Source organism: Streptomyces wuyuanensis, assembly GCF_900103455.1.
GTDB lineage: Bacteria > Actinomycetota > Actinomycetes > Streptomycetales > Streptomycetaceae > Streptomyces > Streptomyces wuyuanensis.
In genome coordinates this window covers 173834-287966 of the sequence record NZ_FNHI01000003.1, presented here as the reverse complement: position 1 = coordinate 287966, position 114133 = coordinate 173834, and the positions used below count along the sequence as shown (strand labels likewise).

The following is a 114133-nucleotide window of genomic DNA, read 5'->3' as shown; positions in this document are numbered from 1 at the left end:
GCTGCCGACGTAGGCGCGGATGATGTGGCCGAGATGGCCGACGGCGATGGTGCAGCTCGTGAAGCCGCTCGCCGCCAGCTGGCGCAGCACGATCTCCAGGATCGCGTGCCGGTCGCCGATCGGGACGAGCGGCTTGGGCAGCGCGGTGGTGTACGGGCGCAGCCGGATGCCCTTGCCTCCGGCGAGAATCACTGCGTGCACGGTAGCCCCCTGTGAGTACGGCGGTCGTCGTCCGCCGGGTCAGATGTTGTAGATGCCGGTCTTGTAGCGGGCGAGGTTGGCTGGGTCGCGGAAGAACTCCACCGTCCGTGCCAGTCCCTGCTCCAGGTCGAGGGCCGGAGCCCAGCCGGTCGCCTCCCGCAGCCGGGTCGCGTCCGCGACCAGCCGCATCACCTCGGAGTTCGCGGGCCGGATGCGCTGCTCGTCCTCCCGGACGTCGAGGTCGGTGTCCATCACCTTGCCGACCAGCCGCACCAGGTCCCCGACGGAGATCTCGCCGCCGGTACCGGCGTTGAGGGTCCTGCCCACGACCGCCTCGGCCGGTGCCGTTCCGACGGCCAGGAATGCCGCGGCCGTGTCCGCGACGTAGGTGAAGTCGCGCGTCGGCCGCAGGTCGCCGAGGGTGATCGTGCGCTCCCCGGCCGCGACCTGCCCGATGACGGTCGGGATGACGGCCCGCATCGACTGGCGGGGTCCGAAGGTGTTGAAGGGCCGCAGGGTGACCACGGGGGTGCCGAAGCTGGCGTGGTAGCTGTCGGCCAGCCGGTCCCCGCCGGCCTTCGAAGCCGCGTAAGGGGACTGGGTGTTGATGGGATGGTCCTCGGTGATCGGCACGGACTGCGCGGTCCCGTACGTCTCGCTGGTGGAGGTGTGCACCAGCCGCGGGGTCTCCAGTGCCCGCACGGCCTCCAGCACATTGAGCGTGCCCGTGACGTTGGTGTCCACGTAGCTGTGCGGGGCGCGGTAGGAGTAGGGAATCGCGATCAGCGCCGCCAAGTGGTAGACGGCGTCGGCTCCTTCGGCGAGCCCGCGGACCGATCCCGGGTCACGGACGTCGCCGAGCACGATCTCGACCTGGTCGAGGACGTCCTTCGGCAGGGTCTCCAGCCAGCCGTAGGAGGAGAACGAGTTGTACTGCGCCATCGCGCGGACCCGGTGTCCCGAGGCGACGAGCGCCTCGGTCAGATGGGAGCCGATGAAGCCCTCGGCTCCGGTGACGGCGGCGAGCGGTGCTGTTGTCAACTGTCTTTCCTTTCGGGGCGGTTCGCCGGACGGGCGATGTGGTGCGGGTGGTGGAGTGCGAGCGGTCCCGCACGAGCGGTGGTGTACGAGTCGTGGTGTCGGAGCGGTGGTGTGCGAGTGGTGGACGGAAGCGGTCCGGACGCCGAGGTCCGCACCCGGCGGGTTCGCCGGGACGGTCGCCGCCAGGCACGGCGGCGGACGGCGGGGGTCAGGAGTGCGCGGTCGGCCGGCCCAGACACCACAGGACGCCGATCACGAGCACCCCGGCGGCGCTGCCGCAGCAGATCGGCAGCGCCAGGGTGCCCGGTGGCCCGCCGAGCAGCGTGACCGCGGCCACCCCGGCGGCCGCCGTGAGCGTGGCCCCGGCCGGGAGCCAGGCCCGGCCGAACGCCTGGAGCAGCAGCGCGGTCCACAGCAGTGCCGCGAGGGTCAGCAGGGGCGCCGGCCCGGCACCGGTGAGCAGCGCCGCCGGGACGAGCGGCAGCAGATAGCCGCCCAGACACAGCGCCAGCGTCCGGGCCGACCGCAGCCGGAACCCGGTCTCGTCCGTCGAGGCCCGCAGCGCCGCCACGGACAGTCCCCGGTAGCGGTACAGCAGCCATTCGGCGGGCCCCATGCTGACCGTCAGCACGACCACGGCCCAGGGCTCGCGCCGGCCCAGCGAGATCACCAGCGTGCCCGCGGCCAGCCCGAACAGCCCGTACGGCAGCGAGGCGAGCAGCGGCGGCCGGGTCGCGCCGGACGGCGGGTCAGCATCGAGCATCCGCCGGATCTCGCGGCCGGCCACGGCGACCGCCGACACCACGGCCAGTACCGGCAGCACGATCCGCGGCAGCGGACCCGGGTCCCACCACGGCAGCGCCGCCGCGCCGGCGGCCAGGGGCGCGAGCGTGAGGAGCAGCAGCCGTTCCCCGCCGCGGACCAGGAGCACTCCGGCCGCCGCGAGGTACAGCGACTGCCCGGCGCCGAACAGCGCGGCGGGCCCGGGGCCGGCCACGGCCAGCGCCGCCGCCGTGGCGAGCAGCGCACCCGAGGGAGCGCCCACGAGCAGGGTCCGGCCCGCCTCGCGAGCTCCCGAGGCCAGCCGCAGATACGCCCGGTGGCTGAGCGCCTGGCCCCACGCCCAGGACAGCAGACCCGCGGCCACCACGGCGTACACCCCCCTGGGCGAGTGCCACAGTCCGCCGGTCAGCAGATAGGCCAGCCCCGGCAGGGCGAACAGCGCCCCGCGCAGGGCGCACCGGACGTGGTCGGGTGCCCAGGGGTCAGGCCCCGGGGGAGGCTCGGGGAAGCTGCGGGGCACCCTCCCGTACAGATCGGCGGCGAGCGAGAACAGGTCGGGCCGTCCGTAACGCTCCTGGATCTGCTCGCCCGTCAGGCCCTCGGACTCCAGCAGGGCCGCCACCTCGTAGGCGTGCACCGCGGGCCCGATGCGGTCGGCGAGTTCGGCGGCGAGGACGTCCACCGGATCGTCCGGCGTCCGTCTGCGTCGCGGCAGCCGCAGCGACAGCGTGGCGTCGGGAGCGGCCAGCCGCAGCGCCAGGGTGTCGCCCTGTCCGCCGTCGGGTTCGAGTGCCATGGGCCCGCTCATCCGGCCACACTCCCCAGGGGTGCCTCGTCGCTGAGGGGCGTGGCCCAGGGGTCGGCGAGCCGTACCCCGCGGACGGAGAGCTCCAGATAGACGGCCCTGAAGGTGTCGATGGTCTGACGGAGCGTGAACTGGTCGATCACCCGCAGCCTCGCGGCCTCACCCATCGCCGCCCGGCGCGGGGGATCGGCCAGCAGCTCCAGCGCGGCCGCCGCCATGGCTCCGGGATCGCGGGGAGGGACGACCAGTCCGGCGTCGCCGACCGCCTCCCGGACGCCGCCGACGTCGGTGGAGACGGTGGCCCTGCCGCACGACATCGCCTCGATCAGGGTGAAGGGGAACCCCTCGCTGATGCTGGAGAGCATCACGACGTTGCCCGCGGCGTAGGCGTCCCTGATGTCGTCGACCCGGCCCTCGAAGGTGACGGCGTCGCCGTGGCCGAGCGATGCCGCAAGTGCCTGGCACCGCTCCCGGTATGCCTCGCCGCCGCGCGGTGTGCCGCCGAACAGCCGCAGGGTGGCGTCCGGGAGAGCCCCGCGGACCTCGGCGAACGCCCGGATCAGGGTCTCCAGGTCCTTGATGGGGTCCACGCGCCCCGCCCAGCTCAGTGTCGGCCCCTCCGGTTCCGGGCCGGCCGGCGGAAAGGCGGACGGGTCGACCCCGTTGTAGACGGTGCGGATGAGCCGTGGATCGGCGCCGCCCTGCTCCTCCCACAGCCGGTTGTAGCGGTTGCCCGGTGTGATGAGGGCCGCACGGCGGTAGCTCTCCTCGGCCAGCAGCCGGAAGAAGCCGAGCAGCACCGCCTTGACCGGCCAGCGGTACGGCGCCGTCCGGTACCCGAGATAGCGTTCGCGCAGATAGACCCCGTGCTCGGTCAGCAGCAGGGGGACCCCGTGGAGTTCCAGGGCGGCCAGGCCCGGCAGTACCGCCACACCGCCGCTGACCGCGTGCGCCACTCCGCGCTCCGGCGGCCGGGCCGCGAGCGGACGCAGCGCGTGCTCCAGCAGCGCGGTCGCGGTGACGGCGTCGTGGAGACTGGGCCGCGCCTCCCGGACGGTCAGACCCGGGCGGTTCCACACGGCGGTCAGGACGCGCAGGGCGCGGTCCCCGCGGAGCGCCGGCCCGAGGACACCGTCGCGGGCGGCGTGCGCCAGTTCGTACAGGGCGGGGGAGAAGCCGTCCTCGGCGGCCGGGTCCACCAGCGCGGTGAGGAACCGTTCGTACGCGGCCATCAGCCGGCGTTCACGCCGGCCGCGCGGCGGTGAACCGGCGGGCGCGGGGCCCCACATGGGCACCGTGACCGGCTCGGCCACGTGCGGGGGCAGCTCCCACACCACGGGCTCCCGTCCGGTGCCGGTCACCGCGATGATGTCGAAGTCGATGTCGGGCATGCCGCCGACGAGCTGGTCGCACCAGACACTGACGCCGCCGTGACTGTGCGGGTAGGTGCCTTCGGTGAGCAGGGTGACGCGTGCCGCGTCTCGGCGCGGCGCACGAGGCGAAACGTGCATGGATGAGCTCCACGGCAGGAGGGCGCGAGGCTGTGGCGGGTTCCGGGGCGTCCCGGCGGGGACGTACCGCGCGGTCGTGCACGGTGTGCGGTGTCCGGAACCCGCGGCCTCGCGGCGAGCTGGTGCGGCCGTCGGGTCGGGTCAGCGCTCGACGCCGGGGGGCACGGGCCGTGCGGCGCCCGCGGGCACCGGCCCGCCGGGAGCCGGGGACGTCGCCCGGGCCGGGCCGGCTGAAGGGCTCCCCGCCGAAGGGGCGGACGGAAGCGAGAGGGTCACGCCGTCCTGGCCGGGGCCGGCCGCCACGCTGCCGGAGACGGTGCCCGCGTACGGTTCCCCGAAGGCCGCCGGCCCGTCCGCGAGCGCCCGGGTGGTACCCGCCGGCATGGTGGCGCGGACGGCGGTACCGGGCGGAGCGGTGATCGTGACCGTGTCGCCGATCCGGTGGGCGGCGACCTGACCGTCCTTCACCGCGCGGTCCCATGCGGCCCGTTCGCGCAGCTCGGTCCCGACGTCCTTCATCCTCGGGTTCACCAGCGGGGTGTCGTCCGCGTACAGCGCCGAGTACTGGTCGAGGATCCGGTCCAGGACCGGGTACGCGATGCGGTCCTCGGCCAGGTTCGACTGGTGGATGAAGTGCGGCCGGGGGTCGTTGGCCAGGACATGGCCCATGGCGATCTGTGCCTCGAGGGGCACGATGTGGTCCGCGTAGCCCGTCGCGGGGTCGAGCGGTGCGTCGAGACAGGTGGTCGTGGCCGAGCCCTCGCAGATGCCGCTGCCGCCCTGCGCCCTGCTGGTGTAGATCCAGTTGTACTCGTCCACCTGCTCGGCGGCCCGGCCCACGTTGTAGAACACGTTCATCGGGTGGCGCGAGACGGTGAGGGCGGGACCGACCTGCCGCTGCACCGGGTCACGGGAGTTGTCCGAGGCGAGCCAGGTGACGCCGTTGTCGGCGAGCGCCGGGGCGAGGTGGGGATTGTCCTCGGGCTGCTGCGGCTGCAGCTTCAGGCCGGAGTGCTCCCCGGTGACCAACTCGCCGCTCTCCAGCGGCAGTCCGGCCCGGTCGGCCCACTGCCGGTTGTCCGCGATCTGCCGGGATATCTCGTCCCGCCCGACGTAGCGGACGCTGCCGTCCGCGTTCGTGGCGCACTTCCACGGAACGACGCTCACGTCCTGCTCGCAGCCGAGGTACGGGTGGTCGTAGGTGTGGTTGATCCAGCGGAACGCCTCGCGGTCCCCGGTCAGCCGGTCCGCCAGCGGATCGGAACCGCCGTGCTCCTCCCGGTACTCCACGCTGCCGCCGCCGTTGTACGCGAGGTCGAGTGTGAAGTTCCGGGACCGCGACCACTCGACCGCCCGTCCGACGTCGTCGGGCGTCATCCGGATCGGGTTCGGTGTGCCCTGACCGGGCAGGCAGTCGACGTCCCCCGGTGTGCAGTTGAGTTCGGTGTCCCAGCGGTCGTCGCTCGCGAAGACGTCGTCGACGTGGACCGAGAACCAGTTGCGCGAGGTGCCCAGGCGCGTCCCCTGCGTCATCCAGTCGACGATCCCCCGGGCGAGCAGTCTGAACTGCTGCTGGTGCCGGTTGGCCACGAAGGTGACGACGAGTTCGCGGCGGCCGTCGTGCCGGTACTCCCCGACGAGCGAGCCCCGGGTGGTGCCACCGGGGAGGGGCGCGTCGACGTAGGTGGTGAAGTCGGCGCCCGCCCGCGGCCGGGAGAGGAAGCCCCAGCTCTCGTCGACGGACGGGTCGTTGTCCTCGAAGTCGAAGGCGCCGTCGAGATAGCCGAAGGGGCCGGCCTTGCCGGCCGCGGTCACCTGCGCGGTGATGCCGTCCACGGGCCCCGCGTACCCGCCGTTCACCGGGTACTCCAGCCCCGCCTGCGGCTGGGCGTAGGTGTAGGCGTCGACCTGCGGGATCGCATAGGTCCGCTCGTACGCCGTCAGGGCCGCCATCTCCGGCGAACCCGCGGGGAACGGATTGTCGTTGGGCAGCACCACGGCCTGGAACCTGGCGCGGGGCCGGCCGTCGACCTCGTCCGCGAGGAAGGCCGCGTCGATGACGGGCCGGCCCGCGTCCGCGAGGTCGACCACGGTGTACGGGGTGCCTGCGCCGTCGAGTTCCGCGGCGATCGCCGCCGTCGCCGGGCCCCCGTCGGAGACGACCAGCACCCGGAGGTCGATCCTCGGCGCCGGCTCTGCCGCCTGTACCGGCGCCGCAGGCAGGCCGCCCAGCGAGATGATGAGCGCTCCCGCGGCGAGCGCGGTCGTCCGTATGGTCCGCCGGACGCGGATCCGCTTCATGCGGTGGTGTCCCTCCCCCTGACCCCCCGGCACAACGGCGCGGCGGCTCCCCCCGGAACGCCGTGCCGTTGTGCCCTGTCCCGAGACATAGTGGAGGCTACGTGTGGGTTCTGTGCGCCTACGGTGAAAATTGACGGAAAAGCGCAGGTGCCATACGGGAGTCGTCGGTCGGTGCGAGTGGCCGGCACGTCGGGAAGCCGGGCGGGCATGGAGGGTAAACGCTTGCAGCCGCCGGAGGGACGGACAAGACGCCGGCAGCTGGTGATGAGCGTTTTCGGCCAGCGGTACGTACGTGTGCATCGGCCGGGTGCCGCCGGACGGAGGAGTCCCCGCACGGCGGACGGCGGCCGCCGGCGCGAGTGCGTCCGGCGGCCGCCGCGGTGTTCCGGGGAGGTCGGGGAGGTCCGGCGGGGGCGCCGGAATGTCAGGGCTGTCAGGAGGCTGCGGGCTCCGCGGGCGCGCAGGCCACCCTGGTCTCCGGCGTGTTGTGGATGCCGTCCTTGGTGCGCTGGCCGTTCTCGTACTCGTAGTAGAGGTACGAGTAGAAGCCGATGGTGCCGTTGCAGCCCGAGTCGGCCGCGAGCTGGTAGGTCAGGGTGACCGTCCGGGAGGTGCCGGGGGCCAGGGGGATGTCGTAGTTGACGCCGAGGGCGGTCGAGCCGGTGCCCGAACATGCGGCGCCCTGGGCGGTGCACGACACGAAGCTGTACTTGAGGTCCTTGCGCTGGGTCGTCGCCCACGTCGGCTGGACCGACTGGTACACGAACCAGATGTCCGTGGACTGGTTGTTGGTCAGGGTCATCGTCAGCGACACGGTCGAGCCGGGCGTGGTCACCGGCTGGTCGACGGTGAAGGCCAGGTCAGGAGTGTCGGCCGCGGCCGGCTGCGCCGTGCCCAGGCAGGCGAGGACCGTGGCGAGGGCGGCCGGCAGGGCGAGGCGTCTCAGGTGTGTGATGCGCATGGGCCGGGAGGCTAGGAGAGCGCCGGCGCCGGCGTCTGCCCCGCTCCGAGCCGGGCGCGTGCCCCCCGGCGCGAAACCGCCGTGATCATGCGGGAGGCCCCCGGGGCCGTACCCCGCGTCCGCCTGGGCGCATATGCGCCGGACACTGCCGGTGCCCCCGCCCTCCGCATCCGGTCGCGCACCGTGCGCGGAGCGTCACTCAGCGGGAGGGTGACAATGGCCTGTTCCGCGCCGGGGAGACCCGTCCGCGGCGCCCGGGAACCGGCGGACCGGGCCGCGCCGGCACCGCGTTCCCCGGAGTGCGGCCCGGCCGAAGTGGGCGGACGATGAAGCCGATGAGCGGAGCGGCCGTGAGCAAGGAACCCTTCACCCCGGGCATGAACAGCCGTGCGCTGGTCGAGCTGCACCACGTCGACAAGCACTTCGGCCCGCTGCACGTCCTGCGGGACATCGATCTGACCGTCGACCGCGGTGAGGTCGTCGTCGTGATCGGCCCCTCCGGCGGGGGCAAGTCCACGCTCTGCCGCGCCATCAACCGCCTGGAGACCATCGACTCCGGCGAGATCGCCATCGACGGCAGGCCGCTGCCCGCGGAAGGCCGGGAACTCGCCCGGCTGCGCGCCGACGTCGGCATGGTCTTCCAGTCCTTCAACCTCTTCGCGCACAAGACCGTCCTGCAGAACGTGACCCTCGGCCAGATCAAGGTCCGCGGGAAGGACAGGAAGAGCGCAGAGGAGCGGGCTCGCACCCTCCTGGACCGGGTGGGTGTGGGGACGCAGGCCGCCAAGTACCCCGCCCAGCTGTCCGGCGGCCAGCAGCAGCGGGTGGCGATCGCCAGGGCCCTCGCCATGGACCCGAAGATCATGCTGTTCGACGAGCCGACCTCCGCCCTCGACCCGGAAATGATCAACGAGGTGCTGGAGGTCATGCGGCAGCTCGCCAGGGACGGGATGACCATGGTCGTCGTCACCCATGAGATGGGATTCGCCCGTTCGGCCGCCAACCGCGTGGTGTTCATGGCCGACGGCAGGATCGTGGAGGAGACCACCCCCGACGAGTTCTTCACCAACCCCCGTACCGACCGCGCCAAGGACTTCCTCTCGAAGATCCTCCACCACTGAGGCCCCGGCGCCCGCGTCGCACCCGTGCGCCGCCCCGGGACCACGCACCACCCAGCGATCCCCAGGGATGATCACCATGAAGCCTCGCAAGGTCTCCGCCGCGGCCGCCGCGGTACTCGCGCTCGCCCTCGCCGCCACGGCCTGCGGTTCCGACGACGGCGGCGGCGGTTCCGACGACGGGAAGAAGATCACCGTCGGAATCAAGTTCGACCAGCCCGGCGTCGGCCTGAAGACGCCGGACGGCAAGTACGAGGGGTTCGACGTCGACGTGGCCCGGTACGTCGCCCGGCAGCTCGGTTACGTCTCCGACGACATCGTGTTCAAGGAGGCCAAGAGCGCCGACCGGGAGACGCTGCTCCAGCGCGGCGACGTCGACTTCATCGCCGCCTCGTACTCGATCAACGACGAGCGGCGCAAGAAGGTCGACTTCGCCGGGCCGTACTTCCTGGCGCACCAGGACGTCCTCGTCCGGGCCGACGACCGGTCCATCGCCAAGCCGTCCGACCTGAACAACAAGAAGCTCTGCTCGGTCACCGGCTCCACCTCGGCGCAGAACGTCAAGACGAAGATCGCGCCGCAGGCGCAGCTGCAGGAGTACGGCGGCTACTCCGAATGCCTGACCGGTCTCGAGAACAAGACGATCGACGCCCTGACGACCGACGACGCGATTCTCGCCGGCTACGCCGCGCAGGACCAGTTCAAGGGCAAGTTCCGGCTCGGCGGCTTCAAGCTGAGCGACGAGTTGTACGGGATCGGTGTGAAGAAGGGCGACACCGAACTCAGGAACAAGGTCAACGCAGCACTCGAGAAGATGGTCCAGGACGGATCCTGGAAGAAGGCCGTCGAGGCCAACTTCGGACCGGCCGGCTACCGCAGCGAACCTCCGCCGCGGATCGGCGTCTTCTCCGGCTGACACCGGCTGACACCGGCTGACACCACTGAGCCCACTGAGCCCACGTCACAGAGGCGCAACCGTGTTCGACTTCCTTCAGGGTTACGACGTGCTGGGTGCGTTCTGGACGACCATCCAGCTCACCGTCTGGTCCGCGATCGGCTCGCTGGTCTGGGGCACCGTGCTGGCCGCGATGCGGGTCAGCCCGGTACCCGTGATGCGCGGATTCGGCACCGGTTACGTCAACGTGGTCCGGAACATCCCGCTCACCGTGATCATCGTCTTTACGTCGCTCGGACTCTTCCAGACCCTCGGCGTCAGTCTCGGAGCCGACACCTTCGATGTGATCAACTTCCGGCTCGCCGTGCTCGGGCTGATCGCCTACACGTCCGCGTTCGTCTGCGAGGCACTGCGGTCCGGCATCAACACCGTGCCGTTGGGCCAGGTGGAGGCGGCGCGCGCCCTCGGGCTGAGCTTCATCCAGGTGCTCACGCTCGTCGTCCTCCCCCAGGCCTTCCGCTCGGTGGTCGGCCCGCTCGCGAACGTGCTGATCGCCCTGACCAAGAACACCACGGTGGCCGCGGCCATCGGCGTGCCCGAGGCCGCCCTGCTGATGCGGGAGATGATCGAGAACGAGGCGCAGCTCATCCTCATCTCGGCCGTCTTCGCGGCCGGATTCATCGTCCTCACCCTCCCCACCGGCCTCTTCCTCGGCCGGGTCGGCAAGAAGGTGGCGGTGAAGCGATGAGCTCCGTCCTGTACGACATCCCGGGGCCCCGGGCCAAACGGCGCAACATCCTGTACACGCTGGGCTTCCTGGTCGTCCTCGGGGCCCTGGCCTGGTGGGTCCTCTTGGGCCTCGCCGACAAGGGCCAGCTGGAATGGTCCAAATGGGCACCGTTCGTCACCGACTCCCGGGTGTGGACGACCTATCTGCTGCCGGGGCTCGAGAACACCCTCATCGCCGCCGCCCTCTCGCTCGTCATCGCACTGCCGCTCGGCGCGGTCCTCGGCATCGCCCGGCTGTCGGACCACTCGTGGGTGCGCGGCGCGGCGGGCACGGTGGTGGAGTTCTTCCGCGCCATCCCGGTGCTGATCCTGATGCTGTTCGCCAACGCGGCCTACGCCGCGTTCTCCGACATCAGCCCCGACAACCGGCCGCTGTACGCCGTGGTGACGGGCCTGGTGCTCTACAACTCCTCCGTGCTCGCCGAGATCGTCCGCGCCGGGATCCTGGCGCTGCCCCTGGGCCAGTCGGACGCGGCCCGGGCGATCGGCATGCGCAAGGGCCAGACGATGCGGTACGTGCTGCTCCCGCAGGCGGTGACGGCAATGCTCCCGGCGATCGTCAGCCAGATGGTGGTCATCGTGAAGGACACCGCGCTGGGCGGTGCGATGCTCGGCTTCTCCGAGCTGCTGGCGTCGGTGCGGCCGATGAGCGCCAACTACGGCGCGAACACCATCGCCGGCTTCACCGTCGTCGCCGTGATCTTCATCGTGCTGAACTTCGCGCTCACCTCGTTCGCGGCGCGGCTGGAGAGCCGGCTGCGGCAGGGCAGGAAGTCCACCGGCGCGGTCGTGGCCGCGGACGCGGTCGAGGAGCTGGCGACGCCGGGAGAGCACGTCGGACGCAAACCGGAGCCGCCCGAGCGGTCCTGACCCGCAGTCCGCGCCGGACCGGCGCCTGCCCGCGTCCGGCGCCACGGCCGCCGGAACGGCAGGCGGGTCTGTGGTGAGGCGACGCCGTCCGCGGCCCGGCATACCGGCGGCCGACCGGCCCGCGTCCGGCGCCACGGCCGCCGCAGCGCCGGAACACCGGCCACGGCAAGGCGACACGCGACCGCCGCCCCGTCCCGGATCCCAACGGGGTGTCTTGCTGCTCCGGATGACCGCGGGGCGGTTGAGCGGACTGGCGCACGTGCAACAAGTGACGGACATGGCCGTCGGCGCATCTCATATGACCGTTCCGCGGGAACCGGGTGACTCCTCCGGGCAGCCGGGCCCAGGAAGGCGCGGCCGGTGGCAGCTCCCCTCGCCCGTCACCGCCGGTGCCCTCCTCCTCGCCGCGCTGCCGCTGCTGCTGCTGGCGGCCGCCGGGCGGCTCGGCCGCCATGTGCGGCCCAGCGCCGACGAGTGGTGCTTCCTGCCCGTGGTGCGCGACCAGGGCATCGGCGGAATGATCGGCAAGTTCTACGTCACCGACAACGGCCGCGTCGGCAACGGCCTCCTCGTGGGCCTCTACGCCCAGTTCCCCGTGGCGGGCCACCAGTGGTACGCGGCCCTGAGCACTCTGCTCGTCCTGGCCGTGTCGTGGGCCCTCGTGGTCCTGCTGCTGCGCCGGGCGCGCCTGGCGGCCCCGCGCGGACTCGCCCTGCTCGTCGCCGCGGCGGTCACCGCGGTCTTCCTCCTGGCCACCCCCAACACGTACAAGACCCTCTACTGGCCGGCAGGCTCCGTCTCGCACACCGTGGCCCCGGTGCTGGCGTGCGCCGCGGTCCTCCCGGCGCTGGTGGCCCGGGCCCGGAGGAGCCGCGTCGCCGCGCTGGCCGTGGTGGCGGCCGCAGGGGTCTTCACGGGCACCCTCTCCGAGGAGACCTCGGTCGTGGCACTCGTGGTCCTCGGGGGACTCCTGCTGCTCGGCCGCCGGCTCGTCACCGATCGGGCATGGCCCTTCGTGCGGACCTGGGCGCTGACCGGCGCGGCCGGGATCGCCGTCGGCACCGCCGTCCTGATGACCTCCCCCGGCTCCCGCCGCAGGCGCGAACGCTTCGGCGCCGAGACCACCTCGATCCTCGCGCCGGACTCCCTGCTCGCCTCGGCGCGCGGCTTCGCCCGGATCGCGGAGAGCGTCCTGACGACCTGGGAGTACGGCGGGGTCCTCGCCGCCGGAGTCGTGCTCGGCCTGCTCGTCCGCCCCGCCCGCACCGGGGCCGGCGCGGCCGTGCTGCGCCCGTGCCGTCCGCTGCCGCTCGCCTGCGCCGGCGTCCTCGCCGTGCTGGTCTCCGGCTACCTGTGCACCGTCGTCACCTACCCGGTCTTCGGCCCGCGCGTCGTGACAGCCGCCCGTACCTGGAACGACTACCTGTTCCTGTACGTCCTGGTGCTCGCCGGGCTCGGCGCCCTCCTGGGCCGGGCGCTGCGCCGGCGCAGCGCCCGGCCGTGGACCGTGGCTGCCGCCGCCGTCTCGGCGGTCCTGTACGCCGCGTCCGTCGTGGGACTGGCCGTACCGCTGTACCACCTGGGCCAGGACATGCGGGTACGGGCCGGGCAGTGGGACCGTCAGGACGCGTCGCTGCGCGCGGCGGCCGCACGCGGTGCGGAGGTCGCTCCGTACACCCCGACCCCGGTCGCCGGGATACTCGAACCGTTCCGCGCCGGGGGCCGTATCGCCTGGCCCGCCCGGTGCGTCGCCGAGTACTACCGGCTGGACCGGATCACTCGCTCGACGCGGGTTCCGTGACGGTCCGCCGGGCACCGGACGTGATCGCCCAGCGTGCGACCAGGAACGACAACGGGGTCACGAGCACCCCCGCGGCGATCGCCGCGAGATGCTCGTCCATGCCCAGCCGGCTCACGGCCAGATGGAGCAGCACACCACTGCCCACCAGACCGGCCGCGCCCGAGAGCGGATACCGCACGAAGCCGCGCCACGTCGGCCGGGTGCGGAGGGTGATGTACGAGTTCAGCAGGAACGAGCCCGAGACGCCCACGCCGTAGGCCAGGGCGTGCGCGGCCAGGTACGGCAGCCACAGCAGCAGCAGGGCGTACGCGCCGTAGTACACGCCGGTGTTGACCACCCCGATCACGGCGAAGACGGCGAACTGCCGCAGGCCGGCGGTGTTCACCGGCGGGGCCGGGACTGCGCCGCGGCCGTCGTGGGGACGCCGTCCGCGTGTCGGGACGCGGAGGCGTCCGACTCGGCCACGACGTAGTGCGGCCGCCGTTTCGCCTCGTGGTAGATCCGGCCGACGTACTCGCCGATGACGCCGAGCGTGGCGAGCTGGACGCCGCTCAGACCCACGATGGCGGTGATGAGCGTCGCGTACCCGGGGGTCTCGACGCCGTTCAGCACCGCGTTCACGACGATCCACGCGGCGTAGCCCAGAGCGGACAGGAAGAGCCAGAGGCCGGTGTGGATCGCCAGGCGCAGCGGGCGGGTGTTGAAGGACAGCAGCCCGTCGATCCCGTAGTCGAGCAGCCGCCTGCCGCCCCATTTGGAGCTGCCCGCGGCGCGTTCGACGTTGCGGTAGGCGAAGCCGGCCGTCGGGAAGCCGATCCAGGAGAAGAGTCCCTTGGAGAAGCGGTTGCTCTCCGGCAGCGACAGCACGGCCTCGACGGCCCGGCGCGAGAGCAGCCGGAAGTCGCCGTCCCCGTCCGCGAGCTCCACCTCCATGAAGTGCCGCACCACCCGGTAGTACGCGCGGCTCAGCGCGGAGCGGACGGCGCCCTCGCCCGTGCGGTCGCGCCTGGCGACGACCTGGTCGTACCCGTGCCGGTGCAGCTCCAGCATGCGGGGGACCAGCTCGGGCGGGTGCTGCAGATCGGCGTCCATGAGCACCACGGCGTCTCCCCGGGCCATCCGCATCCCGGCGAGCAGGGCGGCCTCCTTGCCGAAGTTGCGGCTGAAGGAGGTGTAGCGCACGTACGGGGACGACGCGGCCAGCGCCCTCAGCCGGTCGGCGGTGCCGTCGCCGCTGCCGTCGTCGACGTAGCAGATCTCGAAGGGCTCCCCGGTCGGCTCCAGCGCGGCGACCAGCGCCGAGTGGAAGGCGTCGATCACCTCGCACTCGTCGAAGCAGGGGACGACGACCGTCAGCTGGGGGTGTGGCATGCCTCCAGTGGAACGCGGAATGAGTTCCCCGACCGCGGTACCTACTCCGCACGAGTGTGTCGCGTGCGGAGTAGGTACCGGGTGGTGGGGCGGACGATGCGTCGGTGCCGTCGCCCCGGCGCGCAGATGTTCGATGTGCGCGATCCGGCGCGGCACCGCGTCCCCGGAGCCGGGCACGCCGGGGCGAGCCGGCCGCCGGAGCGGTCGCCCCGGCGTTCGGGCATCCCGTCGCCGGTGCGTCCGTCGCGGCGGGCCCGCTCCGGAAGCACCGCGGACGCGGCCGGCCCTCGCACGTCACACGTACGTGGGCCGGCTGCGACCGGTTCGCCGGCTCACTTGACCGAGCCGGCCATCACTCCCTGGACGAAGTGCCGCTGGAAGGCGAAGAACACGACCACCGGCACGATCAGCGACAGGAACGCGCCCGGCGCCAGCACGTCGATGTTGCTGCCGAACTGCCTCACCTGCGACTGGAGTTCCACCGTCAGCGGTTGCGAGGAACTGTCGGCGAAGAGGAGCGCCACGAGCATGTCGTTCCAGACCCACAGGAACTGGAAGATCGCCAGACTCGCGATCGCCGGACGCCCCACCGGCAGCACCAGCCGGGTGAAGATACGCCACTCGCTGCCGCCGTCCATCCGCGCCGCCTCCAGCATCTCCCGGGGGATGTCCGCGAAGTAGTTCCGCAGCAGGAAGATGGCGAAGGGCAGCCCGTAGGCCACGTGGAACAGCACCACACCGGGAATCGTGCCGAACAGCCCCAGCTGGCCGAAGAGTTTGGCGACCGGCAGCAGACCCACCTGGACCGGCACCACCAGCAGCGCCACCACGAGCAGGAAGATCCAGTCCCTGCCGGGGAACTCCAGCCAGGCGAAGGCGTATCCCGCGAGCGCCGCGAGGACGATGACCAGAGCGGTCGCCGGCACCGAGATCAGCACGGTGTTCCAGAACGCCTGGGTGATGCCGGCGTTGCCGAGCAGCTCCGTGTAGTTGTCGAAGGACAGCTGCCCGGGACTGGTCAGCGTGGTCCACCAGCCACTGCTCGCGTTGTCCTGGGCAGTGCGCAGCGAGGACAGGAGCAGACCCGCGAGGGGGGTGATCCAGACGAGGCCGACGACCACCAGGAGCGCCTGGACCGCGCCGTTGCCGAGCCAGCGGCCGAGACGGCCCCCCGACTTCGCCCGTGCAGTCCCGGCGGGGGCGGCCGGCTCCTTGACCGCGGCGGGGTCGGTGACGGTGGCGCTCATGACTGACTCCTGCGGAAGCGGCGGACGTTGAAGACCATGGCCGGGATCACCAGCAGCAGGAGCAGCACGCCGAGCGCACTGCCGAGCCCCTGGTCGTTGCCGCCGCCGAAGGACACCAGCCACATCTGGGTCGCCAGGACCGTGGCGTCCTCCTGCACCGGTCCGGGCGCGATGATGTAGACGAGGTCGAACACCTTCATCACATTGATCACCAGCGTCACGAAGACCACGGTCAGGATCGGCGCGAGCAGCGGAACGGTGATCCGGCGGAAGACCTGCCACTCGTTGGCCCCGTCCATCCGGGCCGCCTCGAGCGCGTCACGCGGCAGCGAGGACAGCCCGGCGCCGATGAGGACCATCGCGAAACCGGTCCAGATCCACAGGTAGGCGCCGATGATCGCCGGGGTTACCAGCGCGGGCCCGAGCCAGGAGACCCCCTCGTAGGGCGGCGCGAAGTTCTTCGCGGGCAGCCGCACCGTGTACGAGCCGGGCTCCAGGTCCCGGAAGGCGAAGGAGCCGTCGGCGGCGGTGGTCGTGGCGGCGACGGTCCTGCCGCCCCGCACCACCTCGACGTCCATCTTCGGCAGCCCGCTCTCGGCGCGGTCGACCTTGCCCTGCTCACCGCCGCCGCCGGGGGTGAAGTCCAGATAGACCACCCCGGACAGTTCGCCGGCGCCCGCCTGCTTCCCCGCCGCCTCCTGCGCGGGGCGCGCCTCCTTGGGGAGCTCCGCGGGCTTCACACCGACGAGTCCCAGCGTGAGCACATCGCCCGGTGACGCGGCACCGGTCGTGGCGTAGGACCCGTCGGGCCCCTTGGCCAGACCCTGGCCGTCCCTGGCGCGCGCGGTCGGGTACGACGAGGAGTCCTTGAAGGCGTCGTGCACGCCGACCACGGCCGCGTTGAGCACGCCCTTGTCCGGGTCCTCCTCGTAGGCGAGGCGGAAGATGATGCCGGCGGCGAGGAAGGAGACCGCCATCGGCATGAACAGCAGCAGCTTGAACGCCGTGGCCCAGCGGACCTTCTCCACCAGGACGGCCAGGATCAGCCCGAGCCCGGTGAGCAGGGTCGGCGCGACGACGACCCAGATGGCGCTGTTGCGAACGGCCTTGAGCGTCGCCGGGTCGCGGAACATCTCCGTGTAGTTCCCGGCGCCGACGAACCGGGTGCCGGAGGCGTCGAAGAAGCTGCGCCCCACCGAGAACAGCACCGGATAGACGACGAGCGCGCCGAGCAGCAGGAGCGCCGGCAGCACGAAGGCCAGCGCGACGACCCGCCTGCGCCGGCGGGCGCGGTGCCGCGGATCCGCGGCCTTCTCGGGCCCGGGCCGCCCCGCGGACGGGGCGGCGGGCGTGGTGACTGCGGTCATCGGACGTCAGCCCTTGTACGCCTTGGCCGCGGCGTCCTCGAGACGGGCCGCGGTGGCCTTCGGGTCGGACGGGTCGCGCAGGAAGTCCTGGAGCAGCTTCCACTCGCCCGCGCCCTTGGTGCCGCCGAAGGCCGCGGGTGCCTGGTCGGACATGTCGAAGCGGACGGAGTCCCCTGCGTCGATCAGCGACTTGGCCGTCTCGCGGGTGGTGTCGTCGCCGTAGGAGGCGAGGTCGAGCTTCTTGTTGGGGGAGAGGAAACCGCCCGCCCCGGCCCAGACCGCCGCCGCCTCCGGCGTCGCCAGGTACTCCAGGAACGCCATCGCGGCCTTCTGGTTCTTCCCGTCCTTCAGCACGACCGCGGCGTCACCGCCGCTGACGACGGGCGCCTTGCCGCCGTCGACCGCGGGGAAGGGGAAGAAGGCGGCCTCCTCGCCTATCTTCTTGCCGAACTGGTCCTTGGCGACACCGGCGACGAAGTCGCCCTCGTAGACCATGCCCGCCTCGGGCTCGGGGCCGAAGACCTTCTCGACCGAACCGGGGAAGTCGGTGGCGAGGGCGCCCTTCTGGCCGCCGGCGATGAGCTCCTTGTCGGAGAACAGCTTGCCGAGGGTGGTCAGCGCGTTCACCACGCTGGGGTCGGTCCACTTGAGCTTGTGCGCGGCGAGCTGGTCGTACTTCTCCGGACCGGCCTGGGAGAGGTAGATGTTCTCGAACCAGTCGGTGAGCGTCCAGCCGTCCTCACCGGCCACGGCGAAGGCGGGCAGCCCCGAGTCGGACACGGCCTGACCGGCCTTCAGCATGTCCGCGTACGTGGCCGGAGGCTTGACGCCAGCCTGGTCGAGCGCGTCCGGGCTGTACCAGACGGTCGACTTGTGGGCGGCCTTGAAGTAGAGGCCGTACAGCGAGCCGTCCACGCTGCCGTAGTTCTTCCACACGGGCGCGAAGTTGCCGTCGACGGACTTCTCGGTGGTCTTCGACAGCGGGGTGAGCCAGCCGCTCTTCGCGAACTGCTGGAGCACACCGACCTGCGGGACCATCACCACGTCGGGGGCGTTGCCGCCCTCGATCTTGCTGCCGACGACGGTGGAGACGTTGTCGCCGGTGGAGACGAACTGCGTCTTGGCGCCGGTCTTCTCGGTGAAGGCGTCCAGCACCTTCTGGAAGTTCTTCTGCTCGGCGCCGGACCAGACGCCGGCGACCGTGATCGTCTGGCCGTCGAGGGACTTGTCACCGCCGCCGGCCGGGGCGACGGGGCCGCCGCCGCAGGCGGTCGCGCCGAGGGCGAGGGCCAGGGCGGTGCATCCGGCGAGCATCGTGCGTCGTGGGCTCATGGCGGAACTTCCTTACCGGTCGGGGAAAACGGACGGAGCGTCAAAAGGACGCGGTACACGGGTGGGCGCGGCTCAGGGGCGGTCGCGCGTCACGGGAGGGGCACGGTCAGGGGTTGGTGCCGTCGCTGATCCACCAGGCGGCGGTGGATCCCGGCAGCGCACCGGTCGGGCAGGGGCCGCTGGACAGCAGCGGTGCACCGGAGACGGGGGCGGGCACCGGCGCGGTGCCGAAGTTGACGGCGCACACCAGGCCGTCGCCCCGAACGAAGGCGAGCACGTCGGGGGGCGAGTCGAGCCAGCGCAGGCCGCCCTCGCCGAGCTGCGGCAGTCCGCGGCGCAACTGGAGCCCGTCGCGGTAGAGGTGCCAGAACGAGCGGGTGTCGGCGAGCGCGCGGTCGGTGGCGTGCTCCGCGAACCAGCCCGGCTGCGGCAGCCACGGCTTGGCGCCCTCGGCGCCGGAGGTGAATCCGAACGGCGAGGCGTGCCCGGACCACGGCAGCGGCACCCGGCATCCGTCGCGGATCCGCGCCCGGCTGCCGGTGCGCCGGAAGATCGGGTCGGTGAGCACTTCGTCGGGCAGGTCCACGACCTCCGGCAGACCCAGCTCCTCGCCCTGGTAGATGTAGGCGGCGCCGGGCAGTGCCAGCATCAGCAGCGCGGCCGCGCGGGCGCGTGCCGAGCCGAGCCCGCTGCCCTCGGTACCGGACTCCCCGTACCGGGTCACGGTGCGGACCTGGTCGTGGTTGTTCAGCACCCAGGTGACGGTGGAGCCGGTGCCGGCGATGTCCTGCATCGCCTCGGAGACGACCTTCCGGAACGCCGCGGCGTCCCAGGGCGCGCTCAGCAGGTCGAAGAAGAAGGCCTGGTGCAGTTCGTCGGGACGCACGTACCGGGCGTGCTCGCGCGCGGTCGGTACGGAGACCTCGCCCACCAGCAGGCGCTCCCGGCCGTCGAGGGCCGTGTACTCCTCGCACACCGACCGCCACCGGCGCCACACGTCGTGCACCTCGGGTTGGTTCCAGGCGAGCGGGTTGACGGAGTCGCGGGTGCGGGCGTCGGCCTCCGGGTCGGGGGAGTCGGGCAGCTCCGGGTGCTTGAAGAGGCCGGCGGCGACGTCGATGCGGAAGCCGTCGACGCCCCGGTCCAGCCAGAAGCGCAGGACCTGCTCGAAGTGCGCGGCGGTCTCGGGGTTGCGCCAGTTCAGATCGGGCTGCTCGGGCGTGAACATGTGCAGGTACCACTGGCCGGGGCTGCCGTCCGCCTCGGTCACCCGGCTCCAGGCGGGTCCGCCGAACATCGCATGCCAGTTGTTGGGCGGCACGTCACCGCCGGGGCCGCGGCCCTCGGCGAAGTGGAACCGGGCGCGGGCCGCGCTGCCCGGTGCGGCGGCGAGGGCCTCGCGGAACCACGCGTGCTCGCTGGAGCAGTGGTTGGGGACGATGTCGAGCAGCACCTTCATGTCGAGCCGCTGCGCTGCGGCGATCAGCAACTCGAACTCGGCCAGGTCGCCGTAGACCGGGTCCACGTCGCAGTAGTCGGCGACGTCGTAGCCGTGGTCGTGCTGCGGCGAGGGGTAGAAGGGGCTCAGCCATATGCCGTCGACGCCGAGCTTCTTCAGGTACGGCAGTCCGGTCCGCACCCCGGCGAGATCGCCGATCCCGTCGCCCGTGCTGTCCAGGAAGCTGCGTACGTACACCTGGTAGATCACCGCGTCGCGCCACCAGTGGTGCGAGGGGCGGTGCGAGAGGCCGTGGCCGGCCGTGGCTGTGAGCGTCACCCGTTGACCTGTTTCTGCGTGAAGGGGTGCCCGCGACCATGAGGTCAGCGGTTATGCATGCATGTTAAGTAGGCGTGTCGAGGAGGTGTCAACGGTTGTGCAGGAATGCCAAGGGAGTTGGGCCTTATCTCCTGAAATGTCCCCAAGGCTTGAGCCCAGGACGATGTGATCCTGTTACCTAACAGGTAGGTAAGTGGGATGGGAGTGGACGAGGAACCGGGCGCTCAGCCCCGGCGGGCGACCGCCGCGAGCTCCCGGGAGAGCCTGCGCACGGCCTCGCCCGGGTTCTGGTGCTGCGCCATCGCGTCGTGCACGACGGCCTGCACGGCCAGGCTCACCTGCTCGTACCGCGCGCTCTTGGGCCGCGGCGCCGCCGACAGCACACTGGCCCGCAGGGCGGGCAGGTAGGGGAACCGCCGGATCAGCCCGGGGTCCTGGTAGAGGTCCGCCCGTACGGGCGGCAGAGCGCCCTCCGTCAGCACCTTGCGCTGCACGGGGGCGCTGGTCAGGTACGCGATGAGGTCGCTCGCCGACTCCGGATGCCGGGCGCGGGCGCTGACCGCGAGATTCGACCCGCCCAGCACGCTGGTCCCCGGCCCGTCGGGCCCGGGGAGCGGCACGGCGCCGAACTTCCCCGCCACCCGCGAGTCCTTGCCCGAGGCACCGGCGTACGCGTAGGGCCAGTTGCGCAGGAAGAGCAGCCGGCCGTCCTGGAAGGCCTGCCGGGACTCCTCCTCCTTGTAGGTCAGTGCCTCCCGCGGGATCCAGCCGTCGCGCACCCCGCGGGCGAGGAAGCCCAGACCGGTGCGGGCCGCCGGGGAGTCCACGGTGACCCGGCCGTCGTCGCCGAGGATCGTGCCCCCGGCCGAGTACACCGCCTCCGTCGCGTTGACCGTGAGGCCCTCGTACGGCAGGAACTGCCCGGCGTAGCCGCCGAGACCGTGCCGCGGGGCGAGGGTCCGTGCCTGGCGCTCCAGCTCCGCCCAGGTGCGCGGAGGGGTCTCGCCCGCACGGTCGAGGACGTCCTTGCGGTAGTAGAGCATCCCGGCATTCGTGACATACGGGACGGCGTACAGCTCTCCGTCGTACGTCGCCGTGTCGAGCACCGGCGGCAGGAAGCTGCCGAGCGGGAAGCGGCCGGCCTCCAGCGGCGCTATCCAGCCCGCCGCGGCGAATTCCGAGGTCCACGCCACGTCCATGTTGAGGATGTCGTACCGGCCGTCGCCGGAGCGCAGCCCCGTGGTCAGCTGCGCCCGGGTCTCGTCCGCGGAGTCCGGCAGCTCGACCAGAGTGACCTTCTCGTCCGGGTGGGAGCGGTTCCAGCCCTCCAGCAGCGGACCGAGATAGCCGGTGAGATCGCCGGCGGTGGCCAGCGTCATCGGGCCGCGGCCGTCGCCCTGCGCGGCGCCGGCGGAGTCCGTTCCGGCCCCGGTGCCCGCCGAGACGTACCCCGTGAGCACCACCGCCGCGATCAAGAGCCCCCTACCGGCGGCACGTATCCACCGCATAGGTTCCTCCTGGTGCACCGGCGTGGGCTTCTTCGACCGCATCCAGGGCATGTATACCCGTTAGGCATGGGCGATACTAGGGCCGGTACCGGATGACGCGAGCGATCCGGACCACACCGGACACGGTAACGGACCGCGCTCGGCCGGCCGGCGGACAACAGGGAGGAGGGGAGCACGCGTGCGTCTGCCCCTCCTCGCTCTTCTCTCCCGGGGGCCCGCCCACGGCTACGAGCTCAAGCAGGACCTTGAGCAACTGCTGGGCTCCGCGTACCCTCAGCCGAACGTCGGCCAGATCTACGTGACGCTCGGGCGCCTGGAGAAGTCGGGGCTGATCGAGGGCGAGGAAGTCGCCCAGTCGAGCCGGCCCAACAAGAAGATCTACCGCCTCACCGACGCCGGGACGGAGGCGCTGCGCGCCTGGTTCGAGGACACCGCGGACGAGCCGCGGGTACGGGACGACTTCTTCATGAAGCTCGCCCTCGCCCCGAGGACCGGACTCGCCGACCAGATCGCCCTCATCAACAAACAGCGACGCGAGTACCTCAACACCATGCGCAACCTGTCGAAGCTGTCCGCGACCGAGGACCGGGACAACCGCATCGCCCATCTTCTGATCGAGGGAGCCATGCTGCACCTGCAGGCCGATCTCGACTGGCTGGAGCGCTGCCAGGAGGAGCTGGAGGGGCTGGAATGAGCCACGCCGCCGACCCGGACGACAACGGCCGGATCCCGCTCCTGCGCGCAGAGGGGCTCGTGAAGACCCACCACGGCGAAGGCGCCCCCGCCCATGCCGTGCGCGGGGTGGACCTCTCCGTGCGCCGCGGGGAGTTCGTCGCCGTCAGCGGCCCCTCCGGGGCGGGCAAGTCGACCCTGCTGCATCTGCTCGGCGGACTGCAGCGGCCGGACGGCGGAAGCATCTGGCTCGACGGCGAGTGCACCGACTCCTACAGCGAGGCCCGGTGGGCGAACGAGCGGCGACGCCGGATCGGCATCGTGTTCCAGTTCTTCAACCTCGTGTCCAACCTCACGGTCGCCGACAACGTCGAACTGCCGGCCCTGCTGGCCGGGACCGGCCCCCGCCAGGCACGGGCCGAGCGCGAGAAGCTGCTGGCCGAGCTCGGACTGGAGGGCAAGGCCCGGAGCATGCCGGGCGAACTGTCCGGCGGCGAGCAGCAGCGCGTCGCGCTGGCCCGCGCGCTCGTCAACCACCCCCGGCTGCTGCTGGCCGACGAACCCGCCGGCAGCCTCGACAGCAAGGGCACCCGCGAGGTCATGCGACTGCTGTCCCGCTTCCACCAGCGCGGCCAGACCATCCTGCTCGTCACCCATGACGCGCGGCTCGCCAGCGCCGCCGACCGCGTCATCAGCTTCTTCGACGGCCGCATAGCCGACGACGCCGAGCTGGGCGGCACCACCGCCCGGGGCACCGGACTGTCCGGCGTCCTCGAGCTGAAGGACTGACCGTGCGGGCCACGCTGCGCTGGGCGCACGCCGACCTGCGCACCCACCGGGGCGAGGCGCTGTTCATCGTGTCCGCCACCGCGGGCATCGTCGCGGCGCTGCTGCTCGCGGCCGCGCTCTTCGGCTACGCCACCAACCCCTGGCAGCGGGTGTTCGCCCAGTCCCACGGCGCCCACGTCTGGATCCACACCGGGCCGGCCGCCGACCCCGGCAGGCTGGCGGACCTCGACGGCGTCGAGGCCGTGTCCGGCCCGTTCCGCACGTCAGCGGCGACCGTCGCCTCGCGCGGAGCCCGGGCGTCCGTCGAACTCCGCGGTGCGGGAGCCGAGCCGCCCGCCACCGGCCGCCCCCTGCTCACCTCCGGCCGCTGGCTCACTCCCGCGACGCCCGACGGCGTCGTCCTGGAGAGCAGCCTGGCCCGCGCCCTCGTCGCCGGCCCCGGCGACAGCCTCACCGTTCCCGCCACCGGCCGGACCCTGACCGTCGTCGGTGTCGCGGACAGCGCCGAACCGCGCTACCGGCCCGGCGAACGCTCCGGCACCGTCTGGGCCCTGCCCGACCGGGTGCGCGACACGGGCGACAGACCCGGCCATGTCGTCGGTCTGCTGCTGGCCGACCCCGGCGACACCGACTACGCCGTCCAGCGCGCCGTCACCGTGCTCGGCGCCGGGGCGGTCACCGACGTCTCCAGCTGGCAGCAGGCCCGGTCCGAGGCCCAGGGCGACACCCGGCTCCTCGGCCAGGTCCTCGGGCTGTTCGGACTGGGCGCGCTGCTCGCCGCAGCGCTCGCCGTCTTCGGCGCGATCAGCACCCGGGTACGCGGGCACCTCAGGGACATCTCCGTCCTCAAGGCCATCGGCTTCACCCCGGGGCAGGTGGTGCGCGTCTTCCTGGTCCAGCATCTGGCCTTCGCCGTACTCGGCGCGCTGGTCGCCACGGTGCTCATCGAGACCCTGGGCAGCGCCGTACCCGGGCGGCTCGGCGAGGCGGTGGGCGTCTGGCAGGGGCTCCCGGGGCACACGGCCGCCCTGCTCGCCGTCCCCGTCGCCGCGGTGCTGTTCATCGGTGCCACCACATGCCTGGCCGCCTGGCGGGCCGGCCGGGTGCCCCCGGTGCCGGTGCTCCCGACCGGGAAGGCACCGGGCGGCCGGCTGTCCGGACCGGCCAGAAGGGCCCTCGGGCTCGGGCTGCCCCCGGGCCTCGTCCTCGGCTGGCACCGGGCCTTCGCCCGCGGCCCGCAGACCCCCGCCACCATCGTCCGGCTGGCCCTGCCACTACTGCTGATCACCGTGGCGCTGAGCGCGTGGACCACCATCGCGCGCTTCGACAGCAAGCCGGCGGAACTGGGACTGCCCTCGGCCCTGACGGCCCGTGCGGACAGCGGCCTCGCCGACCGGGAGGCCGCGGCGCTGCTCGACGGCCACCCGCAGGTCGTGGCCGCCCACCCCGGCGTCGAGGTCGCGGCGCTGGTCCCCGGCCAGACCGGCACCATCGCGCTGCGCGGCCTCGGGACCCGCGAGCGGCCGTACCCGTTCACGGTGGCCGAGGGGCGGGCGGCCGCCGGGCCCGACGAGGCGGTGGCCGGGCAGGGCCTGCTGGATCTGCTGGGTGTGGAGATCGGCGACTGGGTGCGGATGACCGTCGGCGGTCACCCGCAGGTGCTCCACATCGTGGGCCGCAGCATCGAACCGGAGAACGGCGGCCGGACCATCTCCACCTCGCTCGACACCCTGCGCGAGAACGACCCGGCCCTGCGCGCGACGCTCTACCAGCTCCAGCTGCGGGCGGGCGCCGATCCGGCCGCGGTCCGCGCCGAACTGACCGAGGCGTCGCAGGGGAGGCTCGACATCCACGAGGTCACCAGCCCGGCCGACCGGCTCTCGACGATGCGGGGCGTCGTCGCCGGGCTCATCGCCGTGCTCGCCCTGATCGGGCTCACGGAACTCTCCACCGCGATCGGCGGGAGCGTCCGGGACGGCGAGCGCAATCTGCTCGCCCTGAAGGCCATCGGGCTGTCCCCCCGGCAGATCACCGCGGTCACCGTGACCGCCGTCGGCTGCACCGCGCTGGCCGCAGCGGTGGTGGGAGCGGGTCTCGGGGTGCCCCTCGCCCACTGGCTCATCGACGCCGAGGGCCGCTCCAGCGGCATCGGCGCGGGCATCGCCCAGGTGCCGTCCCCGCTCCACCTGCTGCTGCTCGCCACCGCCGCGGTCCTCGGCGCGATCGCGCTCGCGGCGCTGCCCGCGGCCCGGGCCGCGCGCCGCCGGCTGGTGGACACCCTCAGCGCGGTGGCCTGACCCCCGGCCGCCCACAGGACCCCCGGACCTCCCCGGGCACCGGCTCCTGTGCGCGGCTGGTGGACACCCTCAGCGCGGTGGCCTGACCCCCGGCCGCCCACAGGACCCCCGGACCTCCCCGGGGTGCTTTTTTGTACGTACGGGCCTACCGCGCCTCCCATGCCGGCTGCGGCCCGGGCTCCTCGGGAGGCGGCTGCCGCGTCACCACCAGGGGAGGGACGTCCTCGCGGACCGTGCGCTCGCCGATGACCACCTTCGCCACGTCCTCGCGGCTCGGGATCTCGTACATGACCGGCCTCAGGACATGCTCCATGATTCCCCGCAGACCCCGGGCCCCGGTGCCGCGCAGCATGGACCTCTCCACGATGGCCTCGAGCGCCGCCTCGCTGAACTCCAGCTCCACGTTGTCCATCTCGAACAGCCGCTGGTACTGCTTGACCAGGGCGTTCCGCGGTTCGGTGAGGGTCCGGAGCAGTGCTGCCCCGTCCAGGCTCGACACCCGGGCGATCACGGGGAGCCGGCCGATGAACTCCGGGATGAGTCCGAACCGGATCAGATCGGCGGGCATCACCCGGGCGAACACGTCCCCGTCGTCACCGTCCTCCCCGGAAGCCACCTCGGCCGCGAAACCGAGGCCCCGCTTCCCCGTCCGGTCGTCGATGATCGTCTCCAGCCCCGCGAACGCCCCGGCGACGATGAACAGCACGTTCGCCGTGTCGATCTGGATGTACTCCTGGTGCGGATGCTTGCGGCCGCCCTGCGGCGGCACCGACGCGGTGGTGCCCTCCAGGATCTTCAGGAGGGCCTGCTGCACGCCCTCCCCCGAGACGTCGCGGGTGATCGACAGGTTCTCCCCCTTCCGCGCGATCTTGTCGATCTCGTCGATGTAGACGATGCCGGTCTCGGCGCGCTGCACGTCGTAGTCGGCCGCCTGGAGCAGCTTCAGCAGGATGTTCTCCACGTCCTCGCCGACGTACCCGGCCTCGGTGAGGGCGGTGGCGTCGGCGATGGCGAACGGGACGTTCAGCAACCGGGCGAGGGTCTGCGCCAGATACGTCTTGCCGCAGCCGGTGGGGCCCAGCAGCAGGATGTTGGACTTGGCCACCTCGACGGGCTCGTCCTCGTCCTGCCTGCCGCGGACCCGCTTGTAGTGGTTGTAGACGGCCACCGCCAGGGACCGCTTGGCCGACTCCTGGCCGATTACGTAGTCGTCGAGGAACCGGTGGATCTCGGCCGGCTTGGGCAGCTCCGTCAGCGGTGTGGCGGTGAAGTCGGCGAGCTCCTCCTCGATCAGCTCGTTGCACAACTCGACGCACTCGTCGCAGATGTGCACCCCGGCCGGGCCGGCGATGAGCCGCTTCACCTGCTTCTGGCTCTTCCCGCAGAACGAACACTTCAGCGGATGCCCGTCCTCACCGATGCGTGCCATGAACGTGCCCAGCCCCCTCCGGATGGTCTCGTCATCCAGATGTTACTGTCATTCGAGCCGGGAGAGGCGGCGGCGCACGCACGACGAGGAGAACGATGGCTCGGCTCACCAGGGCTCAGACGCAGGAGCGGACCCGTGCCGGCGTGCTGGCCGCGGCGCGGGACGAGTTCGCCGAGCACGGTTTTCGGGCGGCCAGGATCGACGCCATCGCCGAGCGGGCCGGCCTCACCCGCGGCGCCGTGTACTCCAACTTCCCCGGCAAGCGTGCCCTCTACTTCTCCGTACTCGCCGAACTGGCCGAGCACGCTCCGGGGCGGACCGGGCCGGCACCCCGGCAGGGCCGCACCCCGGCCGAGGCCCTCGGCGCGCTCGCCCGGGCCTGGGTCACCCGCCCGACGTCGGCCGTGACGGACTCGGGAGCGGGTGACGGCACGGGGTTCGGGGACTCCGAACGGGCACGGCCGCGAGCGGTCGGGCCCGGAGCCGACCTGATACCGGAGCTCGCGGCAGACGAGGGGCTGCGCCGGCCCTACCGCCAGCTCCTCGAACTGAACGCACTGCTCGTCGCACTGGCGCTGGAGGCCATGCGACCGCCCGCGCCGAGCCCGGGTTCTCCGCAGCGCCGCTCGGTGCGACTCGCCAAGACCGTCCTCACCACCCTGTACGGCGCGAGCCGCACGGCCGCCGCCGCGCCCGGCTTCATCGAGCCGTTCGACGTCGTCAGCGCCTGCGAGCAGCTGGCCGGACTGGAGCTGAGCGACTGGTGGGCCCCACCCACCGGGATCCGTCCCGCGTTCCGGGCCGACGAGCCGTGGGAGCCGCCCGCGGCGGCCGAACTCGTACGCGGCGGGCCCGTGCCCCTCGCCTCGGACGGCGTGGTGGCCTTCCTCGGCATGCACCGGCTCTCCGCCGTCGAGGAGGCCGTGCGGGCCGCCCCGCCCGGCACGGCGATCACCGTCGTCGCCGTCACCGGGGAACCGGACGAACTCGTGCCCTTGGCACGCCTCGTCGTGGGGGAACTCGGCCGGTGTCTGCGCGAGGCCTTTCCTCGGGAGGCGTGGCCGGGACTCCGGGTCGTGTGCGACGGCACGGGGGCGGTCGCCGCCGCGGCGGGGATCACCGGTTGCGACGACACCACGGAGGCAGCCGTCCGTGTCGGCGGAGGCCGCATCCTGTACCGGGCGGCGGGTCCGGGCGCCTGTCACACCGTCGCGTCCGCCCCCGCCGCGCACTCACGGCACACCCCCGCCGGGGGCTGACCGCCGGCATCGAAGGTCCCGCCCGCCGTACGGGGCGGCGGGGCGCCGTGCCGCCCGAGGGTCCTCAGAGCAGCTCGGAGTCGAACAGCCGCAACAGCGCCTCCCCGTCCGACTCCGTGTCCGGTGTGTCGCCCGGCAACGGCTGCTCGGCCCAGATGATCTTGCCTTCGGACGTGTACCGCGTGCCCCAGCGCTCGGAAAGCTGGGCCACCAGGAACAGCCCGCGGCCGCCCTCGTCCGTCGTCGCGGCATAGCGAAGGTGCGGCGAGGTGCTGCTGCCGTCGGCGACCTCGCAGGTCAGGCCCTGGTCGTACAGCAGCCGTACCCGGATGGGCTGGGTGCCGTAGCGGATCGCGTTGGTGAGCAGCTCGCTGAGGATCAGCTCCGTGCCGAACGCCATCTCCTCCAGCCCCCACTCCGCCAGCTTCGCGACGGCGGCGGCGCGCATCCCGGCGACCGCGCTGGGATCCGACGGCACGTCCCACTCGGCGACGCGGTCCGGGCCGAGGGCGCGGGTACGGGCGATGAGCAGCGCCACGTCGTCCTTCGGGCGGGCCGGCAGCAGCGCCTCCAGCACGCCCTGGCACGTCTGTTCCGGTGTGCCGTCGGTGCGCGCGAGGGCACGGCGCAGCAGCTCGATGCCGACGTCGATGTCGCGGCTGCGGTCCTCGATGAGCCCGTCCGTGTAGAAGACGAGCCGGGTGCCCTCCGGGATCTCGAGGACCGCGCTCTCGAACGGCATCCCGCCGAGCCCGAGCGGCGGCCCCGCCGGGAGCTCGGGGAACTCGACGCTGCCGTCGGGGCGGACCAGCGCCGGCAGGGGATGCCCGGCCCGGGCCATGGTGCACTGCCGCGAGACCGGGTCGTAGATCGCGTAGAGGCAGGTGGCGCCGGTCATCGCCGGGCCGTCGGGACTGCCGCCGGGGCCCATCTCGTCCTGGTCGATGCGGCCGACCAGATCGTCGAGATGGCCGAGGAGCTCGTCGGGTGGCAGATCGAGCGTGGAGAAGTTGTGCACCGCGGTGCGCAGCCGTCCCATCGTCGCCGCCGCGTGCAGCCCGTGGCCCACCACGTCGCCCACGACCAGGGCCACCCGGCTGCCCGGCAGCGGGATCACGTCGAACCAGTCGCCGCCCACCCCGGACTGGGCCGGCAGATAGCGGTGCGCCACCTCGACGGCGCTGTGCTGCGGCAGTGCCCGCGGCAGGAGGCTTCGCTGGAGCGTCACGGCCAGGGCGTGCTCCCGCGTGTACCTGCGGGCGTTGTCCACGGACACCGCGGCGCGGGCGACCAGCTCCTCGGCGAGGGAGAGGTCGTCGTCCTCGAAGGGGCCGGGCTTCTCCGACCGCCAGAAGTTGGCGACCCCCAGGACGACCCCGCGCGCCTGCAGCGGCACGGTGATGAGGGAGTGGATTCCGTACTCGACGATCGCCTTGGTCCGCTCGGGGTCCTGCGCGCGCCAGCCCAGCGCCCGGGACAGGTCCGGCACCACCTCGGCCCGGCCGGTGCCCATCCCGCGGGCCTGCGGAGTGGAGGGCAGGAACGCGATCAGTCGGCCGCGTTCGTAGAGCGGGTGGTCGTCACGGATCCCGCTGACGGCCGTGCGGCGCATGTCGCCCGCGGAGCCGTTCGGCTCCTCCCCGTTGAGCACGGGGTCCGCGAGGTCGACGGTGACGTAGTCCGCGAAGGAGGGGACCGCGACCTCGGCCAGCTCCTCGGCCGTCCGTGCCACATCCAGCGTCGTGCCGATCCCCACGCCGGCGTCGTACAGCAGCTGGAGGCGCTTGCGCGCCACCTCGGCCCGGCCCGTCAGCGCCTGCAGTTCCGTCGAGTCGCGGATCGTCGCCACGGTGCCCAGCGGACCGCCGGGGCCGTCGGTGGAGCGCTGGTTGACCACCAGCAGCCGGTCTCCGGCCGTCAGCACCTCGTCCGTGGCCGCCGAGCCAGAGGCCAGCAGCTCGGCCGTCGAGGGTTCGAGGCCGGCCAGACCGCGGACGGGCCGCCCCTCGGAGTCGGGGCCGAGCCCCAGCAGCCGGCGGGCTTCGTCATTGGCCAGCAGAAGCGTTCCGTCACCGCCGACGATCACGACGCCTTCCCGTACCGCGTGGAGGACGGCGTCGTGATGCTCGTACATACGGGTCATCTCGGCCGGGCCGAGTCCGTGGGTCTGGCGTTTCAGACGCCGGGTGGCCAGGGCCGTCCCCGCGGTGGCCAGGGCGAGGCCCGCGGCTCCCGTGCCGAGGATGACCGGCAGCTGCCGGTTCACCGCGCCCGTGACGTTGTGGACGGTCAGACCGGCCGAGACGAGGGCCTTGACCTCGCCGTCGGGGCCGGTGACCGGGACGACCGCCTGGACCTCCTTGCCCAGGGGGCCGTTCACGCTCTCGAGCAGGACCTCGCCGCGCAGGGACGGCTCGATGGTGCCGACGAACCGTTGCCCGATCCGCTCGGGCTGGGGATGGGTGTAGCGGATCCCGTTGGTGTCCATGACGACGATGAAGTCGACACCGGCGCGCTTCCGCGCCTCCTCGGTGATCGGCTGGAGGATGCGGGACGGGTCGGGGGCGTCCAGGGCGGCGAGCAGACCGGGGGAGTGGGCAAACGATTCGGCGACCGCCACCGAACGGTTTCGGGCCTCACGGTCGGTGTCGTGCCGGGTCTGCAGAACCAGGGCGAGGATCGTGCCGAGAACGAGCAGGACCACGACCGCCACCTGGAGGATGAATACCTGCCCGGCGACGCTCCTGGGGCGTTTGCCGATCAGTGGCCGAACCGACACGCCCCGCAATCGGTCGAAGCGCCTGATCACGCTGTCCTTTCTAGCACCGCTTGGCCCCATCGGGCCATACACGTCCGGCAACGTTTGACCTCGGAGGTACAAAAGTGGAGATAGCCCGTCATGGACAGGTATAGGTGAAATCGATCGCGGCGTCGTGCTCCGAGGGGGAGCTGAGCCGGAGTTCGGCACGGGCGCGGTAGGAGCCCTCGCCGTGGAACGTCCACAGAAGACGCAGCCTCGCCCGGTCCTGGCCGCGGGCCAGCCGCTCCGTCAGCGTCTCGGACGTGGTGCCGTCGCTGCGTACCCAGCGGTACGTCAGCGTGCCCGGCCTGCCGTCGGTGCGCACCACGGCCGTGACGACGGCGGTGCCGTCGCAGCCCGGGCCCGCGGGATCGGTGTCCACGGACACGTCCCGAACCGTGGGACCGGGGCCGTACTGCTGCCACCCGAGGAAGAGGAGGACGGCCAGCAGGATCAGGGCCGCCGGGCCGTAGCGGCGCAGTCCGGCCGCCGGTGACCGCCCGGTGCCGGCCGGCGGGGCCGCGGCGCCGTGCAGCGTGCCCGTGTGCCACACCGCTGTCGTACGGTCCCGCTCGTATCTCTCCCGTGCGGCCGCCGTGACTCCGGGGCCGAAGCGCAGCACGGTGCCCTCGACCGTGTCCGGTGGCGTGTCGGGCAGCTCGGACCAGTGACTGGCGAGGGCGGTGGCGCTGTAGTCCTCGGGCGGCGGCGGACTGTGCCCCTCGCCGTCCGGCGGCGGGGGCGGGGTGCGGAAGGGGAGGCGCGGGTCGCTCATCCGACGGTGCACCTCCTCGTCACGATCTCCTGCTGCGAACCCCCGTTCGCGGCGGTGGGCGAGCTGCCCGCGGTGAGCCGCCAGTAGCAGGCCCGGAAGTTCTGGAAGACGTGCTCGACCGTGAGCGTGTACCGGGTCGCGCCGCTGCGCTCGAAGGTGTCGGCGGTGCCGTCCGGGACGCCCGGGCCGCCCTTGGCCGCGGCGGTCGCCCAGTCCAGGACGACGCGCACCGGTCCGGTGCCGTCGGTGACGACCTCCACGGTCGCGGTGGCCGTCGCCGTACCCGTCTGGCGCAGTGAACCGATCGACACGGACTTCACCGAGACCTCCGGCTCCGGCGGCTCCGGGGGGTCGGAGGTGACCGGAGGCGACTCCGGCGCGGTGACCGGCGGGACGGTCGTGGGCCCGGGACCGGCGGGCGGGGAAGCGGGTCCGGACGGGCCGGCGGTCACCGTCGGAGACGCCTCCGCGGAGGACGGCGAAGGACTGGGGGACGCGGAGCCGGCCGACGGAGCAGGCGAGGCGGAGGCGGGGTCCGCGGTCCCGTCCGGTGCGGGAGGCGCGGCGCTCGTGGTGGCGACCGCCCGCGCCGCCGGAGCGACCGGATCGTCGCCGGCGGCCCGGGCCGCGATCACCAGCAGCAGTCCCAGGACGAGAGCGAGCGACGCGGCGAACAGCCCCTGCCGGTCCGGCCACAGCCCGCCCGGCCGGTGGCCGCGCCCCAGCGAGGTCGACGCCCGCGCCGCCACCGAGACGGCCTGCGCACCGGCCGAGGGAAGCAGCAGCGGCAACAGCGCCGCCAGCGCGGCGAGTTCGCCCCGGCCGCGCTCCTCCCAGTCGGAACCGAGGGCCGCGCACGCGACCGCCTCCAGCTCCGCGACGAACGCCTCGGCGGTCTCCGGGCGTTCCTCCGGCGACTTCGCCATCCCGCGCCGGATCAGCGGCCGCAGCTCCTCGGGCACCTCCTCGACCGGGACGGGCGCGCTCGTGTGCCGGAGCGCGAGTTCCGCGAAGTTCTCGCCGGAGTACGGTTTGCGGCCCGTGACGCACTCGAAGAACGTCGCGGTCGCCGCGTACACGTCGCCGGCCGGCGAGGCCGGCTCACCGCTCCACTGCTCAGGCGCCATGTACGAGGGCGTGCCCGCCACGCCGGGCGTGGTGCCCCGGCCGGCCGCGATGCCGAAGTCGACGAGCTTCGACGAGCCGTCCGGCGCCACCAGCACGTTCTCCGGCTTGTAGTCGCGGTGCACCACTCCCGCGCGGTGCGCCGCCGCGAGCCCCAGCAGGGAGCCCTTGAGTACCACGAGCGCGGGCGCGGCGCCGGTCGCGCCCTCCCTGGCCAGCAGGGCGCGCAAGGGCACCCCGTCGACCAGCTCCATGACGATGGCCGCGCCTTCGGGGCACTCGACGTACTCGTACAGCCGGACCACGTGCGGGGTGTCGAGCCCGCTCAGCAGCCGCGCCTCCGAGCGGAAGGCGCGGACGAAGGCCGTGTCCCGGCGCAGCCGTTCAGCGAGGTACTTGACGGCCACGGGCACGCCGGTGGCGTCGTGGACGGCCAGTACGACCCGTCCGCTGCCGCCCGAACCGAGTTCTCTGGTCTCGGTGTATCCCGGGACCGTCCATGCGTTCATCCCACCCCCTCGGCGGGCGCGGCCGGACTGCACGGCCGGCGCCGCGCGCGCCGTTGTCCCCACAACAGACACATGTACGGTACCGGCCGGTTCCCGGCGGTCCGCCGGTCATGCCCGCTCCGCGGCCGGCGGCCGTGCGGCGCGGGCGATCAGCCCGTGCAGCCGCTCGGCGGCGGCCCGGCCGAACGACGGGTCGTTGATGTGGGTGGGGAACTCCACCGTCTGAACCCGGCTGCCCCGCAACCCCTCCCGCAGCGCCGCGAACAGGGCCGCGTCGGCGACCGGATCGTGGTAGGGACCGCCGGGCGCCCCGAGCGTCGACAGCCCGCGCAGCGGTACGCACACCTCGGCCGGCCCCTTGGCCCCGCGCAGCTTCTCCGCGATGCTCCGGCCGAGCTCGGCGCACTCCGGCGCGGTCGTGCGGACCACGGTCACGGACGGGTTGTGCACCCGCACGTCGCGGTCCCGAAGCCGCTCGGGGACGGTGCGCGGCGGGCCGAACTTCACCATGTCGAGCGCGCCGAGGCTCACCACCTGGGGCGTGCCCCGGCGGCCCGCCGCCCGCAGGCGGTCGGGGCCGGCGGTCAGGGTGCCGCCGACCAGTTCGTCCGCCAGCTCGCTGAGCGTCAGATCCAGCACGCCGGCGAACAGCCCCTGCCCGGCCAGGGCTTCCAGCGTGCGGCCGCCCGTGCCGCTGGTGTGGAACACGAGCACCTCGTACCCGAGTTCGGTCAGCCGCTCGCGCGCCGCGTCCACTCCGGGCGTCGTGACCCCCGCCATGCTCGCCGCCACCAGCGGTCTGCCGTCCGTCCCCAGCCGGGCCGGCCGCAGGGCCCGGGGGCTCGCCGCGAACCCTTTCGCCATCCCGGCCACGGCGTCGACGGCGTTGGCCAGGACCGGGGCCGAGACCGAGTTGACCCCGGCGATGTCGACGACGCTGTGCATCATCGTGATGTCCGTGGAGCCGACGTACGGCGCCACATCGCCCGACGCCATCGAGGACACCATCAGCTTCGGTACGCCGAGCGGCAGTCCGCGCATCGCGCGGGTCGCGATCGACGTCCCGCCGCTGCCGCCGAGGGCCAGCACCCCGTGCAGCCGCCCGGCCTCGTACAGCCGCAGGAGGCAGGCGGCCGCTCCGCGGGCCATCGCGGTCACGGCGGCGCCGCGGTCCCCCTCGGCCCGCAGCCGGTCCAGGTCCGCGCCCGCCGCCCGTGCCACCTCGGCCCGCGGCACGTCGGCGCGCAGCCGCGGCTCGCCGGCGACCCCGGCGTCGACGACCACCACCTCGACGCCGTGCCGCAGCAGTCGCTCCCGCAGCCACGCGTACTCCAGGCCTTTGGTGTCCAGGGTGCCCAGCAGGGCGACGATCGCCATCCCGACACTGTCCGCGAGGATCGGCGGAGCGACAAGGGTGCCTCGGGGCCGTCCCGGCCGTCCGGAACCGCGCGCCCGCGCACGCGCCGCGCGCCGGACATAGGCTGGACTGGCTGCCGACCGTGGAGGTGTGCCATGTCGCGTAACCACCACTTCCACCTCGACCGGGGCGACCACTCGATCACCGTCAACGTCGGCCCCGGCAGGACCGGGGGGATCGAGCTCCTGGTCGACGGCAAGGTGATCGAGTACCGACGGGAGCACGGCACGGGCACGACGGTGCTGAACGGCCAGCTCCCCGACGACCCGGCCCGCGCCTTCGTCGTCCGCGTCCACCAGCCGCACCTGGTCAGGGTGAAGCCCGGATGCACCCTCGAGCTGGACGGTGTGGAACTGCCCATGCCCGAGCGGTACACCGCGTTCTGAGCGCCGCCGATCGGTCCCGCCGGCGGTCGCTTTCGAGTGACCCCGGCGGCTTCGTACCGGCCGCGGCACCCGGCCGTGGCGGAGCATCGCAGTCGGCCGGACTCCCCGCCGGCCCTGGACCGTGTCCGCAGAGTCCCGCCGCACCCTCCGGGCAGACGGCGCTGCTGCGCCGGCACGGCCCAGCCGCCGGATCCGGTGGAAGGCCGTCATGCACATCCTGCTCATCGCCAGCGCCTACAACAGCCTCACCCAGCGCGTCCACGCCGAGCTCAGGGACCGGGGCCACACCGTCGCCGTCGAGCGCACCCCGGACGGTGACGCAGTGCGCGAGGCCGTCCGCCGGCACGAGCCCGGCCTCGTGCTCGCCCCCATGCTGAAGACCGTCATCCCGGCCGACGTCTGGACGCGGCACACCTGTCTCGTCGTCCACCCCGGCCCGGTGGGCGACCGAGGGCCGTCGTCCCTGGACTACGCGGTCCAGGAGGACGCCGGAGTCTGGGGCGTCACCGTCCTGCAGGCCGACGCGGAGATGGACGCCGGAGACGTCTGGGCGACGGCGACCGTCGCGCTCCCGCCGCTCGCCAAGGGCGATCTCTACCGGGGCGAGGTCTCCGACGCCGCCGTCACCGCCGTCCTTCTCGCCGTCGACCGCTTCGCCTCCGGCGACTACGAGCCCCGTCCGCAGAGCGCCATGAGCGGACGGGCGAGCGTCCGGCCGTACGTCCGCCAGGAGCTCCGGCGCATCTCCTGGGCGGACGACCCGACCGAGACCGTGCTGCGCAAGCTCCGCGCCGCGGACTCGCAGCCCGGAGTGCTCGACGAACTGCTGGACGGCGAATGGTTCCTCCACGGCGGCCACCCGGAGGACCAGCTCCGCGGCCGCCCCGGCGAGCTGCTCGCGACCCGCGCCGGCGCCCTGTGCAGGGCGACCGCGGACGGCGCCGTGTGGATCCCCGAACTGCGCCCCCGCCGTGACGCCGGGGGCCGGCCCGGCTTCAAACTGCCCGCCACCCTGGCACTGGGGGACCGGCTGCCGCTGCTGCCCGACCTCCCCGCGCCCCTGAGCCTCGGCGAACACCGCCGCACCTGGAGCGACATCCGCTACCGGGAGGAGGGGCCGGTCGGGGTGCTGTCGTTCTCCTTCCCCGGCGGGGCGATGAGCACCGGTCACTGCCGGCGGCTGCTCGACGCCTACCGGGTGGCCTGCTCCCGGCCCACCTCGGTGCTGGTCCTCGGGGCGGCCCGGGACTTCTTCTCCAACGGCATCCACCTGAACGTCATCGAGGCGGCCGCCGACCCCGCCGCCGAGTCCCGGGCCAACATCGAGGCGATGGACGATCTCGTGGAGGCCGTGCTCACCACGACGGACCGGCTCGTGGTGGCAGCCGTCGGCGGCAACGCGGCCGCGGGCGGGGTGATGTTCGCACTGGCCGCCGACGAGGTCTGGTGCCGCGCGGGGGCGATCCTCAACCCCCACTACCGGCTCATGGGCCTGTACGGCTCGGAGTACTGGACCTACTCCCTGCCGCGCCGCGTCGGCGGTCCCGTGGCCGAACGCCTCACCTCCCAGGCCCTCCCGGTCACGGCGACCGCCGCGCTCCGACTCGGCCTGATCGAGCGGGTCGTCGAATGCGGTCCGGAGGAGTTCGCGGGCGAGGTCACCCGGATGGCGGCACGCCTCGCCCCGAATCCCTCGACGCAGTCGCGGATCGCCGCCAAGAAGGCCGCGCGCGAGCGCGACGAGGCCGCACGGCCGCTGGCCGCGTACCGCGAGGACGAGCTGGCCCGGATGCTGCGGACCTTCGCGGACCCGGCCGCGCCCTACCACCGGCTGCGGCGGGCCTTCGTCCGGAAGGAGTCACCGGAGGGCACCCGGCCGGAGGACGCCGCGGTGGCAGCCGGAACGGCCGCCTGTTAGCAAGGGACGAAGGCCCGGTACGGGTCTTTTGTCACGTATCCCCCAGGAGACGCCTCATGGATGCAGGAACGCCGACCACGGTCGACGCCGCGGCCTCGTCCGGCGCGGTCGCAGCCGAGGACAAGCCGATCCATATCCTCTGGATCAACGCCGGCCTGAGCTGCGACGGGGACTCGGTCGCGCTGACCGCGGCCATGCAGCCGAGCATCGAGGAGATCGCGCTCGGTGCCCTGCCGGGGTTGCCGAAGATCCAGGTCCACTGGCCGCTGATCGACTTCGAGTGCGGCCCGGTGGGCGGCGCCGACACCTTCATCGAGTGGTTCTTCAAGGGGGAGCGCGGGGAGATCGACCCGTTCGTGCTGGTCGTCGAGGGCTCCGTGCCCAACGAGTCGATCAAGCAGGAGGGGTACTGGTGCGGCTTCGGCGACGACCCCGAGACCGGCCAGCCCATCACGACCAGTGAGTGGATCGACCGGCTGGCCCCCAACGCCCTCGCCGTGGTGGCGATCGGCACCTGCGCCACGTACGGCGGTATCCACGCCATGGCCGGCAACCCCACCGGCGCCATGGGCGTGCCCGACTACCTCGGCTGGGACTGGAAGTCCAAGGCCGGCATCCCGATCGTGTGCGTCCCCGGGTGCCCCATCCAGCCGGACAACTTCGCGGAGACACTGACGTACCTGCTGTACCAGGCGGCCGGCTCCGCGCCGATGATCCCGCTCGACGACAAGCTCCGGCCCACCTGGCTGTTCGGCCAGACCGTCCACGAGGGCTGCGACCGGGCGGGCTACTACGAACAGGGCCAGTTCGCCGAGACGTACGACTCGCCCGAGTGCCTGGTGAAGATCGGCTGCTGGGGCCCCGTCGTCAAGTGCAACGTGCCCAAGCGCGGCTGGATGAACGGCATCGGCGGCTGCCCCAACGTGGGCGGCATCTGCATCGCCTGCACCATGCCGGGCTTCCCCGACAAGTTCATGCCGTTCATGGACGAGCCGCCCGGCGGCAAGCTCTCCAGCACGGCCAGCGGCGCCTACGGCGCCGTGATCCGCAGGCTCCGCAGCATCACGGCCAGGACCGTGGACAAGGAGCCCAAGTGGCGGCACACGGGCGACAAGATCACCACCGGTTACCGGCCACCGTGGCCCATGTGACCCACCCTCCGGGACAGCGACACCCCCTCCTGCTCGACGACGTGAAGACGTGAAGAAGGGCACCGCACACACGATGGCACCGAAGACTCAAGCGGCCGGCGACGGCCTGGTGGAGATGTCCTGGGATCCGATCACCCGGATCGTGGGCAGTCTCGGCATCCACACCAAGATCGATTTCAAGCAGAAGCGGGTCGCCGAGTGCTACAGCACCTCGTCGGTCTTCCGCGGCTACAGCGTCTTCATGCGGGGCAAGGACCCGCGCGACGCGCACTTCATCACCAGCCGCATCTGCGGCATCTGCGGTGACAACCACGCCACGTGCTCGGTCTACGCGCAGAACATGGCGTACGGGGTGAAGCCGCCGCACCTCGGTGAATGGATCATCAACCTCGGCGAGTCCGCCGAGTACATGTTCGACCACAACATCTTCCAGGAGAACCTGGTCGGGGTCGACTACTGCGAGAAGATGGTCCGCGAGACCAACCCCGGCGTCCTGGAACTCGCCGAGCGCACCGAGGCCCCGCACGCCGCGGAGCACGGCTACCGCACCATCGCGGACATCATGCGCTCGCTGAACCCGCTGGAGGGTGAGTTCTACCGCGAGGCCCTCCAGGTCAGCCGCTACACCCGGGAGATGTTCTGCCTGATGGAGGGCCGCCATGTGCACCCCTCCACGCTCTACCCGGGCGGTGTCGGCACGGTCGCGTCCGTCCAGCTCTTCACGGACTACATGTCCCGCCTCATGCGGTACGTGGAGTTCATGAAGCGCGTCGTCCCGCTCCACGACGACCTGTTCGACTTCTTCTACGAGGCCCTGCCCGGCTACGAGGAGGTCGGCCGCCGGCGGGTGCTGCTCGGCTGCTGGGGTGCCCTGAACGACCCCGAGTACTGCGACTTCACCTACGCCAACATGACCGACTGGGGACGGAAGATGTTCGTCACCCCGGGCGTCGTCGTGGACGGCAAGCTGGTCACCAACGACCTCACCCAGATCAACCTCGGCATCCGGATCCTGCTCGGCAGCTCGTACTACGAGGACTGGGAGGGCCAGGAGCAGTTCGTCACCCACGACCCGCTCGGCAACCCCGTCGACCCGCGCCACCCCTGGAACCAGCACACCATCCCCGCCCCGCAGAAGCGGAACTTCGACGACAAGTACAGCTGGGTCATGTCCCCGCGCTGGTTCGACGGCAAGGAGTACCTGCCGCTCGACACCGGCGGCGGCCCCATCGCCCGGCTGTGGTCCACCGCGCTCTCCGGCCTGGTCGACATCGGCTACGTCAAGGCCACCGGGCACAGCGTCGTCATCAACCTGCCGCGCTCGCTCACGAAGCCGGAGACCACCTTCGAGTGGAAGATCCCGCAGTGGAGCAACGCGCTGGAGCGCAACCGCGCCCGCACCTACTTCCAGGCCTACTCCGCCGCCGTCGCCCTGCACTTCGCCGAGAAGGGCCTCGAGGAGGTCCGCGCCGGACGCAGCCAGACCTGGGAGAAGTTCGACGTGCCCGACGAGTCCATCGGAGTCGGCTTCACCGAGGCCGTCCGGGGCGTCCTTTCCCACCACATGGTCATCAGGGACGGCAAGATCGCCAACTACCACCCGTACCCGCCGACCCCGTGGAACGCGAGCACCCGGGACACCTACGGCACCCCCGGCCCGTACGAGGACGCGGTGCAGAACACGCCCATCTTCGAGGAGAACTCCCCGGAGAACTTCAAGGGCATCGACATCATGCGGGCCGTCCGCAGCTTCGACCCGTGCCTGCCGTGCGGTGTCCACATGTACGTGGGCGACGGCAGGACCGTGAAGTCGATGCACGTGCCCACCGGACTGAGCGGCCTCGCCGGATGAGCCCGGTCAGCGGCACGGTCAGCGCCGAGCAGGCGGGCCGGCGGGTCGAGGAGATCCTCGACCGGCTGGCCGCCGGCGGCGACGAGCAGGCGTGCGCGGCTGCCGAGGAACTCGTCCGCGTCCTCATGGACTTCTACGGCGCGGGGCTGGCCAGGACCGTCGAGCTGCTCGCCCGCCCCGCCGACGAGCGCGCCGAAGGGCGCCCGCCGGCGCCGCTCAACGGCCTGCTCGGCGACGAACTCGTCAGCAGCCTGCTCGTCCTGCACGATCTGCACCCCGAGGACGTGCCCACCCGGATCGCCCGCGCGCTGCGCGGAGTCCGGCACTCCCTCGAATCGGCCGGGTACGAGGAGGCCACCGGCGTCCTGCGGCTCCGCCTCACCGGCTCCACCGGCTGCGGCTGCCCCAGCACCCAGGAGGTCGCGCGGCAGGCCGCGATCGAGGCACTCGCCTGCTTCGCGCCCGAAGTGACGGCCGTCGAACTCCACCCCGTCACCCGCGAACCGGCCCTCCTCCAGATCGGTGCCGGGCCGCCCGGCGCCGGTCCCGCCGCGGGCCGGGCGCCGGCCACGGCGACGTGAGCGCGGTCCCCACGGGTCCGGGGCGGCTGCGGCCCGCCCCGGGCCCGCGCGGACTGCGCCGGTTCACGACGCCCCGGCCGCCCCGCGAGGAGCGCTGCGAACTGTGCGGCGCGTCGCTCCCCGACGCATCCCACCGGCATCTCGTCGACACCGAGAAACGGGCACTGGCCTGTGCCTGCGGTCCGTGCACCCAGCTCCTCGACCGGGCCGGCGTGTCGCAGGGCCGCTTCCGGGCCGTGCCTTCGCGCCACCTCACCGATCCCGGACACCGCATCGACGACACCACCTGGGAACTGCTGCGGATTCCCGTGAGCGTCGCCTTCTTCTTCCACAACTCCGCGCTCGAACGGCCCGTCGCGCTATACCCGAGCCCGGCGGGCGCCACCGAGAGCGAGCCGGAACCGTCGTCCTGGGAGACGGTGCTGGCCGCGACCGAGCTGGCCGGCATGCTCGAACCCGACGTGGAGGCACTGCTGCTGCGCCGCTCCGGCGGCCGCACCGAGTGCCACCTGGTCCCGGTCGACACCGCCTACGAACTCGTGGGCCGGATGCGGCTCACCTGGCACGGCTTCGACGGCGGTCCCCAGGCCCGCGCCGAACTCGACGCCTTCTTCGACCGCGTACGACAGCGCGCCACACCGCTCCGGGGGAGCAGGGCATGACCGAATTCACCTTCCACTGCACGGACGTACGGGCCGATCCGTACGCCGCGGGCCCGACGCTCGTCTTCCGGCTGCGCATCACCGCGTCACCCGGGACCCGCGTCCACGCCCTCGCCCTGCGCTGCCAGTTGCGCATCGAACCGGCCCGGCGCGGCTACGCCGGCCCCGAGGCCGAGGGTCTGAAGGACCTGTTCGGCGAACGCTCGCGCTGGGGCAGCTCGATGCACCCGGTGCAGTTCGCGCAGGTCTCCCACATGGTGCCCGGCTTCACCGGCGAGACCGAGACCGAACTCCCCGTGCCGTGCACGTACGACATGGACGTCGCCGCGACGCGCTACGCCCACGCCCTCTCCGAGGGCGAGGTGCCGCTGCTGATGCTCTTCTCCGGCACCGCCTTCACCGGAACCGGCGGGTTCCACGTCGAGCCGGTCCCGTGGGACCGGGAGGCCGTGTTCCGGATGCCGGTGAAGGTCTGGCAGGAGATGCTCGACCAGCACTTCCCGGGCTGCGGCTGGATCCGGCTGCCCAGGGAGACCATGGACGCCCTCCTCGCCTTCCGTTCGCGGCGGGCGCTGCCCTCCTGGGAGTCCACGGTCGAGGCCCTGCTCGACGCGTCCGCCGAGAGGACGGCCCGATGACCACCGCCGTCTTCACCCCCGAGACCGAGGCCCGGCTCGCCACCGCGCGCCACGTCGCCGACGCGGTCCTGTTCGAGGGCTACGTGCTCTACCCGTACCGGGCCTCCGCGGCCAAGAACCGGCTGCGCTGGCAGTTCGGGGTGCTCGTGCCGCCCGCCTGGAGCGCGCGCTGCGAGGAGCACGAGTTCCAGCACACCGAATGCCTGATGGAGCCCCGGCCCGGCGCGGACCTCGCGGTGGAGGTCCGCTTCCTGCACGCCCAGCGGCGCACCGTCCAGCGGGCGACCGAGGACGGCGGCTTCGAGACGGTCCGCGAACTCCACCTGGCGGACCGGGTCCTGGTCCCGTGGGACGAGGGCGTGGAGGAGCGCGTCGAACTGACCGTGCCCGTCGCCGACCTGGCGGGAGAGGGCCTGGCCTTCCCCTTCACCCGGCCCGCCGGCGAGGCGACGGAGCCGGTCCTGGACGGCGAGGGACGCACCGTCGGCCGGCTCGTGCGCCGCCGGGAGGAGATCAACGGAGTCGTGAGGCTCTCCACCGCCGAACTCGACGGCCCCTACCGGACGATGCGGCTCACGGCCGTCGTGGAGAACACCGGCGGCTGGACGCCGGAGCCCGGCGGCGACCGGGACGCGGCCCTGCCGCACTCGCTCGTCGCCGGCCATCTGCTGCTCTGCCTCGACCGCGGCTCGTTCCTGTCCATGACCGACCCGCCGGAGTGGGCCAAGGGCGCCGTCGCGGCCTGCCGGAACCTCCACACCTGGCCCGTCCTCGCGGGCGAACCCGGCGCCACGGACCTCGTGCTGTCCTCGCCGATCATCCTGGAGGACCATCCGGCCATCGCGCCGGAGAGCCCCGGCGCCCTGTACGACGCCACGGAGATCGACGAGATCCTCGCCCTGCGCACCGCGGCCCTCACGGACGAGGAGAAGCGCGAGGCCAGGGGAACCGACGAGCGGGCCGCGGCGGTCATCGAACTGGCCGACACCATGCCCGCGGAGGTCCTGGAACGGCTGCACGGCGCCGTGCGCAGCCTGCGGGAGGTCACCGGCCCCGTGCGGGACGAGGACCCCTTCGACCCCGTGGGCCACGGCACCGCCCGCCCCGACACCCCCTGGTGGGACCCGGGCGGCGACACGAGCGTCGACCCCGAGCACGACCGCGTCACGGTGGACGGCGTCCCCGTCGGCGCGGGAAGCCGGGTCGTCCTGCGGCCCGGCCTGCGCCACAGCGACGCACAGGACCTGTTCCTGCACGGCCGCACCGCCCTGGTCGAGGCCGTACTGCACGACGTGGACGGAGGCGTGCACATCGCCGTGACCGTCGAGGGCGACCCCGGTGCCGACATCCGCCGCGAACAGGGCCGGTTCCTGTACTTCCAGCCCGACGAGGTCGAACCCCTGGAGACCGTGTGAACGCCCCCGTGCAGGACCGCCCCCGGACACTCGTCGCCGGTGTCGGCAACATCTTCCTCGGCGACGACGGATTCGGCGTCGAGACCGTGCGCGCGCTGACCGGCGGGCCGCTGCCGGACCACGTCGAGGTCGCGGACATCGGCATCCGCGGCGTCCACCTCGCCTACCGACTGCTGGACGGGTACGACACCCTCGTCCTGGTCGACGCGACGGCGCGCGGCGGCGAGCCCGGCACGCTCTACCTCATCGAGCCTCAGCCCGGCGGCGGCTCGGGCGCCCCCGCGGACGCCGTGGCCCTCGACGGCCACCGGATGTCCCCCGACGCCGTACTCGCGCTGCTGGACGCGCTCTGCGCCGGCACCGGCGCCGCCGCGCCGCGCCGCGTCCTCGTCGTCGGCTGCGAGCCCGCCTGTGTCGAGGAGGGAATCGGCCTCAGCCCGCAGGTCGCCGCCGCCGTACCCGGAGCCGTTCGCATGATCACGAACCTGGTGCACCAGACAGCCCCGGCACCCACCGGCCTCACGTGAGGAGCACACACATGAACAAGAAGGTCATCGGCGGAGCGGCCGCCGCCACGGCGGTCGTCGCGCTCGTCAAGGGATTCCTCCCGGACATCAGGCGCTACCTGCGCATCCGCAGGATGTGACCCGGGTCCCGCGCCCCGTGACCCGCCGGCTCCGGCCCGCGCGGCGTCACGGGCGGCCTCCGGCTGCCCGGCCCCGCGGCCGCTGCACCGAACGGCGGACGCGACCGGGCACCGTCGGCGCGCCGGTCGGACCGGCCCGGCGGGCGCCCCTGTAATTGGGCACGGCCACGCCCGCCCCCGGGCACGACCGGCCACCGCCGCGCAGGACGGGAGACCGATGCACGAGATGTCCATCGCGCTCGCCGTCGTCGACCAGGTCGAGGAAGCGGCGCGGTCGCACGGCGCCACGGGCGTGCGGACCGTACGTCTGCGGATCGGCGAGCTGGCCGGAGTGGTCCCCGACGCGCTCGCCTTCTCCTTCGGACTGGCCTGTACCGGCACCGTCGTGGAAGGGGCCGAACTCGTCACCGAGACCGTCCCCGGCCGCGCCCGCTGCGCCTCGTGCGACGACGAATGGGCGGTGGGCATGCCGCCGCGGCTGATCTGCCCGGTCTGCGACCGGGCCACCGCGGAGCTCGTCTCCGGCCGCGAGCTGCTGATCGCCGCAGTGGAGTGGCACGACGACCCCGCGGACCCACGGGTACGCGAACCGATCTCCCAGGAGGGCTGACCCATGTGCCGTGTTGTCGATCTGCAGCAGGCGGTGCTCGCCAAGAACGACGCGACAGCCGAGGTCCTGCGCAAGGAGCTGGCCGCGCGCGGGACGGCCGTCGTCAACGTGCTGTCCAGCCCCGGCAGCGGCAAGACCGCGCTGCTGGAGGGCGAACTCCTGCTGGCGCGGGAACGGGGCGTCACGGCCGCGGCCCTGACGGCCGATCTCGCCACCGAGAACGACGCCGTACGCCTCGCCCGCTCCGGACTGCCCGTCAAGCAGGTGCTCACCGACGGCCTCTGCCACCTCGAGGCGGACATGCTCGCCGGACACCTCCACGGCTGGCTGGCCGAGGACACCCGGCTGGTCTTCGTCGAGAACGTCGGCAACCTCGTGTGCCCCGCCTCGTACGACCTCGGAGAGGCGCTGAGGGTCGTGCTGGCCTCCGTCACCGAGGGCGAGGACAAGCCGCTGAAGTACCCCACGGCCTTCGGGCTCGCCCACCTCGTGATCGTCACCAAGACCGACATCGCGGAGGCCGTCGGCTTCGACGAGGCCGCCTTCCGCGCCAACGTCGAGCAGGTCAACCCGGGCGTGGACGTGGTCCTCACCTCCGCGCGCACCGGCGCCGGCACCGGAGTGCTGCTCGACCGGGCACTCGCCGCCGCGGAAGGCACCGCGGTCCACATGCCGGTGATGGCACAGGCCCGGGCATGACCACGTCCGCGCCGGGCCCGGCCGCCTCCCGGCCCGGGCCCGTCGCCCCCGCGTCCGTCCAGCGGCGCCGGGTCACCGTGCGGGGCGTGGTGCAGGGGGTCGGCTTCCGCCCGTTCCTCCACAACCTCGCGACGGGGCTGCACCTGACGGGCCATGTCACCAACACCGGCGACGGCGTCGTCGCCGAGGTCGAGGGCGCGCCGGTCGCCGTGGCCCGCTTCTGCGCCCGGATCGCCGATGAGGCCCCGCCCCTCGCACTCGTGGAGTCCGTCCACGACCAGGAGGTCCCCGTCGCCGGGGACAGCGGATTCCTCATCGTCGCCTCCGACAAGGGCGGGCCCGTCCGCACCCTGGTCTCCCCGGACACCGCCACCTGCGCCGACTGCCTCCGCGAGCTGGCCGATCCGGGCGACCGGCGCCACCGGCACCCCTTCATCACCTGTACGCACTGCGGTCCGCGCTTCACCATCGTCACGGGCCTGCCCTACGACCGCGAACACACGACGATGGCCGACTTCCCGATGTGCCCGGACTGCGCGCGGGAGTACTCCGACCCGGGCGACCGCCGCTTCCACGCCCAGCCCGTCGCCTGCCCTTCCTGCGGACCGCGGCTGCGGATGATCGTGGCTCCCGCCGCCCCGGGGCTCCGCCCGCGGCACGTGGTCGCGCCGGACCCCAACGACCGCAGCCTCGGCGGGCCGGTCGTCGCCGACCCGGTCCGGGAAGCCCGCGAACTGCTCTCCGACGGGGCGATCCTCGCCGTCAAGGGCCTCGGCGGCTACCACCTCGCCTGCGACGCCGCCAACAAGGGCGCCGTGGCACTGCTGCGCCGCCGCAAGGCCCGCGGCGACAAGCCGTTCGCCCTGATGGCCAGGGAGATCGGGGACATCGAGCACCTGGTCCACCTCGGCGCCGCGGAACGGGAACTGCTCACCGGTGCGGTCCGCCCCATCGTTTTGATGCGACGCCGCACGACGCCCCTGGAGGCGCCGCCCGGAGCCCCGCGCCCGGTGGACGGGGTCGCCCCCGGCAGCCCCGACCTCGGCGTGATGCTGCCGTACACCCCAGTGCACCAGCTCCTGCTGGGACTTCCGGGCGAGGAGCACGCGGGCCCCCGGCTCCTCGTGATGACCAGCGGCAACCTGGCGGGGGAGCCGATCGTCACCGACGACGGGGAGGCCCTCGAACGGCTGGCGGACCTCGCCGACGCCTGGCTGCTGCACGACCGTCCCATCCACGTCCCCTGCGACGACTCGGTGGTGCGCGTCTGCGACGGGGAACTCCTGACACTGCGCCGTTCCCGGGGGCACGCACCGCTGCCGGTCACCCTGCCGCTGCCGGTCCCGCCCGCCCTCGCGGTCGGCGGCGACCTCAAGAACACCTTCTGCCTGGGCAGGGACCGCAAGGCGTGGCTGTCCGCGCACATCGGCGACATGGACGACCTCGCCACCCAGCACGCATTCGCCTGCGCCGAGGAGCAGTTGGAGGAGATCACGGGAGTGCGGCCGGAGCTGCTCGCCGTCGACCGTCACCCCGGGTACCGCTCCGCCCGGTGGGCCCGGCACAACGCCGGGGAGCGGCCCGTCGTGCGCGTTCAGCACCACCACGCGCACATCGCCTCCACCATGGCCGAACACGGCCTGGACGGGAGCCGCCCCGTTATCGGCGTCGCCTTCGACGGCACCGGCTACGGGGACGACGGCGCCGTGTGGGGCGGGGAGATCCTGCTCGCCGACTACGACGGCTTCCACCGCTGCGCCCACCTCGGCTACGTGCCACTGCCCGGCGGCGACTCGGCCGTGCAGCGCCCCTACCGCATGGCGCTGGCCCATCTGCACGCGGCTGGTATCGGCTGGAGCGGCGACCTCCCGTGCACGGCCGCCTGCCCGGAGCAGGAACTCCCGCTGCTGCGCAAGCAGTTGGAGCGCAACCTCAACTGCGTCCCGACCTCCAGCATGGGCCGGCTCTTCGACGCGGTCTCCTCCCTCGCGGGCGTGTGCCACCTGGCGCGCTACGAGGCCCAGGCCGCGATCGAACTCGAAGCGGCCGCGGTGCGGGCCGACGGAGCGTACGGCCAGCCCTACTCCTTCGGGCTGCTTCCGGCGGGCGGCGGCCCGGCCGCCTCGATGACCGCCGACCCCGAACCCGTCCTGGCGGCCGTCGTCGAGGACGTACGCGCCGGTGTGCCGGCGCCCGTGATCGCCGGGCGCTTCCACGCCTCGGTGGCCGCGCTCGTCCGCAGGGTCTGCGCCCTGGCACGGGAGCGGCACGGGCTGGAGACCGTGGCGCTGACCGGGGGAGTGTTCGCCAACGCGGTGCTCTCCTCCGCGTGCGCCGCGGGCCTGCGGGAGGACGGCTTCACCGTACTGCGGCACCACCGGATCCCGCCCAACGACGGAGGACTGGCGCTCGGTCAGCTCGTCGTCGCCGCCCGCGCAGCGGGCGGGACCGGCTGAGCGGCCGCACACAGCACGACAGCGAGGAGAGACGTATGTGCCTGGCGGTACCCGGCAGGGTGCTGGAGATCGAGGACCGGGACGGCACCCGCATGGCCACCGTCGACTTCGGCGGGGTGGTCAAGGAGGTGTGCCTGGAGTACCTGCCGGACCTACGGGTCGGTGAGTACGCCATCGTCCACGTGGGGTTCGCGCTGCAGCGGCTCGACGAGGAGTCGGCACGGCGGACCCTGGAACTGTTCGAGAACCTCGGGCTGCTCCAGGAGGAGTTCGGCGACCCGGACGAGTCCGGCGGGCCCGAAGGGTCCGGCGAGTCCCTCGAGGAGGCCCGGCAGTGAAGTACATCGAGGAGTTCCAGGACCCGTCGCTGGCCGAGCGCCTGCTCGACGAGATCCGCGCCGCGGTGACCCGGCCGTGGGCGCTGATGGAGGTGTGCGGGGGCCAGACCCACACCATCATCCGGCACGGCATCGACCAACTCCTCCCGGACGAGGTCGAACTGATCCACGGCCCCGGCTGCCCCGTCTGCGTCACCCCGCTGGAGGTCATCGACAAGGCGCTGGAGATCGCGTCCCGCCCCGGGGTGATCTTCTGTTCCTTCGGCGACATGCTCCGGGTGCCGGGTACCGGCCGTGACCTGTTCCAGGTACGCGGCGAGGGCGGTGACGTGCGGGTGGTGTACTCCCCGCTCGACGCGCTCCGTGTCGCTCAGCAGAACCCGGACCGTGAGGTCGTGTTCTTCGGCATCGGCTTCGAGACCACCGCCCCGCCCAACGCCATGACGGTGTATCAGGCGCGCAGGCTCGGCATTCCGAACTTCAGCCTGCTGGTGTCCCATGTGCGCGTGCCCCCCGCGATCGAGGCGATCATGCGGTCCCCGAACTGCCGTGTCCAGGCCTTCCTCGCGGCCGGACACGTGTGCAGCGTCATGGGCACGGACGAGTACCCCGTACTCGCCGAGCGGCACCGGGTCCCGATCGTCGTCACGGGCTTCGAGCCCCTGGACATCCTCGAGGGCGTACGCCGCACGGTCCTGCAGCTGGAGCGTGGCGAGCACACCGTGGACAACGCCTACCCGCGCGCGGTCCGGCCGGAGGGGAATCCCGCGGCCCGGGCGATGCTCGCCGACGTCTTCGAGGTCACCGACCGCGCCTGGCGCGGAATCGGCGTCATCCCCGACAGCGGCTGGCGGCTGTCGTCCCGGTACCGGGAGTACGACGCCGAGCACCGCTTCCAGGTGACCGGCATCGACACCCGCGAACCGGCGGCCTGCCGCAGTGGCGAGGTCCTGCAAGGTCTGCTGAAACCCCACGAGTGCGAGGCGTTCGGCACCGTCTGCACCCCGCGCACCCCGCTGGGGGCCACCATGGTCTCCAGCGAGGGAGCCTGCGCGGCCTACTACCTCTACCGGCGGCTGGACCTGCCGGCCGCCGCGTCGCGTTCCCCGGAGGGCAGCCCCGTTGTCTGAGACCACCGAAGCCCCGGACGTCCTCGCGTGGACGTGCCCGCTGCCGCATCGCGACGGTTCCCGTGTGGTGATGGGCCACGGCGGTGGCGGCGCGCTGTCCGCCGAACTGGTCCGCGACGTGTTCGCGCCCGCCTACGGCGGTCCCGCGCTCTCCGCCATGGGCGACTCCGCGACGGTCGAACTGGGCGGCGCACGGCTCGCGTTCTCCACCGACTCGTTCGTGGTGCGCCCGCTGTTCTTCCCGGGCGGGAGCATCGGGGACCTCGCCGTCAACGGCACCGTCAACGACCTCGCCATGAGCGGTGCCCGGCCCGCGTTCCTGTCCAGCGCGTTCATCCTCGAGGAGGGAGTCGAGACCGAGGTCGTGCGGCGGGTGGCCGAGGCCCTCGGCGAGGCGGCCCGCGCGGCGGGCGTGGAAGTGGCGACCGGCGACACCAAGGTCGTCGAAGCGGGCCACGGCGACGGCGTGTACATCAACACCTCCGGCATCGGCCTGATCCCGCCCGGGGTCGATCTGCGGCCGCAGCGTGTCGTCCCCGGTGACGTCGTGATCGTCAGCGGAACGATCGGCGTCCACGGCGTCGCCGTCATGAGCGTGCGCGAGGGTCTGGAGTTCGGGGTCGAGATCGAGAGCGACTGCGCCGCGCTCGCCGGGCTCGTCGAGGCGATGCTCGCCGTCACACGGGATCTGCACGTCCTGCGGGACCCGACCCGCGGGGGACTGGCCGCCGCGCTCAACGAGATCGCGTCGGCCTCCGGCACGGGCGTCGTCGTCCAGGAGCGGGCCGTTCCGGTCCCGGCTCCCGTGGCGAACGCCTGCGCCGTGCTCGGCCTCGACCCGATGTACGTCGCCAACGAGGGCAAGCTCGTCGCGTTCGTCCCACGTGAGCACGCGGACGCCGTACTCGCGGCCATGCGCGCGCACCCGCTCGGCAGGGAGGCCGCGGTGATCGGCGAGGCGGTGGCGGCCCATCCCGGGATGGTGGTCGCCCGTACGGGGCTGGGAGGCACGCGCGTCGTGGACCTGCCGCTCGGGGAGCAGCTGCCGCGAATCTGCTGACCGGGCGCCCGCGCGGCCGTCGTGCACCGGGCGAACCACCGTGTGGGCTGGGCCGGTTCCCGCCGGCGAGTGCGGCGGCGGGGACGCCGGCGGGGCGGCGTACGCCGACGAGGTGTCGGAGTACGCCGCCCCGTTGCGGGACGGGCCGCGGGCGGCTCTGCCGTCGACCGGTCCCTCTCCCGCTACTTCGGGTCGCGGTCGTACAGGGACTTGGACCAGAAGTAGCCGAGCGCGGCCAGGCCCAGGCACCAGACGACGGCCAGCCACCCGTTGTGGCCGATCTCGCTGCCGAGCAGCAGCCCGCGCAGCGTCTCGATGGCGGGGGTGAAGGGCTGGTACTCGGCGACCGGCTGGAACCAGCCCGGCATCGCGTCCACCGGTACGAAGGCGCTGGACAGCAGCGGCAGTACCATCAGCGGCATCGCGTTGTTGCTGGCCGCCTCGGCGTTCGGGCTGGACAGGCCCATCCCGACCGCGATCCAGGTCAGCGCCAAGGAGACGAGCGTCAGCAGCCCCACCGCGAGGACCCACTCCGCGGCGGTGGCATCCGTGGCCCGGAACCCGATGGCCACCGCCACGGCGCCGACGAGTACCACGCTCATCACGCACTGCAGAACGCTGCCGACGACGTGCCCGATGAGCACCGAGCCTCGGTGGATCGCCATCGTGCGGAAGCGGGCGATGATGCCCTCGGTCATGTCCATGGAGACGGAGACCGCGCTGCCGATCGTGGTCCCGCCGATGGTCAGCAGCAGGATGCCCGGGACGAGGTAGGCGAGGTACTCGGAGCGGTCCGCCCCGCCGTCACCGATGCCGGCGCTCATCACATCGCCGAAGATGTAGACGAAGAGCAGCAGCAGCATGACCGGCGTGAGGAGCAGGTTCAGGGTCAGGGACGGGTAGCGCCGTGCGTGCAGCAGATTGCGGCGCAGCATCGTGGCCGAGTCGCGCACGGCGAGGGAGAGGGAACTCATCGGACGGTCTCCTTGGGCTGGTCGGGGACGCCGGTGCCGCCGGTGAGGGCGAAGAAGACGTCGTCCAGGTCGGGGGTGTGCACGGTCAGTTCGTCCGCCTCGATGGCGGCCGAGTCGAGCCGGTCGAGTACGGCGCGCAGCGCGCGCTGGCTGCCGTCGCTGGGGATCTGCAACGCCAGCGCCTCGTCGTCCCGGGTCACCTCGCCCAGCTCCGCGGCGGCGCTGCGGTACGCGGACGGATCGGTGAAGCGGAGCCGGACGTGCCCGCCGGGGATCTGCCGCTTCAGTTCCTCGGCGGTGCCCTCGGCGGCGATCCTGCCGTCGTTGAGTACGGCGATGCGGTCGGCGAGCTCGTCGGCCTCCTCCAGGTACTGGGTGGTGAGGAAGACGGTGACGCCGTCGGCGACGAGTTCGCGGATGATCTGCCACATGTTGTGGCGGGAGCGGGGGTCGAGGCCGGTCGTCGGCTCGTCGAGGAAGATGATCCTCGGGTTGCCGACGAGGGTCATGGCGATGTCGAGCCGGCGCTTCATGCCGCCGGAGTAGCTCTGGGCGGGCTTCCCGGCCGCGTCGGTGAGGTCGAACTGCTCCAGCAGCTCGGCGGTCACCCGCCGCCCCTCGGACTTGGACAGATGGTGCAGGTCCGCCATGAGGAGCATGTTCTCCTCGCCGGTGATCAGCCCGTCCACGGCGGAGAACTGCCCGGTGACACCGATCGCGGCGCGCACGGACTGCGGGTCGGCGGCGACGTCGTGGCCCGCGACCTGGGCCTGCCCGCCGTCGGCGGTGATGAGTGTGGACAGGATCTTCACGACGGTGGTCTTTCCGGCGCCGTTGGGTCCGAGCAGCGCGAACACGGAACCGGCCGGGATACGCAGATCGATGCCGTCGAGCACGGTCCTGTCGCCGTACGACTTGCGCAGACCGACGGTTGAGACGGCGGTCGGCGAAGGGCGACCGTCTCCCGAATTCGACGTGGGCATGACAGACGAAGGCATGGAGCCCTCCCTTTCGAAGGCTGAGGCTGGCGGGAGTGGGCGAGTGGGCGAGTGGGGCCGGCGTTCAGGCCTTGGCGCGTCGGATGTCGATGTTGCCGTGCCGGGTGCGGGCGCGGACCTTGACGGTGTCCTCGGAATGCTCCGGGGCCTCGGACGCGGAGAGCGTGTTGCGCACCTGGCCGGATCCCGAGCTGACGTCGAGCCAGGCGGCCGTGCCCTCGCGGACGCCCACCTCGATGGCGCCGTACGAGGTCTCCAACTGGACTGTGCCGCGGGCCACTTCACCCACACGCAGGGTGCCGTGGGCGGTGGTGGCGGTGACCGAGTCCTCGGCGTGCCGGATCTCGATGTCGCCGTTGGCGCCCCTGACCCGCAGCTCGCCGGTCGCGGCTCCGACGGTCGTGGTGCCGTGCGAGTTCTTCAGCACCGCGGGGCCGTCGACGAGTCCCACCCGCAGGCTTCCGGAGCTGGTGGTGATCTCCGCCGCGCCCTCGACCCGGTCCACGGTGATCGAGCCGTGCGACGCGGTCAGCTTCAGCGGGCCGGTCGTGTCGAGGCGGACGTCACCGGACGAGGTCTTCACCCGGACATCGCCGAGCCGGCCCTCGCCGAGCACCTGGACCCAGGCGCCGGTCACGTCGAGGCGTGATCCCGTGGGCAGTTCGACCGTCACGTCCACGGTCCCGGTGCGGCCGAACAGATTGGGCTTGGGCGTCCTGACGGTCAGTTCGCCGCTCGCGTACGTGACCTCGGTCTGGTCGGCCGTCCGTACGTCCTGGTCCCGCTTCGGGTCGCGCGGCCGCACCTCGACGACGGTGTCGAGGCGGTTGCCCGCGGTGAACTGGATGGAACCGGCGTCCACGTGGGTCGTGGCCGAGATCGTGTCGGGAGTGTCGAAAGAAGGCATGGTTGTCCCGTCCTCTTGGGTCTCCAGGACGTCCCAGCTGGTGGGACGTGGTGTGGGTGAAGTGGTGCGGGTGATGTGGTGCGGGCGGGCGTGCGGTCAGCGCACCCAGCCCGTGAAGCTCTGTCCGATGGACTGGGACTTCTCCGTCGTGCGCGGCCGGGTGCCGCCGTCGACCGCGGCCGACACGGCCCGCACCAGCCATGCGTTGACCGACAGGCCCTCGCGGGCCGCGGCCTCCTCGGCGCGGGCCTTGAGGTGGGCCGGCAGACGCAGGTTGACCCGGGCGGTGCCGCCCTCGTCGCCGTCGGCCGGGGCCGGGGTCCTGAGCGGTTCGACGGGCCCGGCCGGCTCCGCGGGGACGCCGCCGTCGGAGGGCGGCGGCGTCACCACGAAGTCCGGGTCGAGTCCGCGCAGCCGTACGTCGACCGAACCGGGTGCGAGTTCGCGGGTGATCTCGTCCATCGCGGCGGAGAGCACGTTGAGCATGGTCAGCCGGGTCGCCGACTCCAGGGGAGCGGTGAGCCTCTCGGCCAGCTCGCGGGCTTCGACGCCACCGGCTTCGGCGGCCACCGCGAGTTCGCGGCGGAGGCTGTCGACATACGGGGTGAGGTCCATGGCGTCATCATGGCATCACTGTGGCGCCACGCGCAAGGCCGAATGGCGCCGCGGGTGGCGCGGATGCAGTTCAACCTGCTTTGAGCTGCGGAAATGCTGCGGGGTGATCTTTGGGCGCACTGGCCTGGCGTCGGCGTGTGCGCCTGTTGGGTGATGTGATGGCGCCAGGGTGGCACTCACGTGGCGCCGGGAGGCGCAGTGTGGTGCCACCGGTGCCATGTGGTGCCAGGTGGTCTCGATGAGGAAGCCGGCCCGGCCCGCCTCGCGCCCGGACGCGGGTGGCCCGCGCGGGAAGCCCCTGACGTGCGCCGCCCGATGGAGGGCCGTCTCCGGGCCCCGTGCCAGGACGGTTCCCGTTCTGTGATCTCTGCACGACAACCCTCCGCGCTCGCTCGCGGTCGAACCCTCTGTCGCGTCCCACGCGCACCAACGGTCCCGTCAACCTCAGAGGTCGTAGCAGATGAGTCGTCCCTCCACGCCGCGTTCCCCGTTCCGCCGTGCGGCCGCCGCGGGGCCGCGCGCCCGTTCGCGGGCGCTGCCGAGCGCAGTGTGTCTGGTGGCCCTGGCCCTGGGAGCCGCCGCCTGCAGCGGCGAGGGCGGTGCGGCGTCCCCGGCGGGGACCGGCACACCCGGGCCGTCGTCCTCGACGGCATCCGCGACCGTGAGCCCGACCCCCACCCCGTCCCCTTCCGTGACGGCGTCGGTCAGCGCCTCGGCGACGCGCCGGGCGGAGCCGGCGCGGTCGGCCACCCCGAGCCGGGCGCCGAAGCAGCGAGGGGCGAACGGCGGCCGGACGTCCCGCCCTTCGTCGGGCGGGCAGCAGGGTGACTCGCAGAACGAGCAGCAGAACGTCCCGCAGAACCCCAACCGCGGACCCACCCCGCCGCCCGCGCCCCCGCGGCCCGAGCCCACGCCGGAGTGGAGCGATGCCGCCTGGGAGCCGGGCGATCCGGTCGAAGAGCGATAACTGCCCTACCCGAGCGCGGTGGAGGGGTGTGCCGCCGTCGGGCACCGGACGGGCCGGCCCGGGACAGGCGGCGCCTGGGGCGGCGTCAGGGCAGGGTCAGGATGCGGGGGCCCTGGTCGGTGATGGCGACGGTGTGCTCGATGTGGGCGGCCCTGCTGCCGTCGGTGGTGCGCAGGGTCCAGCCGTCGGCATCGGTGCGGTAGGTGTCCTTCCCGCCGGCCATCAGCATGGGTTCGATGGCGAGGACCAGGCCGTGGCGGAGGGGGAAGCCGCGGCCCGGGCGGCCGCGGTTGGGGACGTGGGGGTCCTCGTGCATGCGGCGGCCGATGCCGTGGCCGCCGAAGTCGGCGGGCATGCCGCAGCCCGCCCTGCGGGCGACGGTGCCGACGGCGTGGGAGATGTCCCCGATCCGGCTGCCCACCCGGGCGGCGGCAATGCCGGCGTCGAGGGCCTGCCGGGTGGCGTCGATCAGGTCGAGGTCGCCGGGGCGCGGCGTTCCGACGGTGAAGGTGATGGCCGCGTCGCCCGTCCAGCCGTCGAGCCGGGCGCCGCAGTCGATGCTCACCAGGTCGCCGTCGCGCAGCCGGTAGCCGGTGGGGATGCCGTGCGACACGGCGTCGTTGACGGACGTGCAGATCACGGCCGGGAAAGCGGCCGGGGCGAAGGAGGGCCGGTATCCGAGGAACGGGGAGCCGGCTCCCGCCTCGGCCAGGACCGTCCGTGCTGCTTCGTCCAGCTCTCGCAGGGACACCCCCACGCCGGCCGCTTCCCGGACGGCGGCCAGTGCGCGGGCCACCACCCGTCCGGCCTCCCGCATCGCGTCCAATGCGGCATCGGTCTTGATCTCCACCATGTGCTCGGCTCCCCGCCGTCCGTCGACCCAATACTAATACCGGTATGAGTATCACGGTCGGAGGGTCCATCCGGCAACGTCGGCGCGGGCATGGGCGAACGGTGCGGCGTACTCCGCACCCTCGGCCGGCCCTTCCGCGGCACGAACTTCCGGGTGATCCGACTCCGGCCCGTGGTCGGCCTCGGCGGTGGCGTTCAGGCGCTGCCGTTCGCCTGCCACACTGGCCCGTGCGCGTCGCGAGGACGGCGCCGAGGGGAAGGAGTTGATCACGGGATGCCCCGGTGGATAGTGCTGGCCGTACCCGTCGACGGTGTCGGGGAAGCAGACCGCGACGCACGGACGGTTGCGGAGTTCGAGGGCAGTGCGGAGGAGGCGGAGTCGGCCCTCGTGCGGGCGGCGAACACGTACGAGCACAGCCTCTGGTCGGTGCGCCGCCGGGAGATCTTCCGGTGCTCCAGCCGGTCCTACTTCATCCGTATCCAGGGCCGCCTGTCGACGTTCGGATTCCTCGTTCAGCTCGCCGAACTCGTCCATGACTCCGAGGCGAAGCCGGTGGTCCCGCCGATCGTCTGATCCGCGTCTCCCCGCTCAGGCATGCCAAGCTCAACCGCCTGGGCGGCTACGGATTCCGCGCCGTCTTCCCCTCGGGAGGTGGCCTGCGGCCCCTGCCGTTGGTGCGGGTGCGGGTGCGGGTGCGGGTGCGTGTGCCGGTCCGGTCGCCGGGCCGGTGTCGGTGAGGACGGCGGCGGCGCCGAAGACGACCGGCGCGGCGGTGGCGACGGCCACCACAGGCGTGATCGTGGCCGTCTCGCTCAGGCCCACACCGCCTCCGCCACGGCGACGCCGACGAAGGCCGCGCCAAGCCCGGCGACGACGCTGGCGATGACGTTGACGGCGGCGAAGAACCTCGCCCCTGACTCCGCCAGCCGCATCGTCTCGTAGGAGAACGTCGAGTAGGTGGTCAGCGCCCCGCACAGCCCGGTGCCGACCAGGAGCTGCACCGAGTCGGAGGCGGCGCCGTAGGTGGCGGCGCCAGCGAGCAGGCCCAGGATCAGAGAGCCGGTCACGTTCACGATGAAGGTGCCCCAGGGGAAGACGGTGTCGTGCCGCTTCTGCACCGCCAGGTCGGTCAGGTACCGCAGGGGCGCGCCGACGGCGGCGCCGGCGATCACCGGCAGCCAGTTCACTTCTTGCGCTCCTCGGTTCGGCCGACGTAGCTGATGACCTCGCAGTTGTCGAGGATCACCAGGCCCTCGGTGACCAGTTCGTCGAGCCGAGGCAGGAACGCGCGAATGCGCTGCTCGTCGTCGACGATGACGATGGCGACCGGCAGGTTCTCGCTCAGCGACAGCAGCCGCTGGGTGTGGATCAGCGAGGAGGCGCCGAACCCCTCGATGCCCTGGAACACCGACGCCCCTGCGAGACCGGCCTCGTGCGCCCGGTGAACGATCTCGGTGTACAGCGGCCTGTGGTGCCAGACGTCGTTCTCTCCGATGAAGATCGTCACACGCAGCGCGCGCCCGGTCAGTCTCGTCATGATTGCCTCCACGTCACGATCCGGCGCGTCACCCACGCCGCGCTCCATACCGCCGCCAGCGCCACCAGCGGCGTCAGCCCCAGGTAGGCCAGCGCGGCGCGGGCCCGGTCGGCTTCGACCAGCTTCTGAATGTCTACTGCGTAGGTCGAGAACGTCGTGAACCCGCCGACCACCCCGGTGCCGAAGAACGGCCGCACCAGCCGGTGGGCTGCCCACACGTTGCTGATGACGACCATGAACACGCCGATCACCGCGCAGCCGACCGCGTTCACCCCCAGCGTGGTCCACGGGAAGCCGCCGCCGGCCGTCGGCCACAACAGGGACGCGCCGTAGCGGGCCGAAGCGCCTATCGCTCCGCCCAGCGCGACCACGGCCACCTCGGGAAGCTGGTTTCGCCAGGGTCCGGGCCGCTGCACGGGCACGTGGAGGTCGACGTCCGGGTCGGTGGGCTCGCCTGCGGCCGGGGAATGCGGGGGCTTCATCGGGTACACGTCTCCTACTCGCCGGGCACCCCCGGTCTCAGGGTGCGCGTGATCGCAAGTAGGGACCGTTGGCGGCTACTGCGCCGCGGTTGGGTACGGCGCGCCCCACCGCCGCGCGACGGCCCTGCCGGGGGCCGCCGTCGGTGATCAGCGTACGACAGGGCCATGGCGCCACCGGGCGCGAACCCGCGCACGCAGCGTGATTCTCATGAACCGTGGTCCGGCTCCCCGTCCCGCTCGCCCTCGCACCGGATTCCCCGACCGCCGACATCCGCATCGGGTACGCACGGCGTTCGCCCCTCACCCGGGAACTCCGGTCACGGCTCCCCACCCTCGCCAGGCACGGCGTCCCCCGCGAGGAGGTGTTCTCCGAGAAGATCAGTACCCGGGGTACGGGTCTTCGACCCCGGTTCGAGGAAGGCGTACCCCGAGGCCGTCGCCCAGGCTCATGCCGACTTCACCCGCCTCTCCGGGCCGCGCTCCGGGTGGCGTCCGTGCGCCGTGTGCGCCTCTTTGCGCCCCGTCCGTGCTCCGGCGCGCAAAGGGCGCACTCCGCTCAGGGTGAGCGCTCCTGTGCCTCCCTGGGCGCGACTAGTTGTCCGATACGCGGGCAGCGGCTGTACGTACTGACCGCTGGTGTCCGGCCGATCACGGTGAGCGGCAGGGCAGTTGAGGGGGGACGAGGCGTGATTCGGGTGCTGCTGGTACACGACAGCTGTCTGATGAGGTCCGCACTGACGGCCTTGCTGGGACGGGAGGACGACCTGGAGGTGAGCGGATCGTCCTGGCGTGCAGCCGTCGGGCAGGGCAGCACCCTGCGGCCCCATGTGTGCGTCGTGGACGTCGAATGCACGGGCGCGGCGATGCTCGGCCCGCTGATCGGCCTGGTCCGGCGTGCGACCGGTTCGGCCGCGGCGCTGCTCGTGCTGGCCACGGGCACCAGACCCGGACTGCTGCGCCGCGCCTTCGACGCCGGCGCGCTCGGGTACGTGAGCAAGGACGCGGGGCCGCAGCGGTTACTCGACGGCATAAGGAAGGTGGCCGCGGGCGAGCGATTCGTCGACGAGTCGCTCGCCTTCGGATTCCTCCAGGCCGCGGAGATGCCCCTGACGTCTCGTGAACTCAGCGTGCTCCGCCTGGCCGCGGAAGGGGCGACGATCGCCGAGATCGCGCGCAACCTGCATCTGTCGAACGGGACCGTGCGCAACTACATGTCCGCGATCACCCGCAAGACCGGAGCGCGCAACCGGGTCGACGCCATACGGATATCCCAGCACGCGGGGTGGGTCTGAGCGGCGGAGGCGGCCTCTGCGCACCCGGGCCGGCGCCCGCGGCTCATCCGGCCCCCGGGCGCCAGTGCCCCACGAGGTCCCGGTACGTCTCCGACCGTTCCAGCAGTTCCTCGTGGCGTCCGGCGGTGGCGGCCACCCCGTCCAGTACCAGGACCCGGTCCGCCCGCCGCGCCGACGAGAGCCGGTGGGCGATCACCAGCAGCGTTCCCGGCCGGTCGGCGAAGGCACGCTCGGCACGGGCCTCCGCGGCCGGATCCAGATGGCAGGTCGCCTCGTCCAGCAGGACGAGACGGGCCGGGGCGAGGTACACCCTTGCCAGGGCCACCAGCTGGCGCTCGCCCTGGGAGAGGGCCGCGGGATCGATCCGGGCGTCCAGTCCTCCCAGCGCGTGTGCCACGCGGTCGAGGCCGACGGCGCGCACCGCGGACTCGACGGCAGCGGCCGGCGCCCCGTCGGGGCACATGTACAGCAGGTTGTCCCGAAGGGTGCCCCCGAACACGTAGGCCTCCTGGGGGATCAGTGCCCGCCGCACCGCGTACGGGTCCCCGTCCGGCCGGTGCACGGGCCTGCCGCCGATCAGCAGCTCCCCCCGTGCCGGCACGAGCAGCCCGGCTATCAGTGCGAACAGGGTGGACTTGCCGATGCCGCTCGGGCCGACCACGGCCATGTGCTCACCCGGCCGCACCGACAGGTCGAGTCCGTCGACCACGGGCATGGCGCCCGGTCCGTAGGCGAAGGAAAGGGAGCGCAGTTCCAGGCTCGGTGCCGCCTCGCCGGACTCCGTGGGCGGCGTCGACGGCTGGGAAGGGCGCCGGGCGGCCGTGAACGCGCCCTGCGGCCTCGGACGCGGGTCCGCGCGCGGCCGGTCCGGGCAAGCGCCCGCCGCCTCGGAGTCCTTGGCGGTGCAAGGGGCCGCGCCCGCGGAAGAGGCCGTCGCGGAGGCGGTTGCCGAGCCGGTGCAGGAGGCCGTGGCCGGGCTCGTGCAGGAGTCCGTCGCAGAGCCGGTGCGGGAGCGCGTCGCCGAGCCCGTCGCCGAGCACGAGCCACGGGCGGTGGCCGGGCCCGCGGCCGAGGGCCCGCCGTTGCCGGCCAGGCGGTCGAGGATCACCAGGAGCCGGGTCCCGGCCGCGCCCAGACCGGTCATCAGCGTGTTCAGCGCCGGCAGCAGCGCCTGCGTCAGATAGGTGAGCGCGCCGAGGAGTTCCCCGGCCGTGACCCCGCCGTCCAGCAGCCAGGGCGCGGCGGCCAGGAGCAGCACGACGGGCGCCTGCCCGGCGAGCCCGAGCGCGAGCGTCCGCACGGCGGCCCACCGGGCCAGTGCCCGTGCGGCCCGGGTCTGCGCGTCGATCAGCTCGCCGGCCGCGTCCGAGGTGCGCGCCTCCGCGCCGCAGGCGACGATGTCCCGGAGCCCGGCGACGTCGGCACCGAGCCGGGCGGCGAGTTCCTCGTCGGTGCGCAGGAAGTCGCGCTGCCGCGTGGCCATCGGGCGCAGTGCGGCGGCGAAGAGCACGAGCCCGGCGGCCAGTGGCGGCAGGACGATCAGCAGCAGCGCCGGAGCCAGCGCCGCGAGGCCCACCACGACTCCCGCGGCTGTGAAGACGAAGGACCTGGTCACCATCACCAGCCCGGCGAACCCGTCCCGTGCCGCCTCCGTCTGATGGGTCAGCCGTGAGACGGCCGCATGGCCCGCATGCCTTTCGCGCCCGGCGACCGCGGCGGACAGGGCCGAGGTGACGACCTTTCGTACGAGACCGTCGCGCAACGGCTCCACGAGGTCGGCGAGATGGTGGAACACCCTGTTCGTGGCCGTCCCCCCGGCGACGACGGCCGCGGCGGCCACGGCCAGCCAGACGAGACCCACCCCGGGCCTGCCGGTGAGGAACCCGCGGTCGAGGGCCGCTGCCACCGCGTACCCGCCGAGGAAGGTCTGCGCCGTCTCCAGAAGCGACCAGCCGCCGAGGCGCAGGAGCGCGGGGCGTCGCCGGGCGAGGAACGGGACCGCCTGCGGCAGAATCCTGCGCAGCGCCCCCCGGACGGGACCGGCCGCCGAGGGGGCAGGACGACCATCTGTCGGCGCGCTTCCCGCACGGGGCCGGAGCACGCCGCCCACGACCGTCCGCGTCCGGCCGCCGGCCGTCACCGCGTCCGTCCTCTCGCCGGCTCGTGGCCGTCGGTCGCCGCACGGCCGACCGCCGGTTCGTCGGTCGCCGCACGGCCGACCGCCGGTTCGTCGGTCGCCGCACGGCCGACCGCCGGTTCGTCGGTCGCTGCGAACACGGCACGGTACTCGCGCAGGGCCCACAGCGCGGAGTGCGGACCGACCGCCCGGATGCGGCCGTCGTCGAGCCACGCGACGAGATCGGCCCGCGCCGCCGACGAGGCCCGGTGGGCGACGACGAGACGGGTGCCGGGCCGGACCTGCTGCAGCAGCGCGCGCGCGACCTGTCGTTCGGTGACGCTGTCGAGACTCGATGTCGCGTCGTCGAGGACGAGCAGCCGGCCGGCATGAGCGAAGGCCCGGGCCAGTCCGAGGCGTTGTGCCTCACCGCCGGACAGCGGAGCCCGGGAGAGCGGCGTGGCGTATCCGTCCGGCAGCCGCCGCACGAACGCGTCCGCCCCCGCCGCCCGGGCGCCTCCGATGACCTCGGCCTGCGGCGGTGCACACGGCCCGAAGGCGATGGCGTCCCGCACGGTCGAGCCGAACAGCGCGGGCCGCTCGAAGGCGTACGTCACCTCACGGCGCAGAACCCCGCGTGCCACCTCCGGCAATGGGACACCGTCCAGCAGGACGGTGCCGGTGTCGGGGTCGGCCAGCCGCCCGGCCAGCCGGGCGAGAGCGGTCTTGCCCGAGCCCGACCGGCCCACCAGGGCCAGCGTGGCACCGCCGGGCACGACCAGATCGACGCCCCGGAGCACGGGCCTGCCGGCGCGCACCACCGAGACGCCGCGGAACTCCAGCCGTCCGGAACCGTCTTCGGGAAACCCCCGACCCCCGTACGCGACGGCGGGTGCCGCCTGCACCTCGGCGGTGCGCCGCCCCGCCGCCCGGCTGCGCAGGAGACCCGACAACTGCCCGACGACCGCGCCGAGGCCCGCGGCCAGGGCCGCGTAGCGCAGCGCCGCCAGCAGTTCGCCGACGCTCATGTCCCCGGCCGCCACCCGCAGCCCTCCGACCGCCAGCACTCCCGTCTCCAGCAGGGGCAGCAGCACCGCGCCACGGGCGACGGCGCGGCCGTACACGTGCCACATGTGCCGCCCTCTGGCGGCGAGTTCCGGCAGGGGCGCCAGAATCCGGGCGCGCTCCCGGTCCTTCGTGCCCGCGGCGGCGACGGTTCGGGCTCCTTCGAGCGCCTCGACCAGGCGGGTGGCGATGCGCCCCTGGACCTGTTGGTACTCGGCCACCCCGGCGGAGGTGTCGCGGGTGAACGCGCGGACGAGCAGCACGAGCAGCGGCGCCCCCGCCGCGAAGACCGCAGCCGTCCACGGATCGGTCAGGGCGAGCGCGACCAGCGCGCCGACCGGCAGCACGACGGACGGCACGGCTGCGGCGGCCGTCGCGGGTGCCGTCGCCGCCTCCGTCGCGTTCGCCGTCAGCCGGGTCACGAGATCGCCGGCGTCGAACCGTGCCGCCGCCGTCGGCCCGGCGGCGAGCACCCGGCCCAGGGCACGGCGGCGCATCCGCGCGGCGGTGCGTGCGGTGAGAGTGCCGCTGAGGTGGGCGGAGGCCGCGTCGCACAGGATGTCGGCGACGACGAGTGCCGCGCAGAGCGCCAGCCACGGTCCGGCGTCCGTGGCGCCGGCGAGGACGAGGTCCAGCGAGCGGCCGAGCAGCGCCGGCAGGGCGACGGCGGCGGCCGCCGACAGCAGGCCCGTCACGACGAGCGCCGCGGTCCGTCCTGCGGACGCCCGTACCGCGCCCCTCAGCAACGAGCGGGCGCCACCGCCGGGTTCGTGCGGCACGTCCGAGGCAGGGGGGCGGCCGCCGTACGCGGCTGCCGGCCGTCGGGTGCTCATGGGCCTCCCTCGTCGTCCGAGCCGAACGGTCCCGGGCGCAGGAACCGCCCGGGACCGTTCGGACTGATGTCACCGTCGTCGCGCGGGATGGCCGCGCGACGCCCGGGTCAGTTGCAGGTGGTGACGCTCAGGCTGCTGTCGCCACAGAGCAGCAGGCTCGCGCGGCTGCCGCCGCCGGTGGCGATCTCGTCCGTGAGCTCGTCCTTCGGGGTCTCCATGCTCTGCAGGTCGAGAAGCGACATGACGGTTTCCTTTCTCGGGGACGGAATGTGCCTTGCCATGACCTCCGATGACCGGAGGTCAGCTCTGGGGGCCGTGGACACGGCCGGGAGGAACGGGCGGGAGGAACGGCAGCTGCACCGGCGCGTCGTCCAGTGCTGCGCCGAGGGCCAGCAGGCAGCCCGCCGTGCCGGTGGCGAGATCCATCGAGAGCCGCATCATCTGCTCGCCGGGGAAGGCGAGACGGCCCTCGTAGGGGAGGGCGTGCCAGGACAGGACACCGATCTGCCGCGCCAGGTCGGCCCGTGAGGTGCCGGGGCCGCTCGCCGCCGTCCTGCTGAGGTGCAGCACCATGCCGGCAGCGCCCCGGAAGAGGCCGGGCTGCGCGTAGAACTTCGCCCGCGCGGCCCGTACGATCTCCTGCCGCGCCCGGCTGAAACGCTCGTCGTCGCCGTGGACGAGCCAGTCGTCGAGCACCATGCCGATGCCGGCGCTGCCCGCACCGAGATAGGGCATGGTGCGCCAGCCCTCGTCGACCTGGAGCGCTCCGCCCGCGCCGTGCACGCAGCGGTCCAGATCGCGGTGCAGCGCCTCGGCCGCGAGACCGAGCAGGGCCTGGTCGCCGGTCCTCTCGTACAGGCGGAGCTGCAGCAGGGCCGCACCGGAGGCGCCGTGCAGCAACCCGGCTCGGCGGGTGGGCCGGGCGCCGTCTGCCGCCGTGGCGCGGGCGACGAGCTCGCCGCAGCGCAGGGCCGCGTCCCGCAGCGCGCTCTCGCCGGTGGACTCGGCCAGCGAGTCGAGGGCGAGGCCGATGCCCGCGAGGCCGCTGTGCAGATCGGGTCCCATGCCGGTCCAGGACTCGGCGAGGACGACGTCCACCAGGTCCATGGCGGCCGCCCGGTGCCCGAGGCGGTCGAGCGTCCAGGCGATGCCGGCGATCCCGTCGTAGAAGCCGAGAGGGGTGCCCGACGCCGGCCGGCGTACCGAACGCAGCAGCCACTCCTCGGCCTCGGGCCAGGTGCCGCAGCCGGTTTCGGCCAGTGCGTACAGGACTCCGGCCGTCCCGTGGGCGAAGCAGGCGCCGCCCGCGGGACCGGCGAACTGGGCGATGTCCCCCGGCAGGCAGCGGTCGCTTCGGCCGAAGCGTGCCGAGGCGCGGACGGCCTCGGCCATCGAGTCACGGCTGCGGGGCCAGTCGCCCGGCTCGACGGGCAGGTAGTCCGGCCGGTGCGTCACCGCCGGATCCGCGGACCGCGTCGCGGTCCCGGAAGGCGCGGGGCGCGGTGTTGCGGACGGCGCCTCGCACGGTGTTCCGGACGGGTGGCCGCGGGTGATCTCGGCGACCGCCTCCTCCAGCAAGGAGCGTTCCACCGGGAAGTTGTCGGCCACGATGTCCGCCAGATGGGCCGCCTTGGCACGGTCCACGGAGAACAGGCTGGTCAGCGGAAGGAACAGGGCGAGACGCAGGCACGCGAGCGCGTACCGGTCGACATCCGCGCCCCTGCGGTCCGCGGGGGCGACGAAGCCGGGGTTGGCGATGACCTGGCGCCGGCCCTCCCCGATCGGGGCGGCCGCCTCGAAGTCCAGCAGCACCACGGACGACTCGTCCTCGGAGACCATGATGTTGAACAGGTGCAGGTCGTTGAAGACCACCCCTCGGGCGTGGACCTGTGCCACCGCGTCCTCCACCAACCGGTGGACGCGCAGCGCCCATTCCGTGTAGGCGGCGAGCGCCCGGTCCCCCGGGTCCTCCTCGATCAGCGGGTGCCGTCTGGCGAAGAAGCTGTTCAGGGGCCGGCCCTCGATGTGCTCCAGAACGAGGAAGCGGTGGTCGCCCAGTGTGAACCAGTCCAGCACCTCCGGGGTGCAGGAGAGCCCGGCCAGCCGTTCTAGCGCGTCCCTCTCCCGCTCCAGCCGGGTCACGGCGTCCGCCCCGTCGGCCGCGAGGCCGGCGTGCGGCCTGCCCTCCTTCAGCACGACGCGTCTGCCCGTCCGGTCGTCCCGGCCGACGTAGACTCCGCCGCCGTTGGAGAAGTGCAGGGCGCGCTCGATGGTGTAGGGAACGCCGTCGGTGGTGGTGGCGGCCCGAGCCTCGGCGTGCGGGCGGAGGAAGTCGGGCAGCGTGACCCAGTCCGGGACGTGGAAGGCGGGCCCCCGCACGTCCGGGACGAGCCGGCCCGAGGCATCCTCGACGGCAGGCCGCAACTCCCCCTGCTCGTCGCGGCAGTGGCGCTCGGTGAAACTGCCGTACCGCACGAAGACGGGGCCGGCCCCCCAGCGCAGATCGCTCAGGATGTACGGTCCGGGCTCACCGGCCAGGAGCGCGTCGAGATCCTCGGCGACCGTCCGGCACTGCGCGTCGTCCGCGGGGTAGACGGTGATGAACTTGCCACTGCCCGCCCGGTCCGCGTACTTGGCGTTGCGCATGTGCAGCAGATACCGGCTCGGTACGAACTTGAAGGCGATGTCCCGGGGCACGCAGTAGTCCCAGACCTGGGCGAGCACCTTCTCCGCGTTGTCGAGACAGGCCGACACGTGGATCTTCCAGCCCTGCGCCGGGAGGCGGCTGTCGAGCGGACGGTACGCGAGCCAGTCGCCCTTGTGGTGCCGCTGCCAGCCCGCCGGGGCCCCGCGCCGTGCCGCCTCGTACGGCCTGCCCGGTCCGTCGCCGTCCTCGGCGAGCCGGTGGGGAGCGTCGTAGAACGTCCGGTCGGCGTCGCAGAAAGCGGCGTACCCCTTGTTCATCTCGTCCCCCCTGTGGCCGGTTTGACGTCCCAGAGACTGACACGGGCCGGAACGGCCCCGACAGTCACAACTGCCACCAAGGGACCGTGAGGAACTCACGAGTAACCTGAAGCCGCAGGGCGACATCCGCCGCAGTGCGCCGGCGCGGCCCTGGTCGAGCCGGTGCCCCGCGCGCCCGGGCCGCGCCCCCGAGGAGGGCGCGGCCCGGCCGTTCATCGCCGTCGGTTGACGAACCTGCCCGCTACACGCCCGACGCGACGCGGTCGCCGTCCACCCCGGCGGTGAACTTCACCGGTGGTGTGCCGGTCTCGGAGTGCCGTTCCCTCCAGTTCTCCAGCGCGGACCGGCAGGCGTGGTCGAGGTGGTGGAGCCCGGAGAGGTCGAGCTCGACGGGGCGGTCCTGGGGGAGGGCCTCCAGGCTGTCGAGTATCTTCGGCAGGCGCAGGAAGGTCGCGTTGCCGGAGAGGTACGCCTGGACCGGGCCCGCGCCCTTGTCGACGACCTCCAGTTTGATGTGGGAGGTCTCCCACGCCGTCTTGACGATGGACAGGGCCAGACCGATGAGAACGCCCTCGAACATGCTCACGGCGACGATCGCCATGGCGGTGACGACGAGGATCAGGGCCTCGCCGCGGTTCTCCCGCCACAGCGCGGCGAGCGCGCGGACGGGGATGAGTCTGGCACCGGCGTGGACCAGGACGCCCGCGAGGGCAGGGATCGGAATACAGGCGAGGACGTCCGGCAGGAGCGCTGCGAAGAGCAGCAGCCACACCCCGTGCAGGACGCGGGACGCCTTGGTGCGGGCGCCCGCCTGCACATTGGCCGCGCTGCGCACGATCACCGCGGTCATCGGCAGGGCGCCGAGGATCCCGCACACGGCGTTGCCCGTGCCCTGGGCGACGAGTTCCTTGTCGTACTCGGTGCGCGGGCCGTCGTGCATGCGGTCCACGGCCGCCGCGCTGAACAGGGACTCCGCCGAGGCGATCAGGGTGAACGCGACCACGGTGCCGAGCAGGGCGAGGGTGCCGAGTTCCCCGAACTCGCCCAGCGAGGGCGGCTGTACGGAGTCGAGGAGGCCCCTGACCTCCACGGTGGTGACGTCGACGCCGGGCAGCAGGGCGACCAGGGCCGCCAGGCCGACCGCGGCGAGCGGGCCGGGCACCGCGCGCAACCGCCGCGGCATCCGCCGCCACAGCACCAGGACGGCGATGGTGCCCGCACCAAGCCCGAGGGAGACCAGTGTCCTGCCGTTCTGGGCGGCGTCGATCAGAGCGGAGGGCAGACCGGCGAGTTTGCCGATGCCGGAGTCGGGGGCCTCGGTGCCGATCACGGAGTACAACTGCCCGGCGATCAGGACCAGGCCGATGCCGGCCAGCATGCCCTCGACCACGGACACGGAGATCGCACGGAAGTAGCGGCCCAGCTTCAGGGCGCCCATGGCCATCTGGAGCACGCCGGTGGCCAGGACGATCACGCCCAGGGCAGGCAGGCCGAACTCGTCGACCGCCTCGAAGACGAGGACGGTCAGACCGGCGGCCGGGCCGGACACCTGGAGGCTGCTGCCTCGCATGAGTCCGGTGACGACACCGCCCACGACACCGGTGACCAGGCCGAGTTCGGCCGGGACGCCGGAGGCGACGGCGACGCCGACGCACAGCGGGAGGGCGACCAGGAAGACGACGAGGGAGGCGGCGAAGTCCTGCTTCAGCCATGGGTACTTCCACCGTCCGTACGCCGGAACCGCCTTCTTCTCGGCGCTGTTGTCCGTGCTCATGGCGGGCCTCACAGCGCCTCGAACGCGTCGGTGTCCGGGCGGTGTGCGCGCACGGCCCCGGTGTGGACCTCGTAGTACCAGCCGTGCAGTGTGAGGGAGCCGTCGGCCAGCCGCTTCTCCACGCACGGGTACGAGCGCAGGCGCAGCAGCTGGGAGAGGACGTGGTGGGTGACGGCGCGCTCCACGCAGGGATCGTCGGGGTCGGCGGCGTCCGGTTCGCCGGCCGCGTGGGTGAGCCAGTCGCGCACGGCGGGTACGCCCTCCAGGTCGTCGCCGCGCACCAGAGCACCGACGGCGCCGCAGTGCGAGTGGCCGCAGACGACGATGTCGGAGACGCCGAGGACTTCCACGGCGTATTCGATGGTGGCCGTCTCGCCGGCGGGGCCGTCGGAGCCGTACGGGGGAACGATGTTGCCGGCGGTGCGCAGCTCGAAGAGATCGCCCGGTCGAGCGCCGGTGATCAGTGCCGGGACGACCCGGGAATCGGAGCAGGCGATGAACAGGGCCTGGGGGGACTGGCCTTGGGCAAGCTCGGCGAACTCCTCAGGGCGCTGTCCGAACGTGCGGGCGTTGTCGATGAGGGGCTGCATGGGCTGCATGGTGGTACTCCTCCTGGCGCGCCGTGGGGGTGGCGCGTCGGACGTGCAGGGCAGGGAACGCTGGACTCCGTCTCTGTCAGCAGCGGAAGACCTGAAGTACCGCAGGAGCGTGGGCCGTCGGGCATCTGGAGCGTCCCGGCGAACCGCTCGCCGCGGTGCCGCCGGCCGCTGCCGCCGCGGCCGCGACGGGCGCCGGACCGCCGGGCGGTGACGCCGGACCCCGGCGCGCCGGTCCGCCCGCAGGGCCCTGATCACGGTCGCGTGTGCGCGACGGATCGCCGGGGCGTGCGGCCGGGACTCCGTCGTCACACGGGGAGTGTCCCGAACCGCCGGCGGCCAGGAGCGGGGTGCCGCCGGGAGCGGCGTCGGCACGGGCGGCCGGGTGGCGCTCCGGAATCACTGGGGCGGCTGAGCACTTCAGTGCACGGGGCGTGGAGGAGGCGGCCGCGGCGAGGGAGAACGCCAGCGCGAACAGGGCTATGACGAAGGCCGGGCCTGCGGTCCGCGCCGTCATCGCTGCGCTCATGCTTCTCCCCCTTCGTGCCGTACGCGTCCAGCCCAGGCCAATGGCAGATCAAACGGCAGGTCAACAGCTGGTCAAGTCACACGTTAACCGTGAAAGGTTGTTTGCAGCGTTAACTCGAGGTTGCGGAACGAAGAGCGCCCGAAAAGGGTGGTTCGACTGTCGGGAAAGGGCTGTTGGCCTGGCGTTATCGCGCAACTTCGGGGGCGCGCGCGGAGGTTGCGTGCGCCCCGCGGGCGTCCGGCGGTTGCATATGAAAGGACCATCGTGAGGGGGGCAAACCGCGCTCGCCGGGGCGCTCTCCAACAGGCGCCACGACGGCGACCGCCCGTTCAGGACACCAGGGGCCGCTCCTCCAGCTCGGTCAGCCTTACGGTGCACAGGCCGCCGCGCTCGACCTTGACGTCCGTCACCTTCAGCTGGGTCCCCGGCAGAAGGATGAACTCCTCCTCCCCGGTGAACGCGGAGAAGTCGCGGATGCCCACGGCCCGGGCGGGCACCACCTCGAACAGGGTCCGCTTGCCGCGGCCGCCGAGGAACGCCTTCGCCACACCGAGCTCGGACGTGCACGAGGACACGCCCCACCACGTCACGGTCCGTCCGAGCGGATACTGCGCACGCAGGTCCAGCGACACCCCGCGCCACAAAGGGCTGGTGCGGACGGGGAGTTGTGACACGGCCGAGAACAGCAGCCGCAGATACGGCAGGTACGGGACGAGCCTGCTCCGGTCCGGGGAACGCAGGATGGCGTTGACCTCCCGGTAGAAGGCGGACTCGCAGGTGTAGAGGTAGAGGGCGGCGATCGCGTCCGCGGAGAGGCCGGCGGAGGCTTCGTCGGCCCGCCGCTTGCCGAACTCGTGCGACCGGTCGACGTGCCGGCCCAGCCCGGACAGCAGCGCGGTGACCGGGGCGACGGCCTCGCGGATGTCCATCAGAGGGGTGTCGAACACACCCGTGATCGCCGGAAGGACGAGCCCCTCGTCCTTCACACCGGAGAGCCGGTCCAGGTACAGCTGGTGGAGCTCCATGGTGGAGGCGATGAACGCGCCCATGCGATCCGCGACATCGCCGCCCCCGCCGGGTTCCGCTGAGGGCTCGTTCCAGCCGGCGCTCGGCAGCCAGTCGATCTCTTCCGCACCCACCGAAGCGAGGGCCGCGTTCACCATCCCGAGGTGGTCACCGTCGCAGAAGACGTCGCCCTGAGCCGCGGGGTTGGCGTGGTCGATGTGCCGGACCTCGACCCCGGGGTACTTCTTCTGGAGTTCGAGAACGACCTTCTTCAGACTGCGCGCGTGCGCCCCCCACCACGCGAAGACGACCCCGCGGTCCTCCACGTCCGCGTCCTGCTTGGCCTTGAGTATCTCCTCGACGATCCGCTCGGCGACGGGCCGCCAGAACCGGGTGTGCCGGTCCGTGCCGATCGCCCCGTCGCCGCTGGCGGTCAGCGCCGCGTTCAGCAGCAGCACGCCCTGGGTGAGCATCGCCTGGAACCATTCCGGCGGCTGGACGGTCTCGTGCTTCTTCAACAGCGCGCGAATGTCGGCGATCGGCGTCTTCCTGGGTATGCCGTACTTCCACATCGCCGCCGCCTTGATGATGCAGCGGATGCTGACGACCCTGCCGAACTGGCTGTCCTTCCAGTCGTGGAAGGTGTTGTCGAACATCGCGATGCCGGTGGCGCTCTCGGGCCGCGGATACGGGTTCTGACCGAAGACCACCACCTTCCACTTGTGCGGAGCGTTGGGCTTCAGCGCCTGGAAGGTCAGTTCGCGGACGGGGACGACCTCCGGGCTGCGGCCCGGACCGATGAACGCGGCCGCGTCCGGCTGAGCCTCGATGACCGGCTTCAGCAGTGGAAGCCATGGTTCACCGCCGCCCTGGAACAGGTCCGCGAGGGCCAGCGGGTCGCTCGGGTCGGGCGGGGCGGGGGAGTGGGCATCGCTCATGCTGGAAGGACTCCGGTCGGGTTGAACTGCGCTGGTGAAAGGCCTGATTGGCGAAGTGCCCACGACGATAGGCGGGACCACTGACAGTCCTCCTCTGGTGCCCTCGGCACAAGCTGGGACGGCCGCGGTGTCAGTGGTGGGAAGTAGCGTCCCGATCAGTCGAGTGACCCTTCCCGATCGGAGTGAGCCAGTGACCGTGGACCGTGTGCAGCCGCCGCTGCGAGTGGTACTGACCGACATCAACACAGCGGTGGTCGAGGCGTGGCGCGCGGCCTTCGCCGACACCCCGGGCATCGAGATCCGCAAGGGCTCGATCCTCGACGAGGACGTCGATGCCTGGGTCAGTCCCACCAACTCTCGGGGCCGGATGGACGGCGGTCTCGACGCGGTCGTCAAGCGGCATCTCGGCGCGGGCATCCAACTGCGCGTACAGCGGGCGATCCGCGCCCGGTTCGCCGGAGCCCTCCCGGTCGGCAGCGCGGTGTGCGTTCCGTCCGGGGCGGTCACCCCGCGGTTCCTGATCTCGACGCCGACGATGGAGACGTCCTCGCAGAACGTCAGCGAGACGCTGAACGTGGCTCTGGCCTGCGCGGCCTCGTTCCAGGCGATCCACCGGCAGAACAGGGAGGCGCCGGGCAGCATCCGGTCGGTGGCGCTGGTCGGTATGGGCGCCCGGACCGGCGGGGTGCCGGCGAGGGTGTGCGCCAACCTGATGTGGACGGGCTACACCCTCTTCAACGAGCACTCCTTCGACGACTACGACGAGCTGCGCAGCACGATCGTCGCGCAACTCGACGACATCGACAGCGCGCCCGTGGAGAAGCGGGTGCGCATAGTGCCGCCCGCACGCGCCACCTCGCGCCGCCGCTGACGGCGGTATGGCGCGAGCGTCCGCGCGAGAGGGCTGCCGGGCACCGACGCTTCCCCGCCGCGTACGGAGGAGGCGAGCCGTCTCCGGCCCGGTGTCAGCGTCGGATGGGCCGCCGTGCGGATGCTCTTGCAGAAGTCGTCGCCGCAGTCGCACATCGCGACCAGACGAAGATCCGGTGCGCAGAGGGCCGGCTCGCGTTCGCCCTCCTCCCCCAAGAGGGTGATCAGCTCGGCAACGAGGTCGGGGAAGGCATCCCGAACGAACGGGTGCTCCTGCTGCATTCCGGCAGATTGGCCGGAGCAGTTGTGGAGCGACCCCCGTCCGCGGTTCGGCCGCTCCGGGTCCGGCCTTCGGGCGCCCCAAGCCAGTCCCCGGACGGGGACTCCGCACGGTCCGGGCTCATTCCGTCACGAGGACGACTTCCAGCGTCCGGGGCCCGTGGACTCCCTCGACCCGGTCCAGTTCGATGTCGCTCGTGGCCGACGGGCCGCTGATCCACGTCAGCGGACGGGACGGGTCCAGGCGCTCCAGGCCCTGCGGGACCGAGTCCACGACCTGTTCGGGGACCCGTACGACACAGATGTGGTGGTCCGGCACGAGCGTGATCCGGCGCCGGCCCTGCGCCGGACCGCCGTCCAGGACGATCGTTCCGGTCTCGGCGATGGCGACGGCGCAGCCGGTGACGACGCTGTCGACGGCGTCGAGCTCCTGAGGGGTGCTCGCCGCACGGTCGGTGATCCGGACGGGGCCTCGGACCGCGGCCATCCACTCCGGTGGCAGCCCGTCCGGCACGAGCACCGACGCGGAGCCGCGCTGCGCCAGCAGGCGGGCGATGAGCTCCGCCGGCTCGCCCGCGGAACAGCGGTGCACGAGCGCCCGGTAGTCCGCGAGGTTCGTGGCGAGCAGGTCCGCCGTCCGCTCCGGCGTACGCGCGCCGTGGACGCGCAGATAGTCGCGGGTGACCTGCACGTCCTCGGGCCGCTCGGTGCGGGGTACGTCCGCCAGGGCGCGGCGGATCCGGCCGAGTACCGTGTCCCTGCCGCTCACTTGGTGCTCTCCTCCCGGGTGCGCCGCCACCAGTCGCGGAACGGCTCGGCGGGCACCTCCGGGACCGCCCGTGTGTCCGACCAGGCCCGGCCGGGCCCCGGCAGCCGCCGCGGATGCAGGCGGCGGGTGCGGGAAGCGAGGCGCTGGGCCGTGCGCAGCGCGCCCGGATGGTCGAGCGTCCAGCGGGCGGCGCGCATCGCGGCACGCTCGGCGGCGTGCCCCTTCGCCGGGCGGATGGTGACCTTCGTACCGCCGCGAACCACCTCGCCCCCCTCGACGACCCGTTCACGCAAGTGCACCAGCACCTCCGGGATGTCGATGGCGACCGGGCACACCTCGTAGCAGGCGCCGCACAGCGACGAGGCGAACGGCAGCGAGGCGTCCAGCTCGCTGTCCGTGCCGCGCAGTTGAGGCATGAGGATGGCACCGATCGGTCCCGGATAGGCGGAACCGTACGCGTGCCCGCCCGCGCGCTCGTACACCGGGCAGACGTTGAGACAGGCCGAGCAGCGGATACAGCGCAGCGCCTGCCGGCCGACCGTGTCGGCGAGGGTGTCGGTGCGGCCGTTGTCGAGCAGGACGAGGTGGAAGTTCCGCGGACCGTCACCGTCGGTCGTGCCCGTCCACATGCTGGTGTACGGATTCATGCGTTCGGCCGTGGAGGAGCGGGGGAGGAGCTGGAGGAACACTTCCAGGTCCTGCCAGGTGGGCACGACCTTCTCGATGCCGACGACGGAGATCAGCGTCTCGGGGAGGGTGAGGCACATCCGGCCGTTGCCCTCCGACTCGACCACCACCAGGGTGCCGGACTCGGCGACGACGAAGTTGGCGCCCGACACGGCGACCTTGGCGCGCAGGAACTTCTCCCGCAGGTGCAGCCGGGCCGCCTCGGCCAGCTCGGCGGGCCGGTCCGTCAGCCCGTCCGGGGCCGGCCGGCCCCAATCCGCCATCCTCTCGCGGAAGATGTCGCGGATCTCGGAGCGGTTGCGGTGGATCGCCGGCACCAGGATGTGCGAGGGCAGGTCGTCGCCCAACTGCACGATCAGCTCGGCGAGATCGGTCTCGCAGGCGGTGATCCCGGCCCCGGCGAGCGCGTCGTTGAGCCCGATCTCCTGCGTGGCCATGGACTTGACCTTGACGACCTCCGTCTCTCCCGTGGCCCGTACGAGCTCGGTGACGATCCGGTTGGCCTCGGCGCCGTCGGCCGCCCAGTGGACCTGGCCGCCGGCCGCCGTCACCGCGGCTTCGGCCTGCCCCAGATAGTGGTCGAGATGGCGCAGTGTACGGGTCTTGATCGCGGCGCCGGCGGCGCGCAGTCGCTGCCAGTCGTCCAGTTCGGCGACGGCCCTGGCGCGCTTGTCGCGGATGGTGTGCGTGGCGCGGCGCAGATTGCCGCGCAGGGTGGCGTTCCGTGTGGACTGCGCCGCGGCCTCCGGGAAGGCGGGCAGGCCGAGATACGTACGTCCGCTCATCGGGCGACCTCCCGCGTACGCTCCGTGCTCGCCAGGATCTCGGCGATGTGGACCGGGCGGACCGTCGACCCGAGCCGGGTGAGCGTGCCGCCGATGTGCATCAGGCAGGAGTTGTCGACCGTGCACACCGCGTCCGCGCCGGTGGCGGTGATGCTGCGGGCCTTGTCCGCGCCCATCGCCGCTGAGACGGCGGCGTTCTTCAGGGCGAACGTGCCGCCGAAGCCGCAGCACTCCTCGGCGCCGGGCAACTCGCGCAGCTCCAGGCCCCGGACGTGTTCCAGCAACCGGCGCGGCCGGTCGCCGAGGCCCAGCAACCTCAGCCCGTGGCAGGTCGGGTGGTAGGTGACGGTGTGCGGGTAGTACGCGCCGACGTCCACCACCTCGAGCACGTCGACCAGGAACTCGGTGAGCTCGTACGTCTTCGGGACCGCGCGTGCCGCGGCCTCGGCGAGCTCCGCGCCGCGGCCCTCGGCGGCGGCCTTGGCGCCGATACGCGGATAGTTGTCGCGGACCATGGCGGCGCAGGAGCCGGAGGGCGTGACGACGAAGTCGTAGCCGTCGAACGCGGTGGCGTAGCGGCGCACCAGCGGTTCGGTCTCGTGGCGGTAGCCGGTGTTGAACTGCGGCTGGCCGCAACAGGTCTGCGCCTGGGGGAAGTCCACCTCCACACCGAGGCGCTCCAGGAGGGTGACGACCGCCCGGCCGGTCCGCGGGAAGAGCGTGTCGTTGACGCAGGTGACGAAGAGCGCTACCCGCACTGCTCTCCCTCCTCGTCGGCTACGGCAAGGGCACCGGCACTGGATCGGCACCGGGTCCTGCACCGGCAGCGGTGGTGGTGACAGGGGCCTCGGCCCGCGACCTGCCGTACGTCTCCTGGGTTCATGGTGCCGCAGCTCCCGAGTCTGGCACAGGAACCGCCGCAGCCCCGGCAGCTCTCGGCGCCTGCGTGGCCGGCCTCCGCCGCCAGGGTCCGGGCGCTGCGCCGGGCGGACGCGGCAGGGCCGCCGCCGGGCCGGCGGAGCATCCGCGTGCCGAGGTCCCTCGCCGCTGAGCGGTCCCCGCCGGCCGAGGCCCGAGGGGACCGAGGACTCAGCCCGGACCCGGACCGGAACGCGCCGCTCCTGCCGCCGGCCTCCGGGGATGCACGCGCGGCGTCAGGACCGGCTCGGCGCACTCGGCCCGGTCCTCTACGCCGTCTCGCCCCTATCGGCCCTGCCCGGCCGTCGGCGCTCCGTGGGAGAACCTGTACCCGGCGAAGTCGGCCGTGTGGACGTACCCGATGCGCTGGTAGAGGGCGTTGCTGGTGGGGTTGGCCGGGTCGGTGAACAGGACGACGTCCGTCGCGCCCGCGGCCAGAGCGGTCCTGCTCACCTCGACCGTCACGGCCCCCGCGTAGCCGCGGCCGCGGAGGTGGGCCGGGGTGTAGACCGGGTCCACCCGGACCATGCCGCCGACGATCGAGGTCGCGGCCGCCATCGAGACGGGGGCGCCCTCCGGGGTCTCCCAGAACGTGAAGTGCCTGTCGCCGAAACGTGAGTCGTCCCAGGAGCCGGCGTCGATCAGGTCGATGGAGGACTGCTCTCCGACGTCGACGCAGAACTCACGGCACCAGCGCACGACTTGCTCGCGGTCCGCACCGCCCGTGATGCGGCCCCGACCCTCCGGGTGCGGTTGCGGTGGGGTGAGCGTGCCGAGGCGGTAGAGATGCGTCCGCCAGAAGGGTACGGGGGCCGCGCGCGTGTGCCGCTGCCACGACTCGGCGAAGGCGCCGGCGGTGTCGCGGTCCGCGATGACGTTGGAGGGGGCGTGGCCGAGACCGGCCAGACGGGCAGCGAGGGTGTCGGTCTGCCGGGCGGAGAGGGGCGTGAGGCCCAGGCGGCCGCGCGGAGTGAGATAGCAGATCGCGCGAACCTCCCCTCCCGACTCCAGTCGGCCGAAGACGGCGGTTTCGGTGTCGTGCTCGGCCGTCCTGCGCATGCGCAGCTTCTCGAGGTCCGTCAGCGGCGTGGTGTGCAGGGCGGGGCGCGAGCGCAGGAAGTCCCCGACCCGGTCCAGGAAGCCGTCGATGTCTTGGGTGAGGTGCCAGTCGTCCGGGAGCATGCTCCATGGTCCCGGACGCCCCCGGCCCGGGACGCACCGGCTCGGGGCCCGTCGTCGCCAAGGTGGTCCAAACGCCACGCCGGCCGCATGACGTCATCGGGCTGCGACGACGCCCTCGTCGATTCGCTGGTCCACGGCAGTGGACCGCCCAGCGCGTGTGCCCTTCGCGGACGGCGCCCGAGTCGCCCCGGTCGTCGACGGCGGCTGCGCAGGCCCGGTGCGAAGCGGCTGTCCGGCGGCGCCGCAACCGGAACCCGCAAAGAGCAAATAGAATAAAAGTCGCATAATGGCCATTCAGTGCTGCAGCCGGACACGATGTGCGGCGTACCGCAGAGGAGGCCTCATGGGTCGGGACGAAGACTTCGAACTGGTATTCGCGGGCGGCGTCGCCTCGGCGACCGACGGTGAAGACTCCGTGGTGGTGCACCGCACCGACCGCAAGGGACCGGGCGGGCACCCGATCTACGCCGACGACACGGGCATCGTGCAGGCGGAGATCAGTGACCGCGGCGAGGTGCGGATGATCGCCAGCGGTGGGCACCAGCAGCCCGCGTCCGGCGTCGAGGCCAGGCCCGTGGTCCAGCCCTGACACCGGCTCCGCACGGCCCGGCGCGCCTGGTGGAGACGCCGGGCGGGGCGGGCCTGGACTTCCCCCGGATTCCCCCGGCCGATGGTGACGCTCTCACCCGGGCACACCCGGATCCTGTGTCGTCGCCGGTCCGGAACTCGTGGATGCGACGGGGGAGCGGTCCGGATCTCGGTCTCGACGGACCGCGGGGGCTCCGGAACACCGGGCGGTGCTCTCACCAGGCCGGTTCTTCGTCGAACGCCATCACCGGCTCCTCCGGCAGCTCCCCGCCCAGCACCAGCTCGGCCCAGATGATCTTGCCGGGGCTGACGTAGCGCGTCCCCCAGCGCTGCGAGAACTGCGCGACCAGGAACAGCCCCCGGCCGCCCTCGTCGGTGGCGGCGGCGCGCTTCAGGTGCGGGGAGGTGCTGCTACCGTCCGACACCTCGACGACGAGCGTCCGGCCGTACAGCAGTCGCACCCGCACCGGCTCCGTGCCGTACCGGAGGGCGTTGGTGAGCAGCTCGCTGAGGACCAGTTCGGTGACGAAGACGGAGCCCTCCAGGCCCCAGTCGGTGAGTTTCAGGCCCGCCTCGGCCCGTACGCGCGACACGGCCGAGAGGTCGAGCGGCACGTCCCACTGCGCCGTTCTGGACCGGTCGAGCAGCTGCGTGCGGGCGACGAGCAGCGCGATGTCGTCGGCCGGCTGATCGGGCAGGAGCGCGCTCATCACGGCGACACAGGTCTCCTCGGGTGTCAGCCCGGGCTGTGCGAGGGCATCGCGGAGCAGCCCCAGCCCTTCGTCGATGTCCCGTTGCCGGTCCTCGACCAGACCGTCCGTGAAGAGGACGAGCCGGCTGTCCTCGGCCAGGTCCAGCTCCGTCTCCTCGAACGGATGTCCCCCCACTCCGAGCGGGGGTGACACGGGCAGCTCCGGATAGACCACCCCGCCCTCGGGGTCGACGATCGCCGGGGCGAGATGGCCGGCGTGGGCGACGGTGCAGCGGCCTCCCACGGAGTCGTAGATCGCGTACAGACAGGTCGCCCCCGTCACCTGCGCGCGTTCGCCCTCGGCCCCCGGGGGCTGGTCGGCGTCGATGCGCAGCACCAGGTCGTCCAGGCGTGCCAGCAGATCGGCGGGCGGCAGGTCCAGGGACGAGAAGTTCAGCACGGCCGTGCGCAGCCGCCCCATCGTGGCCGCCGCGTGCATCCCGTGGCCGACCACGTCCCCGACGACCAGGGCGACCCGGAACCCCGGCAGCGGGATGACGTCGAACCAGTCGCCGCCGACGCCGGCCTGTGCGGGCAGATACCGCCAGGCCACGCGGAGCGCGTCCTGGTCCGGAAGCTCGCGCGGCAGCAGACTCCGCTGCAGCGTCACGGCCATGGCGTGCTCACGCGTGTACCGCCGGGCGTTGTCGATGGCCACGGCCGCGCGGGCCGCGAGCTCCTCCGCGAAGGAGGTGTCGTCCTCGTCGAACCGCGGCGCGTCGTCGGACCGCCAGTAGTTGACCAGCCCGAGCACGACTCCCCGCGCCTGCAACGGAACCGTGATCAGCGACCGGATGCCGTACGCGAGTGCCTGCCGCCGCCCTTCCGGATCCTCGCTGCCCCAGGTCGCCGACGCGGCGAGATCGGGCTCCAGCAGCGCCTGGCCATTGGCCAGCGCGGTGCTCATCGGGGTGATGTTGATCCGGATGGTGTCGCCGACCGGTTGCAGCGGATGGTCGTCGCGGATGCCGCTGAGCGCGGTGCGCCGCATCGCGCCGAGGCCGGCGGGCTCGTCGCCGCGCAGCACGGGATCGAGCAGTTCCACCGTGACGAAGTCCGCGAAGCGGGGGACGGCCACCTCCGCCAGCTCCCGCGCCGTACGGCGCACGTCCAGGGTGGTGCCGATCCGCACCCCGGCCTCGTACAGCAGCGTCAGCCGCTCCCTGGCCACTTCCGCCCGGCCCGACAGGGCGCGCAGTTCGGTGGTGTCGCGGAGGCTGGCGACCAGACCCGTCACTCCGCCGTACGGTGCAGTGGGCCGCGTGTTGACGGCCAGCAGCCGGTCCCCGGACAGGACCACCTCGTCGGAGACCTCCCTGCCCGACACCAGCAGACGGGTGATGCCCGGTCCGAGGTTCAGCTCCGGGACGGGGCGGCGGTCGGCGTCGGGGGGCAGGTCGAGCAGTCGCCGGGCCTCGTCGTTGGCGAGCAGCAGCCTGCCGTCCCCGCCGACGATCAGCACGCCCTCGCGCACCGCGTGGAGGACGGCGTCGTGGTGTTCGTACATCCGGGTCATCTCGGCGGGGCCGAGCCCATGGGTCTGGCGCCGCAGCCGGCGGCTGACCAGGGCTGCCCCCCCGGTGGCGAGGACGAGGGCGCCGGCCGCCGAGCCGAGCAGGACGGGCATCTGGCGGTCGAGCAGTTCGCCGACGTTCGCGACCTGGATGCCCGCGGTGACCAGGCCCACGACCCTCCGGCTGCCGTCCAGCACGGGGACGACGGCACGGACCGCGTCGTGCGGCTCGCCCTCGAAGGTCTCGGTGAACGCCTCGCCGGCGGCCGCCCGGGAGATGTCCCCCTCCACACGATCGCCGATCAACTGCGGTTCGGGATCGGCGTAGCGGACGCCGTCCGTGCTCAGTACGGAGATGAAGTCGACCCCGGCGCCCCGCGCGGCCTTGTCGGCGGCCGGCTGCAGGATGGCCGTCGGATCCGGGGACTTGAGCGCCGCGGCCGTGCCGGGGCCGTACGCGAACGCCTCGGCGGCGGCGAGCGAGCGGTTGCGGGCGTCCTCGTAGCTGTCGTAACGCGCCTGCAGGACCAGGGCGACCGCAGCGGCGACGACCAGCAGGATGATCACGACGGCCTGTAGCAGGAACACCTGGGTGGCCAGGCTGTGCACGCTGAGGAGGGACTGCAGACGTCGGCGCCACCCCGGACGTTCGCGCCGGCCGGGCGGTCGCGGGCGGCCGGACGGCATGACCGCCGTCCTCCAGGACCGGCGGGGACGTCCGATCATGTCCCCAGTTCTAGCACTGGGCCGCACCCCGGGGCGACCGGTCGGACCGGACGGCCCGGCCACGCGGGAACGCCGGCCCGGTGCGGGAGGCGATCCGGCCGGGTCGGCGGGGCACCCGTTCGGGGGCACGCCGGACTGCTCACGGCACTCCAGGGGGTAGCGACGCCACATGCCCTTCAGATTCGGCGAGCCGGACGACGGCCGGGCCGGCCACTGGTTCGCGCGGCTCCACCTGCGGGTGCGGACCTCGGTGGTCGGTCTCGCCTGGAACCGCGGACGCGAGATGGAGCTGCTGCACCGCGCCATGGGCTTCGCGGCGCTGTGCTTCCTGACGATCGTGCCGCTGCTGGTGGTCGTCGCGGCGGCCGACCCGGCGAGCGGGCAGGGCTTCGCCAGGTGGCTGGTCCAGGGCCTCGGGGTCTCGGAGGTTTCGCAGGAGGAGGTCGAGGAGCTCTTCGGCCGGCCGGGGGAGGCGCTGCAGCGGACCACGGCGCTCGGTCTGGCGGCGCTGGCGGCGTTCGGCGTGACGTTCGGCTCGGTGGTGCAGACGGGCTACGAACGGGTGTGGGACCTGCCGACCGCGCGATGGCACACGATGTGGCGGCACGTCGTCTGGCTGGCGGTGCTGGTCGCGGCGCTGCTTCTGTTCGTCAACACGCCCACCCCGCCCCGCGCGTCCATCGTGGTGCAGGCGCTGATCCCGGCGGCCGACCTGATCGGCACCTTCCTGTTCTTCTGGTGGTCGCAGCGGCTGCTGCTCTGCGGCCGGCTGCGCTGGCGGGCACTGGCCCCGGGGGCCGCCGCGACGGCGCTCGGACTGCTCGGGCTGCGGGTGTTCTCGCAGTTCGTGTTCTCACCGCTGATCGCCTCGAACGCCGTGACGTACGGGCCGATCGGCACGGTGCTGGTGGTGCAGTCCTGGCTGGTCGGCGTCGGGTTCGTGGTGTACGGAGGGGCGCTCGTCGGGCGGCTCTACCACGAGCGCCTGGTGCGTCGCAGAATGACGGCCCGGGAACCCGCGCCGCCGTGGCCCGGCTGACCGCGGGCCCGCACGCTTCGGCCCCCGGCCAGGGCCCCGGCCTCGCCGCGCCGGCCCTCAGCCCCGCCCGCGGCCGCCCCGGCCCCCTCCTCGCCTCCCTCGAACGACGCGAAGTACGAGGCCGCCATGTCGTCCTCGCCGCGTCCGCCGCGCTCGGCCCGTTCCAGACGTGCCGCTCCGGCCTCCGCGAGATCCAGCCGGAGCCCGGCGCGCCCGGCGGCCTCGACGATGAGGCGGGCGTCCTCGAGCGCGTTGGCGACCGTGAAACTGGGTGTGAAGTCGCCGTCGAGGATGGCCGCCGACTTGGCGCGCAGATAGCCGTTGTCCAGGGGCCCTCCTGACACGGCGTCGAGGAGGAGGCCCGGGTCGACGTCCAGTGCGCGGGCCAGGCCGATCGCCTCGCCCGTGGCGTGGTCGAGCTCGCCGACCCAGCTGTTCAGCACTCGCGGACGCAGAACACGCCCAGGCTGCCCGATTCACGGATCGGCTTGACGACGACCGGGAGCCCGTGCGCAGCGACGAACTCCCGCACGTCCAGGGCGGAACGGCCGACTGCGGAGGCCACCGGGCTGGTGCCCTTCGTGGCCAGGTGCCGGCGCATCCGCCACTTGTCCAGCAGCAGTTCCACGGTGGCGACGGACTCGCCCGCGAGGCCGAGCTCCTCGTTGATCCGCGCCGCCGGCAGCAGTCCCAGCTCGAACAGCGACACGGCGGCCCGGAACGGGTACGCCTCGTGCAACGCCCGGGCCAGCGGCAGGAGCCGGTCGATGACTGGGCGAGAACGACGTCCATGCCGAGCTCACGGGCCTTGCGTACGTGCTCCTGCCCGCCGCCGACGATCAGGACGCGAGGGGGTCCGGACACGACCGCCGAGGACCGGCGGCCGGTGGGCACGGCATCGATGGACACGGTGGCTCTCCTTCCCACGTCTCTCCTGGCGCGTACTCACGGCACTCCGTGGCGCGCCGAACACGACCGGGCGACCGACCGGCACTCGTCCACCGCGGTCTGCGTCCGCGGCGGACGGGAAGCCCCCGACGGGGGCGGCTTCGTGACGCGGCGGCCGCGCGCCGGCAGCCCGTCGAGCCGGGGTACCGACAGCGAAACGCCCCATCACCGCGGGGCTCCGATCGGATCGCGCATCACGCTACGGCGGGTTCCGGACAATCCACTTCCGGTTTCAGAGCGATCCCCAAGTCTGCCGGTGTGCCGACCGATCTCAGCCCCACCGCACGGGCTCTGCGCACGCTGGAAATCCTGCGGACCCGGCCCGGCGCGACCGCGGACGAGCTGGCCGCCTCGCTGGGTGTCACGGAGCGGGCCGCGCGCCGGTACGTGGGGATCCTCCGGGAGGCGGGCATCCCGGTGGAGTCGAGCCGAGGGCCGTACGGCGGGTACCGGCTGGGACGGGGGACGAGGCTGCCGCCGGTCGTCTTCACCGAAGAGGAGGCACTGGGTCTGGTCATGGCGGCGCTCGACGACGCCGACGAACTCGTGGCGAGTGCGCTGGGCAAGGTCGTCCGAGCACTGCCGGAGCGGATCGGCCGACAGGCGGCGACGCTGCGCGACCATGCGTCGGCTGCGCCCGACCCGCAGTCGGTTCGGCCTGATCCGGCCATCACCGGCGCACTGGTCGCGGCGTCCGCGGGCCGACGGAGCGTGCGGGTGGCGTACCGGAGCGAGTCGGGTGCCGAGTCGGAGGGCGAGGTGGACCCCTGGGCGGTGGTCCTCCGCCAGGGACGCTGGTACCTCCTGTGCCGTTCGCATCGTGCGGACGCGGTCCGTACGTACCGGGTCGACAGGATCGGTTCGGTCCACCAGACGACCCGCGCATTCGATCCGCCCGACGGCCTCGACCCGGTGGCGGCGCTGGAGGGGAGAATCTGGGTCTGGGCTGGGAGTACTCCACCCGCGTGAGGTTCGACGCCCCCCTGTCCGAGGTGGCGCGGTGGGTCAGACCCCCGATGGGACGGCTGGAGGCGTCGGGCGACGGGTGCGTGCTGGTCGGCACCACGAGCGCTCCGGCGATGTACGCGCAGGACTGGCTGGCGAGGATGCCCTTCGGCTTCCGCGTCGAGGGCGGGCCGGAGCTCCGTGCGGCGGTGGCTGCGGTGGCGGCGCGCTTCACGGCGGCGGTGGAGTCCTGAGGCGCCGGCCCTCGGCGATGCGGGCCGGCCCCGGGAGTCGGCGCGGTCCGCCCGGAAGGCGGGGCGGGACATCCCGGGGCGGGGCCGCTACGACGGTTCGGGGACGAGACCGTCGGCGACGAGGCCGGCGAGCACGGCCTCGCTCAGGGTCCGAAGGGCCGACTGCGGGCGGACCATCACCGTGAACTCCTTGATGCGGCCGGACTCGTCGAAGTGGAGCAGATCGATGCCGTGGATCTCCTTGCCGCCCACCGTCGCCCTGAAGAGCAGGATCTCCGAGGGCGCCTCGCTGCCGTCCGTGCTCGTCTCGGCGGTGCCGTCGAACCTGCCGACGTAACGGAAGTCCTCGAACGTGCGCAGCAGCACGCCGAACAGCCCCAGGACCATCGGCCGCCCTTCAAAGGGGGTGAACTTCACGGGGCTGTAGAAGCGGACGTCCTCCGTGAACAGGTCTTCCAGCGCGGTCAGGTCGCGCTTCTCCACGGCGGCGCGGAAACGGTCGGCGGTCTCCATGGGGGTATCCCTTCGTCGAGCAATCCTAGTCAACAATGTGAGTAGTCATCTTCTTGACGGAAGGGCTTTTCATCAAGCGGTCCGGTGATGCCGCACGTAATATGAACGACGGATTCCGTAGGAACAGATGCTCCGGAGAGGTCCATGACGCGGCGTCGACCTCCGCGATCGGCGAGTGCCGACGACCTCTTGGCGACGCTCGGGCTCCTCACCGCGAAGGCACGGCAGGGGGCGGAGCGTCAGCGCGCCCGTGTGGACCTGGCGGAAGCCCTCCAGCGCGAGATGCTGCCCGAAACCCTGCCGTCCCTGCCGGGGCTCCAGACCGCCGCGCGCTACACGCCGGCCCGTGACGGGCTCGACATCGGCGGCGACTGGTACGACGGCTTCGTGATGGCCGACGGCTCGCTCGGGTTCTCGATAGGAGACGTCCAGGGCCATGACGTCGAGGCCGCCGCCTTCATGGGGCAGATCCGGATAGGACTGCGGGCCGTCGCCCTGGCGGCCACCGATCCGGGCGAGGTCCTCGCCCGGGCGAACGACCTGCTGGTCTCCGTGGCCCGCGATCTGTTCGCCACCTGCACTTTCCTCCGCTTCGACCCCTTGGAGTGGGTGCTGGAGAGTGCCCGTGCCGGCCATGTCCCCGGGGTCCGGGCCACGGCGGACGGCCGCTGTGAGCCGATGCAGGACCCCGGGGGCCTCCCGCTGGGCATCGAACCGGGCGAGGTGTACCCGGTGACCCGGCGCAGCCTCACCGAGGGCGGGTCCGTCGTCCTGCTGACGGACGGAGTGATCGAGGGCCCCGCCGTGCCGATCGAGACCGGACTCGCGAGGGTGACCCGGGTCGTCGGGGCCGGCGCAGCGGCGGCGGTCAGTGCCGACGACATGGCAGCCGAGGTGATGAAGGCGGCCGAGTTCACCGGCCACACCGACGACGCCGCGGTGCTCGTGCTGCGCCACGACGCCGCGGCGAACAGACTGCGACCGGCCCCGCCGTCCGCCTGATCCGGCCGGCCCCGTCCGTCCGACACGACGGGCCCGTCGGCGCGTGTCACGGCACGCCCAGGCGCGGGCGGCGTTGTGTGATGGCTGACGTGGCCCGTAACCAGCTCCTCCGCCGTCTCGGCGCGGTAGTCCTCCTGATGCTCGGCGTCGCCGTCGCCTACTACGCGGCGGGCCTCATCGGACTCACGCTGCAGGTCGTCGTGGAAGGCGCGATCGTCACACCGCTCTGGCCGCCCACGGGCATCGCCCTGACCTGCCTGCTGTGGTTCGGTCTGCGGATCTGGCCGGGCATCGCCCTCGGCACCCTCCTCGTCATCCTGGCCATCAGCCCGTTCCGCGCACACTCCGTGGGCATCCTGGCGGGCAACAGTCTCGCTCCCGTCTGCGCCTATCTGATGCTGCGGCGGGTCGGGTTCCGTTCCGAGCTGGACCGCCTTCGGGACGGGCTGGCCCTGGTGTTCCTGGGCGCGCTGGCCGGCATGTTGATCAGTGCGACGGTGGGGGCCGGGGTGCTGCTGGTCTCCGGTCAGATCCCGGCCGAAGGGTTCTGGCCGATCTGGTCGGCGTGGTGGGCCGGCGACGCCATGGGCGTGCTGGTGATCACCCCGCTGCTGCTCGTCTGCCGGACGGTCCGGTGGCCCGGCGACATGTCCCCGGGGCGCTGGGCCGAGGCCGTGTGCCTGGTGGTGAGTGTCGCGGTCGTCGCGTACGCCGTCACCCGCACGCCCCTCTCGCTGCTGTTCCTCGTCTTCCCGCTGCTGATGTGGGCCGCGTTGCGGTTCCAGCTGTTCGGGGCCGCGCCGTGCGTGCTGATCGTGTCGGTCCTGGCCATCTCGGCCGCGACCGAAGGGCTCGGGCCCTTCGGCGGCCACGGGATGCTCGCCGTGATGAGCGTCCTCCAGGCCCTCAACGGATCGGCGGCGCTCACCGGTCTGCTCCTCTCCGCGGTCGTCAGCGAGCAGATCACGGTCCGCCGCAAGATCGAGCTGGCGTGCAGTGAACTCGCCGAGGTGGTGGACCGGTTGGTCCCGGGCAGCGGCGCGGCCCGCCGCTGGCCGCCACCGCAGGACACGGACGTCTGACGGCGTCCCGTGGCAGCCCACCGCGGCTCAGGCCCATGGAGCGAAGCCCACCGCCCGGCCCGTCTCGTCGCGCTGGATCTCCAACATGCCCTCGACCGCAGAGCGGTCGATCGGACCGTAGACGTGCGGGAACAGAGTGCCGGCGGCGACCCCGGGCGGCGGGACCGGGTCCGCGGGCTCGAGTCGGACCGGCGCGAGCAGCTTCGTCTCGTCGATGAGCAGGGCCATCAGCGGTCCGGGCACACCGCGGTAGAAGGCGTTCACGACCGCGAGCGTGGTGGCCTCGTCGGGCGAGCAGTGGACGAAGCCCTCCGAGGAGAGGGACGCGGGCGCGAACGGCCGTTCCGGGACGGCGAGCCAGTCGTCGAGCGGAGCCACATGCATGATCATGCGTCAGTTATAGCGCCGCAGGGCGCGGGCAACGGGCGATCGGGGGCCGGGCGGGGCTCACTGCCCGGACGAGGCGGGCGCCCGGACGGGCCTCGGGACGCGGTCGGCACTTGCTGCCCGTCCGGCCTCCGGGGACCGGACGCCGTCGGTGACCCGGGCCGGGGCTCAGGCCCGGACCACGGTCACCCCGGCCTCCGTGAACGCCGCGGCCGTCCCGTCGGACACGGCGGAGTCGGTGACCAGGGTGTCCACCTGTGCCGTCGCACAGATGCGGGCGAAGGCCCGCGTGCCCAGCTTGGTGGAGTCGGCCGCGACGACCACCCGCTGGGCCCGCTCGCACAGCAGCCGGTTGATGGCGGCCTCGTCCTCGTCGTGCGCCGCGGCGCCGTGCACCACGTCGAACGCGTTCACACCGAGGACCGCTACGTCCATGGTGATCTGGCCGAGCACCCCGTCGGCCAGGGGGCCGATCAGCTCGAACGACTGCGGACGGGCGACACCGCCCGTGACCACGATCTTGAACTGGGGCCTGATCGCCAGCTCGTTGGCGATGTTGAGGGCATTGGTGACGATCGTCAGCGCGGGTGTGCCCGTGGCGAGATCGGGCCGGGCGGCGAGGGCCCGGGCGACCTCCGTGGTCGTGGTGCCGCCGGTGAAGCCGACCACTTCGCCGGGCGAGATCAGCTCGGCGACGGCGGCGCTGATGCGCTGCTTCTCCGCCGCGTGCCGCGACGCCTTGTAGCGCAGCGGGAGTTCGTACGACACGCCGTGCACGACGGCGCCGCCGCGCGTGCGGACGAGCATCTGCTGCTCGGCCAGCTGGTCGAAATCGCGCCGGATCGTCGCGGCCGAGACGTCGAGTGCCGTCGCCGCCTCCTCGACGTCCAGCCGGCCCTGCTCCACCAGCAGTTCCAGCAGCGCCTTCCAGCGGGCGTCGCGCGACATCCACCGCTCCCTTCCTCGTCGTCCGTGGCGACCCTAGCGCACGTCGGCCCCGTCGAGATGCTTGAAGATGCTTGAAATCTCGCGCTATCTTGCAAAAACACGCACACACTCGAAGGGTGGAGCACGCATATGAGCCATGTCGCACAGGAGATGGCGAGCCAGCCGGAGTGCTGGAACCGGGCGGCGGAGCTCGCCCCGACGCAGGGCGGGGCGCTCCCGGCCCCCGGCGAGCGGGTGGCGTTCGTCGGCTGCGGAACCTCCCTGTTCATGAGCCAGGCGGCCGCGGCCCTGCGCGAGAACGCGGGGCAGGGGGAGTCGGACGCCTTCGCCGCCTCCGAGTTCCCCGCCGGCCGCACCTACGACCGGGTGGTCGCCCTCACCCGTTCGGGCACCACCACCGAGGTGCTCGAACTCCTCGCCTGGCTGCGCGGACGCACCCGTACCACCGCGATCACCGCCGACCCCGCCACGCCCGTCATGACCGCCGCCGACGAGACCGTCGTCCTCGACTTCGCCGACGAGAAGTCCGTGGTCCAGACGCGTTTCGCGACCACCGCCCTCACCCTGCTGCGGGCCGGCGCCGGACTGCACACGGACTCCGTCGTCGGCGACTGCAGGGACGCGCTCGCCGAACCGCTGCCCGAATGGCTCACGGGCTGTACGCAGTTCACCTTCCTCGGCCGCGGCTGGACCGTCGGCCTCGCCAACGAGGCCGCGCTCAAGGTGCGCGAGGCGTCGGCGTCCTGGGCCGAGGCGTACCCGGCCATGGAGTACCGGCACGGCCCCATCAGCGTCACCACCCGCGGCACCGCCACCTGGATGATCGGCGAGGCGCCCCCCGGGCTCGCCGACGAGGTCCACGCCACCGGTGGGATGTGGGTCGCCGGCGGCCTCGACCCGCTCGCCGAACTGGTCCGCGCCCAGCGGCTCGCGGTCGCCGTGGCCGAGTCACGGGGCCTGGACCCGGACAGCCCCCGCCACCTCACCCGTTCCGTCATCCTCTCCGGAGCCTGACCCATGCCGCTCGCCGAAACCGGAACGCTGGTCGCCGCGGCCGCCGCGGAAGGCCGCGCCGTCGCCGCTTTCAACATCATCACGCTGGAGCACGCCGAAGCCGTCATCGCCGGAGCGGAGAACGCCGGCTCCCCGGTCGTCCTCCAGATCAGCGAGAACGCGGTGAAGTACCGCTACGGCCGGGTCCGTCCGCTCGCCCGGGCCGCGGCGGAGGCGGCGGCGGAGGCCGGCGTGCCCGTCGCCCTCCACCTGGACCACGTCAAGAGCGACCAGCTGCTCCGCCAGGCCGCCGACGCGGGGTTCAGCTCCGTGATGTACGACGCCGCGCATCGGCCGTACGCGGAGAACCTCGCCGCGACCCGGTCCGCGGCCGAGTGGGCGCACGCCAACGGCCTCTGGATCGAGGCCGAGCTGGGGGAGGTCGGCGGCAAGGAGGGCGCCCCGCCGCTGGACGCCCACGCGCCGGGGGCCCGCACCGATCCCGAAGAGGCACGAGCGTTCGTCGAGGGGAGCGGTGTCGACGCGCTCGCCGTCGCCATCGGCAGCGCGCACGCCATGACCGCCCGCACCGCTTCGCTCGACCACGAACTCCTGGCCCGGCTCGCCGGGACCCTGGGGGTGCCGCTCGTGCTGCACGGCTCCTCCGGCGTACCGGACGGGGAACTGGCGGCAGCGGTCTCCGGCGGCATCGCCAAGGTCAACATCGGCACCGCCCTGAACCTCGCCATGACCTCCGCCATCCGGGACTACCTGGCCGCGAACGCCGACGCCGTGGACTCGCGGAAGTACCTGTCGGTCGGCCGCCGCGCGATGGCCGAGACCGTCACCGCGCTGATCGGCGTCCTGCGAGACGCGGGGGAACCGGTCCCCGTCGCATAGGGGATGCCCGGCCCCGAAGGCCGGTGTTCGCCCGCCCCTTCGCCGTCCGCCGCGCTTGGCGACGACGGACGGCGAAGGGGCGGTCCGGCGGCCGCCACCCGCGGCGGAGCCGTGTCCTGCCGTCCCCGACCCCGGCCGCGCACCGACGACAGTGCGCCCGACCGCAAGGAACACCTGCTGCGCGTCGTACGGCGGGTCCGGTGAAATCCGGTGCGCACGGCCACCGGAACGGCCCAACCGCGCCCGGACCCTCCCGGCTTCACGGAGTGATCCGGGACACACTTTCCTCGCCACCCGTCCTCCGCGGGCGGCGGAGTGGGCTTGATGGAACGGACGCCCGGCGCTACGGGAACCGCGGAGCCGCCCGCCGCCGAACCGAACCGACAGGATTCCCATGCCCCTCATCACACCTCCGGCCCTCCGGCGGGGTGCCGCGCTGGCGCTCGCCGGCGCCACGGCGGCCGCGCTGCTGACCGGCTGCACCTCCGGTGACAAGCAGGGCTCGTCCTCCCCGACCGGCAAACCGCTCGCCGGACCGGAGAAGGCGGGCGCCGGCATGGCCGTGCTCCGCGGCGACACGATCAGGAAGGCCCTCGTGACCGACTCCGAGCTGCGGTCCTACCAGGCTCAGGAGATCAGCCCGCCGAACGTGCGGCCCAAGTCCGACCGGGAGGAGTGCCGGCCCCTCGCGGACATGACCGCGTCGGGTACCGCCCGGACGCCGGAAGCCGTCGACTTCGCCGGCCGCTCCTTCGTCTCCACGGACACGCCCGGCCTCACCACGACGGTCAGCCTCTTCTCCTACGAGGGCGACGACGCGCGACGCACCTTCACGGACGTCCGCAAGGCCCTCGCCACCTGCGGCGCCGGCTTCACCACGGCGGGGAACAGCGGCGGTTCCACGGTGAAGTACGTGGCCGTGAAGGAGGAGAAGGCGCCCGAGGGCGGCGACGAGGCGGTGTCCTGGCGGATGACCGGCACCGCCCAGGGCTCCTCGATGCCCATGCTGGTCACGGCCGTCCGGCAGGGGCGCAACGTGGCGGTGTTCTTCACGCTCAACCTCCTCGACCCGAAGAAGACGGACCTGCCGGAGGACCTGCACGGCCGTCAGACCGCCAAGCTGGCGAAGGCGATCGAGTCGGCCGGCAGGTCCTGACCGGCGCGCGGCCGCTGTCCCGCCGGGGCCGGCGGGCCCCGTGTGCGGCTCCCCCCCCGTCCCAGGGACCGCCGGCCCGCCGGGCGGCGCACACCGCCCGGCGGGCCGTTCCGCCTCCGGGTCTGCGGGCCGAACCGCCTTTCCATGTCCGGCTCGGCCCGTCCGGGTCCCGATCGCCGTGCCGCGCCCGGGTCAGCCGGTCGGGACCGCCGTCTCGGCCGCCTTCCCCGTCAGACCCGGGCGCCGTTGTCGTGCTGAGCACGCCGGGACGACGAGGCGCGCGGGCGGCCCGCGGGGGAGGGCGCGGGACGCCGGGCCTCGAGGAGCAGCGCCACGGGGACGGCGGTGAGCACCGAGGAGTACGTCCCCACGCACACGCCGATGAGCAGGGCGATCGAGAAGTCCGCGAGGGAATCGCCGCCGAGCACGGCCAGGGCGGCGAGGATGAACAGCGCCCCCGCGCCCGTGTTGACCGTGCGCGGCACCGTCTGCAGGACGGCCGTGTCCGCGAGGGCCGTCAGCGCGCCGTGCGGATTCTTCCGCCACAGCTCCCTGACCCGGTCGAACACGACGACCGAGTCGTTGACCGAGTAGCCGATGACCGTGAGCAGCGCCGCGAGGAAGATGCCGTCCACCGGCCGCCCCAGCCAGGCGAACGCGCCGACCACGATCACGACGTCGTGCACGAGCGCCCCCACACAGCCCAGCGCGAACGTCCAGCGGAACCGCGCCGCCAGATAGACCAACTGCGCGACCACGGCGATGCCCAGGGCGATCAGCGCGTTGCGCCGCAGTTCCTCGCCCATGCTGGGACCGATCAGCTCGTCGCGGACCTTCGTCACGGTGTCCCCGCCGTGCTCGGTGAGGGCACCGCGGATGGCGGCGGCCCCCTCGTCGTCGATGCCCGCGCCCCGCACGGAGATGTCCTCGCCGTCGGCCGTGGTGACCTCGGCATCGGGGAAGCCCGCCTCGGCCACCGCCGACCTGGCCGTGTCGACGCTCACCGTCCGGCCCGTGGCGTACTCGACCAGCCGGCCGCCGGTGAACTCGACGCCCAGGTTCAGTCCGCGTACCAGGATGCCGGTGACGGCCACGGCGACCAGCACGGCCGACACCACGAGCCAGCGCCGGGGCGCACGCATCAGCCGCGGGCCGCGGCGGGTCAGGTACGTCCGGACCCGGCCCGGCCGGCCCACACCGCTGACGTTCCGGAAACCGTCGACGAACGGGAACCGCGCGGCGACGTCGGTCAGTGCCCGCGCGACGACCAGTGCCGAGAACATGGACACGACGACGCCGATCGCCAGCGTCACCCCGAAGCCCTTCACCGGACCCGAGCCGAGCAGGAACAGCAGTCCCGCCGCGAGCAGGGTCGTCGCGTTGGAATCGGCCACGGCCGTCCACGCCTTGCGGTAGGCCGCGGACATCGCGCCGCGCAGCGACCGGCGCGTCCGGCTCGCACACTCCTCCCTCGCCCGTTCGAAGACGAGCACGTTCGCGTCCACGGCCATTCCGATCGCGAGTACGAATCCGGCCAGTCCGGGAAGCGTCAGCGTGACGCCGAGCGCCACCAGCACGGCGTACGAGATCACTCCGTACGCGCCCAGCGCGACGGCGGCCAGCGCGCCGAAGAGCCGGTAGGCGAACGTGATGAACAGCGCCGTGAGGGACGCCCCGATCACGGAGGCCTGGGCGCTCGCGCTGATCGCCGCCGCACCGAGCGTCGGGCCCACGGTCCGCTGCTCGACGGTCTCGACCGGCACGGGCAGCGCGCCGCCCTTGATGAGCAGGGCGAGCTCCTTGGCCTCCGCCGCGTCGAACGCACCGGTGATCTGCGTGGACCCCGAGGCGATCCCGGAGCGGCAGCCGACCGCCGGGTCCACCTGCGGTGACGAGATCACCTTGTCGTCGAGCACGATCGCGACCCGGCGGCGGTCGTCCTGCACCGGATGGCAGGCGGCCCGCCCGGTCAATGCGGCCCAGTCGCGTGCCGCGCCCCCCTGGAAGTCCATGGCCACGTGCCAGCCCGAACCCTGCTGGGCGTCGAACCGGGCCACGGCGTCCTTCACCCCGGCTCCGGACAGGGCGGCGGCGCCGAGCGCCACCCGCCTGCCCTGTTCGTCGGGCAGCACGCGCCGCCCGCTCTCACCCTCTTCGGGCGGTGCCTCGACGGGGTGGAAGGTGAGTTGCGCCGTGCGGCCGAGGACCTCGGCCGCACGGCGCGGGTCCTGGACGTCCGGCAGCTCCACGACGATGCGGTTCTCGCCCGAGCGGGTCAGGGTCGGCTCCGCGACCCCCAGCGCGTCGATGCGCTGCCGCAGCACCTCGATGGTGCGGTCGGTGGTGTCGCCGTCCGCCTTCGCGGCGGGAGTGTCGCGGGCCTCCAGCACCATGCGGGTGCCGCCCTGGAGATCCAGACCGAGTCTGGGGGACTGGGTGAGAGCGATGAAAACGGATGCGAGCAGTACGAGCGCAGCCAGAACTGCCCGCACCACGGTGGTGCGAGTCATGGGTTTCCTCCGTGAGGGCGCCGGGCGCCCTCAGGAGGGACGCGCCGGCGGTGATGTGGGACGGGACCGGTGACCGGCCGTCCCCGGAGGGCCGCGCACATCGGGCAGCTCGGCACGGGCCGATGCCCGCACCGCTTCGCGTACACCGGCCGCCCGGACCGTGCCGTGGGCGGCGGGCCCCGACACGGGCGCGTCGGACAGGGGGGCGCCGGGCGTCGGAGGGAGCAGCAGCGGGCGCGCGCCGTGCGCGTCCTCGGCGGTCGTGCGCCGTGGTCCGTCGTGCCGGTTCCGTACGCCGTCGGAGCGCACGGCGCGCGCCTGGTGCCGGGACGCGGCGGCCGCGTCCGGTGCGGACGCGGATGTGGGCGCCGCGGCACCGGCGGCGATTGACGGCGCAGGCGTGGGCACACCGCCGAGGAGCCCGAGCAGGGTGAGGAGCGCGGCGACGAGGACGGCCGGTACACGCTGCGTACGCATGAACGGCCCCCTCCGACCCGCTTCCCCGCGCTCGCGGCGGCGAGGCGGGACCGAGCTCACACTATGCGACAAACCGCCACCGAAAGCCATCGAAACCCCCGCACCCGCGTTGGCGGAAAGTGACGGGAGTTGCACAACTGGCGTTCGAACATTGGCTGGTTGACCGTAGGATCTGGATGCCTCCGATCGACGGGGGAGCCCGTATGCGGTCTGGAAGGGACTCGTTCTGGCGTGGTCGCGTTATCCGGAAGCGTCGTGTCATGGTCGGGCTGCTGATCGCGGGGGGCGGCGGGGTCGCCGCCCTGGCGCTGCTGACGTGGGCGTTGTCCCTGCGCCGCAGGCTGCGGGAAGAGCAGCACGCGCGAGTGCGGGCGGAAGGCCTCGCGGCCGCGCGTGAGGCCGAGATCGTCCACCTGGCCGCCGTCCGAGCCCCGGCCATCGCGGAACGGACGCGGGGCGGCCGTCTCCTGGACGGCGTACCGGGCCCCGTCGGCTCGGACGTCGAGACGGGCGCCGATTTCGCCAGGGCCCTGGCGGCCGTCGTCACGGCTCTCGGCTCCGACGAGGCCGTGCGCAGGGAGCGGGCCCTGCGGGACTCCGTGCAGTCCGCCTTCGAATCCGTCGCCCGCACCGTGCACGCCATGGCGACCGTGCAGCAGCAGGTGCTGGACCACGTGGAACGCTCCATCGACGACCCCCGGCTGATGGCCGAGGTGATGAAGGCCGACCACGCGGCCGCCCAGATGACCCGCAAGGCGCAGACCCTGCTCGTGATGTGCGGCGTCTGGCCCGCGCGGCGGGAGAGCCGGCCCGTGTCCCTCTACGACTGCGTGCGCGGAGCCCAGTCGCGCATCGTGGAGTTCGGCAGGGTCGAGGTGCACGGCGGTCAGACCCTTCACGTCGTCCCGCCGGCCGTGGAGGGGCTGATGCACGCCATCGCCGAACTCCTCGAGAACGCGACGGTCTTCTCCCCGTCCGGCACCCAGGTCGTCGTCACCGTCCGGGAGGTGGCCGCGGGAGCGGTCGTCGAGATCGACGACGCCGGTCTCGGCATGCCGCCGGACGTCCTGACCCAGGCCACGGCCCAGCTCCGAGACGACCCGGACCTGGCCCGGCTCGGTGCGGTGCCGCGTCTCGGACTCGCCTGCGCCGGCCGCTGGGGCCGCGAGCTGGGGTTCAGCGTGGAGCTGACGTCCGCGTCCGCGTACGGCGGAACCCGCGCCGTGACGTTCGTACCCCACCGGCTGCTGACCGAGCCGCTGTCCCACCCCGCTTCGCCCCGCCACGAGCCGACGGTGGATCCGCGGGCCCCGGGGCACGAGCCGTCGCGGCCCGCCACCGGGGAGGGCGAGCCGCACCCCCTGCCGGACGACCCCGACCCGGCGGTCCGGGGGACGGCCGGCACCGGCCCCGCCTCCGGAATGACGGCGCCCGGCTCCGCAGTACCCGGCTCCACGGCACCCGGTGGCGCCGCCGGCGGCGACGCGCCCGCGCCCGGCACCCTCCCGCGCCGCCGCAGCCGGCGCGGCGGCCGCGAACCCGGCCCCGAACAGAGCCACGGCGCGCCCTCGCCTCCGGACCCGGGCGCCAGCTGGTCCCCGGAGGCGGCCCGTGCCTCGATCTCCGGCGTGGTCTCCGGAACACGCCGGGGCCGCGCCGCCCTCGGGAACGGCGCGCCGAACCCCGACGGGACCGACCACGAGGGAGGCCGACAGTGACCGGATCCGTGACCAGGTTGCCCGACCTCGGATGGATGCTGCGGCCGCTGACCGACGTCCCCGGAGTGCGGCACGCCGTCGTGGTCTCCGAGGACGGGTTCCGGCTGGGGCACGCGTCCGCCGAGGACCTCACCGGACCCGTCGCCCTGCTCGGCGTGCCGGAGGCCGAATCGCTCGCCGCGGCGTGCGCCGCGATGACGATGACCGGACGGTCCACGGCCGCGCTGCTGTTCGGCGGTGGCGCCGGAGTGCGCCAGCTGATGCTGGAGTCGGAACACGGCTTCGTGCTGTTCACCCACGCCGGAGCCGGCGCCCACCTCGCCGTCGCCACCGGCACCGACGCCGACGTCGGTCTCGTGGCCCAGCAGATGCAGGTCCTGGTGGCGAGGATCGGCACCCGTCTCAGCACCGGGCCGCGGGATCCGGCGGGTCCCTCCTCATGACGGACGACCCGGAGACGCGGACCACCACGCGTGCGGTGCGTCCGTACGTGATCACCGGCGGCCGCGCAGGTGCCGGTGGCGCGCCGCTGTCCTGGGAGACGCTGGTGACGGCCACGGGCACCGCCGCGCCGGAGACCCTCCAGCCCGAGTACCGCATGATCCTCACGCACTGCCGGGGGCTGCTGTCCGTCGCCGAGGTGGCGGCCCATCTGGGCCAGCCGCCGTCGGTGGTGCAGGTGCTGCTCGCCGACCTCCTCGACTGGGGGCTCATCCTGTCCCGTCCGCCCGTGCCCCGCGCCGAGCGCGCCGACGCGGCCACGCTGAGAAAGGTGCTCCATGGCCTCGAAAGCCGCCTCTGAGGCCCCGGCCGGGGGAGCCGCCGGGGCACCGGATCCGCGGCTGCCCGGGGAAACGGCGGCCGACCGTGCCCCGGAGCGGTACCCGGTGGCGGAGCCCGGAGGGAAGTACCTCGCACCGGGCGTCGCGGGGGCCGCCAAGATCCTCGTCGTCGGTCCGCTGGGAGTCGGGAAGACGACGCTCATCGGAACCGTGTCCGAGATCCGGCCGCTTTCCACCGAAGCGCTGATGACCCGCGCCGGGGCCCGCGTCGACACCCGGGGCGGACGCACCAAGACGACCACGACCGTCGCCCTCGACTTCGGCCGGATCACGCTCGACGGCGACCTGGTGCTCTATCTGTTCGGCACTCCGGGGCAGCAGCGGTTCCTCCCCGCCTGGCGGGATCTGGCCAAAGGCGCGCTCGGCGCTCTCGCCCTCGTCGACACCCGGGATCCGGCAGCCTCCTTCGACGCCCTCGGCAATCTCGAGGACCTCGACCTTCCGTTCGCCGTCGCCGTCAACGCGTTCCCCGGCAGCCCGGTGCACTCCGAGGACGATCTGCGCGTCGCGCTCGACCTGCTGCCCAGCACCCCGCTGGTCAGCTGCGACGCCCGCGACGCACGCTCCTCGGTGCTGGCCCTGATCGCCCTCGTACGCCATCTCGTCCACGCCGCCACGGAATCCTCGTGACCACTCGGTCCCCGGGGGCCCCACCGAGGCACCGGAACCAGGGATCCCCGTGACCACGGGGTCCCGATGACCAGGGAGTCCTCATGACCACCCCGCACGGCTACTCGCCGCCGCCGTCCGGCTTCGGCGGACGGCGCCCCACCGCGACCGCGCTGTACGGGCCGCACCTCGACGGCGACGCGATGCCCGCGCTGTACGAGGAACTCCGCAGGAACCACGGCCCCGTGGCCCCCGTCGCCGTCGCACCGGGCATCGAGGCCTGGCTCGTCCTCGGCCATCGCGAACTGCTCCGGCTCGCCCGCGACGAACAGGACTTCTCCCACGACCCGCGCCGCTGGAGCCTGCTGCGCGAGGGCAGGGTGCCGCCCGACTCTCCGATCCTGCCGTTCGTCGGCTGGCGGCCCGCGCTGCTGTTCGCCGACGGCCAGCAGCACCGCCGGATGAGGGCCGCGGTCTCCGACGCGCTCGCCGGGATCAACGGACACGAGCTGCGGCGAGGCGTACGGTCCGCGGCCGAGGAGCTGATCGCGTCGTTCGCCGAGCGCCGCAAGGCCGACCTCGTACTCCAGTACGCGCGCAGTCTCCCGCTGCAGGTCATCACCGGACTGCTCGGACTGGACGAACGGACCGGCGGGCGGCTCGTCCACGCGATCTCCGGCCTGGTCGCCACGACCGTGGACTCCGGGAGGGCGAGCAGACGGATCAACGCGATCCTCCTCGCACTGATCGAGGAGAAGCGGTCCCGCCCCGGCGACGACATCACCTCCGCACTGCTGCACCACCCGGCGCGCCTCACCGACGAGGAGGTGCTGCACAACCTGGTGGTGATGTTCGTCGCCGGCCACCAGACCACGGTCAACTGGATCGCCACGACCCTGCGCGTCCTGCTCTGCGACCCCGCGTTCCGCTCCTCGCTGACGGGTGGTCACCTCACCGTCGACGACGCACTCGACCTCGTGCTGTGGCGCTTTCCGCCCACGCAGAACTTCCCCGCCCGCTACGCCACCCGCGATCTGCGTTTCGGCGGCCAGTCCATCCGGGCCGGCGACATGCTGATCCTCGGGCTGGCCGCCGCCAACGCCGACCCGGCCGTGCTGCCCCCGGGCGGGCCCGTCACCGGCAACCGCTCCCACCTCGCGTTCGGCGCCGGGCCGCACACCTGCCCGGCCCAGGACCCGGCCCGGCTGATCACCCGTACCGCGGTGGACACCGTCCGGCACCGGCTGCCGGATCTGGAGCTGGCCGTCGAGGAGTCGGAGCTCACCTGGGTCTCGTCCCCCTGGAGCAAGGGGCTCGCCGCCCTCCCCGTCAGGTTCACCGACCCGCAGCTGCCCCGGGCCCCGGAACCGGGCGCGCCGGCCCGCACCACCCGTCCCGGCCACCCGGCCGCCCCGCAGACAGGAGAGGCCCGTTGAACACGTCACCGAGCGTCCCACACAGGATGGATCCGGCCGGCGGCTGCCCGCACGCCGACAATGCCCGGCTGCTGGCACGGGGCGCGGTGGCCCCGGTCGTCCTCCCCGGTGACGTGGCGGGCATGGCCGTCCTGGGGCACGACGCGCTCAGGGAGTTCCTGGCCCACCCCGATGTGGCCAAGGGCGCCGAGCACTTCACCGCGCTGCGGGAGGGCCGGATCGCCGACGGCTGGCCGCTGAAGACCTTCGCCACGGTACGGGGGATGACCACGGCCGACGGGGACGACCACCGCCGGCTCAGGGCGCTGGTCGGCAAGGCCTTCACCACACGCCGGGTCGCGGAACTGCGCCCCCGGGTCGAGGCGGTCACGGCCGGGCTGCTGGACGGCCTCGGCCGGGCAGCCGCGGAGAACGGCGGCGTCGCCGATCTGCGCCGGCACTTCGCCATGCCTTTGCCCATGGGGGTGATCTGCGAACTCCTCGGTGTGAACGCCGAGCACCAGGACCGGCTGCACCACCTCTCGAACCAGGTCGTCGCCACGGACATCGGCCCCGAGGAGGCGATGGCCGCGAACCGGGAGCTGGTGGACGTGCTCGGCGCCGTGGCCGCCACCCGGGCGAAGGAGCCCGGCGGCGATCTCACCAGCGCGCTGATCGCCGCCCGCGAGGAGGACGGCGACCGGCTCAGCGGCCACGAACTCATCGGCACCCTGCTGCTGATGATCATCGCGGGCCATGAGACGACGCTGAACCTGATCACCAACGCGGTCCGTGCGCTCTGTGCGCACCGCGACCAGCTGGAACTGGTCCGATCGGGCCACGCGACCTGGGCGGACGTCGTCGAGGAGACCCTGCGCTGGGACAGCCCCGTGAGCTACTTCCCGTTCCGCTACCCGACACGGGACCTCACCGTGGACGGCACGGTCATCCCGAAGGGCACCCCGGTCCTCGCCGGATACTCGGCCGCCGGGCGGGACCCGGCGGCGCACGGACCCGACGCGGACCGCTTCGACGTCACCCGGGTGTCCGGTTCCCGCCACCTCTCCCTCGGCCACGGGCCGCACTACTGCCTCGGGGCGCCGCTCGCCAGGATGGAGGCGACCACCGCCCTGGAGCGGCTGTTCGCCCGGTTCCCGGGACTGGACGTGGCCGTTGCGGAGCCTGAGCTGGCCCGGCATGCCAGTTTCGTGGGGAACAGCGTCCGGGACCTTCCGGTGCGGCCCTTTCCGTAGACGCGGACGGTTGTGGGTGACCCGGGAGCCGGGCCACCCGTACGGACCAGTCCGACCGCCCCCGTCACCCGTGTCCGGAGCAGGCTGGAGTGGTGCCGGGTACCGGAAGTGCTTCGGCGTCGACGGAGAGGGAGTCAGCATGGCCGGACGGTTCGAGGGGACGGCCGTGATCGAACGGCCGATCGAAGAGGTCTTCGCCTTCCTCGCGGACGGCGAGAACGACCGGAAGTTCAGCCCCCGGGTGCAGGAGATGACCAGGGTGACCGACGGTCCGACCCGAGTGGGCACGGTCTATCGCAGCAAGGTCAAGGACGCGGGCATGACCACCTCGCGCGAGTTCCGGATCAGCGAGTTCGACCCGCCGCGCCGAATCCGCTGGACGGAGGTCTCGAAGAACCTGGTGACGGCCCCCGAGGGCGGGTACGACCTGGAAGCCGTCGACGCCGGGCGGACGAGGCTCACGGTGTTCAACACCCTGGAGGGCCACGGTCTGGGCAAGCTGCTGGTCGGACTCGCGCTGGGTGCGGCGCGCAAGGACGCGGACGCCTTCGCCCGGCGCATCAAGGCGGCGGTCGAGGCGTCCTGAGAGCGCCGGCGCGCGCTCCGCGGCGCGGGGCCGTGGCGCTCCCCGGCCGGGCACGGGGCCCGTGCCCGGCCGTTTTCCCATCGGCCTCGGCCTCAGCCGGTCGTGGCGGGCGACGAATCGAGCCGCAGCCGCAACTGCTTCTCACCGTCGCCCGACACCGCGTGCTCGACCTCGACCGCGAAACCGGTGGTCATGGCCCGTGCCAGCCGGTCCACCGCCGCGTACGAGCCCGACAGCTCGGCCCCCACGGGCCCGTGGAGGGCCGTGGCCGCAACGGATCCGGCCGTGTCGGCGGGTGCCACGTCATAGGTCGCCGACCAGATCGTCGGGTGGCCGGTCCTTCCCTCCTGGTGGGGGTGCTCCTCGGCGTCCCGGTCACAGGGGTAGGCCGCGAGCAACGCGGCGAACACGGCGTCGGCGTCCTCGGGCGCGCCGGTCAGCTGTACCGATACTTCCTCGTGCCTGTCGATGACGGCCACGGTGATCCCCGTCCTCTCTCATGCTGGGACGTCCCACTCCAAGGTCGCACTTCCCGGCCGCGAGAGCACGCGGCCGGGGCGGGAGAACGCGCGGCCCGGGGGAGCGGGGTGGGCCCGGGTGGGCGGGGCGGCCGCTGAAGGGTCCACGGGCGGGGCGGTGCTCGGCCCGCAGCGTTCGCGGCCGTCCGGCCCTGGTGGACCACCGTCGGGCGGCGGCTGCCCGTCCCGCGCCGCTCAGCCGGTGTCAGGCAGCTCCCGGGTCCGCGTCCAGCGCAGCACCTCGTCCGCACCGCGGGTGTTGACCACCCACGAGTCGGGCACCCCGCACTCCTCGGCCCGGGCGCAGCCGTTGATCTGCCAGTCGAGCTGGCCCGGGGCGTGTGCGTCGGTGTCGATCGTGAAGAGCGCGCCCGCCTCCACCGCGCGCCGCAGCAGCCGGCGCGGTGGATCCAGCCGGTCCGGGCGGCAGTTGATCTCCACCGCCGTACCCGACTCGGCGCACGCGGCGAACACCTCGTCCGCGTCGAACTCCGACTCCGGCCGCCCCCGCCCTCCGTCACGCCCTCTGACCAGCCGTCCCGTGCAGTGCCCCAGGACATCGACGAGCGGATTGGTGACCGCGGCGACCATCCGCCGGGTCATCGGCCGCGACTCCATGCGGAGTTTGGAGTGCACGGACGCCACCACCACGTCCAGCCGGTCGAGCAGTTCCGGCTCCTGGTCGAGCGAGCCGTCCGGCAGGATGTCGCACTCGATGCCGGTGAGCAGCCGGAACGGTGCCCACGTCCGGTTGAGTTCGGCCACCACGTCCAGCTGCTCCCGAAGCCGCTCCGGGCTGAGCCCCCGTGCGACGGTGAGCCTGGGGGAGTGGTCCGTGAGCACGGCCCACTCGTGCCCGAGGGCGGCAGCGGCGCGCCCCATCGCCTCGATGGGGCTGCCGCCGTCCGACCAGTCCGAGTGGAGGTGGCAGTCCCCGCGGAGCGCCGCGCGCAGCCGTGCTCCCGGGGCGTCCTCGTCGGGCCGCCCGCCCGCCTCCTCCTCCAGCCGCCGCAGATACGCCGGCTGCTGTCCGTCCAGGGCCTCCCTGACCACCTGGGCGGTCTTGGGCCCGAGCCCTCGTACGGACTCCAGCGAGCCGGTCGCGGCCCGCTCGGCGACCTCGCGCTCGCCCAGCGCCGCGACAGCCGCCGCCGCCGTGCGGAAGGCGCGCACCCGGTACGTGGGGGCCCCGGACCGCTCCAGCAGGAAGGCGATCCGGTCCAGTGCCTCCTCGGGGTCCACGGCCGGACGTCCGCTAACGCGCGCCGCGGGACCGAGGCGCGGACGCCGGTCCGAGTGCGGAGAAGCCGTGTTCCGGGCGGGCGCTCGGAGTCCCGTGGTCCGTTGTCATCACTCCGCCCTTCCCCGCCGGTCCGTTCGCTCCATCGTCCGCCCGCGGCCACGCACGGGCGACCGACGACCTTCCGAACGGGTCACGAGCGACCGACGAACTTCCGCGCGAGCCTGTCACCCAGCGTCACGGCGGCCCGGTGCGACTCGATGGGGGTGACCTTGGAATCCCGGAACAGGATGTACGTCACGCCGGAGTTGACGCCTCCGACGGCCGGGTCGGGATCTATGCCCAGAGCACGGGCGGTGGCGTGCGAGGCCTCGCCGATGAGGTCGCTCGGTCCGGCGTCGCCGACCACGGCGTACACGACCCGGTCGCGGTAGATGACGGCTGCGACGGTCCCGCCGCGGATGCGCGAGTAGTTGTAGTCCCACAGCGGACTCACCGTCGGTACGACGATGAACGGCAGGTCCGCGGAGTCCAGCGGGTATCCCTCGGAGTCCCAGTAGGCGGTCTCCGGCTGCCAGTACTCGTCGGTGTCTGGGTTGCACTCCGGGCTGCTCAGGCCGTCGCAGTCGATGTCGAGATCGGACTTCCAAAAGACCACCGAACTGGTGCCGCACACGGGTATGGACTCCTCCTGGTCCGCGTCCGTACGGAACAGGCCGTCGGATATCTGTGTGCAACTCCTGACCTTGGCCAGGAGTTCGCGCGCGGTCACGGAGCCTTCCGAGGCGTGACGGGCGGTGGCGGTGGCGGGCAGAACGGCCGCGACGAGCAGTGCCGCGCCGCACGCGGCGACGGACTTGAAGCAAGGGGACACGGGGCGTTTCCTCCGGTTCGGGGGCGGCGGCCGCGGTCAGCGGCCGCCGCGTATGTGGTGGGCGAGCCGGTCCAGGAAGACCCGCTGGCCCGGGACGAGCAGCTCCGCCGCGCGGCCCAGGGGGTACCAGCCGACCCGGTCGACCTCCGGGAACTCCGCCGGTACGCCGGACCGAGGTGGCCACTCCATCGAGAAGGTGCCGGGCACCACCGAACGGGGATCGAGGTCGCCCTCGACCGCCCAGACGGTAACGGTCTTGCCGCCCGACTGGCGGCTCTCACCGAGCGCGATGCGCTCGCCGTCCGGGGCCGGCAGCCCGAGCTCCTCCTCGAACTCCCGCCGTGCTGCCGCCTCCGGCTCCTCCTCCGGGCCGTACTCGCCCTTGGGAATCGACCACGCGCCCTCGTCCTTGGCGGCCCAATAGGGGCCTCCCATGTGCCCGATCAGCACCTCGAGATCCGCCGCGGTGCCCCGGAACAGCAGGAGACCGGCGCTTCGCTTGCCCGACATGCCGCCGAGTCTGCGGGGGGCCGACGGCCGCCGCCATCGGACCCGAGAGGCGCCGGCCGCCGGGTGAACGGCCTCGGACGGGTTCACCCCTGGGAGTGGGCCGGTCCGGCCGGAGCAAGGGGGTCTAGCCCAGGAGAGTGGACAGGTCGACGCTCTCGCCGGCCGGGGGCGTCTCGGTCGGGACCGGCTCGTCGAAGTCCGAGAAGTCCACGGTCGCCTTCGCGGCGCCGGCGCTCGTGACCACCAGGCGCACCGGATACGGCTTGCCCTCGGTGGCGACGTACAGCGTGATCGTCCGGCCCGCCAGATTGCCCGACACCGGGATGGCGTCGACGCCGTCGACCTTCGTCTTCTTGCCCTTGGTGAGGTCGACGTCGCTGGTGGGGACGCCGGTGAGCCGGTCGACGAACGTGTCCAGATCGCAGACCTCGGTCATGCCCTTGAGCAGCCCGTTGTCCGTCGTGCCGCGCAGGTACCGGTCGCCGACCAGTTCCTTGACGGTGTCGCCGCCGCCCGGCACCTGGTTCTTCCAGAACGCCGCGTCCGGCTTCATCCACACGGTCTCACCGCGTTTGACGATCTCCACGGAGCCCTCGTCGCCCATGCTGACCGTGCCGGCGCAGTTGCCCGCGCGGTCGAGGGCGAGGTCCAGTTCGTTCGGCGAGCCCGGCTCGCGCAGGTCGCCCTTGCTGCTGATGTGCACCGACTGGGCGCCGACCAGAGCCTCACGCGCCTTTTCCGCGATCTGCCGGGCCGTGAGCGTCTCGATGTCGTCGCCCGCGTACGCCGTGCCGCCGGCCGCCAGGGCGATCGCGAGGAACGCCGCGGACGACGCCCGTGTCCAGGTCCTGCGGCGATGTGGGCTCACGTCGTCTCCCGGGAAACGCGACCGGCCGGGTGATCCGCCGTTCCCGAGACTACGCCGCGGGGGGCCCTGCTGCCCGTTCGGGTGAATCGCCGACCGGTGGTGACGGGAGGGAGCCGGGCCACGTGACGCCCGGCGGCGGCCGGGCGTCACGTTGCGCCGCCGCCCCGGGCACGGCAGGGTCGTAAGTGCGGCCGAAGGAGGACACAGCCATGGCCATCGCCAGTGTGAATCCCGCGACCGGCGAGACGCTCAAGACCTTCGAAGCCATCGGCCCCGAGGAGCTCGAGAACCGCCTGGCCGCCGCCCACGCGACCTTCCGTACGTACCGCACGAGCGCGTTCTCCGAGCGGTCCCGGCTCCTGAAGCGCGCGGCCTCGCTGCTGGAGGAGGACCAGGAGGACATCGCCCGCACCATGACGAGCGAGATGGGCAAACCGCTGGTGGCGGCCAGGGCCGAGGCGGCGAAGTGCGTGAAGGCGATGCGCTGGTACGCCGACCACGCCGAGGAGCTGCTGGCCGACGAGCACCCGTCCGACGCCGACGTGAAGGACTCGGGCGCCTCCGGTGTGACGGTCCGCTACCGGCCGCTCGGCGTGGTGCTGGCCGTGATGCCCTGGAACTTCCCGCTCTGGCAGGTCGTGCGGTTCGCGGCCCCCGCGCTGATGGCCGGCAACACCGGGCTGCTCAAGCACGCCTCGAACGTGCCGCAGACCGCGCTCTACCTGGGAGATCTCTTCCACCGGGCCGGCTTCCCCGACGGCTGCTTCCAGACCCTCCTCGTCGGCGCGGGGGCCATCGAGGGCGTGCTGCGCGATCCGCGGGTCGCCGCGGCGACGCTCACCGGCAGCGAGCCGGCCGGGCGCTCGGTCGCGGCGATCGCCGGTGACGAGGTCAAGAAGACCGTCCTCGAACTCGGCGGCAGCGATCCGTACGTGGTCATGCCGTCCGCCGACGTGGACCGGGCCGCGCGGGTCGCCGTCACCGCCCGGGTGCAGAACAACGGGCAGTCGTGCATCGCGGCCAAGCGCTTCATCATCCACGAGGACGTCCACGACACCTTCGCCGAGCGCTTCACCGCCCGGATGGAGGCGCTCTCCGTCGGCGATCCCATGGACGAGTCCACCGACGTCGGACCGCTGGCCACCGAGCAGGGCCGCGCCGACCTGGAGGAACTGGTCGACGACGCCGTACGGCGCGGCGCGCAGGTGCTGTGCGGCGCCGGCCGTTCCGGGGACCGGCCGGCCGGCTGGTACTACCTGCCGACGGTCCTCACGGGGATCACCCCGGAGATGCGGATCCACCACGAGGAGGCATTCGGCCCCGTCGCGACCGTCTACCGCGTCTCCGGGCTGGATGAGGCCGTGAGCGTCGCCAACGACTCTCCCTTCGGCCTGAGTTCGAACGTCTGGACCCGTGACGCCGGCGACATGGAGCGGTTCGTCCAGGACATGGAGGCAGGCGGGATCTTCTTCAACGGGATGACCGCCTCGCATCCGGCGATGCCCTTCGGCGGCGCGAAGCGGTCCGGCTACGGGCGCGAGCTGTCCGACCACGGGATCAAGGAGTTCTGCAACATCACGACCGTCTGGACCGCCGCCTGAGGCGAACGCCCCGAGCGGGATCACCGCCCGGGCCCCCGCCCGGCCCTCCACAGGAGCACCGGCCATGAATCCCGCGCGAAGTCACGGGCGCCGGGACCCGCGCGGGCCCCGCACCGGCATCCGCACCGTCACCGACTGCTGCCGCCCCGGGCTTCGTCGAGGCGGATGCGTACCGGGCCGCCCCCGCCGTCCACCCCGTCCGCCCAGCGCGCCCCCAGCGGTGCCGAGCGCTCCGGATCCGCCGGGCGCGGCAGACGCTCCCGGTGGAGCGTCCGCCCGTCCTGGGAGACGGTCACCATGGGCCGTACGACCCGCCGACCGGTGCGGAGCAGCAGCCGTAGGCCGGTGTCCCGCGGCACGATCAGGTTCGGCGCGGCCCACCGCAGGGCGCCTTCGGCTGCCACCGGCACCCTCGCTCCGGGCCACCGGCCGTCGGCGAGGAACCGCCGGACCGCGCCCGAGGCGCGGCTCCCCTCGAACGCCGCCGCGGCGGCCAGCTCGGCGCCGTGCAGGACGTTGCCCACCGCGAAGACGCCGGGCCGGGCGGTGCGGAAGTCCGCGTCGACCGCCGGTCCGCGGGTGCCCGCGTCGAGCGGGACGCCCGCGCTCCTGGCCAGTTCGTGCTCCGGGACGAAGTCGCCCGTGAACACGACCGTGTCACAGCGGACGACGGCGGCCCGGCCGTCGGCGCGGAGCAGAGCCACCCCGGTGAGCCGCCTCCGGCCGATCAGCTCCGTCACGACCGTGCCCGACAGCACCGGAACGGGCCGCCGCAGCGCCGGACGGAGACCCGGGCCGGAACCGTCGGTCACCAGGGCGACGGGTTCGGCGTCCGCGCTCCGCAGCGTGTGCACGGCGGCAAGGGCCACGGGTCCTGCCCCGACGATCAGCGCCCGGCCGCCGAGACGCAGCCCGTGCAGGTGCACGGCCTGCTGCAACTCGCCCGTCGTCCACACCCCTTCGGGCCGGCCGCCCGGCACCAGCCGGGCGCTCCTGGGCCGTTCACGTGCACCGGTGGCCAGGACCACCGCCCGCGCCGTCAGTTCCTCCAGCCCTTCCCGGCCCGTCGCCTCCACGGTCAGCGGCCCGGACCAGCCGGTGACCATGACACCGGTGCGCACGGCCGCCCCCGCCCGTACGGCCGCCCCGGTCCAGTGCCGGGCGTAGCCCGGACCCGTCATCGGCCGCCACAGATCGCGCAGCCCGAATCCGCCGCGGGCACAGTGGCGGGGCACTCCGCCCGCCTCGGCATCCCGCTCCAGCACCTCGACGGCTCCCGCTCCGGACGCTGCCAGCGCGGCCGCCGCGGAGAGGCCGGCCGGTCCCGCGCCCACGACCAGCACGTCCACCGTGCGCCGCTTCACCGTCCGGCCCCGAACAGCCGACGCACGGCCGCCCCGCAGGAGAACCCCTGGCAGCGGCCGCCGCGGGCAAGGGTGCGTCGCCGCAGACCGTCCAGCGTGGCGGGCGGGATGTCGCCGGCCAGCGCGTCCCGGATCTCCCCGCGGGTCACCCGCTCGCAGTGGCACACGATCGTCCCGTACTCGGGGTCGGCGGCGATCAGGCGGTCGTCCCGGTAGGGGCGCAGGGACGCCTCCCCGATGTTCGGCATGCGCACGGGAGCGAGCGTGCGCGGCGCGCCGAGTGCGAGCCCGGTGTCGGCCAGCAGGTCCACCACGTGCGCGGCGATGGCCATGGACGCCGTCAGCCCGGTCGAACGGATTCCGCCGGCCGTGACGTACCGCCGGTCCGGTCGGGCGTCGATGCGGTAGTCCTCCCGGCCGGTCGCGGCCCGCAGTCCCGCGTAGACGGCGGTGACCTCCTCGTCGAGCAGCTCCGGCACGATCCGGCGGCCCTCCTCCCTCAGCCGGGCGATGCCGTCCGCCGTCGTGCCGGTGGCGGTCTTGTCGTCGAGGTCCTCGGCCGTGGGCCCGAGCAGCACGTTCCCGTAGACCGTCGGCGACACGAGCACTCCCTTGCCGGCCGCGGTGGGCACCGGGAGGAGGATGTGCCGGACCAGGCCGCGCGCGAACTTGTCGAAGACGATCAGCTGACCGCGTCTCGGTGTGACGGTGAACGTCTCCGGGCCGAGCATCCGGTCGACGTCGTCCGCGTGGAGACCGGCGGCGTTCACCAGGAACCGGGTGCGCAGCGGGCCCCGGGCCGTGTCCACCAGGTGCAGCCCGTCCGCTGGACGCACCCCCGCCACACGGCAGTTCAGATGGAGCGCCACACCGGAACGCACGGCCTGGGTTGCGTAGGCCAGGGTGGTCGTCCAGGGGCAGACGATGCTCTCACCGGGGACGGCGAGGGCGCCGAGGGCTCCCGGCCCCAGGCGCGGCTCCCGGGCGCGCAGTTCGCCGGCACCGATGACTTCGGTGTCGTCGCAGCGGTTGCGCTTCGCCTTCCCGGCCAGCCCGGGGAGGGCCGCGAGCTGGTCCTCGTCCCACGCGACGAGGAGCGCGCCGGTCGGCTCCAGCGGGATGCCGGCCTCCTCCGCGTACGCGGTGAGCCGCCGTCGGCCGTCGTGGACCAGAGCGGACTCCAGCGAACCGGGCACGGCGTCGAAACCCGTGTGCAGGATCGCCGTGTTGGCCTTCGACGTGCCGTCGCCGACGTCCCCGGACGCCTCTACGAGGGCGGTCCGCAGCCGGTAGCGGGCCAGTTCCCGGGCGATCGCCGTGCCGACCACACCGGCACCGACCACCACGACGTCGAGGACGCCGTCGTCCACCGGCCCGGCCGTGGTGACCGTCATGACACGTCCGACACGCCCGGCACGCCGGCCGGGCTTCCGCCCGACGCGGGTGCCTGTGCCCGTGCCCGTGCCTGCGCCTGTGCTTGTCCGGGTGGGAGCGTGGCACCGGCGGCCGGACCTGCGGGTTGCGGGGCGGCCCGTGCGGTGAGGGCGTCCACCGCGGCGCGGAACGAGGCCAGCCGCTCCTGCGCCACGCCGGCAGGAACACGGGGCTCGTACACGGCCGCCGGTTTCCGGTCCGGCACGGCGTCCGGCACGCCGAGAGAGGGATCGACACCGAGCCGGGCCACCGCACCGACTCCCAGCGCCGTGGCATCGGACAGTGCCGAGACCTCGACCGGGCGCTGGAGCAGGTCCGCCTGTGTCTGCATCAGCAGGGCCGACCGCGTGAGCCCGCCGTCCACCCGCAGGGACGAGAGCGGCGCGCCCGTGTCCGCGGCCACGGCGTCGGCCAGCGCGACGACCTGGGCGGCGATGCCCTCGCACAGTGCGCGTACCAGATGCCCGGCGCCGGTCTCCAGCCCCAGGCCCGTGAGCGATCCGCGCAGATCGGCGCGCCACCAGGGCGCGGCGAGTCCGGCGAGCGCCGGGACGAAGGTGACACCGCCGGAGTCGGGGACGGACGAGCCCACCCGGTCCAGGTCCGCGGCCCCGGCGACGATGCCGAGATCCGTCAGCCAGCGGACCGCTGAGGCGGCCGTGTAGACCTGCCCGTCGAGGCAGTAACTGGTGCGTCCGCCGAGCCGCCACGCCACACAGCTGACCAGGCCCGAACTCCCGCGCCGCGGCCGGTCACCGGTCTGTGCGAGCAGGAACGCCCCTGTTCCGTACGTGCACTTGGCGGTGCCCGGCTCGGTCACTCGCTGGGCGAGCAGCGCCGCCTGCTGGTCCACGAGCAGTCCGGTGAGGGGCAGTTCGGGTCCGAACGCCGAGGTGGTGCCGACCGGGCCCGCGGCGTCCACGACGCGCGGCAGCCGCTCACCGTCCAGCCCGAAGATCTTCAGGGCCCTCGGTGACCACTCCACCCGGTCGAGGTCCAGCAGCTGGGTACGGCCGGCGGTGGCCGCGTCCGTGACGAAGGCACCGGTCAGCTGGTGCACCAGCCAGGCGTCGCTGGTGGTGACCACGCCCTCGCGGGTCGTCTCCCGGCGGATCCAGGCCATCTTCGGCGCCGCGAAGTACGGATCGAGCGGCAGCCCCGTGAGGTCGCGCAGCTCCTGCGCCTCGTCCTCGCCCAGTGACTCGCAGACGGAGGCCGCCCGCCGGTCCTGCCACACGATCGCGTCGGTGAGCGGCGTGCCGGTGACGGGGTCCCAGGCGAGCACCGTCTCACCCTGGTTGGCCAGACCGACGGCGGCGACCGGCTCACCCGCCTCGGCGAGCGCCTGCCGCCCCGCGTCGACCACCGACGCCAGCAGCCGGGCCGGGTCCACCTCGACCGTCCCTCCCGGGCCGTAGCGCGGGCGGACGTCCGCCGATCCGGAGCCGATCACCCCCCGCTCGGGGCAGACGACGAGCGCCTTGGTGCCCGAGGTGCCCTGGTCGACGGCGAGCACGGGGGCGGTGGTGCGGGGCTCGGCAGACACCATGTCCTGTCTCTTCGGTAGGTACGGCCCGGTCACGGCCGGCGGCGGCCGTGACCGGGTCGGCGGCCGTGGGTGTGGACCGGTCAAGTGATCACCGAAGGCCAGCCTGACCCCGGGCCGCGGTCCCCGTCAAGGCCCGCAAACCGTTCGGCGAGAACTACTGACGCTCAGTCAGTTTCCTTGCCGGAGCGAATAGTTGCGCAAGATCCGAAAACCTGTGCCCACGGAGTGCTACCGCGCCTACACTGATCGTCGATCAACAGCAGGACGCCCCGGCGGTCACCCGCCGTCAACGCCCCCACCGTCCTGGAGGACCCATGACGACGCACGACGACTCCGGATTACGCAGGGAACGCAGCCACATGACGGTGGCCGGCGACCCCGCCGGGGAGAGGTGATGGTCCATGACCACTTCCGCCCCCTCTACCACCCCGCAGGCCACGACGACGCCCTGCGCGCGGCGCTCCAGGACCTGCGGACGGGGCGCTGGGTGGCGATGCGGGACCTCCTCGCCGACACCCGCGACCCGTCGCTGTGGACCCAGCGCACCCAGGTCCTGGCGGCCGTCGCGGCCGGCTCCGACGTGGTCCGCGCCTGGCAGGCGGAGGAGCCGCACAGCGTCGCCGCTTCCGTGATGCACACCAGGGTCGCGGTCGAACGGGCCGTCCGCGCACACCGGGAGGGCCACCGCCGGACCCGCGATCTGTGGCACGAGGCGTGGGACGCCTGCGGCGCCACCGCCCGTACGGCGCCCGACGACCCCGTTCCCTGGGTGTGCCTGCTCGCCCTCGCCCAGCTCGACGACCGGCAGCAGATGGAGGAGCACCGGATGGCTCCGCCCGGCCCGATGCTGCCACCGGGCCCCTGGGGGCTGCTGGCCGAGGCCGACAAGCGCGACCCCGGCAACCGCGAGGCGTACCACCGCATGCTGCAGTTCCTCTACACCCGCCGGGCCGGTGCGCTGTCGGAGGCGGTGAACTTCGTGCAGTGGGCCGCCTCCACCGCGGCCCCGGGCTCGCCGCTGCACGTCCTGCCGCTGTACGCCCGGGTCGAGCGCTACCGGAGGGAGCAGGGCCACCGCCGGGCCCTCGATCTCCACTGGGTCGCGGAGGACTCCATCCGCGACTCCGTACGGGCCCTGCACGGCTGGTTCGACCACGCGGCGTCCGCGACCAGCTCGCTCCTCGACCTCAGCCACCTCGCCCACGCGCTGTGGGGTGCCCTGCACTTCGAGGAGGCCGGTCGCGTCTTCCGTGCGCTCGGGCCGTACTACACCACGTTGCCGTGGTCGCTGCGCACGGAGGAGCCGGGCGACCCGGTACTCACCGAGGAGCTCTATGTGAGGGCGCGCAGCCGCTGTCTCGCGGCGGCGCGCGACGCCCCAGTCGACTGATCCCTGCCCGCCGGATCCGGGATCGATCCCGTATCCCGTATCTCATATTCCGCATCTCGCATCTCGCGTCCCGTATCCCGGACGCCGAGGCGGCCATCCCCGGTCCCGGGTCGGCCCGGCGACCGGCCGCGTCCCGGCCCGGAACGCCCGCGGCCCCTCCCCGTCCGCTTCCCGTCCCGTCCTGGTCCCCGTCCCGAAGAGTCCGACCTGTCTCCCGGAGGTTCGTTCATGTCCCGTACCGCATGGTCCGCCCAGGACCAGGCCCCGCCCAGGGACGAGGAGGAGCGGCTGCGCGAACTCGGCTACCAGCCCGTCCTCGCCCGCCGGATGGGAGGCTTCGGCAACTTCGCCATCAGCTTCTCCGTCATATCCATCCTGTCCGGCTGCATGACCCTCTACGGCTTCGGGCTGAGCACCGGCGGCCCGGCGGTGATGATGTGGGGCTGGGCGGGCGTCGGGCTGTTCGTCCTCTGCGTCGGTCTCGCCCTCGCGGAGGTCACCAGCGCGTACCCCACCTCCGGTGCGCTGTACTACATGGCCGACAAGCTCGGCGGACGCCGCTGGGGCTGGTACACCGGCTGGCTCAACCTCCTCGGACTGCTGGGCGCCATCGCGGGGATCGACTACGGCGCCGCCCTGTTCACCGGCGCGTTCCTGAACCTGCGGTTCGGCTTCGACCCCACCCCGGGATCGACGTTCGTCATCTTCCTGTGCATCCTGCTGCTGCACGCCACGCTCAACCTCTTCGGGGTACGCCTCGTCAGCGTGCTCAACTCGATCAGCGTCTGGTGGCACCTCGCCGGTGTCGCCGTGATCGTGGGCGCCCTCGCGATCGTGCCCGACCACCACCAGTCGCCCTCCTTCGTGTTCACCGAGTTCGTCAACGACACCGGCTGGGCCAACCCGTTCTACGTGGCGGCGATCGGGCTGCTGCTAGCCCAGTACACGTTCTCCGGCTACGACGCGTCCGCCCATCTGTCCGAGGAGACCTCCAACGCGTCCGTGACCGCCGCGCGCGGCATCGTCCGCGCCATCTGGGTCTCCTGGCTCGCGGGATTCGTGCTGCTCGCCGGGCTCACCTTCGCCATCCAGGACTACGCCGGCGTCCAGCAGAGCGCGACGGGCGTGCCGCCCGCCCAGATCCTCCTGGACGCGCTCGGCACGGCAGGTGCCTCCGCGCTGCTCCTCGTCGTGATCGTCGCCCAGCTGTTCTGCGGAAACGCCGAGGTGGCCGCCGCCAGCCGGATGGTGTTCGCGTTCAGTCGCGACAACGCGCTGCCCGGATCGGCACTGTGGCGAAGGGTCAGCAGCCGTACTCAGACGCCCGTTCCGGCCGTGTGGCTCTCCGTCGCCGTCGCCGCGCTGCTGGCGCTGCCGTCGCTGTACTCCGCCACGGCGTACGGGGCCGTCACCGCCATCAACGTCATCGGCATCACTCCCGCCTACGCGATTCCCATCTATCTGCGGTTGCGCGCGGGCAAGCGGTTCCAGCCGGGACCGTGGCAACTCGGGCACTGGAGCAGGCCGATCGGCTGGACCGCCGTGTGCTGGGTCGCCTTCGTTACGGTGCTGTTCTGCCTCCCGCAGTCCTCGCCGGTCAACGTCGGCTCCATGAACTACGCCTCCGTCGCCCTGGTCGTCGTCCTCGTGCTGGCCAGCGTCTGGTGGTACGTCGCGCGCCGGTCGTACAGCACCCCGGCCGCGTACGGCAACGCGCGCGAACAGGCGGAGATCGCCGAGGGCATCGTCTGAACGGGCCCTCCGGCCCCGTACCGCACCCACCCTCCGACGGCCGGCCCGGGCCCGCACCGGGCGCCCCGACCGGCCGTTCGCCGCGTGCGATCCGTGGGCAGTAAGAGGGTCAGCGAGTCGCAGGCGAGGGGCAGGGAGCACTCGATCATGGACCGGCAGACCGACTGGCAATTCCTCGACGACCGGGGCCATCTGGCCACGACCGACCGGCGGCCCGAACGGGTCGTCACCTACATCCAGGCCGGAGCGACCCTCTGGGAGCACGGCATACGCCCGGCCGGACTGTTCGGCTCGAACCACGACGGCGACGGGCCCGACCCGGTCAAAGCCGGGTCCCTGCCGCTCGACGGCACGGACTATCTCGGCTCGGGCGCCGCGCTCGACGCCGACGCGCTGCTGCGCGGCGACCCCGATCTGGTCGTCGCCGTCACCTACGGCGGAGGACAGGTCTACGGACTCGATCCGGACACGGCGAAACACGTAGAGGAGCGGGTGCCCCTCGTCGTGCTCGACGTCGGCCAGGGACAGTCGCTCGGCGACGTGCGCGCCCGGTTCGCCGCCCTCGCCAGAGCTCTGGGGGCCGCCCAGGACACGGCGGGTGCCATAGCCCTGGCCCGCGCCACCGCCCGGCTGCGGGCGCTCGCACACGACAGCGCCGCCCGCCCGGCACTACTGGCCCTTTCGCCGGCCTCCGCCGACAGCGCCTACCTGGCAAAGCCGCAGTCCTGGCCCGACCTGAGGGAACTCACCGCATTCGGCCTCGACCTGGTGTCACCGCAGGGCGGCCCCGGCACCAACTGGTTCACCGCGGACTGGCCGTACGTCGCAGACCTCGCCGCACGGGTCCTCCTCGTAGACGCCCGCGTCAACGCGTACTCGCTGGACGCCCTGGGCGACAACGCCGCCTGGCGCGAGGCCGCTTCCGGCGCCCGGGTCGTCGCGTGGAACCCCGAAGCGCCGTGCAGCGACGGCGCACACGCGCGCTTCTTCGACCGGGTGGCCGAGGCGGTGGAGGCGGCGGGGCGTAGCGGCGAGGCCGGTCGTCCCGCCGGCCGTACGGGCGTACGGAGCGGGAGTGGTACGGCGGCGATCGACCCGCCCAGCCCTCGGCCCGGCGACGCAGCGCGCCGGGCGGCCCGTGCGCGGGGCCGTGAGCAAGGAACCGGACGATGGCGGCCGCACGGGACGTGATGTCCCGGGGCGCCGCCCGGGAAGCCTCAGCGGCGGTCGGCGAATCGGTCGAGCGCGGCCAGCACCTCCGCGTCCGCCGCGTCGCTGCCCAGGTGCCCCGCGTCGCGGATCGTCACCAGCCGCGCGTCCGGCCAGGCGCGGCACAGCTCCCACGCGGTGTCGGGGGGGCTGGAGAGATCGAGCCCGCCGTGCACCAGCACCCCGGGGATTCCGGTGAGCCGTGCCGCGTTCCGCAGCAGGGCGCCCTCCTCCAGCCACGCCCCGTGCACGAAGTAGTGCGAGGCGATCCGGACGAGGGCGATCCGGGCCGCCGGTGCGCGGCCGGAGTAGACGCCTGACGGACCGTTGGGCTCCATCGAGACGACCGCGTCCTCCCAGGCGCACCAGTCGTCCGCGGCCTTCTCCCGCACCTCGGGGTCCGGGTCGTTCATCCTGCGCGCGTACGCGGCGACCGGGTCCC

General features: G+C 73.0%; 100 protein-coding genes and 2 pseudogenes (2 of these 102 cut by a window edge). 47 read left to right on the top strand and 55 right to left on the bottom strand.

Features of this window, described 5'->3' with window-relative positions:
* From BLT82_RS06745 to BLT82_RS06720, 6 genes are all read right to left on the bottom strand, one after another.
* A protein-coding gene (locus BLT82_RS06745; RefSeq protein WP_093652913.1) for a sugar phosphate nucleotidyltransferase crosses the window boundary here: on the bottom strand, positions 1–201 show its 5' end (the start). It extends 513 nt beyond the left edge of the window; 201 of the gene's 714 nt are visible here — the first part of the coding sequence; it begins with the start codon at positions 199–201; the stop codon falls past the left edge of the window.
* A gap of 39 nt (positions 202–240) precedes the next feature.
* Positions 241–1242, bottom strand: a complete 1002-nt coding sequence (locus BLT82_RS06740) for a GDP-mannose 4,6-dehydratase (protein WP_093652912.1) — start codon at positions 1240–1242, stop codon at positions 241–243.
* 208 nt (positions 1243–1450) lie between these two features.
* Positions 1451–2821: a hypothetical protein gene (locus BLT82_RS06735; RefSeq protein WP_244291863.1), complete on the bottom strand. Its 1371-nt coding sequence runs from the start codon at positions 2819–2821 to the stop codon at positions 1451–1453.
* A gap of 8 nt (positions 2822–2829) precedes the next feature.
* Entirely contained in the window at positions 2830–4341 is a 1512-nt protein-coding gene (gene pelF, locus BLT82_RS06730; RefSeq protein ID WP_093652910.1) for a GT4 family glycosyltransferase PelF, read from the bottom strand.
* A gap of 141 nt (positions 4342–4482) precedes the next feature.
* On the bottom strand, positions 4483–6642 hold the full coding sequence (locus BLT82_RS06725) for a hypothetical protein (RefSeq protein ID WP_093652909.1): 2160 nt from the start codon (positions 6640–6642) through the stop codon (positions 4483–4485).
* 433 nt (positions 6643–7075) lie between these two features.
* Positions 7076–7603, bottom strand: a complete 528-nt coding sequence (locus BLT82_RS06720; protein WP_093652908.1) for a hypothetical protein — start codon at positions 7601–7603, stop codon at positions 7076–7078.
* A gap of 377 nt (positions 7604–7980) precedes the next feature.
* On the opposite strand from BLT82_RS06720, the gene BLT82_RS06715 reads away from it, so the two are divergent.
* The 5 genes from BLT82_RS06715 to BLT82_RS06695 all read left to right on the top strand — a co-directional run bounded on the left by BLT82_RS06715 (position 7981) and on the right by BLT82_RS06695 (position 13076).
* The gene (locus BLT82_RS06715; protein WP_093653012.1) at positions 7981–8724 is read left to right on the top strand and encodes an amino acid ABC transporter ATP-binding protein; all 744 of its coding nucleotides are present in this window, start codon (positions 7981–7983) and stop codon (positions 8722–8724) included.
* Positions 8725–8800: 76 nt separating this feature from the next.
* Positions 8801–9637, top strand: a complete 837-nt coding sequence (locus tag BLT82_RS06710; protein ID WP_093653011.1) for a glutamate ABC transporter substrate-binding protein — start codon at positions 8801–8803, stop codon at positions 9635–9637.
* A 61-nt stretch (positions 9638–9698) separates the two neighbouring features.
* On the top strand, positions 9699–10364 hold the full coding sequence (locus BLT82_RS06705; RefSeq protein WP_093652907.1) for an amino acid ABC transporter permease: 666 nt from the start codon (positions 9699–9701) through the stop codon (positions 10362–10364).
* Entirely contained in the window at positions 10361–11275 is a 915-nt protein-coding gene (locus tag BLT82_RS06700) for an amino acid ABC transporter permease (protein WP_093652906.1), read from the top strand. Before BLT82_RS06705 ends, BLT82_RS06700 begins: the two co-directional genes overlap by 4 nt.
* A gap of 277 nt (positions 11276–11552) precedes the next feature.
* Entirely contained in the window at positions 11553–13076 is a 1524-nt protein-coding gene (locus BLT82_RS06695) for a DUF6056 family protein (protein ID WP_093653010.1), read from the top strand.
* On the opposite strand, the gene BLT82_RS06690 is transcribed toward BLT82_RS06695, so the two are convergent.
* The 7 genes from BLT82_RS06690 to BLT82_RS06660 all read right to left on the bottom strand — a co-directional run bounded on the left by BLT82_RS06690 (position 13051) and on the right by BLT82_RS06660 (position 21678).
* Positions 13051–13461: a GtrA family protein gene (locus tag BLT82_RS06690; protein WP_093652905.1), complete on the bottom strand. Its 411-nt coding sequence runs from the start codon at positions 13459–13461 to the stop codon at positions 13051–13053. The genes BLT82_RS06695 and BLT82_RS06690 overlap by 26 nt on opposite strands.
* On the bottom strand, positions 13458–14447 hold the full coding sequence (locus tag BLT82_RS06685) for a glycosyltransferase family 2 protein (protein ID WP_093652904.1): 990 nt from the start codon (positions 14445–14447) through the stop codon (positions 13458–13460). Before BLT82_RS06685 ends, BLT82_RS06690 begins: the two co-directional genes overlap by 4 nt.
* Positions 14448–14779: 332 nt before the next feature.
* Entirely contained in the window at positions 14780–15694 is a 915-nt protein-coding gene (locus BLT82_RS06680; RefSeq protein WP_244291862.1) for a carbohydrate ABC transporter permease, read from the bottom strand.
* Entirely contained in the window at positions 15691–17061 is a 1371-nt protein-coding gene (locus BLT82_RS06675) for a carbohydrate ABC transporter permease (RefSeq protein WP_093652903.1), read from the bottom strand. The genes BLT82_RS06680 and BLT82_RS06675 overlap by 4 nt, the downstream gene beginning before the upstream one ends.
* Positions 17062–17067: 6 nt before the next feature.
* A complete protein-coding gene (locus BLT82_RS06670; RefSeq protein WP_244291861.1) occupies positions 17068–18393 on the bottom strand; it encodes an ABC transporter substrate-binding protein in 1326 nt (441 codons plus the stop codon).
* Between the two features lie 106 nt (positions 18394–18499).
* Entirely contained in the window at positions 18500–20170 is a 1671-nt protein-coding gene (locus tag BLT82_RS06665) for a glycoside hydrolase family 13 protein (RefSeq protein ID WP_093652901.1), read from the bottom strand.
* A 224-nt stretch (positions 20171–20394) separates the two neighbouring features.
* A complete protein-coding gene (locus BLT82_RS06660) occupies positions 20395–21678 on the bottom strand; it encodes an ABC transporter substrate-binding protein (protein ID WP_093652900.1) in 1284 nt (427 codons plus the stop codon).
* 178 nt (positions 21679–21856) lie between these two features.
* Here BLT82_RS06660 and BLT82_RS06655 point away from each other — a divergent pair, with 178 nt between their 5' ends.
* Genes BLT82_RS06655 through BLT82_RS06645 form a run of 3 tightly spaced genes read left to right on the top strand, consistent with a single transcriptional unit; the run spans position 21857 to position 25436 of the window.
* Positions 21857–22372 (top strand): PadR family transcriptional regulator, encoded by a 516-nt coding sequence (locus tag BLT82_RS06655; protein WP_093652899.1) that lies wholly within the window; start codon positions 21857–21859, stop codon positions 22370–22372.
* Positions 22369–23139: an ABC transporter ATP-binding protein gene (locus tag BLT82_RS06650; RefSeq protein WP_093652898.1), complete on the top strand. Its 771-nt coding sequence runs from the start codon at positions 22369–22371 to the stop codon at positions 23137–23139. Before BLT82_RS06655 ends, BLT82_RS06650 begins: the two co-directional genes overlap by 4 nt.
* Before the next feature lie 2 nt (positions 23140–23141).
* On the top strand, positions 23142–25436 hold the full coding sequence (locus tag BLT82_RS06645; protein ID WP_093652897.1) for an ABC transporter permease: 2295 nt from the start codon (positions 23142–23144) through the stop codon (positions 25434–25436).
* A gap of 145 nt (positions 25437–25581) precedes the next feature.
* Here the strand turns inward: BLT82_RS06645 and clpX are convergent, their stop codons facing one another.
* Positions 25582–26865 (bottom strand): ATP-dependent Clp protease ATP-binding subunit ClpX, encoded by a 1284-nt coding sequence (clpX, locus tag BLT82_RS06640; protein ID WP_093652896.1) that lies wholly within the window; start codon positions 26863–26865, stop codon positions 25582–25584.
* A gap of 95 nt (positions 26866–26960) precedes the next feature.
* Here clpX and BLT82_RS06635 point away from each other — a divergent pair, with 95 nt between their 5' ends.
* Positions 26961–28124 carry a TetR/AcrR family transcriptional regulator gene (locus BLT82_RS06635; protein WP_093652895.1) on the top strand — a complete coding sequence of 388 codons (1164 nt, stop codon included), beginning with the start codon at positions 26961–26963 and terminating at the stop codon, positions 28122–28124.
* A 64-nt stretch (positions 28125–28188) separates the two neighbouring features.
* Here BLT82_RS06635 and BLT82_RS06630 read toward each other — a convergent pair whose 3' ends face one another.
* The 4 genes from BLT82_RS06630 to BLT82_RS06615 all read right to left on the bottom strand — a co-directional run bounded on the left by BLT82_RS06630 (position 28189) and on the right by BLT82_RS06615 (position 34710).
* A complete protein-coding gene (locus BLT82_RS06630) occupies positions 28189–30903 on the bottom strand; it encodes a SpoIIE family protein phosphatase (protein WP_093652894.1) in 2715 nt (904 codons plus the stop codon).
* A 118-nt stretch (positions 30904–31021) separates the two neighbouring features.
* A complete protein-coding gene (locus BLT82_RS06625; RefSeq protein WP_093652893.1) occupies positions 31022–31699 on the bottom strand; it encodes a hypothetical protein in 678 nt (225 codons plus the stop codon).
* Positions 31696–33333: a serine/threonine-protein kinase gene (locus BLT82_RS06620; RefSeq protein ID WP_093652892.1), complete on the bottom strand. Its 1638-nt coding sequence runs from the start codon at positions 33331–33333 to the stop codon at positions 31696–31698. The genes BLT82_RS06625 and BLT82_RS06620 overlap by 4 nt, the downstream gene beginning before the upstream one ends.
* A 108-nt stretch (positions 33334–33441) precedes the next feature.
* Positions 33442–34710 (bottom strand): Tm-1-like ATP-binding domain-containing protein, encoded by a 1269-nt coding sequence (locus BLT82_RS06615; protein WP_093652891.1) that lies wholly within the window; start codon positions 34708–34710, stop codon positions 33442–33444.
* A 135-nt stretch (positions 34711–34845) separates the two neighbouring features.
* Between BLT82_RS06615 and BLT82_RS06610 the strand changes: the two genes are divergently transcribed.
* From BLT82_RS06610 to hypE, 16 genes are all read left to right on the top strand, one after another.
* Positions 34846–35136, top strand: coding sequence for a hypothetical protein (locus BLT82_RS06610; RefSeq protein ID WP_093652890.1), 291 nt, complete (start codon positions 34846–34848; stop codon positions 35134–35136).
* 208 nt (positions 35137–35344) lie between these two features.
* Positions 35345–37054: a hydrogenase maturation protein gene (locus BLT82_RS06605; RefSeq protein ID WP_093652889.1), complete on the top strand. Its 1710-nt coding sequence runs from the start codon at positions 35345–35347 to the stop codon at positions 37052–37054.
* 56 nt (positions 37055–37110) lie between these two features.
* Entirely contained in the window at positions 37111–38205 is a 1095-nt protein-coding gene (locus tag BLT82_RS06600; protein ID WP_093652888.1) for an NADH-quinone oxidoreductase subunit B family protein, read from the top strand.
* Positions 38206–38278: 73 nt separating this feature from the next.
* A complete protein-coding gene (locus BLT82_RS06595) occupies positions 38279–40057 on the top strand; it encodes a nickel-dependent hydrogenase large subunit (RefSeq protein WP_093653008.1) in 1779 nt (592 codons plus the stop codon).
* Positions 40054–40638 carry a hypothetical protein gene (locus tag BLT82_RS06590; protein ID WP_093652887.1) on the top strand — a complete coding sequence of 195 codons (585 nt, stop codon included), beginning with the start codon at positions 40054–40056 and terminating at the stop codon, positions 40636–40638. The genes BLT82_RS06595 and BLT82_RS06590 overlap by 4 nt, the downstream gene beginning before the upstream one ends.
* Positions 40635–41300, top strand: a complete 666-nt coding sequence (locus tag BLT82_RS06585; RefSeq protein WP_093652886.1) for a DUF5947 family protein — start codon at positions 40635–40637, stop codon at positions 41298–41300. Before BLT82_RS06590 ends, BLT82_RS06585 begins: the two co-directional genes overlap by 4 nt.
* The gene (locus BLT82_RS06580; protein ID WP_093652885.1) at positions 41297–41938 is read left to right on the top strand and encodes a DUF6084 family protein; all 642 of its coding nucleotides are present in this window, start codon (positions 41297–41299) and stop codon (positions 41936–41938) included. Before BLT82_RS06585 ends, BLT82_RS06580 begins: the two co-directional genes overlap by 4 nt.
* Positions 41935–43353, top strand: coding sequence for a hypothetical protein (locus tag BLT82_RS06575; RefSeq protein WP_093652884.1), 1419 nt, complete (start codon positions 41935–41937; stop codon positions 43351–43353). Before BLT82_RS06580 ends, BLT82_RS06575 begins: the two co-directional genes overlap by 4 nt.
* Positions 43350–43880: a hydrogenase maturation protease gene (locus BLT82_RS06570; protein WP_093652883.1), complete on the top strand. Its 531-nt coding sequence runs from the start codon at positions 43350–43352 to the stop codon at positions 43878–43880. The genes BLT82_RS06575 and BLT82_RS06570 overlap by 4 nt, the downstream gene beginning before the upstream one ends.
* Positions 43881–43891: 11 nt before the next feature.
* The gene (locus BLT82_RS38785; protein WP_392618218.1) at positions 43892–43999 is read left to right on the top strand and encodes a DUF6893 family small protein; all 108 of its coding nucleotides are present in this window, start codon (positions 43892–43894) and stop codon (positions 43997–43999) included.
* A 217-nt stretch (positions 44000–44216) separates the two neighbouring features.
* Entirely contained in the window at positions 44217–44609 is a 393-nt protein-coding gene (locus BLT82_RS06565) for a hydrogenase maturation nickel metallochaperone HypA/HybF (protein WP_093652882.1), read from the top strand.
* Between the two features lie 3 nt (positions 44610–44612).
* The gene (gene hypB / locus BLT82_RS06560; RefSeq protein WP_093652881.1) at positions 44613–45308 is read left to right on the top strand and encodes a hydrogenase nickel incorporation protein HypB; all 696 of its coding nucleotides are present in this window, start codon (positions 44613–44615) and stop codon (positions 45306–45308) included.
* A complete protein-coding gene (gene hypF, locus BLT82_RS06555; protein WP_093652880.1) occupies positions 45305–47764 on the top strand; it encodes a carbamoyltransferase HypF in 2460 nt (819 codons plus the stop codon). The genes hypB and hypF overlap by 4 nt, the downstream gene beginning before the upstream one ends.
* Positions 47765–47799: 35 nt before the next feature.
* On the top strand, positions 47800–48102 hold the full coding sequence (locus BLT82_RS06550; RefSeq protein ID WP_093652879.1) for a HypC/HybG/HupF family hydrogenase formation chaperone: 303 nt from the start codon (positions 47800–47802) through the stop codon (positions 48100–48102).
* Entirely contained in the window at positions 48099–49232 is a 1134-nt protein-coding gene (hypD, locus tag BLT82_RS06545) for a hydrogenase formation protein HypD (protein WP_093652878.1), read from the top strand. Before BLT82_RS06550 ends, hypD begins: the two co-directional genes overlap by 4 nt.
* Positions 49225–50292, top strand: coding sequence for a hydrogenase expression/formation protein HypE (gene hypE, locus BLT82_RS06540; RefSeq protein ID WP_093652877.1), 1068 nt, complete (start codon positions 49225–49227; stop codon positions 50290–50292). Before hypD ends, hypE begins: the two co-directional genes overlap by 8 nt.
* 182 nt (positions 50293–50474) lie before the next feature.
* On the opposite strand, the gene BLT82_RS06535 is transcribed toward hypE, so the two are convergent.
* The 6 genes from BLT82_RS06535 to map all read right to left on the bottom strand — a co-directional run bounded on the left by BLT82_RS06535 (position 50475) and on the right by map (position 55606).
* Complete coding sequence (locus tag BLT82_RS06535; RefSeq protein ID WP_093652876.1) at positions 50475–51266, bottom strand: ABC transporter permease; 792 nt, start codon at positions 51264–51266, stop codon at positions 50475–50477.
* Positions 51263–52264, bottom strand: a complete 1002-nt coding sequence (locus BLT82_RS06530) for an ATP-binding cassette domain-containing protein (protein ID WP_208867741.1) — start codon at positions 52262–52264, stop codon at positions 51263–51265. Before BLT82_RS06530 ends, BLT82_RS06535 begins: the two co-directional genes overlap by 4 nt.
* A 64-nt stretch (positions 52265–52328) precedes the next feature.
* The gene (locus BLT82_RS06525) at positions 52329–53171 is read right to left on the bottom strand and encodes a DUF4097 family beta strand repeat-containing protein (protein ID WP_093652874.1); all 843 of its coding nucleotides are present in this window, start codon (positions 53169–53171) and stop codon (positions 52329–52331) included.
* 96 nt (positions 53172–53267) lie between these two features.
* Positions 53268–53786 carry a toxin-antitoxin system HicB family antitoxin gene (locus BLT82_RS06520; RefSeq protein WP_093652873.1) on the bottom strand — a complete coding sequence of 173 codons (519 nt, stop codon included), beginning with the start codon at positions 53784–53786 and terminating at the stop codon, positions 53268–53270.
* A 444-nt stretch (positions 53787–54230) separates the two neighbouring features.
* Positions 54231–54653 carry a hypothetical protein gene (locus BLT82_RS06515; RefSeq protein ID WP_143041476.1) on the bottom strand — a complete coding sequence of 141 codons (423 nt, stop codon included), beginning with the start codon at positions 54651–54653 and terminating at the stop codon, positions 54231–54233.
* A 185-nt stretch (positions 54654–54838) separates the two neighbouring features.
* Positions 54839–55606, bottom strand: coding sequence for a type I methionyl aminopeptidase (gene map, locus BLT82_RS06510; protein ID WP_093652871.1), 768 nt, complete (start codon positions 55604–55606; stop codon positions 54839–54841).
* 273 nt (positions 55607–55879) lie between these two features.
* On the opposite strand from map, the gene BLT82_RS06500 reads away from it, so the two are divergent.
* On the top strand, positions 55880–56179 hold the full coding sequence (locus tag BLT82_RS06500; RefSeq protein ID WP_143041475.1) for a hypothetical protein: 300 nt from the start codon (positions 55880–55882) through the stop codon (positions 56177–56179).
* A gap of 239 nt (positions 56180–56418) precedes the next feature.
* On the opposite strand, the gene crcB (BLT82_RS06495) is transcribed toward BLT82_RS06500, so the two are convergent.
* Genes crcB (BLT82_RS06495) through crcB (BLT82_RS06485) form a run of 3 tightly spaced genes read right to left on the bottom strand, consistent with a single transcriptional unit; the run spans position 56419 to position 57625 of the window.
* Positions 56419–56793 (bottom strand): fluoride efflux transporter CrcB, encoded by a 375-nt coding sequence (crcB, locus tag BLT82_RS06495; protein WP_093652868.1) that lies wholly within the window; start codon positions 56791–56793, stop codon positions 56419–56421.
* The gene (locus BLT82_RS06490) at positions 56790–57143 is read right to left on the bottom strand and encodes a DUF190 domain-containing protein (protein WP_093652867.1); all 354 of its coding nucleotides are present in this window, start codon (positions 57141–57143) and stop codon (positions 56790–56792) included. Before BLT82_RS06490 ends, crcB (BLT82_RS06495) begins: the two co-directional genes overlap by 4 nt.
* Positions 57140–57625 (bottom strand): fluoride efflux transporter CrcB, encoded by a 486-nt coding sequence (gene crcB, locus BLT82_RS06485; protein ID WP_093652866.1) that lies wholly within the window; start codon positions 57623–57625, stop codon positions 57140–57142. The genes BLT82_RS06490 and crcB (BLT82_RS06485) overlap by 4 nt, the downstream gene beginning before the upstream one ends.
* Before the next feature lie 722 nt (positions 57626–58347).
* Between crcB (BLT82_RS06485) and BLT82_RS06480 the strand changes: the two genes are divergently transcribed.
* The gene (locus tag BLT82_RS06480; RefSeq protein WP_093653006.1) at positions 58348–58917 is read left to right on the top strand and encodes a response regulator transcription factor; all 570 of its coding nucleotides are present in this window, start codon (positions 58348–58350) and stop codon (positions 58915–58917) included.
* Between the two features lie 43 nt (positions 58918–58960).
* On the opposite strand, the gene BLT82_RS06475 is transcribed toward BLT82_RS06480, so the two are convergent.
* The 7 genes from BLT82_RS06475 to BLT82_RS06440 all read right to left on the bottom strand — a co-directional run bounded on the left by BLT82_RS06475 (position 58961) and on the right by BLT82_RS06440 (position 70737).
* Entirely contained in the window at positions 58961–60931 is a 1971-nt protein-coding gene (locus tag BLT82_RS06475) for an ATP-binding cassette domain-containing protein (protein WP_244291876.1), read from the bottom strand.
* A 122-nt stretch (positions 60932–61053) separates the two neighbouring features.
* Positions 61054–62931 carry an ABC transporter transmembrane domain-containing protein gene (locus BLT82_RS06470; RefSeq protein WP_093652865.1) on the bottom strand — a complete coding sequence of 626 codons (1878 nt, stop codon included), beginning with the start codon at positions 62929–62931 and terminating at the stop codon, positions 61054–61056.
* A gap of 107 nt (positions 62932–63038) precedes the next feature.
* Positions 63039–63173, bottom strand: a complete 135-nt coding sequence (locus BLT82_RS06465; RefSeq protein WP_093652864.1) for a SapB/AmfS family lanthipeptide — start codon at positions 63171–63173, stop codon at positions 63039–63041.
* A 58-nt stretch (positions 63174–63231) separates the two neighbouring features.
* A complete protein-coding gene (lanKC, locus tag BLT82_RS06460) occupies positions 63232–65895 on the bottom strand; it encodes a class III lanthionine synthetase LanKC (RefSeq protein ID WP_093652863.1) in 2664 nt (887 codons plus the stop codon).
* A 241-nt stretch (positions 65896–66136) separates the two neighbouring features.
* Complete coding sequence (locus BLT82_RS06455) at positions 66137–67669, bottom strand: SulP family inorganic anion transporter (RefSeq protein ID WP_093652862.1); 1533 nt, start codon at positions 67667–67669, stop codon at positions 66137–66139.
* An 8-nt stretch (positions 67670–67677) separates the two neighbouring features.
* Complete coding sequence (locus BLT82_RS06450; RefSeq protein ID WP_093653005.1) at positions 67678–68259, bottom strand: carbonic anhydrase; 582 nt, start codon at positions 68257–68259, stop codon at positions 67678–67680.
* A gap of 864 nt (positions 68260–69123) precedes the next feature.
* A complete protein-coding gene (locus BLT82_RS06440; RefSeq protein WP_093652860.1) occupies positions 69124–70737 on the bottom strand; it encodes an ADP-ribosyltransferase domain-containing protein in 1614 nt (537 codons plus the stop codon).
* Positions 70738–70927: 190 nt separating this feature from the next.
* Between BLT82_RS06440 and BLT82_RS06435 the strand changes: the two genes are divergently transcribed.
* Complete coding sequence (locus tag BLT82_RS06435) at positions 70928–71608, top strand: macro domain-containing protein (RefSeq protein WP_093652859.1); 681 nt, start codon at positions 70928–70930, stop codon at positions 71606–71608.
* Between the two features lie 399 nt (positions 71609–72007).
* Here BLT82_RS06435 and BLT82_RS06430 read toward each other — a convergent pair whose 3' ends face one another.
* The 4 genes from BLT82_RS06430 to BLT82_RS06415 all read right to left on the bottom strand — a co-directional run bounded on the left by BLT82_RS06430 (position 72008) and on the right by BLT82_RS06415 (position 76227).
* Positions 72008–72655 carry a LutC/YkgG family protein gene (locus tag BLT82_RS06430; protein ID WP_093652858.1) on the bottom strand — a complete coding sequence of 216 codons (648 nt, stop codon included), beginning with the start codon at positions 72653–72655 and terminating at the stop codon, positions 72008–72010.
* The gene (locus BLT82_RS06425) at positions 72652–74127 is read right to left on the bottom strand and encodes a lactate utilization protein B (protein ID WP_093652857.1); all 1476 of its coding nucleotides are present in this window, start codon (positions 74125–74127) and stop codon (positions 72652–72654) included. The genes BLT82_RS06430 and BLT82_RS06425 overlap by 4 nt, the downstream gene beginning before the upstream one ends.
* The gene (locus BLT82_RS06420; RefSeq protein WP_093652856.1) at positions 74124–74885 is read right to left on the bottom strand and encodes a (Fe-S)-binding protein; all 762 of its coding nucleotides are present in this window, start codon (positions 74883–74885) and stop codon (positions 74124–74126) included. Before BLT82_RS06420 ends, BLT82_RS06425 begins: the two co-directional genes overlap by 4 nt.
* Positions 74886–75330: 445 nt before the next feature.
* A complete protein-coding gene (locus BLT82_RS06415) occupies positions 75331–76227 on the bottom strand; it encodes a GNAT family N-acetyltransferase (protein ID WP_093652855.1) in 897 nt (298 codons plus the stop codon).
* 343 nt (positions 76228–76570) lie between these two features.
* On the opposite strand from BLT82_RS06415, the gene BLT82_RS06410 reads away from it, so the two are divergent.
* A complete protein-coding gene (locus tag BLT82_RS06410) occupies positions 76571–76816 on the top strand; it encodes a DUF6296 family protein (protein WP_093652854.1) in 246 nt (81 codons plus the stop codon).
* 214 nt (positions 76817–77030) lie between these two features.
* On the opposite strand, the gene BLT82_RS06405 is transcribed toward BLT82_RS06410, so the two are convergent.
* On the bottom strand, positions 77031–79766 hold the full coding sequence (locus tag BLT82_RS06405) for a SpoIIE family protein phosphatase/ATP-binding protein (RefSeq protein WP_093652853.1): 2736 nt from the start codon (positions 79764–79766) through the stop codon (positions 77031–77033).
* Positions 79767–79974: 208 nt separating this feature from the next.
* Here BLT82_RS06405 and BLT82_RS06400 point away from each other — a divergent pair, with 208 nt between their 5' ends.
* On the top strand, positions 79975–80844 hold the full coding sequence (locus BLT82_RS06400) for a YhjD/YihY/BrkB family envelope integrity protein (RefSeq protein ID WP_093652852.1): 870 nt from the start codon (positions 79975–79977) through the stop codon (positions 80842–80844).
* On the opposite strand, the gene BLT82_RS06395 is transcribed toward BLT82_RS06400, so the two are convergent.
* On the bottom strand, positions 80778–81287 hold the full coding sequence (locus BLT82_RS06395) for an NAD-binding protein (protein WP_244291860.1): 510 nt from the start codon (positions 81285–81287) through the stop codon (positions 80778–80780). The genes BLT82_RS06400 and BLT82_RS06395 overlap by 67 nt on opposite strands.
* Positions 81281–81553 (bottom strand): ATP-grasp domain-containing protein, encoded by a 273-nt coding sequence (locus tag BLT82_RS37795; protein ID WP_244291859.1) that lies wholly within the window; start codon positions 81551–81553, stop codon positions 81281–81283. Before BLT82_RS37795 ends, BLT82_RS06395 begins: the two co-directional genes overlap by 7 nt.
* 497 nt (positions 81554–82050) lie before the next feature.
* Here BLT82_RS37795 and BLT82_RS06385 point away from each other — a divergent pair.
* Positions 82051–82991: pseudogene (locus BLT82_RS06385) on the top strand (helix-turn-helix transcriptional regulator).
* An 87-nt stretch (positions 82992–83078) separates the two neighbouring features.
* Here BLT82_RS06385 and BLT82_RS06380 read toward each other — a convergent pair.
* Positions 83079–83504, bottom strand: coding sequence for a nuclear transport factor 2 family protein (locus tag BLT82_RS06380; protein ID WP_093652850.1), 426 nt, complete (start codon positions 83502–83504; stop codon positions 83079–83081).
* Positions 83505–83648: 144 nt separating this feature from the next.
* On the opposite strand from BLT82_RS06380, the gene BLT82_RS06375 reads away from it, so the two are divergent.
* Together BLT82_RS06375 and BLT82_RS06370 are read left to right on the top strand one after the other, a co-directional pair.
* On the top strand, positions 83649–84506 hold the full coding sequence (locus BLT82_RS06375; protein ID WP_093652849.1) for a PP2C family protein-serine/threonine phosphatase: 858 nt from the start codon (positions 83649–83651) through the stop codon (positions 84504–84506).
* A gap of 89 nt (positions 84507–84595) precedes the next feature.
* Positions 84596–85588, top strand: coding sequence for an MASE1 domain-containing protein (locus BLT82_RS06370; RefSeq protein WP_093653004.1), 993 nt, complete (start codon positions 84596–84598; stop codon positions 85586–85588).
* Positions 85589–85615: 27 nt separating this feature from the next.
* Here the strand turns inward: BLT82_RS06370 and BLT82_RS06365 are convergent, their stop codons facing one another.
* Both BLT82_RS06365 and BLT82_RS06360 read right to left on the bottom strand, forming a co-directional pair.
* Positions 85616–85978 (bottom strand): DUF952 domain-containing protein, encoded by a 363-nt coding sequence (locus tag BLT82_RS06365; RefSeq protein ID WP_093652848.1) that lies wholly within the window; start codon positions 85976–85978, stop codon positions 85616–85618.
* Positions 85979–86143: 165 nt separating this feature from the next.
* A complete protein-coding gene (locus BLT82_RS06360; RefSeq protein WP_093652847.1) occupies positions 86144–86923 on the bottom strand; it encodes a DeoR/GlpR family DNA-binding transcription regulator in 780 nt (259 codons plus the stop codon).
* A gap of 129 nt (positions 86924–87052) precedes the next feature.
* On the opposite strand from BLT82_RS06360, the gene BLT82_RS06355 reads away from it, so the two are divergent.
* From BLT82_RS06355 to BLT82_RS06345, 3 genes are all read left to right on the top strand, one after another.
* A complete protein-coding gene (locus BLT82_RS06355; RefSeq protein WP_093652846.1) occupies positions 87053–87937 on the top strand; it encodes an SIS domain-containing protein in 885 nt (294 codons plus the stop codon).
* A gap of 3 nt (positions 87938–87940) precedes the next feature.
* Positions 87941–88816, top strand: a complete 876-nt coding sequence (locus BLT82_RS06350; RefSeq protein WP_093652845.1) for a class II fructose-bisphosphate aldolase — start codon at positions 87941–87943, stop codon at positions 88814–88816.
* A gap of 394 nt (positions 88817–89210) precedes the next feature.
* Positions 89211–89972, top strand: coding sequence for a sensor domain-containing protein (locus tag BLT82_RS06345; protein WP_093652844.1), 762 nt, complete (start codon positions 89211–89213; stop codon positions 89970–89972).
* Between the two features lie 230 nt (positions 89973–90202).
* Here the strand turns inward: BLT82_RS06345 and secD are convergent, their stop codons facing one another.
* Entirely contained in the window at positions 90203–92482 is a 2280-nt protein-coding gene (secD, locus tag BLT82_RS06340) for a protein translocase subunit SecD (protein WP_093652843.1), read from the bottom strand.
* A 30-nt stretch (positions 92483–92512) separates the two neighbouring features.
* Positions 92513–92959 carry a hypothetical protein gene (locus BLT82_RS06335; RefSeq protein WP_093652842.1) on the bottom strand — a complete coding sequence of 149 codons (447 nt, stop codon included), beginning with the start codon at positions 92957–92959 and terminating at the stop codon, positions 92513–92515.
* Between the two features lie 260 nt (positions 92960–93219).
* Here BLT82_RS06335 and BLT82_RS06330 point away from each other — a divergent pair, with 260 nt between their 5' ends.
* From BLT82_RS06330 to BLT82_RS06300, 7 genes are all read left to right on the top strand, one after another.
* Positions 93220–94677, top strand: coding sequence for an ATP-binding protein (locus BLT82_RS06330; RefSeq protein WP_093652841.1), 1458 nt, complete (start codon positions 93220–93222; stop codon positions 94675–94677).
* Positions 94674–95120, top strand: a complete 447-nt coding sequence (locus BLT82_RS06325) for a roadblock/LC7 domain-containing protein (protein ID WP_093652840.1) — start codon at positions 94674–94676, stop codon at positions 95118–95120. Before BLT82_RS06330 ends, BLT82_RS06325 begins: the two co-directional genes overlap by 4 nt.
* Positions 95117–95479: a DUF742 domain-containing protein gene (locus tag BLT82_RS06320; protein WP_093652839.1), complete on the top strand. Its 363-nt coding sequence runs from the start codon at positions 95117–95119 to the stop codon at positions 95477–95479. Before BLT82_RS06325 ends, BLT82_RS06320 begins: the two co-directional genes overlap by 4 nt.
* On the top strand, positions 95457–96149 hold the full coding sequence (locus BLT82_RS06315; RefSeq protein WP_093652838.1) for a GTP-binding protein: 693 nt from the start codon (positions 95457–95459) through the stop codon (positions 96147–96149). Before BLT82_RS06320 ends, BLT82_RS06315 begins: the two co-directional genes overlap by 23 nt.
* 83 nt (positions 96150–96232) lie before the next feature.
* A complete protein-coding gene (locus BLT82_RS06310; protein WP_093652837.1) occupies positions 96233–97564 on the top strand; it encodes a cytochrome P450 in 1332 nt (443 codons plus the stop codon).
* A 26-nt stretch (positions 97565–97590) separates the two neighbouring features.
* A complete protein-coding gene (locus tag BLT82_RS06305) occupies positions 97591–98796 on the top strand; it encodes a cytochrome P450 family protein (RefSeq protein ID WP_093652836.1) in 1206 nt (401 codons plus the stop codon).
* A gap of 139 nt (positions 98797–98935) precedes the next feature.
* Positions 98936–99382 (top strand): SRPBCC family protein, encoded by a 447-nt coding sequence (locus BLT82_RS06300; RefSeq protein WP_093652835.1) that lies wholly within the window; start codon positions 98936–98938, stop codon positions 99380–99382.
* Positions 99383–99474: 92 nt separating this feature from the next.
* Here the strand turns inward: BLT82_RS06300 and BLT82_RS06295 are convergent, their stop codons facing one another.
* The 5 genes from BLT82_RS06295 to BLT82_RS06275 form a co-directional block, all read right to left on the bottom strand.
* The gene (locus BLT82_RS06295; RefSeq protein ID WP_093652834.1) at positions 99475–99861 is read right to left on the bottom strand and encodes a hypothetical protein; all 387 of its coding nucleotides are present in this window, start codon (positions 99859–99861) and stop codon (positions 99475–99477) included.
* A 234-nt stretch (positions 99862–100095) separates the two neighbouring features.
* A complete protein-coding gene (locus BLT82_RS06290) occupies positions 100096–101142 on the bottom strand; it encodes a PHP domain-containing protein (RefSeq protein WP_093652833.1) in 1047 nt (348 codons plus the stop codon).
* Positions 101143–101333: 191 nt separating this feature from the next.
* Positions 101334–102014: a glycoside hydrolase family 75 protein gene (locus BLT82_RS06285; protein ID WP_093652832.1), complete on the bottom strand. Its 681-nt coding sequence runs from the start codon at positions 102012–102014 to the stop codon at positions 101334–101336.
* Between the two features lie 36 nt (positions 102015–102050).
* On the bottom strand, positions 102051–102524 hold the full coding sequence (locus BLT82_RS06280) for an NUDIX hydrolase (protein WP_093652831.1): 474 nt from the start codon (positions 102522–102524) through the stop codon (positions 102051–102053).
* Positions 102525–102648: 124 nt separating this feature from the next.
* Positions 102649–103392 carry a LolA-like protein gene (locus BLT82_RS06275; RefSeq protein WP_093652830.1) on the bottom strand — a complete coding sequence of 248 codons (744 nt, stop codon included), beginning with the start codon at positions 103390–103392 and terminating at the stop codon, positions 102649–102651.
* Positions 103393–103601: 209 nt separating this feature from the next.
* On the opposite strand from BLT82_RS06275, the gene BLT82_RS06270 reads away from it, so the two are divergent.
* On the top strand, positions 103602–104993 hold the full coding sequence (locus BLT82_RS06270) for an NADP-dependent succinic semialdehyde dehydrogenase (protein ID WP_093652829.1): 1392 nt from the start codon (positions 103602–103604) through the stop codon (positions 104991–104993).
* Positions 104994–105121: 128 nt separating this feature from the next.
* Here BLT82_RS06270 and BLT82_RS06265 read toward each other — a convergent pair whose 3' ends face one another.
* Genes BLT82_RS06265 through BLT82_RS06255 form a run of 3 tightly spaced genes read right to left on the bottom strand, consistent with a single transcriptional unit; the run spans position 105122 to position 109340 of the window.
* The gene (locus BLT82_RS06265; protein ID WP_093652828.1) at positions 105122–106357 is read right to left on the bottom strand and encodes an FAD-dependent oxidoreductase; all 1236 of its coding nucleotides are present in this window, start codon (positions 106355–106357) and stop codon (positions 105122–105124) included.
* Positions 106354–107751 (bottom strand): NAD(P)/FAD-dependent oxidoreductase, encoded by a 1398-nt coding sequence (locus BLT82_RS06260; protein WP_093652827.1) that lies wholly within the window; start codon positions 107749–107751, stop codon positions 106354–106356. Before BLT82_RS06260 ends, BLT82_RS06265 begins: the two co-directional genes overlap by 4 nt.
* Complete coding sequence (locus BLT82_RS06255) at positions 107748–109340, bottom strand: FGGY family carbohydrate kinase (RefSeq protein ID WP_093652826.1); 1593 nt, start codon at positions 109338–109340, stop codon at positions 107748–107750. The genes BLT82_RS06260 and BLT82_RS06255 overlap by 4 nt, the downstream gene beginning before the upstream one ends.
* Positions 109341–109734: 394 nt before the next feature.
* Here BLT82_RS06255 and BLT82_RS06250 point away from each other — a divergent pair, with 394 nt between their 5' ends.
* The 3 genes and pseudogenes from BLT82_RS06250 to BLT82_RS06240 all read left to right on the top strand — a co-directional run.
* Complete coding sequence (locus BLT82_RS06250; RefSeq protein ID WP_093652825.1) at positions 109735–110730, top strand: hypothetical protein; 996 nt, start codon at positions 109735–109737, stop codon at positions 110728–110730.
* A 228-nt stretch (positions 110731–110958) separates the two neighbouring features.
* Complete coding sequence (locus tag BLT82_RS06245; protein WP_093652824.1) at positions 110959–112482, top strand: amino acid permease; 1524 nt, start codon at positions 110959–110961, stop codon at positions 112480–112482.
* A 147-nt stretch (positions 112483–112629) separates the two neighbouring features.
* Positions 112630–113502: pseudogene (locus BLT82_RS06240) on the top strand (ABC transporter substrate-binding protein); the annotation flags it as partial.
* A 197-nt stretch (positions 113503–113699) separates the two neighbouring features.
* Here the strand turns inward: BLT82_RS06240 and pip are convergent.
* Positions 113700–114133 carry the 3' end of a prolyl aminopeptidase gene (gene pip, locus BLT82_RS06235; protein ID WP_093652823.1) on the bottom strand. The gene runs 529 nt beyond the window's last position, so 434 of the gene's 963 nt are visible here — the last part of the coding sequence; its start codon lies beyond the right edge, outside the window — the gene reads right to left on this strand; its stop codon occupies positions 113700–113702.

Coding starts and splice junctions, on each gene's coding strand:
- BLT82_RS06735 (WP_244291863.1), bottom strand. CDS start 2,821: ATGGCACTCGAACCCGACGGCGGACAGGGCGACACCCTGGCGCTGCGG.
- pelF (WP_093652910.1), bottom strand. CDS start 4,341: ATGCACGTTTCGCCTCGTGCGCCGCGCCGAGACGCGGCACGCGTCACC.
- BLT82_RS06725 (WP_093652909.1), bottom strand. CDS start 6,642: ATGAAGCGGATCCGCGTCCGGCGGACCATACGGACGACCGCGCTCGCC.
- BLT82_RS06720 (WP_093652908.1), bottom strand. CDS start 7,603: ATGCGCATCACACACCTGAGACGCCTCGCCCTGCCGGCCGCCCTCGCC.
- BLT82_RS06715 (WP_093653012.1), top strand. CDS start 7,981: ATGAACAGCCGTGCGCTGGTCGAGCTGCACCACGTCGACAAGCACTTC.
- BLT82_RS06710 (WP_093653011.1), top strand. CDS start 8,801: ATGAAGCCTCGCAAGGTCTCCGCCGCGGCCGCCGCGGTACTCGCGCTC.
- BLT82_RS06700 (WP_093652906.1), top strand. CDS start 10,361: ATGAGCTCCGTCCTGTACGACATCCCGGGGCCCCGGGCCAAACGGCGC.
- BLT82_RS06695 (WP_093653010.1), top strand. CDS start 11,553: ATGGCCGTCGGCGCATCTCATATGACCGTTCCGCGGGAACCGGGTGAC.
- BLT82_RS06685 (WP_093652904.1), bottom strand. CDS start 14,447: ATGCCACACCCCCAGCTGACGGTCGTCGTCCCCTGCTTCGACGAGTGC.
- BLT82_RS06680 (WP_244291862.1), bottom strand. CDS start 15,694: ATGAGCGCCACCGTCACCGACCCCGCCGCGGTCAAGGAGCCGGCCGCC.
- BLT82_RS06675 (WP_093652903.1), bottom strand. CDS start 17,061: ATGACCGCAGTCACCACGCCCGCCGCCCCGTCCGCGGGGCGGCCCGGG.
- BLT82_RS06670 (WP_244291861.1), bottom strand. CDS start 18,393: ATGAGCCCACGACGCACGATGCTCGCCGGATGCACCGCCCTGGCCCTC.
- BLT82_RS06660 (WP_093652900.1), bottom strand. CDS start 21,678: ATGCGGTGGATACGTGCCGCCGGTAGGGGGCTCTTGATCGCGGCGGTG.
- BLT82_RS06650 (WP_093652898.1), top strand. CDS start 22,369: ATGAGCCACGCCGCCGACCCGGACGACAACGGCCGGATCCCGCTCCTG.
- clpX (WP_093652896.1), bottom strand. CDS start 26,865: ATGGCACGCATCGGTGAGGACGGGCATCCGCTGAAGTGTTCGTTCTGC.
- BLT82_RS06635 (WP_093652895.1), top strand. CDS start 26,961: ATGGCTCGGCTCACCAGGGCTCAGACGCAGGAGCGGACCCGTGCCGGC.
- BLT82_RS06625 (WP_093652893.1), bottom strand. CDS start 31,699: ATGAGCGACCCGCGCCTCCCCTTCCGCACCCCGCCCCCGCCGCCGGAC.
- BLT82_RS06620 (WP_093652892.1), bottom strand. CDS start 33,333: ATGAACGCATGGACGGTCCCGGGATACACCGAGACCAGAGAACTCGGT.
- BLT82_RS06615 (WP_093652891.1), bottom strand. CDS start 34,710: ATGGCGATCGTCGCCCTGCTGGGCACCCTGGACACCAAAGGCCTGGAG.
- BLT82_RS06610 (WP_093652890.1), top strand. CDS start 34,846: ATGTCGCGTAACCACCACTTCCACCTCGACCGGGGCGACCACTCGATC.
- BLT82_RS06605 (WP_093652889.1), top strand. CDS start 35,345: ATGCACATCCTGCTCATCGCCAGCGCCTACAACAGCCTCACCCAGCGC.
- BLT82_RS06600 (WP_093652888.1), top strand. CDS start 37,111: ATGGATGCAGGAACGCCGACCACGGTCGACGCCGCGGCCTCGTCCGGC.
- BLT82_RS06595 (WP_093653008.1), top strand. CDS start 38,279: ATGGCACCGAAGACTCAAGCGGCCGGCGACGGCCTGGTGGAGATGTCC.
- BLT82_RS06590 (WP_093652887.1), top strand. CDS start 40,054: ATGAGCCCGGTCAGCGGCACGGTCAGCGCCGAGCAGGCGGGCCGGCGG.
- BLT82_RS06580 (WP_093652885.1), top strand. CDS start 41,297: ATGACCGAATTCACCTTCCACTGCACGGACGTACGGGCCGATCCGTAC.
- BLT82_RS06575 (WP_093652884.1), top strand. CDS start 41,935: ATGACCACCGCCGTCTTCACCCCCGAGACCGAGGCCCGGCTCGCCACC.
- BLT82_RS38785 (WP_392618218.1), top strand. CDS start 43,892: ATGAACAAGAAGGTCATCGGCGGAGCGGCCGCCGCCACGGCGGTCGTC.
- BLT82_RS06565 (WP_093652882.1), top strand. CDS start 44,217: ATGCACGAGATGTCCATCGCGCTCGCCGTCGTCGACCAGGTCGAGGAA.
- hypB (WP_093652881.1), top strand. CDS start 44,613: ATGTGCCGTGTTGTCGATCTGCAGCAGGCGGTGCTCGCCAAGAACGAC.
- hypF (WP_093652880.1), top strand. CDS start 45,305: ATGACCACGTCCGCGCCGGGCCCGGCCGCCTCCCGGCCCGGGCCCGTC.
- BLT82_RS06550 (WP_093652879.1), top strand. CDS start 47,800: ATGTGCCTGGCGGTACCCGGCAGGGTGCTGGAGATCGAGGACCGGGAC.
- BLT82_RS06535 (WP_093652876.1), bottom strand. CDS start 51,266: ATGAGTTCCCTCTCCCTCGCCGTGCGCGACTCGGCCACGATGCTGCGC.
- BLT82_RS06530 (WP_208867741.1), bottom strand. CDS start 52,264: ATGCCTTCGTCTGTCATGCCCACGTCGAATTCGGGAGACGGTCGCCCT.
- BLT82_RS06525 (WP_093652874.1), bottom strand. CDS start 53,171: ATGCCTTCTTTCGACACTCCCGACACGATCTCGGCCACGACCCACGTG.
- BLT82_RS06520 (WP_093652873.1), bottom strand. CDS start 53,786: ATGGACCTCACCCCGTATGTCGACAGCCTCCGCCGCGAACTCGCGGTG.
- map (WP_093652871.1), bottom strand. CDS start 55,606: ATGGTGGAGATCAAGACCGATGCCGCATTGGACGCGATGCGGGAGGCC.
- BLT82_RS06500 (WP_143041475.1), top strand. CDS start 55,880: ATGCCCCGGTGGATAGTGCTGGCCGTACCCGTCGACGGTGTCGGGGAA.
- BLT82_RS06490 (WP_093652867.1), bottom strand. CDS start 57,143: ATGACGAGACTGACCGGGCGCGCGCTGCGTGTGACGATCTTCATCGGA.
- crcB (WP_093652866.1), bottom strand. CDS start 57,625: ATGAAGCCCCCGCATTCCCCGGCCGCAGGCGAGCCCACCGACCCGGAC.
- BLT82_RS06480 (WP_093653006.1), top strand. CDS start 58,348: ATGAGGTCCGCACTGACGGCCTTGCTGGGACGGGAGGACGACCTGGAG.
- BLT82_RS06470 (WP_093652865.1), bottom strand. CDS start 62,931: ATGAGCACCCGACGGCCGGCAGCCGCGTACGGCGGCCGCCCCCCTGCC.
- BLT82_RS06465 (WP_093652864.1), bottom strand. CDS start 63,173: ATGTCGCTTCTCGACCTGCAGAGCATGGAGACCCCGAAGGACGAGCTC.
- lanKC (WP_093652863.1), bottom strand. CDS start 65,895: ATGAACAAGGGGTACGCCGCTTTCTGCGACGCCGACCGGACGTTCTAC.
- BLT82_RS06455 (WP_093652862.1), bottom strand. CDS start 67,669: ATGAGCACGGACAACAGCGCCGAGAAGAAGGCGGTTCCGGCGTACGGA.
- BLT82_RS06450 (WP_093653005.1), bottom strand. CDS start 68,259: ATGCAGCCCCTCATCGACAACGCCCGCACGTTCGGACAGCGCCCTGAG.
- BLT82_RS06440 (WP_093652860.1), bottom strand. CDS start 70,737: ATGAGCGATGCCCACTCCCCCGCCCCGCCCGACCCGAGCGACCCGCTG.
- BLT82_RS06425 (WP_093652857.1), bottom strand. CDS start 74,127: ATGAGCGGACGTACGTATCTCGGCCTGCCCGCCTTCCCGGAGGCCGCG.
- BLT82_RS06415 (WP_093652855.1), bottom strand. CDS start 76,227: ATGCTCCCGGACGACTGGCACCTCACCCAAGACATCGACGGCTTCCTG.
- BLT82_RS06410 (WP_093652854.1), top strand. CDS start 76,571: ATGGGTCGGGACGAAGACTTCGAACTGGTATTCGCGGGCGGCGTCGCC.
- BLT82_RS06405 (WP_093652853.1), bottom strand. CDS start 79,766: ATGCCGTCCGGCCGCCCGCGACCGCCCGGCCGGCGCGAACGTCCGGGG.
- BLT82_RS06400 (WP_093652852.1), top strand. CDS start 79,975: ATGCCCTTCAGATTCGGCGAGCCGGACGACGGCCGGGCCGGCCACTGG.
- BLT82_RS06380 (WP_093652850.1), bottom strand. CDS start 83,504: ATGGAGACCGCCGACCGTTTCCGCGCCGCCGTGGAGAAGCGCGACCTG.
- BLT82_RS06375 (WP_093652849.1), top strand. CDS start 83,649: ATGACGCGGCGTCGACCTCCGCGATCGGCGAGTGCCGACGACCTCTTG.
- BLT82_RS06365 (WP_093652848.1), bottom strand. CDS start 85,978: ATGATCATGCATGTGGCTCCGCTCGACGACTGGCTCGCCGTCCCGGAA.
- BLT82_RS06360 (WP_093652847.1), bottom strand. CDS start 86,923: ATGTCGCGCGACGCCCGCTGGAAGGCGCTGCTGGAACTGCTGGTGGAG.
- BLT82_RS06355 (WP_093652846.1), top strand. CDS start 87,053: ATGAGCCATGTCGCACAGGAGATGGCGAGCCAGCCGGAGTGCTGGAAC.
- BLT82_RS06350 (WP_093652845.1), top strand. CDS start 87,941: ATGCCGCTCGCCGAAACCGGAACGCTGGTCGCCGCGGCCGCCGCGGAA.
- BLT82_RS06345 (WP_093652844.1), top strand. CDS start 89,211: ATGCCCCTCATCACACCTCCGGCCCTCCGGCGGGGTGCCGCGCTGGCG.
- secD (WP_093652843.1), bottom strand. CDS start 92,482: ATGACTCGCACCACCGTGGTGCGGGCAGTTCTGGCTGCGCTCGTACTG.
- BLT82_RS06335 (WP_093652842.1), bottom strand. CDS start 92,959: ATGCGTACGCAGCGTGTACCGGCCGTCCTCGTCGCCGCGCTCCTCACC.
- BLT82_RS06330 (WP_093652841.1), top strand. CDS start 93,220: ATGGTCGGGCTGCTGATCGCGGGGGGCGGCGGGGTCGCCGCCCTGGCG.
- BLT82_RS06320 (WP_093652839.1), top strand. CDS start 95,117: ATGACGGACGACCCGGAGACGCGGACCACCACGCGTGCGGTGCGTCCG.
- BLT82_RS06315 (WP_093652838.1), top strand. CDS start 95,457: ATGGCCTCGAAAGCCGCCTCTGAGGCCCCGGCCGGGGGAGCCGCCGGG.
- BLT82_RS06310 (WP_093652837.1), top strand. CDS start 96,233: ATGACCACCCCGCACGGCTACTCGCCGCCGCCGTCCGGCTTCGGCGGA.
- BLT82_RS06305 (WP_093652836.1), top strand. CDS start 97,591: ATGGATCCGGCCGGCGGCTGCCCGCACGCCGACAATGCCCGGCTGCTG.
- BLT82_RS06300 (WP_093652835.1), top strand. CDS start 98,936: ATGGCCGGACGGTTCGAGGGGACGGCCGTGATCGAACGGCCGATCGAA.
- BLT82_RS06280 (WP_093652831.1), bottom strand. CDS start 102,524: ATGTCGGGCAAGCGAAGCGCCGGTCTCCTGCTGTTCCGGGGCACCGCG.
- BLT82_RS06270 (WP_093652829.1), top strand. CDS start 103,602: ATGGCCATCGCCAGTGTGAATCCCGCGACCGGCGAGACGCTCAAGACC.
- BLT82_RS06260 (WP_093652827.1), bottom strand. CDS start 107,751: ATGACGGTCACCACGGCCGGGCCGGTGGACGACGGCGTCCTCGACGTC.
- BLT82_RS06255 (WP_093652826.1), bottom strand. CDS start 109,340: ATGGTGTCTGCCGAGCCCCGCACCACCGCCCCCGTGCTCGCCGTCGAC.
- BLT82_RS06250 (WP_093652825.1), top strand. CDS start 109,735: ATGGTCCATGACCACTTCCGCCCCCTCTACCACCCCGCAGGCCACGAC.
- BLT82_RS06245 (WP_093652824.1), top strand. CDS start 110,959: ATGTCCCGTACCGCATGGTCCGCCCAGGACCAGGCCCCGCCCAGGGAC.